Below are 82,864 nucleotides of genomic sequence, written 5' to 3'. Positions count from 1 at the left end.
TGTAACCGCCGCTTCCGCCGCGTCCCAGCGCCTCAGCAGCGCCGGTGAAGGGGGTTCTAAGTATAACAAACAAATCCCGCAAGCGGAAAATGACGTCGCAGAACATTTTTTTGAATATTCCAGTATAATCTAATAAAACCAATATGTTACAAGATTAAAAAACTCACCTCTCCTGTATCAGTCGGGGCTCTCTCCATCGGATGGCCACGACACAACCGAGAAGACGCAAGATGGCACTACTATATATAGGGAATCGAGCAACACTGAACACAAGGCTGCGCGACTCAAGTCCGTGAATCGACTCGGGACTGTGCCAGAATCTGCATTGAAAACCTCAAAGGCCAGATTTCGAACCGCGTCATGCCGGGGCAACCCACATGAGTCCAACCCCACCTTGAGCGCGCCAACATTCTGAACACCTATCTTGAACATCCCACCGGGATGGGTTCTGGTCTCGGACATTCGTTTTCGGCTTCTTCAGCGAGACAAGCATGACACGTCACCTTATGTTCCCACTGGTCAGAACCGTCGGATTTGACGGTGCGCTTGTCACATTTGCGGACACGATGTCTGAGACAGCGAACCGAGCGGCACTGGCCTTTCGATCTGAACTGGATCGGCTTCAATGGGAAGAGGTCACGGAGTCTTCTGCCACGCTGGCCTCGGCATATGTCCGGTTCGATACGCAAAGGACCACCCACCAACAGATGCTGCGCAAGCTTCAGGACCTCGTCGATCAGAAGGACTGGTACCGCACACCACTTCCAACAGGCCGCAGGCTGTGGCGAATTCCGACGGTCTATGGCACTGACCTTGCGCCCCAGCTGGACGATGCCGCTGCTGCTGCCGGTCTCGCGCCGGAAGAAGCGATACGGCGGCTTGGCCAGTCCCGCGTGCGGGTTTTGACGATAGGGTTCGCCCCCGGGCAACCCTACCTCGGGCCATTGCTCCCCGAGTTCAATATTCCGCGGCTGCAAAACCTGACCCCCATGGTGCCCGAAGGCGCTCTGGTTCTTGCAATATCGCAGTTTGTCCTGTTTTCCGGGCCGACGCCAACCGGGTGGCGGCATGTCGGGCAGACGGCTTTTCGGTGTTTCCGGCCCGAGACGACCGAGGCATTCGCCCTCAAGCCTGGGGATGAACTGATATTCGAACCCGTTTCCCGCGAAGACCTGGAACATATCAGAGCCAAAAACGAAGATGGCGCCGGCGGAGCAACCTGCGAGGAGATTGCACCATGAGCCTGATCGTCCACCAGATCGGCCCGGCTTGTACCATCCAGGATCAGGGGCGCACAGGTTATCTGGACCAGGGCCTTTCCCGGTCCGGGGCCGTCGATACACTGGCCCTTCATGAAGGCGCAGCATTGCTCGGCCAAAGCCCGGAACTTGCTGCGCTGGAAATGGCCGGAATGGGTGGCACGTTCGAGGCCACACAGAGCATGCGCATCGCATTGACCGGTGCGCGGATGCAGGCCAGCATTGATGACAGCCCCGTGGCCTGGAATGCCTCGCATCACCTGGAGCCCGGACAACGGCTGGTCATCGGTGCGCTTCTGCAAGGCAATTACGGCTATCTTCATTTGGGAGGCGGTATCGATTCAGAGGTTTTTCTTGGATCTCGATCCGCGCACCTGACGGCACGGATCGGGCGAGCGGTGAAGCCGGGCGACCGGCTGACCTGTGGCCCTGATGCAGGCGACGCTGGTTTGAAACTTCCCCCTTCCGAACGCTTCTCGGGCGGCGTTCTGCGTGTCGTCGCCAGCTTCCAGACGTCCTTGTTTGATGGCGCAACGCTTGATCGATTTGCGCGCACCTCATTCCATCGTGGCGCACGCGCCAACCGGATGGGGATGCAAGTCAACAGTGACGGCGACGGGTTTGCGGCCACTGGCCAACTGAACATTTTGTCCGAGGTTATTACCCCGGGCGACATCCAGATGACCGGAACCGGAGATCCGTTCATCCTGCTGCCTGAATGCCAGACCACAGGAGGGTATCCCCGCATCGCGACCGTTTTGCCCTGCGATATGCCCCGCGCAGCGCAGACACCGGCGGGCGGAGCAATCACGTTCGAATTTGTCAGCATGGAGCAAGCCACCGAATTGCACGCGGCATTCATGGCGGATCTTGCCCGCCTGCCCTCAAAAGTCGAAGCGTTGGTGCGTGATCCCAATGACATCCCGGACTTGCTGTCCTACCAATTGATCAGCGGAGTGATCTCTGCCACCGACTAAGGAGATGTGCCGATGCCAAGCGTCGATCTGAATGCCGATATGGGGGAAAGCTTTGGCCCATGGAAAATGGGCGACGACGAAAGCCTTCTGAAGATCATCACCTCGGCCAATATTGCCTGTGGCTTTCATGCGGGTGATCCGGATGTAATGGCATCGACAATGAAGCTGGCAGCCGAGAATGGTGTCGGTATCGGGGCTCATCCCGGGTTTCCCGACCTGCAAGGCTTTGGCCGCCGGAACATGAAGCTGTCTCAGGACACCCTCCGCAATCTGGTGCGGTATCAGTTGGGCGCAGCCATGGGCATGGCCAAAGCGGTTGGCACCAGTGTTCGCCATCTAAAGCTGCACGGCGCACTGGCCAATATGTGTTCGCTCGATGTCGATATTGCGCGGGCCTGCTATCAGGGCGCGCTGGACGTCGATCCCGACATCATCGTGATGGTTCTTGCCGTAACGAAACAGGAAGACGCCGTGCGCGAGCTGGGCTGCAAATGGGTGGGCGAGATTTTTGCCGACCGCGCCTACAATGACGACGGAACATTGGTTGACCGCAGCCTGCCAGGCGCGGTGATCCATGACGCGGATGTCGCAGGACCCCGCATCCTGAACATGGTCCGCGAAGGCGCGATCATCACCGAAAGCGGCAAGCGGCTGGAAACATCGATCGACACAATTTGCCTGCATGGTGACGGACCAACGGCGGTGCAGATCGCCGGCTCTGTTCGCGAAAGCCTGATCGGGGGCGGTGTCGAGGTGACGAAATTCACCCGCTGAACATCATGGGTTAACGTCGGCAACCCAAATTCACGACTGTTGCCCGTACAGGTCTCAGCGCCTAGCATGGCGGGCAAACGCATATTCTGAATACTACAATTTCAAACAATGCCTTGACCCATGGCGGGCAAGAGCAAGGAGGTCGTGGAATGTCATTTGATCTGATGTCTTATCAGCCCCGGGGCGACAAGAAGAACTCGGATTTCTTCAATGAATACCTTCCGAAGATTTACGAACGCCGGACAAGCTCGGGCATTGCAAATCAGGTCGGCGCGATGCGGGCCATCATCATTCAGGTCGAACCCGACGCGGCGTTCGACACGATGGTCGAGCTTTACGTGATGACACCCTATCGGCACACCGCCAGCTATCTGGGACGGACCCACAGATTCTCGGTTCTGCATTCACATCCCGACTATCCCGCGCTGATCCTGATGGCGCCGCTCAGCCCCGGGTTTGAAGATTTCATCCCCCGCATCAATCGCATGTATCCACTGGCGCGAAACACGCCGCAGACGCGCTATGTAGGCGAGGTATACGCAGCCTGCGATCTGGACACGCTGACCCATGCACTTGAGGATCAGAACATACGGTTCGAATATCCCGGAGATACCGAGAACCCGTTCTACACATCGGACGGGTTCCGATTCACCACCCCGTCCGATTTCACCTGCAACCGCGTCGGGTATTCGACCCACGACTTCAACGACACCGACAGTCTGGGCCTTGGGGATCGCGTGTTGCTGAGCGACACGGAACAGGCCCGTCTGGAACAGGCCGCCGCTTTCGGAACCGAAAGCAAAATCGCCCCGCTGATGCTGGGAATCGACCATCTTGCGACGCGGGTATTGGCGGGCGAGCGCGAGGATGCGATCCTCGAGTTTCTGACCATGGTTCCCTATTATTTCTGGGGCGCTTACAACATATTCGACATGAACTCATCGACCAACGTGAACCGCAACGGCGGCGTAGACGATGACAAAAAATCTCCGGCCAAGGTATTCACCGCAAACAACACGCCATCCTTCGTGAACTCCTTCGCCAAACTGCCGATGCCGACCGAGGATTTCGTGCGCAATTTTGGCCGTCGTCTGCATCACATGGCCGTCGAGATTCAGGATGGCGATCACGGCGCCGGGGAAAAGAACGTCGATTTCGTTGTGAACACCCTGAAGGACAAGGGTGTGCCGTTCCTGGCCCATGTGGTGGGTGAGTGCAAAGACGATCCGAACCTGAAACAGATCTTCTCGAAACACTCCAAGCATACCCTGCTGATTACCGAGTATATCGAGCGGTGCCACAAATATGATGGGTTCTTCACCAAGGACAATGTCGCCGCCCTGACAGCCGCCGCCGGACAGGATGAACAATACCAGCACGGCCACGTTTTCGATTGAAAAAAGGGCTGCGGAGTACCGCAGCCCAGACCCATTCAGGAGAGAATATGCCGAACCTTATGATGGCCCGATCATGAAACATGTGACGTTGCGGGCCTGCAAACGGCGACAGGCCAGATCCGCCTGTTCGCGGGTCATGCCCTGAAAGGTTGCGTCAAACCCACGCGCGCTTTGGTTTACCTTGCGCAGCGTGCCTTCCAGTGTGGTCATTTCCGACAAAGCGGTTTTCAGCAGAACCTTCTCGGCCTCATACCGAGTGGTATAGCGCCCCACATTGACCCCCCACAGATGCCCACCTGACGAAGAAAGCCGAGTGACGACCTCCTGCTCAGGCTCGGGCTGTTTGGTGGAATCCGTCGAAGCCAGAACCAGGTTTTCGGGGCGCAATGCCGGACGGGTGTCGGATGTTTCCACAGGCGGTGCGGTTGGCGCGATATCCGCTTCGGCAATGGCCGCCGCAATCGCGCTGGTGATGCGGTCGCGATTCTCATCAGCTGTCACAGCAACCGCGCTTGCGACTTGCGTTGCCGCGGTGGGACGCCGAACCGGGCGCAAACTGGATTTTGGTGCCCCGCTCACGCTGGCGACCTGCGTCCCGGTACCCAATCCGGTATTTCCTGCATAAGCCGGTCGCGCAGGTTTGCGAATGGGCGCACGCGACGGTGCACGGCGGAAACCCAAATCCAGAAGCTCGGCAACCTTGGCATTCCGAGAGGCGCCAGATTTTCCGCCAAAGACGGTGGCGATGATGCGTTCATTCTTGCGTTTAGCCGATGCCACAAGATTGAACCCAGCCGCTCGGGTGTAACCGGTTTTGATGCCATCGGCGCCTTTGTAGGCTGCCAGCAGGCGACGGTTGGTGTTGGGAACAGTTTTGATCCCTGCATAGGTCGATTGGCGTGAGAACAGGTTGTAGTATTGTGGATAGTCATACAGCAGATGCCGACCCAGCGTGGTCATGTCACGTGCGGTCGAAAGATGCCCCGCCTCGGTCAAACCATGGGCGTTTTTGAAGGTCGTGCGGCTCATCCCCATCGCCTTGGCGGTTCGCGTCATACGACGCGCAAAAGCTGCCTCGGATCCGCTGATGGCAATACCGATGGCCGTGGCAGCATCATTCGCCGATTTCACAGCAGCCGCGCGGATCAGATAGCGAAAAGCAATTGTCTGACCAGCGCGCAGCCCCAGCTTCGACGGTGGCTCGGCTGCCGCCTTTTTGGTGATCCGAACCGGGGTATCCAGCGTGATCTCACCATTCCGCACCGCTTCGAACGCGATATAAAGCGTCATCATCTTGGTCAGCGATGCCGGGTGAAGCCTTGTGTCAGCATTGCGCGAATGCAGAACCTCTCCGGTTCGGGCATCAATCACCATCGCTGCGTAAGGTGCCGCCATGGACCTGAGCGGCGCAAACGCCAGCACACATAGCAACATTATGAGAAAAAAGCCCATTCGGGCCGGAACTGTCCGCCGAATCTGCACGATTTTTGCCTCTGTCTGCCTCGCGCCGCCGGGTTTTCCCGGTCAGCAAAAATTATTTTATTATCGTAAACACTATCACAGAGACTTGGTGAAATAAACCGAAAGCTGAGCATTTCGCGGTTTCGTTAGGTTGCTCGAACTGGGCTATATCTAGACAAATACTGCCCTGAGCCCACCAGATGCGCGATTGAGGCAGAACTTGGTCAACACCCGGCAGGGTTTTCGTGGAACTGCGGCCAAAAGGCAACATCACTTCAGGCTGTGCACCAATTCGGCCAGACCGCCCAAATCCCTCAACTCCCGGAATCGGGGACTGTCGACCGGGGCTTCAGCATGCTCCACCTCCCAGATAAGGCCGTGCGGGACATGAACCCCCCAGCTTCCTGCCTGGATCGGAGCCACAACGTCAGATCGCATGGAATTGCCAACCATCATCGCGCGCGCCGGGCCATCACCATGCCGCTCAAATATCGACCGGTAAGTTTCGGGGGTCTTTTCAGACACGATTTCCACTGCGTCGAACAGATCACCCAGACCCGACTGAGCCAGTTTGCGTTCCTGGTCGATCAGGTCCCCTTTGGTAATCAAGACAACCCGGCACAAGCCTGTCATGCCTTCCACCGCGTCGCGGGCATGGGGCAACAGCTCGATCGGATAGGCCAGCATCTCTTGCCCGGCTTCGATCAATTGGCGAATGACCGAGGCCGGCACACGGTCATCCGTGACCTCGAGAGCGGTTTCGATCATCGACAGAACAAAGCCCTTGATGCCATAGCCATAGTGTCGAATGTTGCGCTTTTCAGCTGCCAGAAGCCGCTCCATCAGATGATCCTGGTCGGCATGATCGGCCAGCAACTGGGCAAAATGCGCCTGCGTCAGCTGAAAAAAACGCTCATTGTGCCACAGGGTGTCATCCGCATCGAAACCGATTGTCGTCAGCTTGTCAGTCATCTCGTTTACGTCCGCTTGCTCTTTTCACCGGCCATCCCCACGTTATATAAGCGCGAGGATAAACCCCAAAACTGAATCGGACAGTTGCCTACGATGCTGGAAAAGACCTGGATGATGTCTGACGAACCGGACGACGACAGCGACGCGTCCGTTCTGGTGCAGACGCGCCCAAAAACCAAGCGTCCGCCTTTGTACAAGGTGCTGTTGCTGAACGACGATTACACGCCGATGGAATTCGTGGTTCATGTTCTGGAACGTTTCTTCGGCATGACCCATGCAGAAGCATTCGAGATCATGCTGACCGTGCACAAAAAAGGTGTGGCCGTCGTCGGGGTCTTCAGCCATGAGATTGCCGAGACCAAAGTAGGCCAGGTCATGGATTTCGCCCGCAGGCACCAGCACCCGCTGCAATGCACCATGGAACGCGAAGAATAGGGCTTTTTGCCTGACAATCACCCATATTTGCCGGAATTGCCCATGTCCCCTCGCCTGGAACTTGCATTGCAGAACGGCCTGTCGCTGTCGTCGCCCCTTAGCGTGATCTGCCCTGTTCCGGCCCATGATCTGTCGGCGCTTCCCAATGAAGCACAGGTGGTGCAACCGTTCAAACCTTTTCACGACCATTTTGCTGCGCAGGGCTTTGACACGGTGCCAGAAACAGACGGCCCCTGTCAGGATGCCATTGTGTTTTTGCCGCGCGCCAAGGCGCTGGCGCGGGCAATGATCCATCTGGCCAGTTCACGAGCCCGCGGCGTTGTCGTGATCGATGGCGCAAAGACCGATGGCGTGGACAGCATTCTGAAAGATGTTCGCAAAAGGATCTCGGTCGAAGGACCTCTGTCCAAAGCACACGGGAAAATCTTCTGGTTTCAGGCTGACCCGCAGAGCTTTGCAGATTGGGCTGCGCCAAAGACACAGATCGTCGATGGGTACCACACGGCACCGGGTGTGTTTTCAGCGGACGGGATCGATCCCGCTTCGGCCATGTTGCTGAAGGCCTTGCCCGCCAAGCTGGGGCCGCGCGTGGCCGATCTGGGTGCCGGATGGGGGTATCTGACCGCAGAGTTACTGAAGCGCGACACTGTGAAATCCGTACATCTTGTCGAAGCAGATCACACGGCCCTTGCCTGTGCGCGCATCAACGCCTCTGACCCGAAGTCCCGGTTTTATTGGGCTGACGCCGTCACCTGGTCTGCGCCAGAGCCGATGGACACCATCGTAATGAACCCCCCGTTTCACACCTCACGCAGTGCCGACCCTGCGCTGGGGCAGGGTTTCATCGCAGCAGCGGCACGCAATCTGACGCGCAACGGAACGCTCTGGATGGTGGCAAATCGCCATCTCCCCTACGAAACCACTCTGAACGAACACTTCGCTCGGGTCGATGAAGCCGCCGGCGACAACCGGTTCAAGGTGTTTGAGGCCTCTCGCCCTCGGCGATAAGGCCAGCTAACGTGCCCCCAATTCAGGAGGATTCGGATGTCCTTTTCCATCGCAGGCAAGACAGCAATCGTTACAGGCGGAGCCAATGGCATCGGGCTGGCCATAGGTAGGCATTTCGCGGATGCGGGCGCAAATGTCATGTTCGCCGATATAGATGAAAAACGTCTGATCGATGAGCTTGGGGAACAGGCAGAAGACGGCAATATTCGCTACTTCGCAGGCGATCTGCGCGAAAAACTGACCATTGCCAATTTGCTGTCGGCAACACTGGATGCGTTTGATCAGGTGGATATTCTGATCAACGGCGCGCGCCAGGTGATCCAGTCTGATCCGCTGGACCCCGATGACGACTCGATGCGCACCTTGCTGAACCAGAACCTGATGCCTGCGCTGCGGCTCAGCCAGCTGGTCGCGAAACGCATGATCAAACAGGCCGGGGATGACGATGAAAACCCGGCCGGATCGATCATCAACCTGTCATCCATCGCGGCCCGCCGCACGCATCCCGACCTGATGGCCTATTCCGTGTCTACCGCCGCGCTGGATCAGTTGACACGTTCACTGGCCGTGGCGTTGGCGCCGAACCGCATCCGGGTCAATTCGATTGCGCTCGGCTCGGTCATGAGTGCATCCCTGCAATCGACCCTGAGAGAGAACCGAGAATTCCGCGACGACATCGAAAAGCACACACCGCTTGCCCGCATCGCGTCGGCCACCGAATTGACGGAAACCGCGCAGTATCTGGCATCGGATGCAGCCGGATTCATCACCGGCCAGATCCTGACAATCGACGGTGGCCGCACATTGCTTGACCCCGTTGCCGCACCTGCGCATTAAGACCCATGTTCGAAACAGAAAAAAACACCGCCTCTGCCTGGTTCCGCCAATTGCGCGACGATATTGTCGCCGCATTCGAAGCACTGGAGGACAGCCACGACACCGGCCCGTTTTCCGACGCAAAACCCGGCCGCTTTGAAGTGAAGGAAACCAAACGCCAGTCCGAGGACGGCTCTGACGCAGGGGGCGGTCTGATGTCCGTGATGCGCGGCGGGCGCGTGTTTGAAAAGGTCGGGGTCAATGTCTCGACGGTTTACGGGACCCTGGGCGAGCGTGCACAACAGGCAATGGCAGCGCGCAAAGGCATTCCCGGGATGACCGAAGACCCGCGTTTCTGGGCCTCGGGGATCAGCCTCGTGGCGCATATGCAGAACCCCCATGTCACGGCGGTGCACATGAACACCCGCATGTTCTGGACCCCGCACGCCTGGTGGTTCGGCGGCGGGTCGGATCTGAACCCCTGCATCGAGTATGATGAAGACACGGCGCATTTCCACGCGACCCAAAAGGCCCATCTGGACCCGCATGGTCCCGGGCACTATCCACGCCTGAAAGAGTGGGCGGACGAATATTTCTATATCCCCCACCGCAAACGCGCACGCGGCGTAGGCGGCATTTTCATGGATGACTATTGCACCGGAGACTGGCAGGCCGATTTCGCCCTGACGCAGGATATCGGTCGGGCTTTCCTGCCGGCCTTCCTGCCATTGGTTGAAAAGCGGCGCGTACAGGGTTTCTCGGACGCCGACAAAGACACCCAGCTGGTGCATCGCGGTCTTTATGCGGAATACAATCTGGTCTATGACCGCGGCACCAAGTTCGGCCTGGAAACCGGACATGATCCGGACGCGGTTCTGATGAGCCTGCCACCGGTGGCGAAATGGATCTGACCCTCAGAACGTGTCCATGATGAAGTTGTCATAGCAGTAGTTCTGCGCCGACGACGCCGACATGTTGGCCCCGACTTTCCTGACGGTGATGGAATATCCTGGCTTGGTATCCGCCCCCGGCGGCGGGGTCAGAGAGAATTGCACGGTCCGGACGCCGGGTTCATAGGCGCGCCAGATATAGATCCGTTGGTTGTTTGGCACACCCAGACTACGGATCGCGTAATCCCCAATTCCACACCAATAATTCACGGGCGCTGAGGATCCGATGGCCTTGACCTCGTAGACACCGTCCGGCATCGGCGTGATTTCCGTGCGAAATTGCGGCCGAACGGACAGGCCGAACCCGACAGCCTCGGCCATCGCAGGTATCGACAAAAGCACGGCAGCAGCCAAAGTCTTGAATGAACGCATAATCCAGGTATCCCGAAACAAGGGTCCGATACCAATAGCATAGTCGGGACGACCTGCGAGTAAAGCAGGACAGGCCAACGAGCCGGCAACACTGACCACATCAAAGAATTTATTCTACCCATATTGCAGGAAAGCAGTACACTCGCTGTAGACTTTTGGTTCCCGTTACACTGTTGGGCATCTCTTTGAGCAAGACGTTTCCAAAAGACTGGTTCGATTTCACGCCGGAAAAATACGCGGATCTGGGCGCTATGTTCTATCTGGCGGGTTTGACGAAAACACATCAGAAACGCAGTCTGGCACAGGTTTTGTACGCGTTCGAAACTCCGTTTCGCCTGGGCCAGTACCATATCTTCCGGCAGCACGGATTCCCCCGTGGTTTTGTCACCTTCGCCGGGCTCAGCCCCGAAGCCGAGTTCCGTTATGCGGTGAAGGAAAAACCCCTTTCCGACACGGATTTCACCAGCGGATCATCCTTCTGGATCATTGATCTTGTGGCCCCGTTTGGACAGACCAGCCAAATTGTTGATATCCTCAAGCAGGAAATCCCGCACCCGCGTGTGCGCACCAACCGGATGGACAGTGACATGACACGCAATCGCATCGTCGAATGGACGCGGGATGAAGCGGGCGAGGTTCACATGCGCCTGTATCGCAAGAAGGAATTTGAACGCGTGCTGCAGCAAGGCGAGGGTTAATTGGTTTCAGTTCCGATCACAGGCGAACTGACCGGGGATGTGACTGGTTTTCCACCCAACGTTGAGACGGGGCAACCCACTCTGGACAATGGAAACTTCAATCCGGTCACGCAAACCTGGACGATTGCGGCACAGCCTGCCAACGGCACCGCCTCGATCGACCCGAACACAGGAGAGTGGACCTATACCGTCGACCCGACATTTTTCGATGGCCTCGACAAAGGCGAAGTCGTCTTCGATTCTTTCTTCATCAGCGTCTCGGGTACAACGCAAGCCGGCCCATTCACCCTTCCATTCACCGGCACACCGGACCCGGTGGAAGTGGTCATCCGGATCGAGGGCGTCTGTTTTGCGGCCGGAACCCTGATCGAAACTGAAAGCGGCCCGCTTGCGATCGAAACGCTGGACGCGGGTCATATGGTGGCCACTGCCGATCACGGTCTGCAACCTATCCGCTGGATCGAAAGCAGCAGGATTCCTCCCGAACGATTATGCGATGAACCTGCTTTGCGCCCCGTTCGTATCTCGGCGGGCAGTCTGGGGCCGAACGAACCCTCACGGGACCTTCTGGTATCGCAGCAGCACAGGATCCTGGTCAAAGGCCCGAAAGTCGAGCTGCTTTTCGGCGCATCCGAAGCCCTGGTTGCCGCCAAACACCTGTGCGGATGGCCCGGCATCGGCATCGATACATCGGTTCAAACGGTCGAGTATCTTCACGTCCTGCTGGACCGGCATGAGATCCTGAACGCCGAGGGCGCGCAGGCCGAAAGCCTGTTTCTGGGGGAAGAGGCCCTTTATTCGCTGTCCTCTGAGGCATTGCGCGAACTGGCTTCGATATTCCCCGACAGACCGACCTCGGGTCACACCGGGTTCGGGCGCGCGGCTCGCCTGATACTGCGCGAACACGAAGCCCGCGCCCTTGCCTGCGACTAGCTGCCGGCCACAATGCGCCCGCCGACATCCTGCGGGGCCAATGCAACCGTCTTGATCACGGCATAACATGTGCTGCCCGGCTTCAGGTTCAGGGCCGCAACAGATCGACGCGTAACCCGCGCAAGCACATTGCCCGCCGGGGTCTTTACCGACACGATGGCACCCGGCCCATCGCCCGACCGGATCGAGTCCACGGTCCCGCCAAGCACGTTCAGCGCCGAAAGCCCCTCGGGTTTGTTGTTCGACAGGATCACTTCCTGGGCGGGTATCCGAATCCGCAATTTTGCCCCGACCTCATGCGCGATACGAGGCAGAAAGAGCCGCGCGCCATTGGCGTTCAACTCCGTCAGCCCGTCGGAATGATGCTTTGCAACCTGAACCTGCAACACGGCCCCAACGGCGCGAATTCCCGCAGGGGCCACTGACGGGTCGGCAAGCATTTCGGATGCGGGCCCGTGACGAACGGCCTTGCCATCCTGCAACGCAACAACGGATGTGGCCAACCGGGCCACTTCGGCGGCAGAGTGGGTCACATAGAGGATCGGAACCGAGACCTCGTCCCTGAGACGCTCGAAATAGGGCAGGATTTCCGCTTTTCGCCCATCATCCAGTGCTGCCAGCGGTTCATCTGCAAGGATCAATCGCGGGCTTGCCAACAAGGCCCGCCCGATGGCGACGCGCTGTTTCTCACCGCCTGACAACCCGGCAGGTCTGCGGTCCAGCAGATGACCGATGCCCAGCATGTCGATGACTTTGTCGGGGTCTTCGCGACGTGTGTTTTTCGGCGCAAACCAACGCCCATAGGCAAGGTTCTGGCGCACGGTCAGATGGGGGAACAACCGCCCTTCCTGAAAAACATACCCCAATCGGCGCCGATGCGGCGGCAGCCACAGGCCCTGTTCCGTGTCGAACAGAACCCAGTCATCTACCGCCACCCGGCCCGCCTGGGGCCGCAACAACCCTGCCACGGCATTGACGATGGTGGTCTTGCCCGATCCCGAGCGCCCGAACAGCACCGTCACGCCCGGCGGCGCATCAAAACTGACGTCCAGATCGATCCCCGACAGATGGTGGTGCAATCGAACAGACAGGCTCATGATCCGGCCACCCGCGCCGCGGCACGCCGCCCCACATACTCCGACAGCAACAACGCGCTCATTGCGACGACGATCGAGATCAGAACCAGCCGCGTCGCGGCCGCCTCGCCGCCCGGGACCTGCAAAAAGGCGTAGACAGCCGAAGGCAACGTCTGCGTCTGACCTGGGATGTTGGAAACGAAGGTAATCGTCGCACCAAATTCACCCATGGCCTTGGCGAAGGCCAGAATAGCCCCGGCTATGACACCCGGTAAAATCATCGGCAAGGTCACCGTACAAAACACCATCGGACGCGACGCGCCCAGAGTTGCCCCTGCCTGTTCCAGCTTCGGGTCCACCGCTTCGATCGACAAACGTATCGCCCGGACCATCAAAGGGAAGGCCATGATCCCGGCGGCAAGGGCCGCGCCTGTCCAGCGAAAGGCCACTACGATCCCGAACTCGGCCAAAAGCCGGCCCAGCGGCCCTTGAATGCCGAAGGTCAGCAACAGCAGGTATCCGGTGACAACCGGCGGCAGGATCAAAGGCAAATGCACCAGACCGTTCAAAACCTGTCGTCCAGGAAACCGCCAACGCGCCAGAGCATAAGCGACAAAAATACCAAACGGCAAAGTCGCCAGCGTCGCCCAGAAGGACACGCGCAATGAAAGCTTCAATGCTTCTACTTCGGCAGGCCCCAACCAATCCAAGGCAATCACCTGACCGGCAGGGTAAATCCCTGCTCCAGAAATACAGCCGTGGCTGCATCCGTTTTCAGGTGTTCAAGAAAGGCGTGTGCTCCTTCTTTTGCATCGAGGGTCAGTGCCGCGGGGTAAATTATCGGTGGATGCAGATCGGCAGGGAACGTCCCAACGACCCGGACCCTTTCTTCCACCCTGGCGTCTGATTGGTACACGATCCCAAGCGGCGCGGCACCGGCCGCCACCAGAGCCAGCGCAGCGCGCACATTGTCGGCCTGCGCCACCTGTGTCCGCACAGCCTCCCACTGATTCAGACTTTGCAATGCAGCTTTGCCATAGATACCGGCAGGCACCGCGTCGACCAGTGCCATGGCCAGATAGCCATCCTTCAAGTCCGCCCTAAGGTCATATCCGGGCTGGATTTCACCCACTTGCGCATGATCTTCAGCCCCGATCAGAACCAGGCCGTTGCTCAGCAGATCAACCCGAGAGTCTGCCCGGATCAATCCGTCCTGCTCCAACACATCCATCCAATCCGTATTGGCCGAGACAAACACATCCGCAGGCGCGCCTTGCTGAATCTGCCGGGCCAAGACCGACGACGCCGCATAGGAAACGGAAACGCTCTGACCGGTCTGGTTTTCGTAACCGGCAACGATTTCGTCCAATGCGGTCTTGAGGCTGGCCGCTGCAAAGACCAGAATGCCTTCTGCACCGGCCCGGATCGGGGCCAACGCCGTCATGCCAAGGACCAATGCCACCATCCAAAATCGGCGGGCGAAGGATAGGGTCATGTACACTCCCGACCGGTTTGCTTCAGTCTCTCCGGGGATATCGGACGCCACCGGTGGCGCGCAAGCGCCTTTGGCCATTTACACATGATGGGTCGCAGGTTGAGCAAGGCGTTTTCCATCGATCCGTCTTAAAATGTGCTGCCCACCTTCCAGCCCGAGAGGCGCCCCGAGCGCCCGCCTGTTCGGCCTACGGCTGACAAGATGCCCCGTTGGACGGCCGCCGAAGACGGAACGCAAGAAAATCTTCCAGACCCTCTTGCACCTGCCCGCAGGCTTGGCTAAATGCAGCATCACGGGTGATTAGCTCAGTTGGTAGAGCGCTTCGTTTACACCGAAGATGTCGGGAGTTCGAGTCTCTCATCACCCACCATTCTTCTGCACGTAACCACAATAACTTGGCGCGCAAAGCCGTGCGCATGAAGTCATTGTATCCGTCATCTGCTGCAAATTCGCTGCACTCACGCCCACAATTGAAGTGGAGCAAGTGAGAGATGGCATCGATCAACAAACGCGGCAACGGCAAGTGGCAAGCGCAAGTTCGTACCAATGGCACCAGCCGTAGCAAGTCGTTCTCCAAGCATGTAGACGCGGTGAAGTGGGCGCGTGAGACCGAGATGCAAGCCGAACGCGGGGACATCGTGGACACGCGGGCATTGCGCGAACATCTGCTAGGCGACGTGCTGCAACGCTACGCCAATGAAGTATGCGCCCAAAAGCAAGCGGGCAAGAATGAGCAATACGCGCTCAGCAAGTTGCTGAGAGACAAGCGCATTGCAGGCGCGCGACTCGATAAGCTGAGTGAACGCATGGTCGCGGGTTGGCGTGATCAGTGGCTGCAATCCCTCAAACCGGCCAGCGTGTGCCGCTACCTCGGCCTGATACAACACGCGCTCGACGTGGCCGCAAGCGAATGGAACGTGCCATTGATTAGTAATCCGGTACGTGATGTGCGCCGACCGCGCATCAACAACCGCAGAGAACGGCGCGTCAGCAATGACGAACCCAGTCGGTTACTCGACGCCGCTGCTGGCTACCGCAATCCTTTGATGCGCCCGCTGATTACCGTGGCTATCTCGTCAGGCATGCGCAGGGGCGAATGTCTGGCACTACAACGCGGTGACGTTGTGCACGATCTTCGAGTATGCCGATTGAATACCAGCAAGACAGGTGAACCGCGCACTGTTCCGCTGACGCGTGACGCACTCGACGCGCTGGATGAGGCGATGCGGCTACACAATCAGACACACGTGTTCCCGATGAAAGCTAATGCGGTGCAGTTGGCGTGGCGACGCATACGTGAACGTGCCGGTGTGCCTGATCTATGCTTTCATTCGCTGCGCCACGAAGCCATTAGCGCACACTTCGAACGCGGACTGTCATTGCCAGAGGTTGCGCTGTGTTCCGGCCACAAGGACGCACGCATGTTGATGCGGTACACGCATTTATCTGCCGTGCAGGTAGCGAGCAAGCTGTGACATGAAATGGTGCGTTTCGCATGAGTGCAAAACGTGCGCGGCGCATCACAAGCCATTGTCCCACATATATTTTTCCGGACGCAGGGTTTGACCCTCCGGCCAAGTTTGACTATATTTGACTGATCCACCTCTAATCAAAGCGAGATGCCACTGGATGGCACGGCTGCATCACTCTCAACAGGAGAATGCATCCGATGAATGACGACATCGAACTGCTGACAACGGAACAAGCAGCTAAAATACTCAACATCTCAAGCCGCACTTTGCGCCGCCTGTATGTCAAAGGCACTGGGCCAAAGTGCGTGAACATCTCAACCACTTCTTATCGCTACACACGGACCGCGCTAGTTGATTGGGTCGCGTCAGGTGGCGTTGCCTCGGGCATAAGCATCAATACACATGGCGCGATACAATGAACCGGATCGAACGCAATCCACTCACCGATGAGTTTCGAGGCTACGATGTTCACACTGATGATCGCAAAGTGCTTGACCGAATAGCAGCACGCTTCTCGCATGCTGATGCCAACACGGGCTGTATCTTCGTCACGGGCGCAACAACGCAAGAAGGCAGGCCCAAGGTTTTTGCGGGCTGGCACACTCAGGTCGCTCGCGTCATCGTTGCACTACGCGATGGCTTGCCACTCCACCAGTCAGATCGGTGGCACGCTCGTCATGTTGGATGCCACGACCCACGCTGCGTTGCGCCCAACCACCTCGCAAGTGGCACCCGCGAACAAAACATGCAGGACAAAAAGCGACAAGGAACCGCGCAGCGTGGTGAACGTGGGACGCTGGCCAAACTGACCAATGACAAGGTGCGCGACATTCTGCGTGATAATCGTTCCCAAAGAGCGATTGCTGATGACTATGGCGTATCACAGTCAACTATCAGCGCCATCAAACAAGGACTGACTTGGACCGATCTTTGGGATGAGTGGCAATCCGACTGTACTCAGGAGGTAATCACGTGAGTTTGGAGAGAACTCCCTGCTACCGAGGACAGCCCCGCTTTGGCACTCGTTTGGAGCGACAAGCGTGGCTAGATGAGCAAAGCGTTTCAGTCGAGCCTCAAAGGAAGGAGGCCGTAGAATGAAAGGCTGTAACAAACATCAAGTCGTAGCCGCTTCCCCATGTACAAAGGGTCAAACTGCCAACCGGGGCGACGGCATGGAAAGTGAGCAATGTTACAAACCCCGAACCCGGTCCACCCCTTACCCCTCAAAGCTCACAATTCGCGCTCTTATGCCTTCAATCTCTCGCAACGGTGACGGTGAACCAAAGCGCAATCCAGACGGCAGCATCGTGCTCATACCAAGGCTTGGCAAGCTAAGCAGTGATATGGTTGTACAGCACCCTTTGCTTATTCGCGCGCGTCAATACTGGCCTTCCGATGTTTCCCGCGTGCTCGACGCTCTGATTGATGCGTTGGTGTGGCAACGATGGAGTGATGTGAAGCCACATGCCGTGGCGAATGAAGATGGCGTCGTCACAGTGACAACTGAAACACAGGACGATGGTGCATGCGTGTACGATATTAGTCGATCATCCTGCATCATCGAAGATGCGACCTATGAAAACGTCTACCGTTACTTGTCTCCACATCTCGGGCGCATCGCCAACGAACTGCAAGTGTGCGCTGAGCACGCGGGCATGACGTGGTGCACTGAAACCGTGGAACGCACGATGTTGGTCGATCCGATAACGGAAGATAGGTATGTTGCCGCACTTTCAATCCTACAGGCATGGGGGATTGTTGGTGAAATCGACCCGTACAACGCGACGCTAATCAATCCGACACTGGCGTTGCAAGGATCAAGCAGTATGCGCAAACATGCCTGGACGATCTTGGACAACCCAGAAGGCACGCATCCAATTTATGGGCTTGCGGAACTATCAGAGCGGGACACCGCTGCACCAGATAACTTCTACATGTCGGGTATTCGAAAACCACTCACCCAGAAAGCACTCGTACTAGAGCGTAAAACCATACTTAGTCGACGAGCAGAAGAAGATGCTGTCAATGCCCGACAAGCACACCGAATTGCACGATTAGAAAAAGACAATGCCGCGCTGATCGAACGCGGGTTGCACGATGCTTTAACCATAGGGGCGTTGCAGGACGAAAAGTCGGCCATACTTGATAACATCGTGTCAGCGGTTCGAGAGATGCAAGCAAAAGGTATAGGTAGTGTTGCACCCAGCGTCTTGTTGGAACTTGCCCGCAAGCACGGCGACTACGACGGGCATTGGGAACCAATGCACACAACAGAGAACAAGCCTTCTGTACAACAGGAACGGGAGTGCATGAAATGACCACGCGGAATAGCATCGAAGTCACAGATGCAGTTGCGCTCGAAGCGTTGGCCAACCTGTCACCGGACGCCAAGCAACTCGTCTGGGGTATGATCATCGAACGCGCGCAGGACACGAACTGTGGTCATTGCGGATCATTTCAATCGGCATTTGCAACGGGCGGCGGCGCATTCTTGTTGCCAGAAGTCGTCACCGAGGTCGCAGAGGCAGGTATTCTTCGTATGAACGACGAAGGCACCAGCTATGTTCTGCACAGCATGTTCTCGCAGATCGGGCAAAACATGTGTGATCGGTCGCAACGTGTCTCGGAAGAAACTACTCCGTTCAATGTCCTGACCATACGCTAGCTTGACCAAGGGTCGAACAAACATATCGCTGAGATGCGTTGATGTGTCTGCCAAACGCGAACAACTCAGCACATTGGCGGCTTACATTGCTTGGGAAGCTGTCAAACACGATGGTCAGGTTACACCAAGCGAGTGCATCTATCTCAACGCGCCGCACTGTGACGATGGACGTGTCCGAATACGCATTCAAGGAATTTCGTTCATCGTCCAAAACGCGATCACGCAAGCCCCACCCGGAGCAATCGTGACGGCTACATGCGGAAACATTTGGTGCTGTAACCCTGCCCACCTGACTATCACCAGAAAGGGTAGCTCAATTGCACAACAATAGCAGCAAGACTGACACATACTGAAAGCAGCATGCCTCTGATCCAATCGGCTATTCGCAGCGCGTTACATCCAACAAGCCTTGCGATCAAAGCGCGACTAGCAGGTTTATTAATCTGAACATTGAGAAATCCGGGGATAACGCGGCAATGGTTTTGGCGATGCGATGTCAACTTAGACGAACCGACACGCGCAAACAGCATGGATAAATCGTATGCAGTACACACATCCATTGCCGTTCCCGATTGTGGTGCACCTCATACGAGCCGTCCACACTTCGGCCACACACTGTACCCGCCCAATGAACCAATGAGGTATTCATGAGTGACATCAACAACACCCCGCAAACCGATCATCTGACGACTGCGGCTATCCTCAAGAGAGCGTGTCAGGACATGCCAACAATGACTGCAAGCGACTTCTACAGGATCACCGGCATTAAGAACGACACCGTGCGCAAAGCGAGATACCGTGCCCGTAGACGTGGCAAGCCCGTGCCTGTTCCGATGTTTGACGCCGACACCTACAATGTTGATCTGCGCAAGGCGATTACATGGTTGATGGAAACGTCGCGCTACGGTGCCATCGCACGGCTGCAAGCGCATTTCGATGACGTACTGAATGAGAGCATGTCAATGATGCGAGGCGTGCGAACCGTTCACAGCCGACAAAATGTGCGCCCCATAGACTCACACCCACTCGAACTACACTCGGCAGCAGATTGACACATACTTAGGGAGTTACATCCGCACCCAATTGAAGCTCAATGCCGTGTTGCGACACTGCAGCGATTGATGCATCTTGCCACTCAATACGATTATGGGTTTGAGGTTCGCATGAAAGCGACAATTGCCGCAATGTTTCTAATGGTTTCATCTATGCAGGCCGGTGCGATGACCGTTGAACGCGCAGAGAAACTGCTAGCCGTACTCGGACAGGCTCAACAGTGTGTCGGAATTGGTGTCAATGCCGGTTGGATGGACGAATCCAAGCGACTTGATGAAGTGTTTGAACAAGCAGGTCGTGAACTTGCAACCGCGCTGATCCGTGGAGAGGTACAGATTAGCAACACGTTGACGCTACCACCTTGTTTGTGGTCCGTCACAAATCTCAAACCACAAAACGATCTGTCCGAAGTTGACCAAGCGTTTGCAGTAGGTTTCAGCGTCGGTAGCGCGCAGCGATCTTGCACTATTTCCCAAGTCGACAAACTAACCGACGCCGTTCCTCTTCCTGCTCAATTTAACAAGGAACAGTTCGATAAGTGGTCACAAGACCAAGCGAACCACGCACAATTGTTGATGCGTCAACGCACTTGTACACTAGTTCAACTCCCCTGATGATCCGTTGAGCTGCTGGACAAATTGATTTTCGACGAACATCGTGCCGTTCCTAATCCCCAAAGCGGGATAACCCGCGAGGAAGACGAACCTCAATTGACATTTAGCTACTGCGGTTTGTCAGGGATACAACGGCCACGCTTCGGTCATCCACGAATGCCCAATCGCATTAATAGTAATTCATGGCAGCCTCTGGTTCTGAATAATGTTCACACATTCAAGTCGCGCACGTGCGAAAACTGATCTCTCGCAGAAACTGTCTTCGTTAGAAGTAACTCCCTTGAAAGCAGATTCAGTGACTGGCATTGAGTGTAACGATTCAAGCTCGCAAATTTTAACTGTAGCCGCAAAGAACAATGGAAATGACGAACGTATCAACGGAACTATCAGTTATCCTGACTGAGCGTGGCGCAGCCCCTTTTCTGTTCGTGGGCTCCGGATTCTCAAGGAGATACATCGGGCTAGAGACGTGGTCAGATTTGCTTTCGAGATTTTGTTCGGGAATTCGCGACTTCGGTTTCTATTCAACAAGTGCGAATGGTGAAATGCCACGTGCAGCTTCATTGATGGCAAAGGATTTTAACAACTTTTGGTGGGCCGACGAGAGTTGCAGCCAGTCGAGAGAAAAGTACAAAGATCAGTTGCTTAATGAAGCATCTGCTTTGAAGTACGAAATATCGGATTACTTATCCGGCTTTTCGCTGCAACATGCGCAAAACAACGATCTTGAGCATGAGATTGAAGCCCTAGCAAGGATGAATGTCGACGGCATCATCACCACAAACTGGGACTTGTTGCTGGAAGAATTGTTCCCCGACTATCAGACCTTTGTAGGGCAAGAAGAACTTCTGTTTTCCAACCCTCAGTCAATTGCAGAGATATATAAAATCCACGGGTGTGCGACTGAGCCGGAAAGTCTTGTCCTCACTGAGAATGACTACTCTCACTTCAACGCAAACAATCCCTATTTGGCGGCTAAACTGATCACAATTTTTGCGGAGCACCCGATTATCTTCCTAGGATATTCACTCACTGACCCGCATATCCAAGCAATGATATCAGATATTTCTAAATGTCTCGGGGATGAAAAACTCAGCGAGTTTGAAAAGAATTTGGTTTTCGTCGTTCGAGCCAAGGGCGGGGAGAGCAAAATTGGGCGCGGAGTTATGAATATTGGCGCGAGAACACTTAACTTTACGCTGGTTGAAACCGATGATTTTTCCGAGGTGTACAACGCGGTGGAGTCCGTCAAGAGACAGGTGCCCGTCAGGGTTCTTAGGTTTTTCAAAGAACAGATGTACGATTTGGTGAAGTCATCTGATCCTGAGAAAAAACTTTCAGTCGTTGACTTTGATGCGATTGAAAACACTGACGATGTTGAGTTCGTTGTCGGTGTTGGTGTCGCATCTGAGCATCGAAAAATGCTTGCCAAAGCTGAAGCAGACAAAGAACGCACGCTGTCTAAGCATGGCTACACTGGAGTTACGGTCGACGAACTATTTAGGGACCTGCTAAAGATAGATAGCGCGTTCTCTCCGCAACAATTACTTGAAGTCGCCTTCCCTGCATTCCGCAAACTGCCGAACAAGTTCATCCCTGTTTACCGTTACTTGCGGGGGGCAGGGATCAATTCAAAAGAAGAGTTGAAGGCTTCGGATTACGCAGACGCACGTGCAGTGGTTGCTAGTGTCTCCAATAACTTTCACGGCAACCAAACTTACAAAAGCCAATACCTGCGCGAGTACGACGGCCTTTCAACTGCGGAAATTATCGCCAAGGCAACGCCTGAAAAGGCGACATACATGATTCCTTTCCAAGCAAAACACGACGTTGATTTAGACGCTCTGCGCGATTTTCTGGAGAAGAATTTTGACACAATTGCAGACAGTTACAAAAGCTCGATCCGAAAACTTGCCTCCTGCTACGACTACTGGAAGTATGGATTTTGAACGAATGAAATGCCTTTTAAGAAAATCGCTACACCCTATCAGATGCAAAAACTGGTGTATGCCCGACGTCCTAGCCTACAGCCGTCTATTAACTGACCCTGTGTTTTGCTTTGGGCGGGGGAGAGTTGTTTAGATACCCCACCCCGTATTTCAACATGAGCGTTGGATGATCGACCTTGGGCAAATGACTGGGTACGGGGTGTAGTGTGCTGTTCTGACCAACCCTCTCAGGTGTGTTTGCGCGTACAGGTTTGGCATTGTAGATTACGGCACACGGCAACGCTCACCCACACTTTGGTCAACAGACTAAGGCCGCACACTTCGCATCCCTTGCTGCGTCTTCGTCACTGCTGCTGCAAATTTGCTGCACCGGGCACTATTAGATGCCATCATGACGTTGGAACGAGTTGTACATGTCTGAACCATGCTGTAGCATTCAAGACACTGACAACATTGGGCAAAAGTGTATGCGATGTTGGCAGGTGACACACAGTACGTACAGATGTGTACATGGGTAGCGCTTCGTTTACACCGAAGATGTCGGAAGTGCGAATCTCTCATCACCCACCAGCCTTTCCCCAAAAATTCCTGCGCTGTTCCGCATCCGGGGCCAAACATCTTTGATGCGGGTCCTGAACGTCTATCGCGAATAAAACCCTTCTCGCAGTTCCTGTCTGAGACGCAGACGCTCGGGGTATTCTTTCAGAAATCGTTCGGGGGGCTTGCCCTCCCAGACTTGCGCGTAAACCCGCATCTTGTTGCCGCCATAGATCTTTTCCAGGTCTTCATCGGAATAACCTCTTGCCCAGAGATCATCGGTGATTGCCGCAAGGATTTTGGCCAGCTCACCGTTACCGGTCGCCCCTTTGTTGAACGCGTCGATCATGTAGCCGCCATCATCATACATGCTTGCGTTTGCAGTCGCGAACTGCACAACCAATTCAGTCGAGAACATGTCGTCGGTTGCGATCCCAACGTGGTCGACCCCAACAAGTTGGACATAGTAGTCGATCATGTCGGCGGCTTGCTTGGGTGAGATATCTTCAGGCCAAACGCCGTCCATCATCCATTCAGTGAATGTCGGAGACACATAGCCGCCCGATTTGGCCGCACGCAGGGCCTCGTCGTCTGGAATGGCCCGATAACACCCGCGTGGCGTCGCACCGGGTTCGTTCGCGTAAAGGCCGGCAGGAACCGAATGCGTGTAAACATAAGGCACGCCGGGATAGTTTTCGTCCATGTAGTCCATGGCGTCGTTGGCCGTTTTGGAACCCGTGTGGCTCAGGTCCAGAAGGATGCCGAAACGCACCATTTCATCGATCACCGACTTGCCCCAAGGGGTCAGACCGATATCGCGCCCGTTATAGGCCGCCAACTGCCCCGACCCAGTGCGGAAGATATCGTTGTAGGCCAGGATCATACTCTTGATCCCCATATCCTTGAGCAACGCCATTTTCTTTAGATCACCGTTCAGGATCGTCGCGGTTTGGCTGTTCCAGATAACCGCTGTTTTACCCTGTATATGAGCAGCTTCGATGTCGCGTGTTTCATTCACGATCAGAAATTTGTCCGGCTGCTCCGCCATCGCAGCGCGATAGTGATAGTGCTGTTCTAGCAGTGTTTCAAAAGACATGTCCGCCGCAGCCAAGGTCATCTCGTGCCCGGTAATGCCGTTTTCCCGAGCAAGTTCAAAATAGTCGTGCAGCTGCTCGTACTCGGTCCAGCCTGTGCCGTAGGGGCTGGCCAACATGCCAAGCACGATTGTGTCCTTCACAAATTGCTTCGCCTCATCCGACGCATCCCATGTCTTGCTTTCCTCGCTCGCGTGCAGCGCGGTACCGGATACGATTGCAATGGCGCTTGCGGCCAACAAAGTTTTCATGACTGAGCCTCCCAAATTGGCTTCGTGTGAGTTGCTGCTTTCGAGCCGCATCAAAAAACGATCCGGGTTCGCAGGCTGAACAACGTGATGCTATCCTGATTGGCGTTCAGCAGCGGATTGGAAATGAACTGTAGTGACGGCGTGATTTGCAGCCCGGGTGAGATTGAAAAGCGATAGAATGCTTCCAGCGTGAACTGATCGCCGTCGATGTTTCTTGCTTCGGCCCAGTTCAAACCCAAACCGGCCAGATCGGTGTTTCGACCGTAATAGCCCAGCCCGGCAGAAACCGAACGATCATACAGCGCTGCCGTGCCTTTCGACGCCCCTGCCCGAACGAACGGCATCCATTTGTTTTCGACAAACCAAGCCGCGGAAAACACGGCCCCATAATCTTCTGCACGGCTGCCATCGTCGGCCGCATCTGCATGCCAGAGGGTCAGGTGGACATTGTCGAAATAGATGCGATCAAAGCCCGAAGTGTAGCCAATCTCAAACGATTTGAAGAGATTGCCGTCGCTGAACACGTCAAGACTTGGATCAGACGGATCGGCGTTTGCGTCTGCAACGCTGGCAACCGCGTAGAAGTTTTCGTTCAGCTTTATCCCACCGGCAATGCCAATTCCCTGGTTGGGTGTGTTGATTGTCGGGTTGGTGTTGAACGACAGGTTTTGGAACCCGCTGTAGGGGCTGACCAATCCATAGATATCCACAAAGTCCGTCACATCAATCTGGCCGACTTGCAGCGTCCAAGCGCCGTTCTCGGCCCTTTGGGTCCAGAACAGGTTGGTCAGCAACAAACCATTGTCGTTGAAGGCAGTCCCTGTGATCGACAATGCGCCTCCGTCCAGCCCAAGGAATTGCGGGGCAACATCGGTGTATCCGTGCCGATCTTCGATTTTGAATGTCAAAGAACCCCGCTCGGTTGCCTGCCAACTGCCGTAGACGCGAGCGATTCCACCTGCGGCTTCACCAGTTCCCAAATCGGCGTTCGTGGATTGACCCAACGCCAGGTAATCCACGTTGAACCGAAATCCGCTCTCGGCCAGCCGGTCTTTCCACCGAAACCAACCCGGCGCGATGTTGCGCGGAAATTCGGAACGGTACTGCGGATCGGTCAGGCCATCGCCAGGTTTCAGCTCGGCCTCGACCGAAGAAGGCCCGGACAACCCCTGCGCAGACGCCGTACCCGCGAAGGCAATACTCAATGCGGCAACAAGGCGCCTTATCATTCCGACGCCTTTGCGCCGCCAGTTTTACGATTGCCAGCAGCTCGGACGCGATCGGCTGCACGCTGTCTCCATTCCAGACCGTCGGCCTTGGTTTCCAGCGTTTCAACGCTGTCCGTCTCCAATTTGAAGGTTGCATTCATCGGCACAAGCCCATCCACGACCATCATGTTCTGAACCGAGGGTTCAATCGTCAGCCTACCTGTGAGCCGAACGGGTTCATGGAAGTAACTGGGGGCCCAGTCGCCGTTCAACCGCACCCGGATCATCTGATTGGGCGGAGGCGGGGGCATGTGGCTGCACATCCCGCGTTCTGGCACCAAATATGCAACCGCTCGCCCGTCCGGATCTTTCGGCGCGGGAATGGCAAAGCCTGTCAGCGTAACACTCTGGCCATCGAGTTGCGGATTTCCGTTTGTTCCTGCCTTTCTTCGCCGCTCTTTCACATCCTCTCGCTGATCGAGCAGCCAGTCGACATCAACGCCCCCCTCGGCCAAGGCGCCTTCAGTCTCGGTCAGAAGCTCTTGCCATTTCTGTCTTTCCTCAACGCTGCCGACATCCTGCTGCAACCTGCCGCGCAAGCGCACGACGAATAGGACATCGTCAAACTGTTCAGGGCTCAGATCACGATAAGGGTCATCGAACACCTGCACCGACGGATCCGGAAGGTCAGACCAGTCAAGCGTCGCATGGGGCGTTGCCATTGCGGAATGACCGCTCAGGACCAAGCCAGCGAAAACTGCGGCGCGAAACCAAGGGAACATCAAATCTCTCCAACCGTTTTTTTGGTTAGTCCAGTGTGTTCTTGTATATCACACCGTCCTTCATAATCAGTCGGATCGTTTCCGGGCTTTCCGGCCTCGGGTCGGCGCCAAACCATTGATCCCCGGTTCCAACGACGGAAAAGTCTTCAAGAGGGTTTCCGTCGATCAGCAGGATATCCGCATAAGCCCCTTCCTCGATCACACCCAGTTTTCCGTCCGTATACGGGTTCATGAAATCGCCGGACAGCGCCACGATCTCGCCACCGATCGACGTCAAAGTGACCATCGACAGATAGGGCCCAAAAAATTCATTGTTCAGGTGTTTCTCGTAGGCAATCTGAATATTGCACGCTTCGACTGAGCCAACACAGTCAGTCTGGAAGCCCCGCTTCACCGGGCATTCTTTCATATTATCGATGTAGCCTGCAAATGTCGCCGAGGCCGATTTTGCTTTGGCAAGGCTCGAGGGAACGTTTGCCACTGCCGGAATATCGAGCAATCCGGGATCGAAGGCTGTCAGGTTCGTGGTAATGTAAGCACCTTTTTCGTTCATGACCTGGGCAATGTCACAGTCGAACGAGAAACCATGTTCAATCGACATCACACCCGCGTCCAGCGCACTAAGAATTGCCTCCTTACGATAGGAATGCGCCATGACATAGCTGCCATATTCATTGGCGACCTGTACCGCGGCTCGAATTTCCTCGGGCGATCCAGCAAGCAATTGCCATGGATCGAAGGCTGAAACGACACCGCCGGATTGCATGAATTTCAACTGCGTTGCGCCCATGCGGAAATTGTTACGCGCGAATTTATAAACGTCATCGACGCCGCTAACCTCTTGCGCCAAGTTTAGGCGGCTCATGTTGGTCTCTGAACCCGGCGGCGCGGTGAAATTCGCAAAGTCAGCGTGACCACCTCGCGTTCCTATAAATGCGCCAGACGGGTAATAACGGGGGCCATCGATTTGCCCCGAGTCAATTGCCCTGCGCAACCCACCATTGGCCCCCCCGGCGTCTCTGACCGTGGTAAAACCTTGCATGAGATACATCTCAGCCATTCGTGCACCGTGAATGGCGAAGTCCTCCCATGTTGTGTTGGCTTCCATCGCTGGCAGCGTAGGCCCCATCAACATCAAATGGGCATGGTTCTCGACAAAGCCCGGGCTCAACGTCCGCCCCCCGCCGTCAATCACAACGGCGTTGGGCGCGTCCACCGCTTCGGTTGAAACAGTCTTGATCAGGTTGCCCTCGACCAGAACATTTGCATTCTCGATACGTTGCTCATTCACGCCATCAAAGACGTGCACATTGGTAAACAGCGTTTGAGGATCTTCTTCATCCTGAGCCTGCACAGCCGCCGAAAAACCAAAAACTGCCGCGACCACTACCGCCGGGCAAATGGACATTCGCATGTTGGTCATAGGGTCTCCCTTCACATTCACGTTTTACCAAACGTAGCCCGAAAACTCTTGGGCGGGTTGCCACTTTTGGATTAACATGTGCGAATGTGACCGCAAAAAAGGCCACTGAACGAAACCATCGGTTTAAACAAGGGTGACGGGCGTGCCACTCAGCTCCACTTCTGAAGCGCATAGCGAAGGCTTTATCCGCCTCGCGCTGGCCGCCCCGTTTCTGCAATATCTCACCGACCGCAGGATCAATCCGCAACCGGCCTTGGATCAGGTCGGCTTGAAGGCCGACCTGCTGTCCGACCCATCTGTCTATGTCCACTCAGAACTGGTCTATGGTCTGTTGAATGCCTTCTCAGAGTTGTCGGGGGATCGATACCTTGGCCTGAATGTAGGAGAGACATTTGACCTGCAAGGATGGCCGCCATTCGCCCGGTCGCTGCAATCCTCGAACACTCTGTTCGAGTTTTTTGCCCGGTTCGTAAGGCTTGTGCCACAAGAGTCCAACGCCGTCCGGCACAGTCTTGTCGTGGAAGCAGACAAAGCGATCTATCGGATCGCGCGGCAACAAGAACCAACCGTTCCGCCCGTTCATGTTACCGGGTTTGGAGCTGCCATCTATGTGCGCCTGTTGCAAAGCGTGGTCGGAAACGCGTGGGATCCGTCCCGGGTGCGATGGGAAAGCAGATACATCCTTGGCTTGCCACGCGGTTACAAAGGTATCGAAGTCGGCCTTGGACCCAACCCCGGAATGCAGATCAGTTTTCCCGTGGAATGGTTGTTTCTACACCATGCGGCAGAGGAGTCCGAAGCGCCGACAGACACGATTCGACACAATGAAGACGTCACCGTAGTGGCCGCTTTGCGGTCTGTCTTGCGTGGAAAACTGGATGAGTCAGAGCTGGGGCCGGAGGTTGTGGCCGGATTGCTGGGTATCCAGCCCGAGCGGTTCCTGAAAGCACTTCAGAAACATCAGACAACACTTCCCCGAGAGGTAAGGCGTCTGCGGGTCGATGTCGCCAAGGAGCACCTCAGAGAAAGCAAAATGACAGTTGCCGAGATCGGCCTCATGCTTGGCTATTCCGACAAGTCCCACTTCACTCGGTTTTTTCGAAGCCAGACCGGTGTGACGCCAACAAAATTCCGCCTTGGATAGCAACCGCGCTGCGAATGGGCGGGTTGGCGTTCCACTGCCTCTCTCATGTATGTCCACCAAGGGATGGCCATGATTTGCGCCACGTTCATGGATCAATACCAAAGGTTGAAAAAGCAATTGCCCGATGGCCCTTTTGGCAACGCATGCGCCGTCACGCATGCCTGTTGCGGCTCGATCGGACGTGATCTTGAAAGCGGCAGGAAAGGATATGCCCTTGAACCGTTCCGCAGTTTGTGCAACTTCAAATCGCTGACAACACTAGGCATCTCTGGGAACCTGTGCGCTTGGCGGCAGTGCAAGACGGCGCTTGGGTACATCTGCGGATTGGAAAAGGCGCTTCGGTTACGCTGAAGATGTCAGGAGTTCGAGTGTCTCTTCACCCACCTTTCCACCTTCTGAATTTCGACGCTCAAACACGGTTGAATCGACGTGGCGGCGTTGCAACCGGTTGCAAGTTCAGGTCGATGATGCATAATGCTGGGGCAATGCCAAACTTACCTGCTTTCCTGCCTCGCTGTTATCGGAGTCCCGCAGCGTGAGTGTGACCCTGAAAGACGTGGCCGCCTTGGCTGGCGTTTCACGGTCCGCCGTGTCGCGCACCTTTACCGAAGGTGCCTCGGTTTCCGCAAAAACGCGCAGCAAGGTTGAAAAGGCGGCCCGTGAGCTGGGCTACAGCCCCAATGCTCTGGCTTCGTCTCTGACGACCGGGCGCACCAAGCTGATCGGGTTGATTTCGAACAACTTTCACAACCCGATCTTTCTGGAAGTCTTCGACCAGTTTACACGCGCCTTGCAGGAACGCGGCCTGCGCCCGCTGATCGTGAACCTGACGGACGAGACCGAGCCCGCCAATTCCGTACGCATGCTGCGGCAATATTCGGTGGATGCGGTGATCGTCGCCTCGTCGACCTTGCCGCCCAGCTTTGCCAAAGCGTTCCACGATGCGGGCGTACCGGTGGTGCACACGTTCGGCCGGTCTGCCACCTCGCCCGAGGTGCATGTGGTCGGGATCGACAATGTGGAATGCGGGCGCATGGCCGCGCGCGAGCTGGTCGCGCGGGGTTATGCCAGCGTGGGCTATCTGGGCGGGCCGCAGGATGCGACCTCGTCCCTGGACCGGCAGCGGGGCTTTTTCGAGGAAATGGCCAACCATCCGCAGATTCCCGTCAACCACTCCTTCGCCGGGGCTTATTCCTTCGAGGCCGGCCGGGCCGAGATGCTGCGCCTGCTGGCCGGTGACCCGGCGCAGGCCTATTTCTGCGGCGACGACATCCTGTCGATCGGGGCGCTGTCAGCGCTGGCTGATCACGGGCTGAAACCGGGCGCCGATATCGGGATCATCGGCCTGAACGACATGGAAATGTCGCGCTGGGAATACATCAAACTGACCACCATCCATCAGCCGATCAAGCAGATCATCACCTCGTCCGTCGATCTGGTCGAAGAGATGCTGAAAACGCCCGACCGCTACCCCGAAGCGCGGATCTTCCCCTGTCGGGTGGTCGAGCGGGGCACGTTGCGGCCCCGCCCCTGATCAGCGGAACATCGGCGGGCGGGCGTCCTGCCAGGCACCATCTGCTTTGCCCGACGCAACAGCCGCGTGCACCGCTGCGATCGATCGCACGCCATCCGCTGCGTTGGGCAGGCCATCCCGGCTTTCACCGCGGATCGCATCCGCCAGATCGCAATAGATATTGGCAACGGCCAGCGGGAAGCCTTCGGGGTGCGCGATGGCGACCCGAGACAGGCGCTGCACTTCATCATGCAGCCCCCCCTCGCCCTTTTCGATGATCTGGGTGCGCCCTCCTACCGGGGTGTAGATCAACTGGTTGGGTTGCTCTGACGCCCAGCGCAACCCGCCGGTTTCGCCAAAGACCTGTATGTCAAAGCCATGCTGGCGCCCGATCGCCACGGAAGATGTCCAAAGACGCCCGACCGTGCCGCCTTCCATACGGAAGTTGATCATTGCATCGTCTTCCAGTTCCCGGCTTGCGATCGTTGAGGCCAAATCAGCCGAAAGCGTCTTCACCTCGTCATCACAGATAAAGCTGGCCATATGCAGGGCGTGGATACCGCAATCGGCGAACTGCCCGGAAACCCCTGCCATCGCAGGGTCATAGCGCCAGCGCACGCGCGGATTGTCCGCATCGGTGGCATCCCCATGATGGCCGTGGCTGAAATTGGTCACCACAAGACGCACCCGTCCGATCTCGCCCGAGCGCACCATAGCGCGGGCCTGCCGCACCATCGGATAGGCGGAATAGCAGTAGTTCACCGCGCAGATCTTTCCCGATGCTTCGGCGACGCGGACTATTTCCTCACCCTCTTCCACAGTCATTGTCATCGGTTTTTCACACAAGACATTGAAGCCCGCTTCAAGATAGGCCTTGGCGATCTCGAAATGTGTCGAATTCGGCGTGGCGATTGTCACCAGATCGATCCGGTCTTTACGGTCCTTCTCACCCGCCAGCATCTCTTGCCAGTCGCCATAGGCACGATCGGCGGCAACGCCCAATCGCTGCGCGTATTCCCGGCCCGCTTCGGGCCGGTGATCCAGCGCACCAGCAGCAAATTCAAACAGCCCGTCAGCCTGTGCCCCCAAGCGGTGCGCGGGGCCAATCTGGCTGCCTTCACCACCACCGATCATGCCCCATCTCAACTTAGCCATGGTCATCGTCTCTCATTAGAACTTTTTTGTTTGAGCGATCAGAAATCGCGGATGTCTTTCCACTGCCGCTGCTCTGACGATGCCAAGGCGGCGGCAAGCACCCGGTTGACCTCATGCCCGTCGCGAAAGGTCGGCCAAGCGGCTTTTCCGGTGTGGATGGCCTGAAGAAAATCTTTGGCCTCGATAATGATCTGGTCCTGATAGCCTGTTCCGTGGCCCGGACCCTGGCAGAAGGGCTCGTAATCCGGATGCGCCGGGCCGGTCAGAATTTTTGTGAACCCAAGGGACGCTTCGGGCCCTTCCCGCTTATACAGCCACAGCGCGTTCTGGTCCTCCTGGTCGAACCGGATGGCGCCCTTTGTTCCCGATATTTCATAAGCATAGCCCATTTTTCGCCCCGTCGCGACGCGGCTGAAATACAGGTTGCCCATAACACCGTTTTCAAAACGGCACATCATCTGGGCATGGTCGTCATTTGTCACCTCACCGCCCGGTCGGGTTTTGTGAACCGTTTCAACATCCGCCATCACCTGCGCGATCGGACCAACCAGCGCCAATGCACCGTTGACCATATGCGGTGCCAGATCTCCGATGGTGCCATTGGCCATGCCCGTCGTACGCCAGGAGGCAGGAGCGTGCGGGTCGGCATAGAAATCCTCGGTGTGCTCCCCCCGGAACCAGGTGATATACCCGATTTCACCATTGGCAATAAGCTGGCGGGCGTATTGGGTCGCAGGTGTACGAACATAGTTGAACCCCACCATGTTGACCGCGCCAGACGCTTCGGCAGCAGCAACCATGGCCAGACTGTCGTCAAGGGATGCGCCCAGTGGTTTTTCACACAAGACCGGTTTACCCAATTCAAACGCCGCTTCGGCAATCTGGCGATGTGTCGATTGAGGAGAGGCGATGACAATTGCCTCGACCCTAGGATCCTCAACCAATACCCGCCAATCATCGGTCGCTTTGTCAAACCCATAGGCTGTCCTGTAACGTTCGGCGCTTTCAGGGCTGGACGCACAAATGACCTCGAGCCGGGGTCGCAATGCCGTGTTGAACACCGCACCGACCGCTGACATGGCCACGGAATGGGCCTTGCCCATATAGCCGCCGCCGACGATTCCAATTCCGATTTCAGGCATCTGCAACGGCTCCGAACATATCATTTGCAACCGGTTGCAAAATCAGTATCGTGTGAATCGATTCAACGCAAGGTCCAAACTTTGCCGACCCATTCTGCCGGAGGACAAAACTTGAGCGCTTTGATGGATGGTATCAAAGGAAACCGCTTCGCCGTTCTGGGTCGCGCAGGCATGGACCTGTACGCTGACCCAATTGGCGTCAAAAGCGAGGATGCCAGCACGTTTCATGCCGACCTTGGTGGTTCTTCTGCCAATATTTGTGCCGGGCTGGTCAAGTTGGGCAGCGAGGCGTCGCTGATTACGTCCGTCTCGGACGATGCGATTGGGCGGTTCTGTCTGAACCGGTTGCGGCATTACGGTGTGGACACATCCTATATCCGCGTTCTGGGCGGCGAATACCGCATGTCTCTGGCCGTTTACGAAAGCCGGACCGAGGATTTTCAGAATGTGATCTATCGCAACGGGGCCGTTGATTTCCAGGTCACCAAAGAGGACATGGACAGGGTCGATTATTCATCTTTTTCGGCAATCATCTCGGCTGGAACGGTCTTTGCGTCCGAACCGTCGCGCAGCGCCACATTCCGGGCCTTCGAGAACGCCCGGAGCGCAGGCCTGCCGATCATCTTCGACATCGATTACCGCCCATACAGCTGGCCCTCGGCCGAGGTGGCTGCCGAAGTTCTGTCGCGGGCTGGCGAAGCCAGCAACCTGATCGTCGGCAACGACGAAGAGTTCGGATTCATGGCCGGCGGCATCGAAAAGGGTTTTGCCAAAGCGCAGGAACTTGCCAAAAAGCCGGGTCGGATCGTCATCTACAAGATGGGCGAAAAAGGTGCTGTCACTTTTGTGGACGGGCAAGAGCTGCGAACCGGTATTTACCCGGTTACGGCCGTCAAACCCAACGGGGCTGGCGACAGTTTCATGGCCGGGCTGCTGGCCTCGATCGCGGCCGGGCACGACCTGAAAGACGCCGTCATGCGCGGTTCGGCCTGCGCGTCGATCGTGGTGTCGCATCCCGGTTGCGCACCCGCCATGCCAACGACACCAGAACTGGACGCGTTCCTCGCTTCGCATCCCGGCCCGACCACATAGGAGAGTACCATGCATATCGCGCCCTATGACAATCAGAACAAACCCATCGTAGACGCCGATGATCCGACGGTTCCGCTGAACTATTTCAACATCGTCAAACTGAAAAAGGGCGAGGCCTTCGAATACACGGTCCCGGGTTACGAGACCTGCATCGTGCCCGCCACCGGCAGCGTCGACGTGGACGTCGAAGGCGTGCGCTTTGCCCATCTGGGCAACCGGGGCGAGGATGTCTGGGATGGCGAGCCCGAGGGCGCCTATGTCCCGTCGGGGGCACGGGCGCAGATGGTCTGCGTGTCAGAGACGGCCGAGGTGTTCGTGGCAGGCGCAAAGTATGACAAGGTGCTGGATCCGTTCGACGTGCGCGAGCATGACCTGGTGCAATATGGCAGCGACGACACCAAGACCCATCGCAAGATCAAGCATATCCTGGGCCAGAAACAGCATGACAAGGTCGGCCGCCTGCTGGTCAGCGAGTTGTTCACCGTGGGTCAAGGCGGCTGGTCGGGCTTTCCCAGCCACAAGCACGACACCAACCGCCTACCGGACGAGACCCGGCATGACGAAACCTACAATTTCCGCTTCAAACCCAACTGGGGCTCGGGCCTGCAGATGCTGCAGCGCGAGGACAATGAGCCGGGCGATGCCTATCACATCGTCGATGGCTCCACGATCTGCATCGACAAGGGCTATCACCCCTGCTGCGTGCTGCCGGGATACGAGATGTATTACTTCACCATCCTCGGCGGGCTGACCCAGCGGTCGCTGGTGCAGTATTTCCAACCCACCCATGCCTATCAGATCGAAACGATCCCGGGCATCAAAGACATGATCGCCAAATTCAAATGACCCTCGCTACGCTCAAAGACGTCCTGCAACCGGCCTATGAACAGGGCTATGCCGTCGGCGGCCTGGTGACGCTGGGCTGGGAGGACATGCGCGCCTATGTCGCCGCCGCCGAGGCCGAGAACGCCCCGGTGATCCTGCAAGCCGGACCCAGCTGCCGCGAGCACACCCCGCTGCCGATACTGGGCAAGATGTTCCGGTATCTGGCCGAAAACGCCCCGGTGCCCGTGGTGGCGCATCTGGATCACGGCTATACCTTCGAGGATTGCAAGATCGCGCTGGACAGCGGGTTCACCTCGCTGATGTTCGACGGGTCGCGCAAGCCCTTGCAGCAGAACATCGATGAAACCGCCGCGATTGCCGAAATGGCCCATGCCGCCGGGATCTCGTGCGAGGGCGAGATCGGCTTCGTCGGGTATTCCGGCGGTGAAGGCTCAAACGGCACGGATCCCGAGGAAGCCGCGAAGTTTGCCCGCGAAAGCGGCGTCGACGCGATGGCAATCTCGGTCGGAAACGTCCACCTTCAGCAAAACAAGGAAGGCGGGCTGGACGAGGACCGCATACGCCAGATCGACTCCATGACCGAGGTCCCACTGGTGATCCATGGCGGTTCGGGTGTGCCGGTCGAACAGCGCGCGCGGCTGGCGCGTGAAACCGCGATCTGCAAATTCAACATCGGGACCGAGCTGCGCATGGCCTTCGGCACCGCGCTGCGCGAGGCCGTGAACCGCGACCCCGACCGGTTCGACCGGGTGACGATCCTGAAGGAAACCCACGATCCGGTCATGGCTGCCGCTCGCACCGTGATCCGCGCTTTTGGTGCGCCACCGCAGCGCTGACCGTCCCGGCCTGGGCCGTTCTAAAAAATGCGCTGGCGGGTCCTAGTCGTCGCGCCCCGGATCATTGGGATTGCTGGAAAACAGGGCGATCTTGTTGCCCTGTGGGTCCCGCAGATAGCCGATATAGAAACGCGGCCCGTACATGGCGCGAAAGCCCGGCTGGCCCTCGTCCGACCCGCCGGCCCGCAGCGCGGCGGCGTGCAGGTCGCGCACCTGCTGCTGATTGCGCGCCTCGAACGCGACCATCGCACCATTCCCGGCCGAGGCTGCGGCCCCGTCAAAAGGCGGTTTGACATAGAATTCCGGCAGAACCGGCCGCTGGTCCGGCGGCACCGGCAGGGCGAAACTCAGCCCTTCTGGGCCTTCCTCCAGCGCATAGCCGAGATCCGGCAGAAAGGCGCAATAGAACCGTTTTGCGCGCGCGATGTCGTCCGCGCCGACCGTGACATAGGCAATCATGCCGCATCTTCCCTTGCCGGGTGTCGATCCGTCAACCGGCACCAGCGCATCGGCGCAGGTCGATTCCGGACGGGGAAGACCCAATGGCCGTCAGATCGAGCCGCCTTCGACCATGAAGTTCCCGGCACTGCACATGGCCGCGTCGTCCGAGGCCAGAAACAGCACCATCCGCGCCACATAGACCGGGTCGATCGGGTCGGGCAGGCACTGACGATCCACTTGCTTTGCCAGAGCCTCGGGGGTGACCCACAGATCTTTCTGGCGCTGGGTCATGATCCAGCCGGGCACGACCGTGTTGACGCGGATGCGGTGATCGCCCAGCTCGCGCGCCATGGTGCGGGTCAGTCCATGCACAGCGGATTTGGCGGTGGCATAGGCAGGGAAACCCGCCCCGGCCTCCCACCACGAATTCGACCCGATATTGATGATCGAACCTGCACCCTTGGCGATCATTCCGGGTGCCACCGACTGAAGGGCAAAGAACATGTGGCGGATATTGGTCGCCATACGCTCATCCCAATAGTCAGGCGTGACGTCGCGCCAGTCGTGCCGGTCATCCCGGGCCGCGTTGTTCACCAGCACATCCGCGTCGCCCAGCTCTTCCACCAATTGCCCTATTGCGGCGTTCATCTCGTCAATGTTGCGCAGATCGCATTGGGCGAATGCATGCTCTCCGTCCAGCTCGGAAAGCAAAGCAAGCCCGGCATCGGCGTTGAGGTCCAAAAACCCAACCTTTGCCCCCTGTTCGGCAAAGGCCCGAACGGTTTCCGCGCCAATTCCGCCGGCGCCTCCGGTGATGAAAACCGTCTTCCCTGCAAGGCTTGGGTAATTGGCGAAAGTATGGCTCATCCGTCACGCTCCATGATCCATTCGACCTCGGGGGCCGGCACGAACCGCCATTTCCGCAGCGGTCCGGCCATAACGTTCAGATAGTACATCTCGAACCCATAGGGCGCACCGCAAGGGTGATGGCCACGCGGGACAGTGACAACGTCGCCATCGGATACCGCCATCGTCTCATCCAACTGGCCGTCATCGGTGTAAACCCGCTGGATCCCAAATCCGTTCGACGGGTTCAGGCGGTGGTAGTAGGTCTCTTCCAGATAGGTGATGCGGGGATAGTCATCCTCGTCGTGGCGGTGGCTGGGATAGGACGACCAGTGGCCATTCGGCGTGAACACCTCGGTCACAAGCAGGCTGTCGGCGTAATCCTCGGCCTCCATCGCGATGTTGTTGATATAGCGTGTGTTTACGCCCTTTCCACGTTCAGTCAGGGTTATGCCATCGGGTCCAATGCGCCGCGCCGTATGACCGCCCTTACCCGGCGCCGAACAGATGGCCACAACGCAGTCGGTTTCCGCCACGGCCTCCCACTCGGTTCCGTTGGGCAGATACAGGCAATGCGGCGGTGTTTTTTCGAATACACTCATCCGGTCGCCCAAAATGCCCCAATCCTGTCCGGCCCCGGTGATCCGCGCCTTGCCTTCGACCATCACCAGAATGACTTCGCGATCTGCGGTCACTTCGTTTGCGCGATCCCCGGCCTTTAAATGATAAAGCCCGAAGCCCACATAATTCCATCCAGCGCTTGACGGAGTGATGTCATGTACCTTGCCGTGGGTTCCGATCGGTTTCTTCAGCAGGTCTGCCATTCTTGTTCTCCTTCTTGGGCGGCCCCCGAGTGCCCGCCTGTGTTGAATTCAGGCAGCTTGCCTTTGGTTCCGGGCCGATAGGGACTGGGCCAGCTGCGCCTCGGTCCATCCTTCTGCAACCGCGCGACGCAGAATATCCGCCTGGCTTTCCGGTGCGTTACCTCCCACAGGCGGGTCCGTGTCCAGATTGGTCGGGAAGGGATAGCCCTCAGCCGTGGCCGCAATTGCAGCCTCCACCTGCGCTGCGTCCAGCGCCCCGCGCTGTTTCAAGGCGATCAGAGACGGGAACAGCGCCAAGGACATCGCCCGCCGATCCACCGACTCCATCGCGCGCCCGAAGGCAGATGAGATTTGCAGCAGGTTTGCCATGCGATTGATGTCGGCGCTGCTGTTCGCGCCCGCCGCATGGAACAGCGCCGGATTGAAGAACACCGCGTCCCCCTTTTCCAATGGCAACTGGATACAGCTGTCTTCGAAATGCGCCCGGTGTGCTTCATCGTGGAACGCCAGATAGCCCGGCGGGTAGAGCTGCGAAAACGGCAACAACTTGGTCGGCCCGCTTTCCACCGGCATGTCACAATGCGCAACCGCCCCTTGCAGGGTCAGCGAGGCCGTCACCAGATGAGCCTGTGCAGGATACCTGGCCGCGTTTTCGGCGCTTTGAAACCCAAGGTGATAATCCCGATGCGCCTGTTGCGCCTTGCCACCGGGGCGCACCTGATTGATCTGAGCAGTAACCTGATAGTTCGGGCCAAGCCACGCTTCACATGCCGCCGCAACCACCGTGTTCCCGAAATAGAGCGCAAAGCCCTCGGGGTCGCGCAGGCATTGCTTTTGCAGCGCGTTCCACACCCGGTCATTCGCGCCGGACGCGGCAAAATGATCGCCCTCACCGGCGCCACCCTGGCGTTCTTCTTCGATGATTTCACGAAACACATCCGTCGCCCGATCAATGATCGACGTGTCGGGATACGCCCCTTTCAGGGCGATCACACCGGCGGATTTGCCCAGTACCCGGCCCCATTCCGCCAGCAAGGCCCTGCGCGTATCAGGCCGTTCCAAACCGGGACTCAGTGCCTGCATATCATAGACGGGCACGTTCTTTTCTACCGAGGCGGCAAAAGGCACCGTCTCGGCGGAAAGAGCCTGCGAGGTCAACACCTTGAATTCGTCCAGATCACAGGATTCCCGGTCGAAATAGCCGACGAAACTGAGTTCTTGATTCACCATGATTTTTCTCCTCTTTCATGGCTTCGGTGTTGCCCCGAAAGGCGGGTTGTTACGCTTTGATCTCCAATCCTGCCTGACCGCAAACCTCGACGATGTGGTCAAAGCCCATTTTCGAGTACTCATAGGGCGGCGCCTTGGCCGGGTCCTGCTCTGCCTCGACCACGATCCAGCCGCTGTAATCCATTGCTTTCAGCGCATTGGCCACGGCCTGAAAGTCGATGCAACCGTCACCCGGCACGGTGAACGCGCCCGCGATCACCGCATCCAGAAAACTGCGATTGTTCTCACGCGTGTCCTGTACGATTTCAGGGCGGATATCCTTGAAATGCACGTGATGCACCCGATCGCCCCAACGGTTCAGCGTGGCCATCACATCGCCGCCACCAAACAGCAGATGGCCCGTATCGAAACACAGGCTCAATTCGGGGCCTGACCCCTCCATCAGCCAGTTCACCTCATCTTCACTTTCGATGATCGTGCCCATGTGATGGTGATAGGCCATGGGCATGCCCTGATCTGCCATCCACTTGGCAAGTTCGGTCAGCCTGCCCGCATAGGCCAGAACCTCGTCCCGCGACAATTTGGGGCGATCATTGACAGGCGTTCTGATCTGTCCCTGGACGGTATTGGAACATTCGGCATAGACGATGCACGGGCTGTTCAGCGCAACGAATTGTTCGACCTGTTCACGCACCACGGCGATCTCGGCGTGCAGGTCGTTGACCAGCGTGCTGCCCGAGCACCACCCCCCGCACAGCGCGATGTCATTTGCGTCCAGATAGGCCCGCAACCCTTCGGTGTCGGCGGGCATCCTCTGGCCTCGTTCGACACCTGTATAGCCGATCTCGCGCGCTTCTTTCAGCGCCTGCTCCATCGTGTAAGCTGCGGTCAGGTCCGGCAGGTCGTCATTCTGCCAGGCAATCGGAGAGATGCCGATCTTCACGCTCATTTCGTGTTTCTTTCCTTGATGGCGGCTTCATAGGCCGCGCGCTTTTCATTCACTTCGGGGCGGGTGCTGACCTCGGGCACCGCCACTTCCCACCAGGTTCCGCCATATTCGGTCGATGGGTAGGGATCGGTGTCGATCACCACGACATAGGGGCCTTTGACCTCATCGCGTTTGGCCAGCGCGTCTTCAAGTTCGGCAATCGAACTGACCTTGACCGAAGTCGCCCCCATCGCTGCCGCATGGGCGGCAAAATCGATGGCTGATTTTGTCTCATGCACAGTGTGGTCGAGAAGGTTGTTGAACTCGGCCCCGCCTGTCCCCATTTGCAGACGGTTGATGCAACCAAACCCGCGGTTGTCCGTGACGACAACGGTGAACGAAATCCCCATCATCGCCGCCGTCGCCATTTCCGAGTTGGCCATCATATAAGTGCCATCACCGGTAAAGCAGATCACGTCGCGGTCGGGCTGGGCCATCTTGATGCCCATGGCACCAGCGATCTCGTACCCCATGCAGCTGAAACCATATTCCATGTGATAGGCACCGGGGCGTGGTGCCTTCCAAAGCTTGTGCAGCTCACCCGGCATCGTGCCGGCAGCGCACATCGCAACAGTGTTTTCCTTGGCGGCCCGCTGCACGGCGCCGATCACCTGCATATCCGTTGGCAGCGCATTGCTGTCCGTCGGGGCATCCGTCAGCGCATCAACTTTGCCAAACCAATCAGATTTCAATGCCGCAGGCAGATCCGGCGCGCGATGGCCGCCCAGCGCTTCTCTGAGCTCATCCAGACCAACCCGAGCGTCGGCCTGCAACGGCATCGCTCCGTGCTTTTCGGCGTCATAGGCGGCAGTGTTCAAGCTAATCAACTCGCGCTCGGGGTTCGCGAACAAACCCCATGACCCGGTGGTGAAGTCCTGAAACCGGGTGCCGACGCCCAGCACAAGATCCGCCTTTGCGCAGATGTCGTTGGCAGGTTCGCCCCCGGTCACACCAACAGGGCCAAGGTTGAGCGGATGATCCCAGGCCAATGCGGACTTGCCGGCCTGTGTCTCGGCCACGGGGACATTGTGTGCCTCGGCAAAACGCTGCAATGTGGCGGTTGCGTCCGAATAATGCACACCTCCGCCAGCAACGATAACGGGGCGCTTGGCGGCCTTGATCGCGGCGACGGCGCGCGCCAGTTCCCCCTCATCCGGGCGAATGCGGCGCTGATACCAAACGCGTGGCTCAAAGAAGCTTTCGGGATAGTCATATGCTTCGGCCTGCACATCCTGACAAAAGGCCAGCGTCGCCGGGCCGCAATCCGCCGGGTCCGTCATCGTGCGGAAGGCGCGCGGCAGAGCCGTCAGCAGATGTTCCGGGCGGGTGATGCGGTCGAAATACCGGCTGACCGGTCTGAAACAATCATTCGCACTGATGGTTCCATCCGAGAACACTTCGGGTTGCTGCAAAACCGGATCGGGGCCACGCGTCGCAAATACATCGCCGGGCAGCAACAGAACAGGCAGACGGTTCACGTGGGCCAGAGCAGCGGCCGTAACCATGTTGGTGGCCCCCGGTCCGATTGATGACGTCACCGCCATGGCGCGCCGCCGGCACAACTGCTTGGCATAAGCAATCGCGCTGTGTGCCATGGTCTGTTCGTTGTGACCGCGATAGGTGGGAAGACGGTCTTTCACCCCATGCAGCGCCTCGCCCAGACCTGCCACGTTGCCATGGCCGAAGATCGCCCACACACCTGCGATGAACGGCTCTCCGGCCTCGTTCATCTGCGTCCCGAGATAGCGCACCAGAGCCTGCGCCGCGGTCAATCGGACTGTTTTGCTCATCATGATCCCTTTCAACTCGGAGCCGCCATCGGCGGTCCGCGGGTTTTCTCATTTTCGAAGGTGTCAGGCCTTTTGTCAGAGCCTGAAATCAGAGTGGCGTCAGGTGCCACCGCCCGATGGATGCCCCCGTGAGGGCATCCGAGCGTTTTGCTTTAGACAGTACCGCCCAGCGATCCCTCAAGCTCGGCCATTTCCTGACCGCCGGCCATCAGGTCCTGCAACTCTTCGGGTGTGATTTCACCGCGTTTGGCAGTGCCCAGAGTTTTGCCGCGGTTCAGTACGGTAAAACGATCACCCACCGCCAGCGCATGGCGCACGTTGTGGCTGATGAAAACCACGCCGACACCCTGGCTGCGCACCCGGTCGATCGTGGCAAGAACATTCGACGTCTGACGCACACCAAGCGCCGAGGTCGGTTCGTCGAGGATCAGGATCTTGGCACCGAAATACACCGCCCGCGCGATGGCCACCGTCTGACGTTCGCCGCCGGACAATGTCCCAACCGCCTGATCCGGCGCGCGCAGATTGATGCCCATCTTGCGCATCTCTTCCATGCAGACTTCGTTTGCATGATCCACATCGAACCGCTTGAACAACCCTTTGCCCTTGGTGGGTTCGCGCCCCATGAAGAAATTGCGCGTTACGCTCATCAGCGGGATCATCGCAAGATCCTGAAACACGGTCGCGATGCCCGCTTCCATCGCGTCACGCGGCGTGTCGAAATGCAGCGGCTGACCTTCGAACAAAATCTCGCCCTTGGTGGGTTTGTGCACCCCGGACATGGTCTTGATGAAGGTGGACTTGCCCGCGCCGTTGTCGCCCAGCAGGCAATGGCATTCCCCGGGCTTGACGTCAAAGCTGACGCCAGCAAGCGCGATGATATTGCCAAAGTGCTTTTCGATGTCTTTCATCTGAACGATGGGCGCCTGATCGTCGACGGCATCGCCATGGTGGAACTTGGTGTCTTCGGTCATATCAGCGCTCCCCGGTTACGCGCTTGCGGATCGCGTTGTTGAACAGAACGGCAATCAACAGCATGGCCCCCAGGAAGACCTGGAACCAATCCTGATCAAAGTCGGTATAGGTCAGTCCGATGACGACCATTCCAAAGATGATCGAGCCGAAGAAAGCCCCGATGGCCGAGCCGTACCCGCCGGTCAGCAGGCAGCCGCCGATCACCGCAGCGATGATCGCCTCGAATTCTTTCTGGAACCCCCGCCGCGCATCGGTCGAGCCCGCGTCCATGACGGTAATGATCGCCACAAGGGCGGCGCAGCAGGCCGTCAGCATGAACAGTGAAACCTTGACGCGATTCACCGGAACACCTGAATTGGATGCAGCCGTGCTGTCCCCACCCGAGGCGAAAATCCAGTTCCCCACCGGGGTGCGCAGCAGCACGTAGGTTGCCGCCAGTGTAATGACGATGAACCACAGGATTTCGACCGGAATTCCCGGGACCTTGGGCGCGCCGCTTTTGAATGTGTCGATCATGCCGTTGGCGGCCAGCCATGCGAACAGGCTGCCGAATGCTTCGCCCGAAAAGAACGGGGCCAGCCAGTCGTTTTCGACCGCGTCGCGCACACCGCGCAACTGGGTCGAACCGCCTGTCGCCATTTTCAGACCCACCAGTGACAGGCCACGAAGGATGAACAGAAACGCCAGCGTTACAATGAACGAAGGCAGGCCCGAGCGGATCACGATATTGCCGTTAATCGCACCGACACAGGCCGCAAATACGAATGTCATCGGGATGGCAAAGATCAGCGGCAATTGCCAGGTCACGACGCAGACGCCGAAAAACAGCCCCGAGAACGCGACCATCGATCCAATCGACAGGTCGAACTCTCCACCGATCATCAGCAGTGCCGCACCGATCGCCAGGATACCCAACTGTGCCGCGGGGGTCATGAAGTTCATGACACCGGCCAGAGTGAACATCGATTCATCTGCGGTAATCGCAAAGAACACGAATACCAGAACCGCGCCTGCAATGGCGCCCAGCTCGGGTCTTTTCATCAGTTTGGTCAGGAATGGTTCTTTCTTGACCCTTTCGTCCGACAGGACGGGCGCTGATTCACTCATGGTTTCCTCCCAATTCGGTGAGACCGGCGCGTTGGCGCCGATCCTGTTGTTTGTCGAGCCGCGCCGAAATCAGCGGATACCTTGCGCGGACAGTTCGATGACCTGTGCGGCCTTGTCCTGCGTGATCAGGTTCGGACCCGAAGGCACGTCGCCACCCGGCATCAGGCCGTATTTGGCGTGCAGACCCATGAAGTTCACCGACAGGTAGCCCTGAAGGTACTGCTGCTGGTCGATGGCAAAGGCCGCGTCACCATCCACGATTGACTGGAGGAAGTTGGCCGAAAGGTCGAACGAGGCAACATTCAAATCCCGCCCCGAGGCTTTGGCCGCGGCGACCGAAGGCTCGCCGGCCGAGCTTGCGCCCAGAGCCATAACGGTATCAACGCTTTCGTCAGCGGCCAACGCGGCGGCAACTTTGGACTCGATCTCGGACGGATCGTTCGAGGTCGGCAGAACGGTTACTTTACCGCCGAACCCTTCGGTGAAGCCTTCGCAGCGCAGGTCAAGTGACACGTTGCCGACCTCGTGGTTAACACAGATCGCATTCGTTCCACCCATCGAGGCCAGCTCTTCACCAGCCGCCTTGCCCGCATCATATTCGTCCTGGCCCACATGCAGCAGAGCGCCCAGTTCCTTGGCCACTTCCGCACCCGAGTTGATCGAGATCACCGGGATACCGGCGGCAACCGCACGTTCGATCGAGGGGCCAAGCGCATCGGCATCCGGGATCGAGACGATCAGCCCGTCAGGCTCCTGGTTCACGGCTGCGTCGATCAGCTGCGACATGGCAACCATGTCAAAGGTCTCAGGTGCACGATATTCCACGTTGACACCGACATCTTTTCCGGCCTGCTCAACGCCGTTCTTCACGACGTTCCAGAATGCGTCATTGGCCTGGCCATGCGACACGACCACGATTTCCTGCGCAAATGCAGGTGTGGCCAAGGCCAGTGCCCCCGCAGCAAGCGCGCCTTTAACGAATTTCTTCATTTCAGTTTCCTCCCAATGGTTCAGTCTGATCTTCTGTCGGGGTACCAGCCCCGATCATCCGGCTGTGCCGAATCTCAGTGGCTGCGGCGCTGGGCCGAGCTGCCGTTAGTTTGAAGTATTTCGATCATTTTGCAACCGGTTTCAAAATTTCTTCCATCCGAACCGGTTTTCCTGCCCGCGCCGACAGGGTTGCGGCCTCGGCCATCGCCAGCGCTGTAACACCGTCCCTCAGCGTGACCGGAACTTCGGACCCACTTTCAACAGCGTCGACAAATGCGGCCCATTCCACGCGGTATGCAGGCATGTAGCGTTCCAGGAAAAAATAGGTCGGCTTGGCACCCACGACACCGTCCGCCGTTGACTTTACGACAGTGTTTTCCAGCATGTTCTGAGCCTGTAGCAACCCCTCGGACCCCAGCAGTTCGACCCGCTGGTCATAGCCATAGGCCGCGCGCCGCGAATTCTTGATGACCGCGATGCGGCCATCCGCGTAAGTCATTGTAACTGCCGCTGTATCCACATCCCCCGCGGCGCCGATTTCAGCATCCACAAGCGAAGACCCAACCGCCGAGATTGTTTCGGGAACGTCCCCCATCAGGAAGTTCGCCATGTCAAAATCATGGATCATCATGTCCCGAAACAAGCCGCCAGACACCTTTACGTAGCTGACCGGTGGTGGCGCCGGGTCAAACGATGTGATCGACAAGAGCTCTGCCTTGCCGATCTCACCCGCATCCAACCCCGCCTTCAGGGTCGCAAAATTGGGATCAAATCGCCGATTGAACCCTATCATGACCGGCTTGCCGCGTTCCGAGACCGTATTCAGACATTCCGTGGCGCGCTTCAGGTCCAAATCAACGGGCTTTTCACACAGAACGGCTTTTCCTGCACCTGTGGCTGCTTCAATCAGGTCAGAATGCGTATCTGTTGGAGTTGCAATCAGAACCGCGCCGATTTCCGGATCCGCAATGATCTCTTCGGAGCTGCGCGCCTTGGCCCCATGATCGCTGGCAAGGCTGGCCGCGGCCTCGGGCAAGGCATCGGAAACAGCAATGAGTTTGCTGCCCGGATGCGATGCAATCGCCTGCGCATGAACACGCCCGATGCGCCCGGCACCCAACAATCCGACGTTCAACATACAGATCTCCCGAATCTTGTTGTTGCGCGCAACAATGATTCTATTTGCAACCGGTTGCAATATTTTTTTCACAACCTTGGCGCTTTTACGGCCCAGGCCCCAATTCATCCTGAAGAATTCGCGTTATGACCTCGGATCCCGATCCGCCAGCTGCAAATCACACGCTGAAATCCGCGCATTGGCCGTCCTACGGGAATCCCCCAATTTCGGAACATGGTGAATCAGGTTAATGTTTGGTTAAGGAACACACACTACCACTCTGTGACCCCTTAGAAGGGCTGGCATGACCCCCTCGTCCAGCCCTTCATACCTCACCCAACAACCGCGAAGAAACAGCCCGCATTGCGGCCTGACGTGTTCATCGAAATCGAAATTCGAGAATGGCGATCCCTGAAGGACTCGAACCCTCAACCTGCTGATTAGAAGTCAGCTGCTCTATCCAGTTGAGCTAAGGGACCGCTGCACCCTTCTTGCGGTTTTTATGAGCGGGGTTCAAGAGCCAAGCGCATGAATGCGCTGTTCGGATCGTCACTGTACCCAAAGATCGGTCCGCAATAGGAATAACCCAACGCTTTGTAAAGCTTGCGGGCGGCATCATACTCTGGAAGATGCTCTGCCCCGGTTTCCAAAACCAAAGCTTCGACGCCTTCTGCGCGCGCCAGATCGGCCAGATGAGCCATCATGACACGCGCCAGTCCGCGCCCCCGTGCCTGTGCGAGGATATGCACCGATTTCACCTCGGCCGTGCCATCGGGTAACAGTTTCAAGGCGCCGCAGCCCAACGCCTGCTGATCGTCGTAAATCGCACAGAATCGAATACCCGGTCCGGCCAGTGATTCTGCGCTCATCGTATGGTTGCTTTCAGCAGGGCCGGCCGATTCGCTGTGGGCGAAATGAGCTTCCACAATCGGGCGCAACACGTCCGAGGTGGGGTCGGCCTCGCGAATTTCGATCATTCAGTGAGTCCAGGGACCGCGGCGGTCAGTGGCGAAGTTTTCTCCGTAGCCGCGTGCGCGCAGGTTGGGTTTGCGCTTGTGCGGCTCGCTGACCTGCGCATCGATGCCATTGTCCCTGGCATAATCCATCGCCTCTTTCTTGGTGTCGAATTTCAGGCGTATCTGGGTTTGCGTGTCATTGGATGATGTCCAGCCCATCAGCGGATCAACCTCACGTGCCGAAGCGGGGGCATATTCCAGAACCCACTTGCGGGTCTTGGCCATCCCTGAAGTCATCGCATTCCTTGCAGGCTGGTAAATCCGTGCGCGCATGTCGCCTCTCCGTACTCACTTGGCTGGATCTGTTTATGCGTCAGAGCGCAACCCGGGACAAGACAACAATTGTCGCGGATTGTCGAAGCAAGCCAATGACAGAAACTGTCATCAGGGCCAACTATGATCTTCGACAAATCAGCCGAAGGATAAGCAGATGATCCATAGTGAATGCATTCTGGGCGTCGACGCGAACCCCGGGAACAACCGGGCGATGCCCTCGACCGAAGCCCATACCGTAATCGCCGGCAAACCGATGATGACGAAGGCTCTCATCGGCGAGCTTGGCGCGTTGGCCGGCAAGGTTGGTTCGGATCACAATCCGGATGCGTATCTGCCCAGTGTCGAAACTGGGAGATTTGTACCGGATCAGCCCTTGCAGTTGGACAAAATAAGAACAAATGTAAGGGCCTGATCCGGAGCCTGCCCATGCCATACGCCCATTCCGACAAGACCCAAATGACAACCGAAGATGTTCGGGCCCGCCTGAAACTGGAAGGCGGCAAACGGTTTGTCATGCATACGGAGTTCGCCCCCGCAGGAGACCAGCCAACCGCAATCAAGGAACTTGCGGGCGGCATTCTGGATGGAGAGCGCGATCAGGTTCTGTTGGGGGCGACCGGAACGGGCAAAACCTTTACGATGGCCAAGGTGATTGAAGAAACCCAGCGCCCGGCCATCATCCTCGCCCCCAACAAGACATTGGCGGCGCAGCTATATGGTGAATTCAAAGGCTTCTTCCCGGAAAACGCGGTCGAATACTTCGTCTCCTACTACGACTATTACCAGCCCGAGGCCTATGTCGCGCGATCGGACACGTATATCGAGAAGGAATCCCAGATCAACGAACAGATCGACCGGATGCGCCACTCGGCCACGCGGGCGCTGCTGGAACGGGACGACGTGATCATCGTGGCCTCGGTCTCGTGCATCTATGGCATCGGCTCGGTCGAGACCTACGGGGCGATGACGCAGGATCTGAAGGTCGGGCACGAATATGACCAGCGGCAAGTGATGGCCGATCTGGTGGCCCAGCAATACCGCCGCAACGATCAGACCTTCCAGCGCGGCAGCTTCCGGGTGCGGGGCGACAGCCTTGAAATCTGGCCTGCTCACCTTGAGGATCGCGCCTGGAAATTCTCGTTCTTCGGTGAGGAACTGGAAAGCATCACCGAATTCGACCCGCTGACCGGCGAGCGCGCCGCGACAATGGAACAGGTGCGCGTCTATGCGAACTCGCACTATGTCACGCCGAAACCGACGATGCAGCAGGCCATCATCGGCATCAAAAAGGAACTGCGCCAGCGGCTGGATCAGCTGGTGGGCGAGGGCAAGCTGCTCGAGGCGCAGCGGCTGGAACAGCGCACCAATTTCGATCTGGAGATGCTCGAGGCCACCGGCGTCTGCAACGGGATCGAGAACTACTCGCGCTATCTGACCGGCCGCGCGCCGGGCGAGCCGCCCCCGACCCTGTTCGAATTCATCCCCGACAACGCCATCGTCTTCGCCGACGAAAGCCACGTCTCGGTGCCGCAGATCGGCGGCATGTATCGGGGCGACTATCGGCGGAAATTCACGCTGGCTGAACACGGCTTCCGCCTGCCGTCCTGCATGGACAACCGCCCCCTCAAATTCGAGGAATGGGACGCCATGCGCCCGCAATCCATTTTCGTCAGCGCCACCCCGGCAAAGTGGGAGATCGAACAGACCGGCGGCGTCTTCACCGAACAGGTGATCCGCCCAACGGGCCTTTTGGACCCCGAGGTCGAAATCCGCCCCGTCGAGATGCAGGTCGACGACCTGCTGGACGAGGTGCGCAAGGTCGCGGCCAATGGCTTCCGCACGCTGGTCACCACGCTGACCAAACGCATGGCCGAGGACCTGACCGAATACCTGCACGAACAGGGCATCAAGGTCCGCTACATGCATTCCGACATCGACACGCTGGAACGGATCGAGATCCTGCGCGACCTGCGGCTGGGCGCATTCGACGTGCTGGTCGGCATCAACCTGCTGCGCGAAGGGCTCGACATCCCAGAATGCGGGCTGGTCGCCATTCTGGACGCGGATAAAGAGGGCTTCCTGCGCTCGGAAACCTCACTGGTTCAGACCATAGGCCGCGCCGCGCGGAACGCCGACGGGCGGGTGATCATGTATGCCGACAAGGTCACCGGTTCGATGGAGCGCGCGCTGGAGGAAACCAACCGCCGCCGCGCCAAGCAGATTGCCTATAACGAGGAACACGGCATCACCCCCGAGACGGTGAAGAAGAATGTCGAGGACGTTCTGGCCGGTCTCTACGAAGGCGATGTGGACATGAACCGCGTCACCGCCACCATCGACAAACCGATGCACGGCGCCAATCTTGAGGCCCATCTGGACGGGTTGCGCGAGAAGATGCGCAAGGCGGCCGAGAACCTGGAATTCGAAGAGGCCGCCAACATCCGGGATGAGATCAAACGTCTGGAAGCGGTCGACTTGGCCGTCGCCGACGACCCCATGGCGCGCCAATGGGCGGTCGAGAAAGCGTCCGAGGATGCGGTCAAGTCGCGCGGGCGGTCAACGGCCGGACGGCCGGGGCAGCGGGGTGGGAATGTTAAGCGGCGAAAGAGGTAAGGTAGTGTCGGCGTCAGATGAGTGGATAGGTTTTGAAAAGCAATCGATTGAAGTTCAATTTGCCCTGTTTACACAATGCAGATTACTTAGCATTGCGATTAACCAATACGATCAAGGAAATCACTTCACTTGTCTCTGGATGGCTAATGGTATCAATACAATTTGCCACGACAAAGGCGGATCTCACATATCCATTTTAAGGGCGCTGGGAATTAAGGATGAAATTTTCGTGATATCCAGCGTCGACAAAAGCTTAGACAAGGAAAACCTTCTTCCACAAAGCTTGCTTACAAATATTCGCATTCACTCAGAAAACCATCAAATGACGGTAAAACACGTTCCAAAAGACGTGAAAAGCGTGCAAATTGGTGCGGAAAAAAGTGAGTATCGCAAACTTTCTGTCAATGATTGGCTGAACGAGCCTGTTTTATTGAACTCCTCAAGGCAAGAGTTTTCTAGGATACAAATTGTTTCTTGGATGCGAAATACTGTTGGCGGCGCTCACTTTGACAAGTCACCAAAACACAAAAACTTTTTTCTCCATCGGGGCACTTCCAATCCCGGCTCTTTTTGCTCTCCTGATGGATCCCAGGTTGCACCAGATAACACTGCAGAGGACGCCGCAGTAAGGCAAATGGTTCACGAACTGCTTGCTTCAATGGTGATGCAATCCAAAGTTACTGGGTTGAATTATGAGAACTAGGCCTTGCGAAGGCATGCATGCGTAGGATGGGGGCTCGCACCCATCTTTCTCAAACGGTCAAAATGATGGGTGAAATAACCCATCCTACACCCTAGCAATCGAACGCACACACTCCACCCTTGCAGCCCAGCGCTCCCTCCTCCACGTTTGAAATCACAGATTGTGATTCCAAACGGTTGCTATGACGAACCCGAAAAACCTTCCCAGCACACAAGAGGTCCAAAGCGCCATTCACCGGGTGCGCGGCACCCGCGTGGTGCTGGCCGAGGATCTGGCGCGGTTCTACGGAAAATCCGTCAGCGCCTTCAATCAGGCCGTCTCGCGCAACAAAGACCTGTTCGAAGGCTACCGCTTTCAGCTGACCGACGCCGAGGTGGCCGATTTGACATCACAGAATGTGATTTCAAAACCCAAGGGCCGCGGTGGGCGGCGGGTCAATCCTTGGGTCTATACCGATTACGGCGTGGCCATCGCCTCGACTCTGTTCAAGGACCCGCGCGCGATCAAAATCACCCGCATGATCACCGAGGCATTCGTCGACGGCGCCAACGCCCTGACCGAAACCCCACGCAGCGCGCCCGAGATCCTGCCGCCCGAAGGCACCCCCGCCCCGCTGCTGCCCAATGGCGATCAGTTGCGGGCGCTGGCCGAAAACATCCTCGATTCCGGGCAGCAGAGCCTGGTCGATTACATCGCCAACCCCACCACCAAACGCCAGCAGGCGGTGGCGGTGATCATGAAGACCCTGGCCGAAACCGCAGGCAAAGAGGTGCGCACCCAGCACGAGCGTCTGCGCCTGCGGATCGCCGAACGGTTGGCCGCCGGCGATTATGCCGATGATGACGACCGCAAGGGGTTGCTGGACCTGCTGAATGCGATGAAAGGCTGACGCAACCCTTGCCCCGGACCTTTCGGCCGCTAGACTCCGCCCCATGCGCGTTGTCCTGTTATCACTGACCCTCGGCACACCCGCCGCCGCGTGGGAAGCAACGGTGGGCCAGATCTGCACCCTGTCACACATGACGGACACGGCAGAGATATTCCTGACCTATGACCCGGCAAAACCGCTCTATACCCTGTCCGTTACCCGCAAGACCGAAGGTTGGACCAACACCCCATGGTTCGCGATGCGGTTCGAGGGGCCGAACCCCATCGAAATCGCCACTCCGCATCATGTTCTGTCCGACGGTGCATCGATGCTGACAGTCACCGATACCGGATTTGGAAACGTGCTGGACGGGCTGGAATACAACCGGACCGCCTATGCGTTTACGCAGGACAGGGTGAGTGAATTTCCCTTGGACGGTGCAGCGCCCCAGGTTCGCATTTTCCGCGAATGTGCCGGGGCTCAGCTGTCCTGACCGGGTCAGAAATCGAACAGATCTTCCAGAAAACCGCCACGCTTCTTTTTCTTGCGATAGCCGTGATCCGCCCGGTCATCGTAGCCGGGTTGTGGCGGAGAATACGCTGTCGAACGCTCGATGATCTTGTCCAGTTCGCCCCGATCCAGCCAGACACCTCGGCATTGCGGACAATAGTCGATTTCAACCCCGTTTCTGTCCGTGATGACCAGTTGAGTTCCGTCAATCGGGCATTGCATCATACGATCTCCTGTTTTGCCATCTTTATGAGATGGGGTTGATCCGCTGCATTGCCATCCCTCTGTGACATGACGCCCGTTCGCTTGGGTCAAGCGGTATGACACAGGCAACTGGCCCCGGCCCAGGCAGAATTTCTGGACTTCGCGATTACAACCGTCAGGGGCGCACGAACTTGGCCGTTCCAAGAGACCGCTGTTGCGGTTCGGGACTGTTGTGAAGTGCCGGCGCAGTTGCCCGGGGCGGGTTGGCAGCGCCACAGGCGACCCCGTCGCCATCCGGGTCATTGCGCTTGTGATACCCTGCCTGCCCCTCGTAAAACGGCCCCACCCCCAGCGACTGCGTTGCATCACAACCCGCCAATGCGATCAGGTGGATCACCGCCTCTTCCCGCTCAAATTCGGACAGGCGCAGAAAAACACCCGTGGCGATCAGCACGGTGGTCAGCGGCAACAACAGAACCATGACCAGTATGCGTAGCGGAGACAGCGCGTGCCTGCGCGTCGCCTCTGCGCGCCGGTGTCGTCTGGACGGCCGCGGCTTCGGATCGGGCGTATCCTGCGAGGGTTTCTTGAACAGCATTGTCTGATCTGTAACGTCGATTTGTGGCAAAGCCGAGGCAATCCCATATCGCTGAGGTAAAACAAATGGCGCAATCCATTTCAGGCACTTAAGGTGACAGGGAACCGTCATTTGCCCGATTTTTTGCTGTCGAACCGATATCGTGACCCAATCCGATCCCTATCAGACGCCTGACGCAGCGGCGCGCTTGCAAGCACAAGACCTTCTCTTTCAGGCCAAATTTGCCGCACTGGCCTTTCTGCACCCTGACACCGGGTTGCCGTCTGTCTCGCGGATCGCGCTGGCCGCAGATGAAGCAGGTTGCCCTGTCTCTCTGATTTCAACCCTTGCGGAACACACGCGCGCGCTGAGCACTTGCCCCAACTGCGCCCTTCTGATCGGAGAGCCCGCAGACAAGGGCGACCCGCTGACCCATCCGCGCCTGACATTGCACGTGATCGCTCAGCCGGTTCACCGGGACATGGCAGGCTATGGTGACTTGCGCGACCGGTACTTGGCGCGACGGCCCAAAGCGAAACTCTATATCGATTTCGCCGATTTCGGACTGGTCCGGTTCGCCATTCAGGACGGTCTTTTGAACGCCGGATTTGGCAAGGCCTATCGCCTTACCGCACAGGATTTCTAGCCATCAGCGGACCACATGCACGGCACATCCCGCATGACGAACGACATGAGACGCGGTAGAGCCCAGAAGCAGGTCCTGCATCCCCGGCCGGTGGGACGCAATTATGATCAGATCGGGCTTGTTCGCCTCGGCCCAATCCAGAATGGTCCGGCCGGAATGTCCCTCGATCACCAAACCCTTGGCATTCGGCAGCTGCGATGCCAGTTCATCCAGTTCTGTCTGAATCGCCTTACGCGCCTCTGTCAGATATTCGGACGGCATATACGAGATTGCATAGTTTGGAATATGCTCGACCACATGCAACAATGTCACCTGCGCGTCTGGCGTGGCCAGAATCTGGGCCAGCTTCAAAGGCCCGGATGTATCTCTTTCAGCATCGAACGAGATGGGGACCAGAATGTTGTGATACATGATGTGAGCCTCCATTTTTGCAGGCTAACTTTGAAACAGATATGAATTGCAGGCTTTGATTCAGGTCAGGAACTGCCGAATGTCTCAGCGACGTCATACATGACCGGCTCAAAGCTTTTGCAGAGTTCGTTGATCTTGCGGTTGCGATCGCGCATTTCCGGCGTGCGCAGCATGGCAAGGAAATCTTCGCGGCGCTCCCATTGCGAATAGTTTGCTATTCGGGTTTGTGCGTCATTGACGTGCAGCCCGGCGGAAACGAAACCTGGCTGCTTCGAAATGAACTCGGCATAGGCATCCGTCAAAGCTTCCAGAAGGTCCTGACAGGTGCCAGGCGTCATTTCAAAGGTCGTGATAACTGTTTGAACACTGGCGTTTTTGGCGATTTTCAGCATCGGGATTCTCCACTTTCTGTCCCAAGCCTAACACATGAAAATGAAACGTCGCCTATTTCCTGCCAACCTTGCAAACCAGGTCAGTCATTTACGGTCAGATCAGAGTGAAATGGCCACCCGTTTCAGGGTGGCCAGACAGCCTTTTAACGTTCCATGCGCATCAGAACCGAGGCCGTACCTTTCACATGCTCTGGCCAACGCAACAGAAAACTGTCGCCTGTCGCCCCCTGTTCGACCTCAACATGAGGCGCGCTGAAGACGTGGTTGTTGAACACCCCCGAAAGCACACCGATCGTCGCAACCCCATCGCAGCTTCGCGCCTTGCCGTCGAAAGGCAACTGCCCGTTTGCCGAGACAGGCCAAAGATTGGACACCGAGTTCTGCGTATAACGAACCCTCAACGGGTTTGCGGATTTCCTGGTTACGCCATGATAGGTGTTGTTCTGGAAGGTCACGTTCGTGTGCCTGTCTTTGTTCAAGTCGGCAAAGCTTGTATCCACCCGTTCCGCTCGAAAGATTTCGCCGCTCGTGGCACGGAACTTGTTGCCGGTCACGACCAGGCCGTTGAGATAATGCCCGGGCCCATAGGGGCGAATGACGATGAAACTGAACCAGGACGGGGCCTGACTGGAATAAAAGATGTTGTCCGTGATGCTCATCGCACTGAACGAAAAGCCACTCGTATAGGTCGGCGACGGGTCGCGTTCATTCGTCCATTCGATGAAACAGTTGTCGACATAATTCTCGGCGATAGTGGAGCTGTTGTAGGTGCCGATCATGATCAAACCGGCCGTACGCACACCTTGCGGGATGCTATCGCCCTGAAAGACATGGTTGCCCAGAACCATGTTGTTGTCGCCCCCCAGAACGGCGAAATGTCTGAAACGCACCGCTCGGTTGTGGCGCAGCTTCACATCGTTTGAATTGGTATTCAACGCAATGGAATACCGGTCCGTTACGACAAGGGATTCTTCTGCTGACAGGAACTGGCAATTGTCGATCAGCATGCCCTTGCACCCCGTTCCGGTCGACGTGATCCCCCGGTCTTTTGGGCGGCTGATAGAACAGTCGTTCAACGAAAATGTACTTCCGGCGGCCGCCAAACGAATTCCGCTGCATCGGCTGTTGCACTGTAATTCGATCTGTTCCATGCCGAATTTCCGAAGCGTGCTGAAGCCGCTGAAATCCAGCAGGTACTTGAAGGAATAGAATGTGAAAGACTGGGTCCCCGACGCCCCCACAAGAGGCGCGCTCAGCGTGATCTCACCCGCACCGACATTCTTTGACCGTACATAGATTTCGCGCCCGACTCCGCTGCCGGCAACATAGGACCCGACGGGAATGTTGGCGACATTCGCGACATTGGTCAGACGCGTTTTGTCGGACGGGTCATAGGTCGCGGTCGAGGTGAACGTTTCCGTATCCCACGCCGAACTGCTTTTGACGTCAAACTGACCATTCCGGATCACGCGACGGGTTGAAAAACCACTCTGCTTGTTGGGAACCGCTGCTGCCATATCGATCGGCGCGGTGACGGAAATCTTGCGACCACCCAAATCCAGCGAGTCATGATCCGAATTGTTCAGAAGGGCCTGAAACGCTTTTTTGAATGCCAGTTCTTCGTCTCCGAAAGCCGAAATGTAAGCCGGCAGATGGAAATCCTTGGTCAGCAACAGCATCTTGTCATCCGGCATGGTGACTGTGCCTTCAAAGTCCATTTCGGACGTCATACTGGTGTTTTCGGCCAGATGATAAGTCCCTTGCGGAACGTAAACCCGACGGCCACCCGCCGCCTGGTCGGCCGCTTCAAACGCAGCCGAATCGTCCGTCACACCGTCGCCGATGGCCCCATAGTCGCGCACATCCACAACACTGATCATCTCACGCAGGAAGACACCGGTGACATCCGTGATCTCCAGGTCGTCGACGCGCACCAGCGCCCCATTCGCGCCCTCAATATCCAGACCAAAATGGCCATACAGGGCGGCCAGCCCCCAAGGCATGTCCACGCCGGGGCGTTTGCCGGTTCCGACGATCGCCGTTATTTCATGCACGCTTCCATAGCCCGACAGCTGTGTGGCAGGCCCCTGCTCCACGACACCTGCCACATGCGTGTCCCCTGCACCCCCGGCCCAGGCCGCTATGCGCACCGATGGCAAAGGGCCGCTGATCGCCTTGACCCGCGCTTTGATCTGCAAATAGCAACCGGGCAAAATCGGCGTCTGGCCCATATACCGAAGCTGTTGGGTAGTTTGGACTTTTAGGATCTCCAGACAACCACCAAAATCGGCATCCGCAGGCACGAAAACCCCCGTGCCGGATCCGCCATATGTGGGCGAGCCGGGCGTTCCGTCCCCCGCAGACCAAACGGTCAGGCCATTCGCGAATTGAGGCGGCATGAAGACGATGCCGTCAGTGATTGCCTTGTTCATTGAAAACCCTTTCTAAATCGCGCCGCACCAATCTGGCGACGCGTCCAAACCCCGTGTCCAGGTCCGCCCCGAACGCGTCAGTCTGAATACCGAAAGAGAGTTAACCACGGCTCATATCACCGTGACGGTGGTGTTGCCTCAGGCCGCAGGGTCAGCGTTGCCCAACAATTGGACGCCGTTGATTTTCCAACCGCCCTCCAGAGGGATCATCTGATAGTCCAGTATGTGCACACGCCCGTTTGCGTCGGTGATCATCACCTTTTGCCACAGGGCGCCTGCAATTTCACGCAACTCCAGAAAACGTATGTCGGACGGACGCCAGACCATCGGATACCCATTGCGTACCATTGCTCCGAAATTGTCGGGGTTCTGAAAAAGGCGCTGGATGCTGGGGCTGGCAAAGGTGAAGGCCGTGGCAAAATCATCCGCCTTGAAGGCTTGTATCTGCGCCGAAATGTTTGCTTCGATCTCTGCGTTTTGCGCAAATGCGCCCGACCCCAGCCCAACACTCAGGGATACAGCAAGCAAAAATCGACGCATGGGGCCACCTCCTGCAAAAAAAGAGTAGCCCCATACGGGATCAGGTCAAATCAGACCAGCTCTCCGGCCAGCGCCTTGTCGATCAGGGCAATTGTTTCAGGCACACCGTACAGCGCGATAAAGCCGCCAAAACGCGGGCCCTGCGATGCACCCAGAAGCACTTCGTACAACGCAGTGAACCAACCGCGCATGGGGTCGAACCGCTCACGCCCGATGGAATAGACCACAGATTGCAGCGCCTCGTCCTCGGTCGGGCCATCATAAGCCTCAAGCGCGGCTTTCAGCGCTTCCAGCGCCTCACGCTCCTGATCCGTGGGTGCGCGATGTTTGCGCGTTGGTTTGACGAAATCGTTGAAGTAGCGAACCGCAAAGCCCGCGGCCTGATCCAGATCGGGATGGCTTTCAGCCGTTGCTTCCGGCGAATAGCGGCGAATAAAGCCCCACAGCGTCTCCTTGTCTTCTGCGCCCGAAACCGACGCCAGGTTCAGCAACATCGCAAACGGTACGATCAGGGTCGATTCGGGAACGTCGCCACCGTGAATGTGCCAGACCGGATTGTTCAGCTGAGCTTTCAGGTCCTGCCCCGGATAGGCGCGCAACTGTTGATGATATTCGTCATAAGCCTTCGGGATCACGTCGAAGTGCATCCGCTTGGCTGTTTTGGGCTTTTGATACATGAAATACGCCAGGCTTTCGGTCGGCGCGTAGGTCAGCCATTCGTCGATCGACACGCCATTGCCGGACGATTTCGAGATCTTCTGGCCATTCTCATCCAGGAACAGCTCATAGGAAAAATGCTCGGGCGCACGACCGCCCAATGCACGGCAGATCGCGTCATAGATCTTTTCGTTGGTAGCATGTTCCTTGCCGTACATCTCGAAATCGACACCCAGCGCTGCCCAGCGCGCCCCGAAATCAGGCTTCCATTGCAATTTCACGTTGCCGCCAGTGACGGGCACGGTCCATTCCTTGCCGTCCTCGTCATCGAATGTGACGGTATAGGTCTCTGCACACACTTTCTTCATCGGCACATACAGAACCCGCCCGGTTTCCGGATGGATCGGCAGGAAAATCGAATAGGTCTGTTGGCGCTCTTCCCGAAGGCTTTTGAGCATGATGGCCATGACGTCGTCATAGCGCTCGACCGCGCGCTTCAGGATCTCGTCGAACTGGCCTGAACGATAGAAATCGCGTGCCGAATAGAACTCATAGTCGAATCCGAAAGTATCGAGGAACCGGCGCAACATCGCGTTGTTGTGCTCGCCGAAGCTGGGGTATTCGCCAAATGGATCGGGAACCGAAGTCAACGGGCGCTGCAAATGTTCTTCAAGCGCCTCCGGGTTGGGCACGTTGCTGGGCACTTTGCGCATCCCGTCCAGATCGTCCGAAAAACAGATCAGCTTGGTCGGTATGTCCGAAAGCGCCTCGAACGCGCGCTTGACCATCGTGGTCCGCGCGACCTCGCCGAATGTTCCGATATGCGGCAAGCCAGACGGGCCGTAACCGGTTTCGAACAGCACATACCCCTTTTCCGGAGCGCCCTTCTGATAGCGTTTGAGCAACCGGCGCGCCTCTTCAAAAGGCCAGGCCTTGGACGACATCGCGGTTTCACGCAGTTCAGACATTTCAATGTGCTCCATCGGGGAAAGTGTCGCGGTCACCCCATGCAACCGGACCGGCCCCTCCTATTGTGCCAGTGCAGCATGAGTCAATAAAGCAGTGGCGCAATTCGCGACACACTGCGCCAAAAAACAGTCGCCCTCGGGCAGGTAGGGAAACGTTCCTTGGCCCGCAAACACTCTGCCCGGGATATCTGCGCTGCATTTTCACCGGCCAGCCTTGCTCAGGCTACAATGGTGGGCCGATTGTTCCTCCGAAACAAAAAAGACACGGGCGCGGGCGCAAACTTGACCCGGTTGTTTCGCACGCTCACCGGGCAGTGTTAGACAAAGGCGACACGGGGGTTTCCCCGAACCAGAGGAAACGGGATGCGACGCGAAACCACCAACCGTATACGCTTTGTACTCGAAGATATCGTGCCGCCTATCCTGCGTGACAGCGCCGCGTTTCATTGGCTGGCATGCAGGGTTTGGGGCGACCATATCACGCGCCTTGCCGAATTCCGTGAACGCGCAACCTATCTGACGGATGACGAATACGAAAAGCTCTACCGCGATCATCCGCGCGTGCATCAGGGCACCGACAATTCCGAAGCCTGCATCAAGCGGATTGCCACGGATATCGTCGGGCAGAGCATCTGCGATATCGGCTGCGGCACCGGAGTTCTTTTGCAACGCATAAAGGCCGCCCGGCCCGACATCACGCAACTGACAGGGGTGGATTTCGTCGTCGATGATGCGGCTGCCATCGACAATATCGACTATGTTGCAGCTCGGATCGAAGAACTGCCGTTTGAAGACAACAGCTTTGACACCGTAATCTGCACCCACGTGATCGAGCATCTTCTGGAATACCGGCAAGCAATCTCTGAACTGCGTCGTGTCGCGCGAAAACGCGTCATTATCGTCGTCCCGCGTGAACGCGAAAGCAGGTACACCTTCAATCCGCATTTCAACTTTTTCCCCTACACCCACAGCTTTCTGCGCGCGGTGCATCCCAGCCCGGACATCCATGTCTGCGAAGATCTGGGGCGCGACATCTACTATTGCGAAGACCGCCCCGAGGAAAAACCGGAACCGGAGCACCAAGGATGACTCCACCCGCCCCAACGACACTGGTCTGGGCTGGTTTGCTGTGCACACCAGTTATGATCTCGGCCGGGCAAATCCTGTTCAAACTGGCAGGAAACCGGATTGATGGGCGCGAGGCCACCGGAATGGCGGGCCTCATCCAGACGCTGTTCGATCCTTTCCTTCTGACAGCCTTTGCCATCTATGGCTCGGCTACAGTGCTGTGGGTGTATGTCCTGCGGTATCTGACTCTGTCCCAGGCCTACCCTTTCATGGCCCTCAGTTTCGTTCTTGTGCCACTGGCCTCGCACGTCTTCTTCGGCGAAACACTTGGGCTACGCTACTGGCTGGGGGCTGCGCTTTTGGTTTCCGGAATGATGGTCATGAATACCTGATCGCGTGGGGTGGATGAAACAAGGTGTTGAACCTGACCCGCTGCGCTCATATCGTGCGTCCTCGAACGACCCCAATCAGGACCATCCCATGACCGAGCAAGTGCCCCACCCGATGTCCCCGCAAGATTGCCTTGTGGCGATCATGGTTGCAGTCTCGGCGTCTGACGAAAACATCCGAACCGCCGAGCTGGTCAAGATCGAAGTCGCCGTGAACATGCTGCCGGTCTTTGCCGGGTATGACATCGACCGGACCCGTCATGTATCCCAGATTGTTTTTGACCTGTTCGAACAGGAAGACGGTTTGGATGCGCTGTTTGGCCTGATCCGCGAAAACCTCCCCGAGCGTCTGAACGAAACGGCCTATGCGCTGGCTTGCGATGTCGCAGCCGCCGATGGTTCGCTGGCCGAAACGGAACTGCGCCTGCTGGAAGAAATCCGGTACGAACTGAATATCGACCGTCTGCATGCCGCCGCAATCGAACGCGGGGCACGCGCGCGCCACACGGTCTGATCTTGGCAATCTGCGAGTTTTAGCTTCCGTAGAGCGAACCCCAACGTTCCAGCAAGGCCCGTTGCAGTTTCCGCGACCTGCGGTTCCAGCTGCGTGCGCCTTCAGGCCGTTCGCGTTGTGCGCGAGGAATCTTGGCGCGATGGGCCACGTCCGCCGTAAAAATGGCAAAGGCCAGATCGACCCCGTCCGCCGTTGTCAGGAAACCGCCCAACCCAGATACGAAGTTCAATGTGCCTGTCTTGGCATCGACCTTGATCGGGTGGTTCTTGACCGGCCGCCCATTGCGATCCGTCAAGGCAAAAGGCTTCATCAATGGGCGCAATGCGCCCATTTTCCGGGCCGCGACAAGGGCCGCGACCAGATCCGCCGGCACCATACGCGAGGCATCGCCAAGACCGGAATGATCGACCATCGCGATCCCGTTCACGCCAAAGCTCTGAGACGCCCAACGGTTCATCTCGGCCGCCGACTCCGCCAGGTTGCGCGGGTCAACGCCCCGCGCTTTGGTTGCGGCCAGTCCGACCATCTCGGCCGTCAGGTTCGTCGAGTATTTCAGCATCCCGCGCAAAATACTGTTCAATGGATCGCTGCGATGCACCACAAGGTCGACGCCTTTTGGCGCCTCTCGTGTCACTTGCACCCGATTCAAAACGATTCCATTGGATCGGGCCAAAGTACGAAACACATCACCCGCGTACAATGCGGGTTTGCGCACAGGCAGCCAGCGCGCCCCGCCATTGCCCAACGCGCCCTTGGCCACGGTCCAGCGGTCCTGCCGCGCACTTGGCTGATAGGTATAGATAGGCAAGCTGCGGTTCTCGACCCGCATGGCTGCCACATCCACTGCCGGCACATATCGTGCGCTGCGTGCATCCATGGTCACATCGTAACCCTTACCGGCACGCTTCCACTCGAAATGGACCCGATTGAAATTCAACGATATCCCACTTACCGCCGGGCTGTACCCCACATGATCCGGCTGACCAGGATCAATGCTGAACACGAAGGGCAGCGCCCCGTCATAGACCTTGAAGGCTCCTCGAACCTCGGTGATTCCGGCCTCGCGCAGGTTGGCCGCCATCGTGGCCAGCGCATCCGTATCCAACAGCGGGTCACCCCCGCCTGCCAGTATCAGATCGCCATGCAAAATCCCGTTTTCAATTGGCCCATCTGCGATCAAACGGGTTTCGAACCGGTGGTCGGGCCCCAGAACGTCCAGCGCATAAAGCGCGGTCATCGCCTTGCCGACACTGGCCGGGGGCAAGCCCGCACCTTCACCAAAAACTTCCAGCGGCTTTCCGGTCGCCACATCCGCGACGGCGAAAACAACTTCGCCCGTCAACCCTGCGGCCGCAACCAAACGCTCGGCGCCACTCAACAGCGCCGCACGCGCGCGCGGCCTGAGCGAGACCAGCGGCGCCTGTGCCAGACCAGCTACCGGGATCAGAGACGCCCCCAATCCTCCCAGAAACACACGACGTGAAAAACGACCAGCCATAGTTGGAATAAAATCCCACAGATCAAATGCGCGCAACCACTCGCTGCGATTATGCGCCGGGCAAGGCTATTCCGGCAACACTTCCGCGCGCCATTCGCCGCGCGTCCGAATTTCCGTGGAACTGACATCAACCATCGGCACATTCACGAAACACCAGGCCGGAGCTTGCGCCCGCCCCAAAAGATGCCGCGCCTGCCCGTCGATCCTGTACTTGGCATAGACCCGCGCCGCCCTGGACATCCGGGCAGATATCCGGTCGCCGGGCCGTGCGACCACACCGACAGGGACACTGTCCATGATCCCTCGCCAATCTTTCCAGCGGTGAAATTGCGCCAGATTGTCCGCCCCCATCAGCCAGACAAATCGCACCTGTGGATAAAATCGCTGCAACGCTGTCAGAGTATCCGCAGTCGCGCGTGTACCTGTCAGCGCCTCGATGTCCGTCACCTCGACACGCGGATGCTGCATCACATTCCGCGCTGCCGCCATCCGCCTGTCCATGGGCGCGGGCCCGCGTTCCTTCAACGGATTGCCCGGCGATACCAGCCACCAAACCCGATCCAGCCCGAACGCCTTCATCGCCTCAAGCGTGACGTGCACATGGCCCTGATGCGGTGGATCAAACGACCCGCCGAACAGACCGACGACCTGTCCAGGTCGCGCATAGGGTATGCCGTACCGCTCCATACTCTGCTGATGTTCAGAACTGCGAGGCGTTGTCAATCAACAGGTTGCACCACATCACCCAGCTGAACCCTCCCGGGTCGCACGACTTCGGCGCACCATCCTCCGTGCCCGCGCACGGAGGAATAGCCCCCCTTGCCCAGCGCTTCTTCCATCCGGCTGCACGGCGCACAAATCACGGTGAGGCGCAAAACAGCCTCGCCCACCTGCACCTCGCGCCCTTTGAGCGCCGTCAGATTGATCCCCGAAACCACCAGGTTGCGCCGCAGGATTTCAGGCGCAACCGGCCCCTGCCCCAGGCACGACCCAATCGCCGCCAGATGCTCCTGCTGGATCAAAGTCACCGCTCGCTTGCCAACGCGGGCACGGTCACTGATCAGACCGGTCTCAGTAATCACGGATTCCTCGAGTGACATCATCTCGGCCCGGCGCTCTGGTCGCGCTCCGATCCAAGTCACGCAACCGGGCTGCGCCCAACCCGCAATCAATTCGGCCAGTTCCGACATAACACCCCCATTTACAACGCACCCACACTATGCCGCCCGACCCAAAGACGAAATTCACAATACCACCAGCTTGCCCCGCCCGTCCCGCTCGGATATCCAGCGTTTCAACCAAATTTTCCGACCCAGAGGACGCGACATGGCCGCCTATCAATATGTCTACCACATGCAGGGTGTCTCCAAGACCTATCCCGGTGGCAAGAAGTGCTTTGAAAACATCCACCTCAGCTTTCTGCCCGGCGTGAAAATCGGTGTCGTCGGCGTCAACGGCGCCGGTAAATCGACGCTGATGAAGATCATGGCCGGACTCGACACCGACTTCACCGGCGAGGCATGGGCCGCCGAGGGCGCCAAGGTCGGCTATCTGCCGCAGGAACCGCAACTGGATGAATCCCTGACCGTTCGCGAAAACGTCATGCTGGGCGTGGCCGGGAAAAAGGCCAAGGTCGACCGGTTCAACGAGATCGCGATGGAGATCGCCGAGAACTATTCGGACGAGCTGATGGAGGAAATGACCACCCTTCAGGACGCGATCGACGCGGAAAACCTGTGGGATCTGGACAGCCAGATCGATGTCTCGATGGAGGCGCTGCGCTGCCCGCCGGACGACGCCGACATCGCCAATCTTTCGGGCGGTGAAAAACGCCGCGTGGCGCTGTGCAAGCTGCTGCTGGAAGCGCCCGACATGCTGCTCCTGGACGAACCGACCAACCACCTGGACGCGGAAACCATCGCCTGGCTGCAACAGCACCTGATCGACTACAAAGGCACCATCCTGATCGTCACCCACGACCGTTATTTCCTGGATGACATCACCGGCTGGATTCTCGAATTGGACCGCGGTCGTGGCATTCCTTATGAAGGCAACTATTCCTCGTGGTTGGAGCAGAAAGCCAAGCGGCTTGAGCAAGAGGCCCGCGAAGACAAATCCAAGCAGAAGACGCTTCAGCGCGAACTGGAATGGATGCGTCAGGGTCAAAAGGCGCGTCAGGCCAAATCCAAAGCCCGGATCAACGCCTATAACGAGTTGGCGGAACAGTCCGAACGCGAAAAGCTGACCCGCGCCCAGATCGTCATCCCCAACGGCCCGCGCCTTGGCAGCAAGGTGATCGAGGTCAGCGGGCTGGCCAAGCACATGGGCGACAAGCAACTGATCGAAAATCTCTCGTTCAGCCTGCCGCCCGGTGGCATCGTCGGCGTGATCGGACCCAACGGCGCCGGTAAATCGACCCTGTTCAAAATGCTCACCGGCCATGAAAAGCCCGACGCCGGCACCATCGAATACGGCGACACGGTGCAGCTGTCCTATGTCGATCAGTCGCGCGACGACCTCAACGACAACGACACCGTGTGGGAGGCGATCACCGGCGGCGCCGAGATCATTCAACTGGGCGACGCGCAGGTCAATTCCCGCGCTTATTGCTCGTCCTTCAACTTCAAGGGCGGCGACCAGCAGAAAAAGGTTTCACTGCTGTCAGGGGGTGAGCGTAACCGCGTCCATATGGCCCGCCTGCTGAAAGAGGGCGGCAACGTCCTGCTGCTGGACGAACCGACCAACGACCTGGACGTCGAAACCCTGCGTGCGCTGGAAGACGCGCTAGTCGATTTCGCCGGCTGCGCCGTGGTGATCTCGCACGATCGTTTCTTCCTCGACCGGATCTGTACGCATATTCTGGCCTTTGAAGGTGATGCCCATGTGGAATGGTTCGAGGGCAACTTCGAGGACTACGAAGAGGACAAAAAGCGGCGGTTGGGGCCGGATGCGCTGGAGCCCAAGCGGTTGAAGCATAAGAAGTTTGCGCGGTAGGTGCTATACTGCATGTTCTGATATGCTTATTCTAACCTCATCTGCACGATCAATATTGAAGAACTCGATAGGAGTGATGTGTGGTAGGGAAGGTACTCTACGTATGCTGCCGTCCGAAGAAACTTCAATGTACTTTGTCTTACGAATGTCTGAGCCTTTATGATCAACAATTCTCGCCCTAACTAGAGCAGTTCGAACCTGGCCGTCCCTAGACTTAACCGTGGGAAAGACTTTAACGCAATTTTCTGGGAAGTATTCGAGCACATAACTAACAATAATGTTCTCGAGTACTTCTTCATCTTCAACACGCGACATTTTTTTCTCCGTACTAGTTAGTCAAACTCGGCTGCAACCCAATCCAAAAACCATTGAGGTAAAAACTCATCTCCGAAAGCAAACGACAAAAAGACTAAAACCACAATCAGAAAACTGGCTAACATACTAGCGAAAACTCCCTGCCAAAAATTCCCTCGTCGAGTGCCGATTGACGAATTCGTCTGAGCTACAGTTTCCTTAAGCGACTCCAAGTCTTTTTCAAGCCTCGAAAGCTCCGATGTGTTGCGTTCTATTTGTTTGGTGTTCGCTTCGATCTTTTCATTGTTGTGACGAATTTCTCCCGAGTGGGTTTGAAAGGAATTAGCAATTCGTTCTTGGATGCTTTGCAAGATTGGCCTAATCGCTTCTAACTTAGCATCCAGTAGATCCGGCCTTATGTTCTGAGCGCTGCTTTCACTAACAGCTTTCGAAAGCGCCTCAATCTGAGTTTTTAATTCCTCCAACGCTTCCGTATAGCTCATGAAATCCACCCACCAAAACGCAGCTTAAGTTGTCTTTATCAATATCTAATTCTGTTACATTGACTGCTCTGTCAATATCAACACAAAATGCTTGATTGATTACCAAGCCATCTGAATCTCGAATAACTTTGAACCTTTGTTCGATTTCATTGCACACTGCTCTACCCCTCTCTAACTGCTATTTGTGCCTGTATGGCCTCATACCACAAAATATGGAAAGTTGCACTATTAGTGGCGGGAAACAAAGAACTCACCTCAGGCAAGGGTAGGATCGGTGCTCGCATCCATCATTCCTCAATTCTCCGAAATCCAACCGTCTCAAATGAAGGGTGAAATCACCCATCCTACGGATTCATAAACTTCGCTTCAGTAAAGCCGCCGCACCAATCCGGATCAACCCGACCCGCAAGAGTAGAGTATCGTGATGGTTTGGCGATTGCGGCCACTCGGTAGAGTGCTTCCCCAGCCCGCTCATGAATGCGGCCGCCAAGCAGCAGCGGCTCAACACAAAACACATTGGACTGATTGCAGGGGCAGCGCCTTTCCAGATCGGTTTCCGCGAAACCTTCTGGCCCGGCACCAATAAGCCCGGCCTCCGGCATTCCGATCGGGGCTCACTGCACCAAAGTTCACAGGAAACGATTTCAATCTTTTCTGTCAGGTCCTGTTCCCGGTCTGTGAGTTCCAGCAACAGTTCGAACATTTCTGGGTTTAGCATCCGGGCCGTAAACCACACCGCGTTTGGCCAGGGTGTCGTTTTCACGGCCACAGAATTAGTTTTACACTATCTCTTGTCACCCGGCCCCAACACTGCTAAACGCACCCAATCTTGCGGCCTCGGATTCGTTCCGGGGCCTTAGATATTTTGAACCGGGGACCTTCGGGGCCCTATACCCTTGGCACCTACGGGGGCCTCTCACATAGCGGGGAACCCCCTCGCACTTGCTAAACGGAAGACAGAAAGCATGGCACTCAAGTCGTACAAGCCGACGACGCCGGGCCAGCGCGGGCTGGTGCTGATCGACCGTTCGGAGCTTTGGAAAGGACGTCCGGTCAAGTCTCTCACTGAGGGTTTGACCAAATCGGGCGGCCGGAACAACACCGGACGGATCACTTCACGCCGCCGCGGCGGTGGCGCAAAGCGTCTCTACCGGATCGTTGACTTCAAACGGAACAAATTTGATGTCGCGGCAACCGTCGAGCGGATCGAATACGACCCGAACCGGACCGCATTCATCGCACTGGTAAAATACGAAGACGGCGAGCAGGCCTATATCCTGGCTCCGCAGCGTCTGGCTGTTGGTGACAAGGTCATCGCGTCGGCAAAAGCTGACATCAAGCCGGGCAACGCGATGCCGTTCTCGGGCATGCCGATCGGTACCATCGTCCACAACATCGAGATGAAGCCTGGCAAAGGCGGTCAGATCGCACGTGCGGCCGGTACTTACGCTCAGTTCGTTGGTCGCGATGGCGGCTACGCTCAGATCCGTCTGAGCTCGGGCGAGCTGCGCATGGTCCGTCAGGAATGCATGGCCACCGTTGGTGCCGTGTCCAACCCCGACAACTCGAACCAGAACCTCGGTAAAGCCGGTCGTATGCGCCACAAAGGCGTTCGTCCGTCGGTTCGTGGTGTTGCAATGAACCCGATCGATCACCCGCACGGTGGTGGTGAAGGTCGTACCTCGGGTGGCCGTACACCGGTTACACCGTGGGGTAAGGACACCAAGGGTAAGCGTACCCGCAACAAGAACAAAGCGTCCCAGAAGCTGATCATCCGCTCGCGGCACGCCAAGAAGAAGGGACGTTAATCTATGTCTCGCTCTGTTTGGAAGGGTCCTTTCGTCGATGCTTATGTGCTGAAAAAAGCCGAAGCAGCGCGCGAGTCGGGCCGCAACGAAGTCATCAAGATCTGGTCGCGTCGTTCCACCATTCTGCCCCAGTTCGTGGGTCTGACCTTTGGTGTGTACAATGGCCAGAAGCATATCCCGGTAAACGTCACGGAAGACATGATCGGTCAGAAGTTCGGTGAATACTCGCCGACCCGGACCTATTATGGTCACGCCGCAGACAAAAAAGCGAAGCGGAAGTAAGTCATGGGCAAGGCAAAGAACCCCCGCCGCGTGGCTGAAAACGAAGCAATGGCGAAAACCCGCATGCTTCGCACCAGCCCGCAGAAACTGAACCTGGTTGCGCAAATGATCCGCGGCAAGAAAGTCGAGAAGGCTCTGACCGACCTGACTTTCTCGAACAAGCGTGTCGCGCAGGACGTCAAAAAGTGCCTGCAATCCGCAATCGCGAATGCCGAAAACAACCACAACCTGGACGTCGACGAACTGATCGTCGCCGAAGCCTGGGTTGGCAAGAACCTGGTCATGAAACGCGGTCGTCCGCGTGCCCGTGGCCGTTTCGGCAAGATCATGAAGCCGTTCTCGGAGATCACCATCAAGGTGCGTCAAGTTGAGGAGCAAGCCTAATGGGACATAAAGTCAATCCGATCGGCATGCGCCTGCAGGTCAACCGCACCTGGGACAGCCGCTGGTACGCTGACACCAAGGATTACGGTGATCTTCTGCTGGAAGACATCAAGATCCGTGAGTTCATCCAGAAAGAGTGCAAGCAGGCCGGTGTTGCACGTGTGATCATCGAACGTCCGCACAAGAAGTGCCGCGTCACGATCCACACCGCACGTCCGGGTGTCATCATCGGCAAGAAAGGTGCAGACATCGAAGTTCTGCGCAAGAAGCTGGCCCAGATGACCGACAGCGAACTGCACCTGAACATCGTCGAAGTGCGCAAGCCCGAGCTTGACGCGCAGCTGGTTGCCGAGTCGATCGCTCAGCAGCTGGAACGTCGTGTTTCGTTCCGTCGCGCAATGAAGCGATCGGTTCAGAACGCCATGCGCATGGGCGCCCTGGGTATCCGGGTGAACGTCGCTGGCCGTCTGGGCGGCGCCGAAATCGCACGGACCGAATGGTACCGCGAAGGCCGCGTGCCTCTGCACACCCTGCGTGCCGACATCGATTACGCACATGCCGAAGCGATGACCCCCTACGGGATCATCGGGATCAAGGTCTGGATCTTCAAAGGTGAGATCATGGAGCACGATCCGCAGGCACGTGACCGTAAAGCACAGGAACTCCAGGATGGTCCGGCACCTCGCGGTGCAGGCGGCCGTCGCTAAGGAGGATTTGAGATGCTTCAACCAAAGCGTACGAAATTCCGCAAGATGCACAAAGGCCGGATCAAGGGCGAAGCCAAGGGCGGCTCTGATCTGAACTTTGGCACCTACGGTCTGAAAGCCTTGCAGCCCGAGCGCGTCACCGCACGTCAGATCGAAGCTGCACGTCGTGCCATGACCCGTCACATGAAACGTCAGGGTCGTGTCTGGATCCGTATCTTCCCCGACACTCCGGTCACGGCAAAGCCGATCGAAGTTCGTATGGGTAAAGGTAAGGGTTCGGTGGACCGCTGGGTTTGCAAGGTCAAGCCCGGTCGCGTGATGTTCGAGATCGACGGCGTCAATGACGACATCGCCCGCGAGGCCCTGCGCCTGGCCGCGATGAAGCTGCCGATCAAGACCCGCGTCGTGGTTCGCGAAGACTGGTAAGCGATTGGGGCCTAGGCCCCGTTCGTGACAAAATTTACCCCCGTCGGGAAACCGACGGGGGTTATCATTTGGGGGCGCTGCCCCCGCCGCGGCAAGCCGCGACTCCCCCGGGATATTTAGCGCCAGATGAAGCAGGGGATCCGGATTTCATCTGGCAAAAAATATCCTGGAGCGCGAGGCAGAGCCTCGCAAATGAGCCATCGCAATCGCGATGAAGCTGGGTTAAGAGGGCGCTATGGCACAGATTGAATCACTCTTCGTAACCCGTCTTTATCGCGCAGCCCTGTCCGAGTTCGGTCCCGCGATCGATGCGGAAGAGTTGGAAAACTCCTGCCTTGTCATCGCCGAGGATGACGAGGCCGGGCAGGAGTGGTGTGAGGAAAACGGCTATCCCGGCTACACCAGCTATGCCTCGCTGACCGATCTGCCCTGGCGGTTCCCGATCTTCGCCGATCTGGTCACTGCACTGGACCAGCATGTCGCAGCCTTTGCCAAGGATCTGGAGTTTGATCTGGGAGAGGGCGAGCTGAAACTGGAAGACCTGTGGATCAACATTCTGCCCGAGGGTGGCATGCACTCCAGCCACCTGCACCCGCACAGTGTGATCTCAGGCACGACGTATGTAGCGATGCCCGAAGGGGCGAGCGCGCTGAAACTGGAGGACCCCCGTTCAGGCCGCATGATGGCCGCGCCAACGCGCCTGAAAGGCGGGCGGCGGGATTTGCAGCCGTTCATCTATATGAAACCGCAGGTGGGCGACGTGCTGCTCTGGGAAAGCTGGCTGCGCCATGAGGTGCCCATGAACATGGCCGAGGACGAACGGATCTCGGTTAGCTTCAACTATAAGTGGGAGTGAGCCCCGGTCCGCACAGCGGCAATCGCCCGAGTGGAGCGATTGGGGGGGCGAACAGCCAAAGCACATCCGAATGAAAGCGCATCATATACACTGTTTATTGGATAATCGTCGCGGTATTGACTGGCTTTTTTGATGAAATTGAACCACTCGTTCTGGAAGAGAACGAACAACCCGTCTACGTGGTTCGGGCGCGATTATTGCCTTCTTTGGCAGATGCAATACTGATTGCGTTTTTCGCGCCGACACTCATGATGTTCCCGTGGGTAGTGATACATTTTCTGTTCCGAAGTACCGTGTACGTAATTACTACCCAACGCGTGGTTGTGTTGGATTCCGAAGGCGTAGTCAGTGACTTGAAGCTGGCAGGTATCCAAGGTTTCCGCGGGTCAAGAACGGCTCTTTTCCTCAGCGGCGAGCACGGAACGTTGTGGCTGCCCCGCGTGCCGGATGCTTGGTACTTCGAGGAAATCATTCACCGAACCATGGCGAGACTTGGCTATTGAGCCGAGCGTGCGCTGAAGAAAGGAAATCGGGACAAAATGCAGTACCGGTTTCGCTTCATCTGGGTCTGAGTCACAGACCTGTTACTTTGCGCTGACCCGCGCACGGAACTTAGGGAATCCAATGCAATTTCCATTCACAGACCCGGATTTATAGGCGCCATTTTTGAATTTGAGATCAAATTTCATCACACTTCCCGATGAGCAACTGCCTTGTTTGGAAATTATGGCGTCGAATTGAAGCCGATCGTCCGTGACCTTTCTGACTTTAATGCCTTCCGGTGTGATCCCATGAGCGGCAAGCACCTGCGGTGTGTCGTTGGTGATCGCAATATCCATCTGCCAAGGGCGGCTGGAATTGATGGTCAGGGTCCACTTCCCGTCGGGGGCGGCTATTGTAGTGGACGCACACATCAGGGCCGCGAATGTGAATGTAGCCAATTTAGAATTTTGCATGAAACACCTCACTTTTCAATGGTCGCAATAATCACAGACCGATGTTAAGTCGGCAAACCTGCTGAGGGAAACACTAAATTTTCACCTTAGGTCGCGGCAATGTTCTGCGGTTCATTCCAGCGACCGGTATGGCCCGATGCTGATTCAATTCACGCATTGAAATCGGCAGAGAAACTTTCCCTTGCCCCCCACTCCCTAAACCCTTATACGGCGGCATCCTGCGTTTCGCCCGGCGTTGTCGGGCGATTCGCATGTCTATCATTCATCCACCAGGTCCAAGGTGACCCGTGTACGGGGCCTTCTGGTGTTTTGAGCAAAGGAAAAAGGCGATGAACGCCCAAGAACTGCGTGAAAAGACCCCGGACCAGCTCCGCGAGGAACTGGCCAACCTGAAGAAAGAAAGCTTTAATCTGCGCTTTCAACAGGCAACCGGTCAGCTGGAAAACACTGCCGGCATCAAAGCGGCCCGCCGCAATGCTGCCCGCGTCAAAACCATTCTGAACGAAAAGGCCGCTGCTGCGGCATCGGAGGAGTAATCCCATGCCCAAGCGTATCCTGTCCGGAGTAGTAACCAGCGACGCCAACGAGCAGACCGTGACTGTTTCGGTTGAACGCCGTTTCAAGCACCCGCTGCTGCACAAAACCGTTCGTAAGTCCAAGAAATACCGGGCTCATGACGAAAAGAACGCCTTCAAGGTCGGCGACACTGTACGCATCATCGAATGCGCGCCGAAATCGAAGACGAAACGTTGGGAGGTTCTGGAGGCGTAAGCCCCCAGACCTTTCCATTTGTCGAAACCCTGGGGGAATTAACAAGACCAGCCCCCACAGGTCGGGAGAAACCACATGATCCAGATGCAGACCAATCTGGATGTCGCTGACAACTCCGGCGCTCGCCGAGTTCAGTGCATCAAGGTCCTGGGTGGTTCCAAGCGTAAATACGCCTCCGTCGGCGACATCATTGTCGTCTCGGTGAAGGAAGCCATCCCGCGCGGTCGCGTGAAGAAAGGTGACGTCCGCAAGGCCGTCGTCGTACGCACCGCCAAGGAAGTCCGTCGCGAAGACGGCACCGCGATCCGTTTCGATCGCAACGCCGCCGTCATCCTGAACAATAACAACGAGCCGATCGGTACCCGTATCTTTGGCCCCGTTGTTCGCGAACTGCGCGGCAAGAACTTCATGAAAATCATCTCGCTGGCTCCGGAGGTGCTGTAATCATGGCTGCTAAACTCCGCAAAGGCGACAAGGTCGTCGTGCTGGCCGGCAAGGACAAGGGCAAAGAGGGCACCATTTCCTCGGTTGACCCCAAAGCCGGAAAAGCTGTTGTTGATGGCATCAACATCGCCATCCGTCACACCCGCCAGTCGCAGAACTCGCAAGGTGGTCGTCTGCCTCAGGCAAACCCGATCGACCTGTCGAACCTGGCACTGCTGGACAAGAACGGCAAAGCGACCCGCGTTGGCTTCCGCATGGAAGGTGACAAGAAGGTCCGCTTCGCCAAGACCACAGGGGACGTGATCGATGCTTGATAACGCAACCTACACCCCGCGTCTGAAAACTCAGTACGTTGAAACCATCCGTGCCGCTCTGAAAGAAGAGTTCGGTTACAAGAACGACATGCAGCTGCCCAAGCTGGAGAAGATCGTTCTGAACATCGGTTGTGGTGCCGAGGCCGTCAAAGACTCGAAGAAAGCGAAAGCTGCGGTCGAGGATCTGACTGCGATTGCCGGTCAAAAGGCCGTTGCAACCAAGGCAAAGAAGTCGATCGCGGGCTTCCGCGTCCGTGAAGACATGCCGCTGGGCGCGAAAGTGACCCTACGTGGTGACCGGATGTACGAATTCCTGGATCGTCTGATCACCATCGCGCTGCCGCGCGTGCGTGACTTCCGCGGTGTAAAGCCTTCTTTCGATGGTCAGGGCAACTTTGCCATGGGCATGAAAGAGCACATCGTTTTCCCGGAAATCGATTTCGACAAGGTCGACGAGGTCTGGGGCATGGATATCGTAATTGCCACCACAGCGAAAACCGACGCTGAAGCAAAGGCACTGTTGAAAGCGTTCAACATGCCGTTTAACGCATAAGCGCCGGGAGGATTGAGACATGGCTAAAAAAGCAATGATCGAACGCGAAAAGAAGCGCGAACGCCTGGTGGCCAAATATGCCGCAAAGCGTGCCGAGCTGAAAGAAATCGCGAATGACGAGAGCAAGCCGATGGAAGAGCGCTTCAAGGCGCGTCTGAAACTGGCGAAGCTGCCGCGCAACAGCTCGGCCACTCGTCTGCACAACCGCTGTCAGCTGACAGGTCGTCCCCACGCTTACTACCGTAAGCTGAAGGTCAGCCGTATTGCGCTGCGCGAGCTGGGTTCTGCTGGTCAGATCCCCGGCATGGTGAAATCGAGCTGGTAAGGGAGACATAGATATGAATGATCCTATCGGCGATATGCTCACCCGTATCCGCAACGCGCAAATGCGCGGCAAGTCCACCGTTTCCACCCCGGCTTCCAAGCTGCGCGGTTGGGTTCTGGACGTGCTGGCGGACGAAGGCTACATCCGTGGCTATGAAAAGACGACCGGTGAAAACGGTCATCCGGCCATCGAAATCAGCCTGAAATACTACGAAGGCACCCCTGTCATTCGCGAACTGAAGCGGGTCTCGAAGCCCGGCCGTCGCGTATACATGGGCGTCAATGATATCCCGCAGGTCCGTCAGGGTCTGGGTGTGTCGATTGTCAGCACTCCGAAAGGTGTGATGTCGGACGCAAACGCTCGCTCCAACAATGTTGGCGGCGAAGTGCTCTGCACCGTCTTCTAAGGAGGTCTGCAATGTCTCGTATTGGTAAAAAACCGGTCGAGCTGCCCAGCGGCGTTACCGCCACTGTGTCGGGTCAGACCATCGAAGTGAAAGGTCCGAAAGGCACCCGCAGCTTTACCGCCACCGACGACGTAACGCTGTCGGTTGAAGACAACGTGGTCAAGATCGACCCCCGCGGCATGTCCAAACGTGCTCGTCAGCAGTGGGGCATGAGCCGCACCATGGTTGCCAACCTGGTAACCGGTGTGACGACCGGCTTCAAAAAAGAGCTGGAGATCCAGGGTGTTGGTTACCGGGCTCAGATGCAGGGCAACACCCTGAGGCTGAACCTGGGCTACAGCCACGATGTTGATTTCACTGCTCCGGAAGGTGTCACCATCACCGCCCCGAAGCAGACCGAGATCGTTGTGGAAGGTATCGACCAGCAGCTGGTGGGCGAAACCGCGGCGAAAATCCGCGAGTGGCGCCGCCCCGAGCCTTACAAAGGCAAAGGCATCCGCTACAAGGGCGAGTTCATCTTCCGCAAGGAAGGCAAGAAGAAGTAAGGACGAACACAATGGCAAACAGCAAAAGAACCCTGTTTCTGAAGCGCCGCCTGCGCGTTCGGAACAAACTTCGCAAGGTCAACGCGGGTCGTCCGCGTCTGTCCGTACACCGTTCGAACAAGAACATCTCTGTTCAGTTGATCGACGACGTACGTGGCGTGACCTTGGCCTCGGCCTCGACCCTGGAAAAGGATCTGGGCGTTGTTGGCAAAAACAACATCGATGCGGCGACCAAAGTCGGCGCGGCCATTGCAGAGCGTGCCAAGAAGGCAGGCGTCGAAGAGGCCTATTTCGATCGTGGTGGCTTCCTGTTCCACGGCAAGGTGAAGGCTCTGGCCGACGCTGCGCGTGAAGGTGGTCTGAAGATCTAAGACCTGCGGGCGGGTTTCGATCCGCCCCGATGATCCGGGGGCCTCGGCAACAGTCGGGGCTCACTTGGATTGAAGAAACGGCGCCGTATGCGCCACATGAGAAAAGGGATGCCAAATGGCAGAACGTGAAAACCGTCGGGGCCGTGGCCGCGACCGTGAGGAAGCACCGGAATTTGCAGATCGTCTGGTTGCGATCAACCGCGTGTCGAAAACCGTAAAAGGTGGTAAGCGCTTTGGCTTCGCCGCTCTGGTGGTTGTTGGCGATCAGAAAGGCCGCGTGGGCTTTGGCAAGGGTAAAGCGAAAGAAGTACCCGAGGCCATCCGCAAGGCGACCGAACAAGCCAAGCGTCAGATGATCCGCGTGCAACTGCGCGAAGGTCGGACCCTGCACCACGACATCGAGGGCCGTCACGGCGCCGGTAAAGTGGTTATGCGCACCGCACCTGAAGGTACCGGTATCATCGCCGGTGGTCCGATGCGTGCCGTGTTCGAAATGCTGGGCGTCAAGGACGTTGTGTCCAAGTCGCTGGGCTCGCAGAACCCGTACAACATGATCCGCGCCACCATCAACGGCCTGCAAAAGGAGCAGAGCCCGCGTTCGGTTGCCGCACGTCGTGGCAAAAAGGTTGCCGACATCCTGCCCAAGCGGGACGAAGCACCGGCTGCTGCTGAAGCAGAAGCATAAGGAGAGCGACCCATGGCAAAAACCATCGTCGTCAAGCAGATCGGTTCCCCGATCCGCCGCCCCGCCGAACAGCGCGCAACCCTGATCGGCCTGGGCCTGAACAAGATGCACAAAACCCGTGAGCTGGAAGATACTCCTTCGGTCCGCGGCATGATCCGCAAGATCCCGCATCTGGTAGAGATCGTCGAAGAGCGCGGCTAAGCGCTAAATCTTCGCAGAGTGTGAAACGCCCCTGATTTTTTCAGGGGCGTTTTTTCTTGCGTTTAACTGCGCCTGACGTATCGTTTTGATCCATTTTGATTAAAGAGTGAGAAAAGATGAAACTGTTCCTATCCGCGCTTTGCGCGACGGCCATTGGTGTCTCAGCGCACGCAGCCTGCCCTAACAAGGCTCCAAAACTTTCGAAAAGCTATTTCTCAGACGGCGACCAGAAAGTGAATGCAGCCTGGCTCCAAAACAACCTTGCGGGACGCAAAGTCGTTTACACTGGCAAAGACACAGAAACATATTTTTCCGACGGAACCTATTCCTACAAAAGGGATGGCCAAACATGGAAAGCAAGCTCATACAAATTCTATGACAACGGGATGCGTTGCATTGGATATCAAAATCCCCGGTTTGATCTTTACGTCGTGAACAACGGCAAACTGATTCTGGTTAATGAACAAAAAGAGCGATACGAGGGGAAGATTAGGAAATAGTCGGTTTTTAGGCCATTTCGTACAGCTTTATCGCAAGGCGTTAGCACTGCCACACGGCTTGCGTTCAATAGGAGAAGCGCCCTTACGGCAGTTTCTGAGTGCTTCTGACGCAAGTACATAATATTCCGAATGTCTTGCGCGATCCGTATTGCGTTGGGATCAACCTTTGTCATACCGAAAACGCATAGCGGCTAGACCGAAACCTGCATTGTTAGCGATAACTATTAATCCTATCTCAGCCTTGTCCAAACAAGGAACACACAAGGAAACGTCAGGGAATTCGCCCTGATTTGAGAAAGGAACACAGAAATGACAACCGCAACACTGACAAATACCGGCTTCAACTTCGGCACCCGGATCATGGACATGATCGAACGGATCAAAACCGCACGCAAACGGGCCGCTGAATATCAGCGCACATACCGCGAACTGCAAAGCCTGACCAACCGCGAACTGGATGACATCGGCATCCGCCGCTGCGACATCGCAGATATTGCGCACAAACATGTTTACTGCTCTTGATCGCGGAAATTCCGCAGTAATGCACAAAGGCGCCAAACGGCGCCTTTTTTGTTTCACGCACTGGCTCACAGAACGACCAGTAGACGCGTAACAGCAGGACACTCTGAAGATCACAATGCCGCTGTACGGCGCTAAAATCCGGCTCTATGGCGCTTTCCAACCGCGGGCTTTCGCAATATGCGCTTCTGCGACCCTGGCCTTCTGACACCCTACCCCAAAGACCGCCTGCGGCAGAGTGGTTCAGACTCCACTGCAATCCGCTGTTTGAGCTTGATATGACCGAGAACCTCTCGAAACGCACGGTGCTTGGGTTTGCCTTCCAGATAATCCGCCAGCTTTAGCAGATTGATTGGGTGCTTCTCAACAAGCGCTTCGATCCGCTGCACGGCGTCGTCCAACACATAATGATCGATGAACTGGCAAGCCACCTGTGTCGGGGTCAGCAGGCAATAATCCTGGGCGCGCTTGTCTGTGTAGCGCGTAATGTCAAAGGGCGATGCGCCCAGGGCGTGGAACTTTGGCATATGTACACGCATGTCGGCTTTCACGTGCTCCAGCACCGTACCGGAAATCTGCCGAAACCCCAGCGGACCAAGCTTGGTGACAACATGCTTACGCATCGCCGGAGAGATCATGTCCACATCCGCCCGATCGTATTTCAGATCATCGAATACCGACAAGAGCCCCAGCTTTTCATCTGCTATCTGGAAATACGGCTCACCGTCAAAGGCGCGCATCTTCTCTAGCACCTGCTCACGTTCAGCCCTTGGATCAGAGACGAAAGCGACCTCGTCAGTTTGAACCGCCGAGGTCGCGAAACTACCCAGCAAGCGTCGCAGCAGTGTGTGCTGCTTTTTTCCATGCTGCGGTGTGTTCTTCGAGTCAGCCATACCATTCAATGTAGCGCCAGCGGGCTGACTTACCATTCTTACCCGTCAGCCTTCATCTCGGTGTCGATGAGGATGGTGATCGGCCCGGTCGAGAATGGTCCGACGCCAAACTCCGTGTGGTCAATCTCGGTTTCTGCCGAGAACGCCAGCCAGTCGCCTTGATAGTATTCAATGGCACCGCCCAGCGGATGGGGGCCTTGGTGAGTCAACGTGGCCTTCAGGGTCACGGGTTTGGTTACTCCATGAATGGTCAGGTTGCCGGTCACATCCGCCGTGGTGTCGCCCGTCCGTTCAATTCCCGTACTGACGAAAGTGAATTCCGGATAGGTTTTGACCTCGAGAAAATCCGCCGACTTAAGGTGATCGTCCAAAGGCCCAAACCCCGAGGACAGGCTGTTTGCGTCGATCGTCACGTTCTGTGTCGATGCCTCGACATCATCCGCGTTCAGATCCAGCACACCTTCGACTTTGGTGAATTCGCCATGCTGGGTGGACACCCCTGCATGGCTCCAGCTGAACCGGACGACACGGCTCATCCAGTTTGAAATCAGTGCCGCCTTGAAAGACGCTGGCCTGCCACCTTTGAAATGGTACGATATCCTTTGGTCCCTCGAGCGGCACGGCGGCCAACTGCGCCCCTACGAGCTGGCTCAGGACACCATATTCGAGCAATCGAACCTGTCCCATTTGAGCAGGCGCCTGGTTGCAGAAGGACTGATCACATTTGTGTCCTTTGACGGTGACCGGCGGGGTAAAGTCCTGAAGATCACCGACAAGGGGAAAAAGCTGCGAAAACGTATGTGGGAAATCTACGGCCCCTTGCTGCACGAAAAGATGCGCGCCTTTGGCAAGTCGGATGGCTGGCAGGCCTTCATCGAAACCGCGCGCAAGCAAGCTGAATAGGAAGCCGCTAAGGGCGCAGAGTACACAGTCTGTGCCAAAAAAAAAACCCCCGCTCGCGCGGGGGTTCTGATTTTCTAAACGACGGGTCCGATCAGAGACCGGTGGTCACGTCGATGGTGTTACCCTCTTCCAGGGTCACATAGGCCTTCTTGACGTCTTTCCGCTTGCCCAACTGGCCGCGGAACCGCTTGACCTTGCCTTTGGTCACGGTGGTGTTCACCGCTTTGACCTTCACACCAAACAGAGCCTCAACGGCCTCTTTGATCTGCGGCTTGTTGCTGTCGATCGCCACTTCGAAGACAACCGCGCCGTTTTCGGACGCCATGGTCGACTTTTCGGTGATGATCGGCTTGCGGATCACGTCGTAGTGTTCTGCCTTCGCGCTCATTTCAGTCGAGCCTCCAGTGCTTCGACAGCCGCTTTGGTGAGCACCAGGGTGTCACGCTTGAGGATGTCATAAACGTTTGCACCCATCGACGGCAGGATATCCAGACCTTCGATGTTGCGCGACGCCTTCAGGAAACCTTCGTTCACGGTCGCACCGTCGATGACCAGAGCGCGTTTCCAGCCCAGGTTTGCAACCTGTTTGGCCAGAGCGGCGGTCTTGCCTTCGGCTTCGGCGTTCTCGATCACAACCAGTTCACCTGCTTTGGCTTTGGCCGACAGAGCGTGGCGCAGGCCAAGCTTGCGGAACTTCTTCGGCAGGTCGTGGCCGTGCGAACGAGGGGTCGGGCCCTTGTAGATGCCACCCTTGCGGAAGATCGGCGCGTTGCGGTCACCATGGCGTGCGCCACCGGTGCCCTTCTGGCGATAGATCTTCTTGGTCGAGTAGCTGGTTTCCGAGCGGGTCTTGACCTTGTGGGTGCCGGCCTGCGCGTTGTTGCGCTGCCAACGGACCACACGGTGCAGGATGTCCGCACGCGGCTCGAGACCGAACAGATCGGCGTTCAGCTCGATGTCGCCGGCTTTGCCGCCGTCCAGTTTGATTACATCAAGTTTCATGCTTCACCACCTTCCGCGGGAGCTTCTTCCGCAGGTGCATCAGATGCAGCCGATTTCACAGCAGCCGGGAAAGGCAGGCCTTCCGGTGCTTTCTTCTTCACGGCGTCCTTGACGGTGACCCAGCCCGATTTCGGTCCGGGAACGGCGCCTTTGATGAAGACCAGACCACGCTCGGCGTCGGTTTTGACGACTTCCAGGTTCTGGGTCGTTACACGGGCAGCACCCATGTGACCGGCCATCTTCTTGCCTTTGAACACCTTGCCCGGGTCCTGACACTGACCGGTCGAACCGTGCGAACGGTGGCTGATCGAAACACCGTGCGAGGCGCGCAGACCACCGAAGTTGTGGCGCTTCATCGCACCGGCAAAGCCTTTACCGATCGAGGTGCCCGAAACGTCAACCTTCTGACCTTCCAGGAAGTGTTCTGCCGAAATCTCGGCACCCACTTCGATCAGGCCATCTTCGGAGACGCGGAACTCGGCCAGCTTACGCTTGGGCTCGACCTTGGCAGCGGCATAGTGACCGCGCATGGCTTTCGAGGTGCGTTTTGCCTTGGCAGCACCGGCGCCCAGCTGAACGGCAGTGTAGCCATCTTTGTCAGCGGTCCGCTGTGCAACGACCTGCAGGTTGTCCAGGTGAAGAACGGTCACAGGGATCTGCTTGCCGTCTTCCATGAACAGGCGGGTCATGCCAACTTTTTTTGCGATAATACCAGAGCGCATTCTCATACCCTCCGATTACGACTGCAACTTGATCTCGACGTCCACACCAGCAGCGAGGTCGAGCTTCATCAGCGCGTCAACGGTCTGGGGGGTCGGATCAACGATGTCGAGAAGACGCTTGTGCGTGCGGATCTCGAACTGGTCGCGGGATTTCTTGTCAACGTGAGGGCCACGGAGAACCGTGAACTTCTCGATCTTGTTCGGCAGCGGGATCGGTCCGCGCACGTTCGCGCCGGTCCGCTTGGCAGTGTTGACGATCTCTTGCGTGCTGGCATCCAGAACGCGATAGTCAAATGCCTTCAGCCGAATACGGATGTTTTGGCTTTGCATATTAACAGCCTTTTATTCAGGCGTTGGAGTTGAGAGGAGGACAGACGCGCATCGCCAACCCTCATCGAACCCAAAAGGCGGGAATCACCCCGCCTTGATGTTCTTATTGAGAACCCGCGCGTACTATAGCGACCTGAGCGTTTTTGCAAGAGGCAAATGCCAGAATGAAAACCTTCTATTCACCTCCAGAAACGCCATTGGTTAACCATGGACTTTCGACCTTCATTCCTTGGTAAACCGCGTGCATAAAAAGATGCGCAATAACTGGGTCACTGGAAAATGGAGAAAAACGCATCTTTCCCTCTCTGACACCTTCTTCAGCTTCGTAAACAACCTCATCACCTTTGACGGTTACAAGCACTTTGAGCTCGGCTAGGGTCTCTGGATCGACCGTCGTAGGATCGTCAGACAAGATCACAAAGTCTGCAACTTTTCCGACTTCAATCGACCCCTTCTCGTTTTCCTCAAAATGCTGCCACGCAGGCCAAATAGTCATGGCCTTAAGTGCAGTCATGACGTCCACCCTTTGATGCGGCCCCAATATGTCGCCCGAACGGGTGCGGCGAGTGACCGTCGCGGCAAGAACCCGCATACTGTCGGGAAACGCGACCGGGGCATCGTGATGTGTGCCGAACATCATGTCCCTTTCTCGCAGCCATCCCGTGGGTGAGATGTTGTCGGCATTGACCGGTCCCACAGTATGATCCCGGTGCCAATCGCCCCAATAGAACGTGTGCATCGGGAAAAGCGACGGGAACACGCCAAGCCGTTTGAAACTGGCAACCTGATCCTCCCTCAGAAACTGGCCGTGTATCAGAACGGGGCGGTTGCCTGGGTCGCCATACTTGATCTGCGCTTCTTCAAGGGCCGCAATCAGCATATCGGATGCTCCTTCGCCGTTGGAATGCACAAGGATCTGGAAGCCGTTCTCATAACACCAGTTCACCGCGTCCTGAAGCTGCTCCATCGTTATGGCGGCATATCCGGCATACCCGGCGGCATAATTTCCAACCGGATTGTAATAGGGTCGATCCCGCAAGGCTGTGAAACCCTGCGGTGAACCGTCGATTGTCAGCTTGCAACCCCCAACCCGGACCCGGTTCTCGTAGTCTGCTGATGTGTTTTCTCCGATGAACTCCCGAGCTTCCAAAACGTCTGGAAACGCGACCACATCGATGGGCAGCCCTTCTTCGGCTGCAACTTTCCTGAGAACCTCGACAATCTCACCGGACGATCGGCCTTCTTGTCCGGTTGTATATCCAAACTTAGCCCAAAGCTCTGTTCCGGCCTTCGCGAATGCCGCCAAGCCTTTCTCACCCAGATTTCCAAGCATGGGAACAAGAACCGAAAAGAACGCGTATTCTTCCAGAACGCCGTTAGGCTCACCAGCTTCATCGCGCTGAATCACACCGCCCGGAGGTGCTTCTGAGGTGGCGGTGATACCTGCCAACTCCAGAGCTTTTGAATTTGCGACCCCCAAATGCCCGGATTGATGAATGATGATGACCGGCAAGTCTTGGGACACCATATCCAGTTCTTGCCGTGTCGGGTGACGCAGCTCTTTCAGCTGCGCGTTGTCGTAACCAAAGCCAACGATCATTTTCACCTGCTCAACGGCTTCCGCATTCTCAGCGGCCCAGTTGGACAGTGTTGATTGCAGGCTTGCGATATCAACGACATCTCCATCCGGCGGCGCGAGAAGGTTGGCTGACAGTGCCTGCAAACCTCCCATGACAACATGCCCGTGGCTGTCCACAAAGCCCGGCAGCATCGCGCGTCCGTTCAGATCGAAGGTTTCCGTTCCATCACCTTGATACGCAGATAGGTCAGACAGCGATCCGACGGCCAGAATACGCCCGTCTTTGACTGCAACCGCTTCGGCAGATGGGCCTTCGTCATTCATTGTGACAATTGGACCGCCAAGATAAATGCGATCCGCGATTTGTTGGGACGATGCCGAGGTTGCTGAAAACGCGATTGCTGCGACAAGACAGAGTGAACGTGCCGATACGTGCATCTTATGACCTCTTTCGAATTGCAATGTTTCAATACGGAAAAGGGTAGCATCTCGGTGTGCGTTTCCGAAATTGAAAAAGGGCGCCCCGCGGGGCGCCCTTTCCGTCTGATCAGTCGCTTGCGCGAATTACTCGATGATCTTCGACACAACGCCGGCGCCGACGG

Annotated in this window: 97 protein-coding genes and 2 tRNA genes; 55 read left to right on the top strand and 44 right to left on the bottom strand. The window is 57.1% G+C overall.

Features of this window, described 5'->3' with window-relative positions:
* Nucleotides 1–491 precede the first annotated feature (491 nt).
* The 4 genes from ACR0A2_RS21035 to ACR0A2_RS21020 all read left to right on the top strand — a co-directional run bounded on the left by ACR0A2_RS21035 (nucleotide 492) and on the right by ACR0A2_RS21020 (nucleotide 4,407).
* Complete coding sequence (locus tag ACR0A2_RS21035; protein WP_480837116.1) at nucleotides 492–1,241, top strand: 5-oxoprolinase subunit B family protein; 750 nt, start codon at nucleotides 492–494, stop codon at nucleotides 1,239–1,241.
* Nucleotides 1,238–2,236, top strand: coding sequence for a 5-oxoprolinase subunit C family protein (locus ACR0A2_RS21030; RefSeq protein ID WP_480837114.1), 999 nt, complete (start codon nucleotides 1,238–1,240; stop codon nucleotides 2,234–2,236). Before ACR0A2_RS21035 ends, ACR0A2_RS21030 begins: the two co-directional genes overlap by 4 nt.
* Before the next feature lie 12 nt (nucleotides 2,237–2,248).
* Nucleotides 2,249–3,010, top strand: a complete 762-nt coding sequence (locus ACR0A2_RS21025; RefSeq protein WP_480837112.1) for a LamB/YcsF family protein — start codon at nucleotides 2,249–2,251, stop codon at nucleotides 3,008–3,010.
* Between the two features lie 149 nt (nucleotides 3,011–3,159).
* A complete protein-coding gene (locus tag ACR0A2_RS21020; RefSeq protein WP_480837110.1) occupies nucleotides 3,160–4,407 on the top strand; it encodes a hypothetical protein in 1,248 nt (415 codons plus the stop codon).
* 57 nt (nucleotides 4,408–4,464) lie between these two features.
* Here ACR0A2_RS21020 and ACR0A2_RS21015 read toward each other — a convergent pair whose 3' ends face one another.
* Complete coding sequence (locus ACR0A2_RS21015; protein ID WP_480837109.1) at nucleotides 4,465–5,859, bottom strand: D-alanyl-D-alanine carboxypeptidase family protein; 1,395 nt, start codon at nucleotides 5,857–5,859, stop codon at nucleotides 4,465–4,467.
* Nucleotides 5,860–6,138: 279 nt separating this feature from the next.
* Entirely contained in the window at nucleotides 6,139–6,840 is a 702-nt protein-coding gene (locus tag ACR0A2_RS21010) for an HAD family hydrolase (protein WP_480447740.1), read from the bottom strand.
* Nucleotides 6,841–6,933: 93 nt separating this feature from the next.
* On the opposite strand from ACR0A2_RS21010, the gene clpS reads away from it, so the two are divergent.
* The 4 genes from clpS to hemF are packed head-to-tail and all read left to right on the top strand — an operon-like array spanning nucleotide 6,934 to nucleotide 10,010.
* The gene (gene clpS, locus ACR0A2_RS21005; protein WP_152456986.1) at nucleotides 6,934–7,275 is read left to right on the top strand and encodes an ATP-dependent Clp protease adapter ClpS; all 342 of its coding nucleotides are present in this window, start codon (nucleotides 6,934–6,936) and stop codon (nucleotides 7,273–7,275) included.
* Nucleotides 7,276–7,317: 42 nt separating this feature from the next.
* A complete protein-coding gene (locus ACR0A2_RS21000) occupies nucleotides 7,318–8,283 on the top strand; it encodes a class I SAM-dependent methyltransferase (protein WP_170347356.1) in 966 nt (321 codons plus the stop codon).
* 36 nt (nucleotides 8,284–8,319) lie between these two features.
* A complete protein-coding gene (locus tag ACR0A2_RS20995) occupies nucleotides 8,320–9,120 on the top strand; it encodes an SDR family NAD(P)-dependent oxidoreductase (RefSeq protein WP_170347355.1) in 801 nt (266 codons plus the stop codon).
* Between the two features lie 5 nt (nucleotides 9,121–9,125).
* On the top strand, nucleotides 9,126–10,010 hold the full coding sequence (gene hemF / locus ACR0A2_RS20990; RefSeq protein ID WP_480837106.1) for an oxygen-dependent coproporphyrinogen oxidase: 885 nt from the start codon (nucleotides 9,126–9,128) through the stop codon (nucleotides 10,008–10,010).
* A gap of 3 nt (nucleotides 10,011–10,013) precedes the next feature.
* Here hemF and ACR0A2_RS20985 read toward each other — a convergent pair whose 3' ends face one another.
* Nucleotides 10,014–10,421 (bottom strand): hypothetical protein, encoded by a 408-nt coding sequence (locus ACR0A2_RS20985; RefSeq protein WP_152456982.1) that lies wholly within the window; start codon nucleotides 10,419–10,421, stop codon nucleotides 10,014–10,016.
* Between the two features lie 155 nt (nucleotides 10,422–10,576).
* On the opposite strand from ACR0A2_RS20985, the gene ACR0A2_RS20980 reads away from it, so the two are divergent.
* A complete protein-coding gene (locus tag ACR0A2_RS20980; RefSeq protein WP_253282661.1) occupies nucleotides 10,577–11,119 on the top strand; it encodes a toxin-activating lysine-acyltransferase in 543 nt (180 codons plus the stop codon).
* The gene (locus ACR0A2_RS20975) at nucleotides 11,120–12,052 is read left to right on the top strand and encodes a Hint domain-containing protein (protein WP_171207135.1); all 933 of its coding nucleotides are present in this window, start codon (nucleotides 11,120–11,122) and stop codon (nucleotides 12,050–12,052) included.
* On the opposite strand, the gene modC is transcribed toward ACR0A2_RS20975, so the two are convergent.
* Genes modC through modA form a run of 3 tightly spaced genes read right to left on the bottom strand, consistent with a single transcriptional unit; the run spans nucleotide 12,049 to nucleotide 14,623 of the window.
* Complete coding sequence (modC, locus tag ACR0A2_RS20970) at nucleotides 12,049–13,149, bottom strand: molybdenum ABC transporter ATP-binding protein (protein ID WP_480837103.1); 1,101 nt, start codon at nucleotides 13,147–13,149, stop codon at nucleotides 12,049–12,051. The genes ACR0A2_RS20975 and modC overlap by 4 nt on opposite strands.
* On the bottom strand, nucleotides 13,146–13,838 hold the full coding sequence (gene modB, locus ACR0A2_RS20965; protein WP_171233971.1) for a molybdate ABC transporter permease subunit: 693 nt from the start codon (nucleotides 13,836–13,838) through the stop codon (nucleotides 13,146–13,148). Before modB ends, modC begins: the two co-directional genes overlap by 4 nt.
* A gap of 5 nt (nucleotides 13,839–13,843) precedes the next feature.
* A complete protein-coding gene (modA, locus tag ACR0A2_RS20960) occupies nucleotides 13,844–14,623 on the bottom strand; it encodes a molybdate ABC transporter substrate-binding protein (protein WP_480837101.1) in 780 nt (259 codons plus the stop codon).
* Nucleotides 14,624–14,917: 294 nt separating this feature from the next.
* Here modA and ACR0A2_RS20955 point away from each other — a divergent pair.
* From ACR0A2_RS20955 to ACR0A2_RS20915, 9 genes are all read left to right on the top strand, one after another.
* A tRNA-Val gene (locus ACR0A2_RS20955) sits at nucleotides 14,918–14,993 on the top strand.
* A 121-nt stretch (nucleotides 14,994–15,114) separates the two neighbouring features.
* Nucleotides 15,115–16,098, top strand: a complete 984-nt coding sequence (locus ACR0A2_RS20950) for a tyrosine-type recombinase/integrase (RefSeq protein WP_480837099.1) — start codon at nucleotides 15,115–15,117, stop codon at nucleotides 16,096–16,098.
* A gap of 194 nt (nucleotides 16,099–16,292) precedes the next feature.
* Nucleotides 16,293–16,514: a helix-turn-helix transcriptional regulator gene (locus ACR0A2_RS20945; RefSeq protein WP_480837097.1), complete on the top strand. Its 222-nt coding sequence runs from the start codon at nucleotides 16,293–16,295 to the stop codon at nucleotides 16,512–16,514.
* Complete coding sequence (locus tag ACR0A2_RS20940; protein ID WP_480837096.1) at nucleotides 16,511–17,071, top strand: hypothetical protein; 561 nt, start codon at nucleotides 16,511–16,513, stop codon at nucleotides 17,069–17,071. The genes ACR0A2_RS20945 and ACR0A2_RS20940 overlap by 4 nt, the downstream gene beginning before the upstream one ends.
* 118 nt (nucleotides 17,072–17,189) lie before the next feature.
* The gene (locus ACR0A2_RS20935) at nucleotides 17,190–18,413 is read left to right on the top strand and encodes a hypothetical protein (RefSeq protein ID WP_480837094.1); all 1,224 of its coding nucleotides are present in this window, start codon (nucleotides 17,190–17,192) and stop codon (nucleotides 18,411–18,413) included.
* On the top strand, nucleotides 18,410–18,760 hold the full coding sequence (locus ACR0A2_RS20930) for a hypothetical protein (protein ID WP_480837092.1): 351 nt from the start codon (nucleotides 18,410–18,412) through the stop codon (nucleotides 18,758–18,760). Before ACR0A2_RS20935 ends, ACR0A2_RS20930 begins: the two co-directional genes overlap by 4 nt.
* A 647-nt stretch (nucleotides 18,761–19,407) precedes the next feature.
* Nucleotides 19,408–19,812: a hypothetical protein gene (locus tag ACR0A2_RS20925; protein ID WP_480837090.1), complete on the top strand. Its 405-nt coding sequence runs from the start codon at nucleotides 19,408–19,410 to the stop codon at nucleotides 19,810–19,812.
* Nucleotides 19,813–19,923: 111 nt separating this feature from the next.
* Nucleotides 19,924–20,427 (top strand): hypothetical protein, encoded by a 504-nt coding sequence (locus ACR0A2_RS20920; protein WP_480837088.1) that lies wholly within the window; start codon nucleotides 19,924–19,926, stop codon nucleotides 20,425–20,427.
* 356 nt (nucleotides 20,428–20,783) lie between these two features.
* The gene (locus tag ACR0A2_RS20915; protein WP_480837086.1) at nucleotides 20,784–22,376 is read left to right on the top strand and encodes an SIR2 family protein; all 1,593 of its coding nucleotides are present in this window, start codon (nucleotides 20,784–20,786) and stop codon (nucleotides 22,374–22,376) included.
* 640 nt (nucleotides 22,377–23,016) lie between these two features.
* On the opposite strand, the gene ACR0A2_RS20910 is transcribed toward ACR0A2_RS20915, so the two are convergent.
* From ACR0A2_RS20910 to ACR0A2_RS20895, 4 genes are read right to left on the bottom strand one after another with little or no spacing between them, the layout of a single operon-like run.
* The gene (locus tag ACR0A2_RS20910) at nucleotides 23,017–24,258 is read right to left on the bottom strand and encodes a dipeptidase (RefSeq protein ID WP_480837084.1); all 1,242 of its coding nucleotides are present in this window, start codon (nucleotides 24,256–24,258) and stop codon (nucleotides 23,017–23,019) included.
* A 50-nt stretch (nucleotides 24,259–24,308) separates the two neighbouring features.
* Entirely contained in the window at nucleotides 24,309–25,487 is a 1,179-nt protein-coding gene (locus ACR0A2_RS20905; protein WP_480837082.1) for a carbohydrate porin, read from the bottom strand.
* Nucleotides 25,484–26,248, bottom strand: a complete 765-nt coding sequence (locus ACR0A2_RS20900; RefSeq protein ID WP_480837080.1) for a DUF3299 domain-containing protein — start codon at nucleotides 26,246–26,248, stop codon at nucleotides 25,484–25,486. The genes ACR0A2_RS20905 and ACR0A2_RS20900 overlap by 4 nt, the downstream gene beginning before the upstream one ends.
* A 25-nt stretch (nucleotides 26,249–26,273) precedes the next feature.
* Nucleotides 26,274–27,671 carry an amidohydrolase family protein gene (locus ACR0A2_RS20895; RefSeq protein WP_480837079.1) on the bottom strand — a complete coding sequence of 466 codons (1,398 nt, stop codon included), beginning with the start codon at nucleotides 27,669–27,671 and terminating at the stop codon, nucleotides 26,274–26,276.
* Nucleotides 27,672–27,813: 142 nt separating this feature from the next.
* On the opposite strand from ACR0A2_RS20895, the gene ACR0A2_RS20890 reads away from it, so the two are divergent.
* Together ACR0A2_RS20890 and ACR0A2_RS20885 are read left to right on the top strand one after the other, a co-directional pair.
* Nucleotides 27,814–28,815 carry a helix-turn-helix transcriptional regulator gene (locus ACR0A2_RS20890; RefSeq protein ID WP_480837077.1) on the top strand — a complete coding sequence of 334 codons (1,002 nt, stop codon included), beginning with the start codon at nucleotides 27,814–27,816 and terminating at the stop codon, nucleotides 28,813–28,815.
* Nucleotides 28,816–29,350: 535 nt separating this feature from the next.
* Entirely contained in the window at nucleotides 29,351–30,349 is a 999-nt protein-coding gene (locus tag ACR0A2_RS20885) for a LacI family DNA-binding transcriptional regulator (RefSeq protein ID WP_480837075.1), read from the top strand.
* Here ACR0A2_RS20885 and ACR0A2_RS20880 read toward each other — a convergent pair whose 3' ends face one another.
* Together ACR0A2_RS20880 and ACR0A2_RS20875 are read right to left on the bottom strand one after the other, a co-directional pair.
* Entirely contained in the window at nucleotides 30,350–31,483 is a 1,134-nt protein-coding gene (locus ACR0A2_RS20880) for a Gfo/Idh/MocA family protein (protein ID WP_480837073.1), read from the bottom strand.
* 38 nt (nucleotides 31,484–31,521) lie between these two features.
* Nucleotides 31,522–32,625, bottom strand: a complete 1,104-nt coding sequence (locus ACR0A2_RS20875; protein WP_480837071.1) for a Gfo/Idh/MocA family protein — start codon at nucleotides 32,623–32,625, stop codon at nucleotides 31,522–31,524.
* A 123-nt stretch (nucleotides 32,626–32,748) separates the two neighbouring features.
* Between ACR0A2_RS20875 and iolC the strand changes: the two genes are divergently transcribed.
* The 3 genes from iolC to ACR0A2_RS20860 are packed head-to-tail and all read left to right on the top strand — an operon-like array spanning nucleotide 32,749 to nucleotide 35,399.
* Entirely contained in the window at nucleotides 32,749–33,717 is a 969-nt protein-coding gene (gene iolC / locus ACR0A2_RS20870; RefSeq protein WP_480837070.1) for a 5-dehydro-2-deoxygluconokinase, read from the top strand.
* A gap of 9 nt (nucleotides 33,718–33,726) precedes the next feature.
* Nucleotides 33,727–34,563, top strand: coding sequence for a 5-deoxy-glucuronate isomerase (locus ACR0A2_RS20865; RefSeq protein WP_152459123.1), 837 nt, complete (start codon nucleotides 33,727–33,729; stop codon nucleotides 34,561–34,563).
* Nucleotides 34,560–35,399, top strand: coding sequence for a class II fructose-bisphosphate aldolase (locus ACR0A2_RS20860; protein ID WP_480837068.1), 840 nt, complete (start codon nucleotides 34,560–34,562; stop codon nucleotides 35,397–35,399). The genes ACR0A2_RS20865 and ACR0A2_RS20860 overlap by 4 nt, the downstream gene beginning before the upstream one ends.
* 42 nt (nucleotides 35,400–35,441) lie before the next feature.
* Here the strand turns inward: ACR0A2_RS20860 and ACR0A2_RS20855 are convergent, their stop codons facing one another.
* The 13 genes from ACR0A2_RS20855 to ACR0A2_RS20795 form a co-directional block, all read right to left on the bottom strand.
* Complete coding sequence (locus ACR0A2_RS20855; RefSeq protein ID WP_171169313.1) at nucleotides 35,442–35,858, bottom strand: VOC family protein; 417 nt, start codon at nucleotides 35,856–35,858, stop codon at nucleotides 35,442–35,444.
* A 90-nt stretch (nucleotides 35,859–35,948) separates the two neighbouring features.
* Nucleotides 35,949–36,707: an SDR family NAD(P)-dependent oxidoreductase gene (locus ACR0A2_RS20850; protein ID WP_171329148.1), complete on the bottom strand. Its 759-nt coding sequence runs from the start codon at nucleotides 36,705–36,707 to the stop codon at nucleotides 35,949–35,951.
* Entirely contained in the window at nucleotides 36,704–37,510 is an 807-nt protein-coding gene (gene iolB, locus ACR0A2_RS20845; protein ID WP_480619980.1) for a 5-deoxy-glucuronate isomerase, read from the bottom strand. Before iolB ends, ACR0A2_RS20850 begins: the two co-directional genes overlap by 4 nt.
* A 48-nt stretch (nucleotides 37,511–37,558) precedes the next feature.
* Nucleotides 37,559–38,740 (bottom strand): phytanoyl-CoA dioxygenase family protein, encoded by a 1,182-nt coding sequence (locus ACR0A2_RS20840; protein WP_480837065.1) that lies wholly within the window; start codon nucleotides 38,738–38,740, stop codon nucleotides 37,559–37,561.
* 49 nt (nucleotides 38,741–38,789) lie between these two features.
* On the bottom strand, nucleotides 38,790–39,689 hold the full coding sequence (gene iolE, locus ACR0A2_RS20835; protein WP_480837063.1) for a myo-inosose-2 dehydratase: 900 nt from the start codon (nucleotides 39,687–39,689) through the stop codon (nucleotides 38,790–38,792).
* Nucleotides 39,686–41,518: a 3D-(3,5/4)-trihydroxycyclohexane-1,2-dione acylhydrolase (decyclizing) gene (gene iolD / locus ACR0A2_RS20830; RefSeq protein ID WP_480837061.1), complete on the bottom strand. Its 1,833-nt coding sequence runs from the start codon at nucleotides 41,516–41,518 to the stop codon at nucleotides 39,686–39,688. Before iolD ends, iolE begins: the two co-directional genes overlap by 4 nt.
* 152 nt (nucleotides 41,519–41,670) lie before the next feature.
* Nucleotides 41,671–42,492 (bottom strand): ATP-binding cassette domain-containing protein, encoded by an 822-nt coding sequence (locus ACR0A2_RS20825; protein WP_480446136.1) that lies wholly within the window; start codon nucleotides 42,490–42,492, stop codon nucleotides 41,671–41,673.
* A gap of 1 nt (nucleotide 42,493) precedes the next feature.
* A complete protein-coding gene (locus ACR0A2_RS20820) occupies nucleotides 42,494–43,600 on the bottom strand; it encodes an ABC transporter permease (protein ID WP_152459132.1) in 1,107 nt (368 codons plus the stop codon).
* Nucleotides 43,601–43,669: 69 nt separating this feature from the next.
* A complete protein-coding gene (locus ACR0A2_RS20815) occupies nucleotides 43,670–44,590 on the bottom strand; it encodes a sugar ABC transporter substrate-binding protein (protein ID WP_152459133.1) in 921 nt (306 codons plus the stop codon).
* A gap of 124 nt (nucleotides 44,591–44,714) precedes the next feature.
* Nucleotides 44,715–45,728, bottom strand: coding sequence for an inositol 2-dehydrogenase (gene iolG, locus ACR0A2_RS20810; RefSeq protein ID WP_480837059.1), 1,014 nt, complete (start codon nucleotides 45,726–45,728; stop codon nucleotides 44,715–44,717).
* 381 nt (nucleotides 45,729–46,109) lie between these two features.
* Nucleotides 46,110–46,186, bottom strand: a tRNA-Arg gene (locus tag ACR0A2_RS20805).
* 21 nt (nucleotides 46,187–46,207) lie between these two features.
* The gene (locus ACR0A2_RS20800) at nucleotides 46,208–46,684 is read right to left on the bottom strand and encodes a GNAT family N-acetyltransferase (RefSeq protein ID WP_171642419.1); all 477 of its coding nucleotides are present in this window, start codon (nucleotides 46,682–46,684) and stop codon (nucleotides 46,208–46,210) included.
* Nucleotides 46,685–46,996: an ETC complex I subunit gene (locus ACR0A2_RS20795; protein WP_152459136.1), complete on the bottom strand. Its 312-nt coding sequence runs from the start codon at nucleotides 46,994–46,996 to the stop codon at nucleotides 46,685–46,687.
* A 157-nt stretch (nucleotides 46,997–47,153) separates the two neighbouring features.
* On the opposite strand from ACR0A2_RS20795, the gene ACR0A2_RS20790 reads away from it, so the two are divergent.
* The 5 genes from ACR0A2_RS20790 to ACR0A2_RS20770 all read left to right on the top strand — a co-directional run bounded on the left by ACR0A2_RS20790 (nucleotide 47,154) and on the right by ACR0A2_RS20770 (nucleotide 51,676).
* The gene (locus ACR0A2_RS20790) at nucleotides 47,154–47,411 is read left to right on the top strand and encodes a hypothetical protein (RefSeq protein WP_171725886.1); all 258 of its coding nucleotides are present in this window, start codon (nucleotides 47,154–47,156) and stop codon (nucleotides 47,409–47,411) included.
* Nucleotides 47,412–47,425: 14 nt separating this feature from the next.
* Nucleotides 47,426–49,612, top strand: coding sequence for an excinuclease ABC subunit UvrB (gene uvrB, locus ACR0A2_RS20785; RefSeq protein ID WP_480837056.1), 2,187 nt, complete (start codon nucleotides 47,426–47,428; stop codon nucleotides 49,610–49,612).
* A 4-nt stretch (nucleotides 49,613–49,616) separates the two neighbouring features.
* Entirely contained in the window at nucleotides 49,617–50,315 is a 699-nt protein-coding gene (locus ACR0A2_RS20780; protein ID WP_171642395.1) for a hypothetical protein, read from the top strand.
* Between the two features lie 181 nt (nucleotides 50,316–50,496).
* Entirely contained in the window at nucleotides 50,497–51,204 is a 708-nt protein-coding gene (locus ACR0A2_RS20775; protein WP_480837054.1) for an ORF6N domain-containing protein, read from the top strand.
* 43 nt (nucleotides 51,205–51,247) lie between these two features.
* On the top strand, nucleotides 51,248–51,676 hold the full coding sequence (locus ACR0A2_RS20770) for a hypothetical protein (RefSeq protein WP_480837052.1): 429 nt from the start codon (nucleotides 51,248–51,250) through the stop codon (nucleotides 51,674–51,676).
* A 5-nt stretch (nucleotides 51,677–51,681) separates the two neighbouring features.
* Here the strand turns inward: ACR0A2_RS20770 and ACR0A2_RS20765 are convergent, their stop codons facing one another.
* Together ACR0A2_RS20765 and ACR0A2_RS20760 are read right to left on the bottom strand one after the other, a co-directional pair.
* The gene (locus ACR0A2_RS20765; RefSeq protein WP_171169092.1) at nucleotides 51,682–51,915 is read right to left on the bottom strand and encodes a TFIIB-type zinc ribbon-containing protein; all 234 of its coding nucleotides are present in this window, start codon (nucleotides 51,913–51,915) and stop codon (nucleotides 51,682–51,684) included.
* A gap of 157 nt (nucleotides 51,916–52,072) precedes the next feature.
* On the bottom strand, nucleotides 52,073–52,495 hold the full coding sequence (locus ACR0A2_RS20760) for an excalibur calcium-binding domain-containing protein (RefSeq protein ID WP_171642391.1): 423 nt from the start codon (nucleotides 52,493–52,495) through the stop codon (nucleotides 52,073–52,075).
* A 142-nt stretch (nucleotides 52,496–52,637) separates the two neighbouring features.
* On the opposite strand from ACR0A2_RS20760, the gene ACR0A2_RS20755 reads away from it, so the two are divergent.
* Nucleotides 52,638–53,120: a HugZ family pyridoxamine 5'-phosphate oxidase gene (locus ACR0A2_RS20755; protein ID WP_171232998.1), complete on the top strand. Its 483-nt coding sequence runs from the start codon at nucleotides 52,638–52,640 to the stop codon at nucleotides 53,118–53,120.
* A gap of 3 nt (nucleotides 53,121–53,123) precedes the next feature.
* Here ACR0A2_RS20755 and ACR0A2_RS20750 read toward each other — a convergent pair whose 3' ends face one another.
* The 5 genes from ACR0A2_RS20750 to ACR0A2_RS20730 all read right to left on the bottom strand — a co-directional run bounded on the left by ACR0A2_RS20750 (nucleotide 53,124) and on the right by ACR0A2_RS20730 (nucleotide 58,520).
* Nucleotides 53,124–53,531 (bottom strand): universal stress protein, encoded by a 408-nt coding sequence (locus ACR0A2_RS20750; RefSeq protein ID WP_152459144.1) that lies wholly within the window; start codon nucleotides 53,529–53,531, stop codon nucleotides 53,124–53,126.
* A 65-nt stretch (nucleotides 53,532–53,596) separates the two neighbouring features.
* The gene (locus ACR0A2_RS20745; protein WP_152459145.1) at nucleotides 53,597–53,923 is read right to left on the bottom strand and encodes an antibiotic biosynthesis monooxygenase family protein; all 327 of its coding nucleotides are present in this window, start codon (nucleotides 53,921–53,923) and stop codon (nucleotides 53,597–53,599) included.
* Nucleotides 53,924–54,066: 143 nt separating this feature from the next.
* Entirely contained in the window at nucleotides 54,067–56,355 is a 2,289-nt protein-coding gene (locus tag ACR0A2_RS20740; RefSeq protein WP_480837049.1) for a glycosyl hydrolase family 28-related protein, read from the bottom strand.
* A 138-nt stretch (nucleotides 56,356–56,493) separates the two neighbouring features.
* The gene (locus ACR0A2_RS20735) at nucleotides 56,494–56,895 is read right to left on the bottom strand and encodes a DUF4864 domain-containing protein (protein ID WP_171642386.1); all 402 of its coding nucleotides are present in this window, start codon (nucleotides 56,893–56,895) and stop codon (nucleotides 56,494–56,496) included.
* Between the two features lie 50 nt (nucleotides 56,896–56,945).
* A complete protein-coding gene (locus ACR0A2_RS20730; RefSeq protein WP_480837047.1) occupies nucleotides 56,946–58,520 on the bottom strand; it encodes a lysine--tRNA ligase in 1,575 nt (524 codons plus the stop codon).
* A 363-nt stretch (nucleotides 58,521–58,883) separates the two neighbouring features.
* Between ACR0A2_RS20730 and ACR0A2_RS20725 the strand changes: the two genes are divergently transcribed.
* From ACR0A2_RS20725 to ACR0A2_RS20715, 3 genes are all read left to right on the top strand, one after another.
* Nucleotides 58,884–59,609, top strand: coding sequence for a class I SAM-dependent methyltransferase (locus ACR0A2_RS20725; RefSeq protein WP_480837045.1), 726 nt, complete (start codon nucleotides 58,884–58,886; stop codon nucleotides 59,607–59,609).
* A complete protein-coding gene (locus tag ACR0A2_RS20720; RefSeq protein WP_480837043.1) occupies nucleotides 59,606–59,980 on the top strand; it encodes an EamA family transporter in 375 nt (124 codons plus the stop codon). Before ACR0A2_RS20725 ends, ACR0A2_RS20720 begins: the two co-directional genes overlap by 4 nt.
* An 88-nt stretch (nucleotides 59,981–60,068) precedes the next feature.
* On the top strand, nucleotides 60,069–60,491 hold the full coding sequence (locus ACR0A2_RS20715; RefSeq protein WP_171169321.1) for a tellurite resistance TerB family protein: 423 nt from the start codon (nucleotides 60,069–60,071) through the stop codon (nucleotides 60,489–60,491).
* 19 nt (nucleotides 60,492–60,510) lie between these two features.
* On the opposite strand, the gene dacB is transcribed toward ACR0A2_RS20715, so the two are convergent.
* The 3 genes from dacB to ACR0A2_RS20700 all read right to left on the bottom strand — a co-directional run bounded on the left by dacB (nucleotide 60,511) and on the right by ACR0A2_RS20700 (nucleotide 63,179).
* Nucleotides 60,511–61,989: a D-alanyl-D-alanine carboxypeptidase/D-alanyl-D-alanine endopeptidase gene (gene dacB / locus ACR0A2_RS20710; protein ID WP_480837040.1), complete on the bottom strand. Its 1,479-nt coding sequence runs from the start codon at nucleotides 61,987–61,989 to the stop codon at nucleotides 60,511–60,513.
* A 66-nt stretch (nucleotides 61,990–62,055) separates the two neighbouring features.
* A complete protein-coding gene (locus ACR0A2_RS20705) occupies nucleotides 62,056–62,676 on the bottom strand; it encodes a nicotinate-nucleotide adenylyltransferase (RefSeq protein ID WP_480837038.1) in 621 nt (206 codons plus the stop codon).
* Between the two features lie 32 nt (nucleotides 62,677–62,708).
* Nucleotides 62,709–63,179, bottom strand: a complete 471-nt coding sequence (locus ACR0A2_RS20700) for an MOSC domain-containing protein (protein WP_480837036.1) — start codon at nucleotides 63,177–63,179, stop codon at nucleotides 62,709–62,711.
* Nucleotides 63,180–63,315: 136 nt separating this feature from the next.
* On the opposite strand from ACR0A2_RS20700, the gene ettA reads away from it, so the two are divergent.
* Nucleotides 63,316–64,983 (top strand): energy-dependent translational throttle protein EttA, encoded by a 1,668-nt coding sequence (gene ettA / locus ACR0A2_RS20695; protein WP_171666018.1) that lies wholly within the window; start codon nucleotides 63,316–63,318, stop codon nucleotides 64,981–64,983.
* A 332-nt stretch (nucleotides 64,984–65,315) separates the two neighbouring features.
* Here the strand turns inward: ettA and ACR0A2_RS20690 are convergent, their stop codons facing one another.
* Nucleotides 65,316–65,780: a hypothetical protein gene (locus tag ACR0A2_RS20690; protein ID WP_480837034.1), complete on the bottom strand. Its 465-nt coding sequence runs from the start codon at nucleotides 65,778–65,780 to the stop codon at nucleotides 65,316–65,318.
* 965 nt (nucleotides 65,781–66,745) lie between these two features.
* On the opposite strand from ACR0A2_RS20690, the gene rplB reads away from it, so the two are divergent.
* From rplB to ACR0A2_RS20655, 7 genes are all read left to right on the top strand, one after another.
* The gene (gene rplB / locus ACR0A2_RS20685) at nucleotides 66,746–67,588 is read left to right on the top strand and encodes a 50S ribosomal protein L2 (RefSeq protein WP_170356688.1); all 843 of its coding nucleotides are present in this window, start codon (nucleotides 66,746–66,748) and stop codon (nucleotides 67,586–67,588) included.
* Between the two features lie 3 nt (nucleotides 67,589–67,591).
* A complete protein-coding gene (rpsS, locus tag ACR0A2_RS20680; protein WP_068348022.1) occupies nucleotides 67,592–67,870 on the top strand; it encodes a 30S ribosomal protein S19 in 279 nt (92 codons plus the stop codon).
* A 3-nt stretch (nucleotides 67,871–67,873) separates the two neighbouring features.
* Nucleotides 67,874–68,254 (top strand): 50S ribosomal protein L22, encoded by a 381-nt coding sequence (rplV, locus tag ACR0A2_RS20675; protein WP_224859238.1) that lies wholly within the window; start codon nucleotides 67,874–67,876, stop codon nucleotides 68,252–68,254.
* Nucleotides 68,254–68,961: a 30S ribosomal protein S3 gene (gene rpsC, locus ACR0A2_RS20670; RefSeq protein ID WP_171229110.1), complete on the top strand. Its 708-nt coding sequence runs from the start codon at nucleotides 68,254–68,256 to the stop codon at nucleotides 68,959–68,961. The genes rplV and rpsC overlap by 1 nt, the downstream gene beginning before the upstream one ends.
* 12 nt (nucleotides 68,962–68,973) lie before the next feature.
* Complete coding sequence (gene rplP, locus ACR0A2_RS20665) at nucleotides 68,974–69,387, top strand: 50S ribosomal protein L16 (RefSeq protein ID WP_117872242.1); 414 nt, start codon at nucleotides 68,974–68,976, stop codon at nucleotides 69,385–69,387.
* A 235-nt stretch (nucleotides 69,388–69,622) separates the two neighbouring features.
* The gene (locus ACR0A2_RS20660; protein ID WP_480837031.1) at nucleotides 69,623–70,243 is read left to right on the top strand and encodes a 2OG-Fe(II) oxygenase family protein; all 621 of its coding nucleotides are present in this window, start codon (nucleotides 69,623–69,625) and stop codon (nucleotides 70,241–70,243) included.
* A gap of 116 nt (nucleotides 70,244–70,359) precedes the next feature.
* Nucleotides 70,360–70,746, top strand: a complete 387-nt coding sequence (locus ACR0A2_RS20655; protein ID WP_480837029.1) for a hypothetical protein — start codon at nucleotides 70,360–70,362, stop codon at nucleotides 70,744–70,746.
* 81 nt (nucleotides 70,747–70,827) lie between these two features.
* Here the strand turns inward: ACR0A2_RS20655 and ACR0A2_RS20650 are convergent, their stop codons facing one another.
* Entirely contained in the window at nucleotides 70,828–71,199 is a 372-nt protein-coding gene (locus tag ACR0A2_RS20650) for a hypothetical protein (RefSeq protein ID WP_480837027.1), read from the bottom strand.
* A gap of 329 nt (nucleotides 71,200–71,528) precedes the next feature.
* Here ACR0A2_RS20650 and rpmC point away from each other — a divergent pair, with 329 nt between their 5' ends.
* The 13 genes from rpmC (at nucleotide 71,529) to ACR0A2_RS20585 (ending at nucleotide 76,836) form a co-directional block, all read left to right on the top strand.
* The gene (gene rpmC / locus ACR0A2_RS20645) at nucleotides 71,529–71,735 is read left to right on the top strand and encodes a 50S ribosomal protein L29 (RefSeq protein ID WP_093965352.1); all 207 of its coding nucleotides are present in this window, start codon (nucleotides 71,529–71,531) and stop codon (nucleotides 71,733–71,735) included.
* Between the two features lie 4 nt (nucleotides 71,736–71,739).
* Nucleotides 71,740–71,970: a 30S ribosomal protein S17 gene (gene rpsQ / locus ACR0A2_RS20640; RefSeq protein ID WP_152459158.1), complete on the top strand. Its 231-nt coding sequence runs from the start codon at nucleotides 71,740–71,742 to the stop codon at nucleotides 71,968–71,970.
* A 75-nt stretch (nucleotides 71,971–72,045) separates the two neighbouring features.
* A complete protein-coding gene (rplN, locus tag ACR0A2_RS20635) occupies nucleotides 72,046–72,414 on the top strand; it encodes a 50S ribosomal protein L14 (RefSeq protein ID WP_039523372.1) in 369 nt (122 codons plus the stop codon).
* A 2-nt stretch (nucleotides 72,415–72,416) separates the two neighbouring features.
* A complete protein-coding gene (gene rplX, locus ACR0A2_RS20630) occupies nucleotides 72,417–72,728 on the top strand; it encodes a 50S ribosomal protein L24 (protein ID WP_152459159.1) in 312 nt (103 codons plus the stop codon).
* Entirely contained in the window at nucleotides 72,721–73,281 is a 561-nt protein-coding gene (gene rplE, locus ACR0A2_RS20625; RefSeq protein WP_152459160.1) for a 50S ribosomal protein L5, read from the top strand. Before rplX ends, rplE begins: the two co-directional genes overlap by 8 nt.
* A 19-nt stretch (nucleotides 73,282–73,300) precedes the next feature.
* Nucleotides 73,301–73,606, top strand: a complete 306-nt coding sequence (gene rpsN, locus ACR0A2_RS20620; protein ID WP_010437098.1) for a 30S ribosomal protein S14 — start codon at nucleotides 73,301–73,303, stop codon at nucleotides 73,604–73,606.
* A 13-nt stretch (nucleotides 73,607–73,619) separates the two neighbouring features.
* Nucleotides 73,620–74,012 (top strand): 30S ribosomal protein S8, encoded by a 393-nt coding sequence (rpsH, locus tag ACR0A2_RS20615; protein WP_068340741.1) that lies wholly within the window; start codon nucleotides 73,620–73,622, stop codon nucleotides 74,010–74,012.
* 11 nt (nucleotides 74,013–74,023) lie between these two features.
* Entirely contained in the window at nucleotides 74,024–74,557 is a 534-nt protein-coding gene (rplF, locus tag ACR0A2_RS20610) for a 50S ribosomal protein L6 (protein WP_480620851.1), read from the top strand.
* An 11-nt stretch (nucleotides 74,558–74,568) separates the two neighbouring features.
* On the top strand, nucleotides 74,569–74,928 hold the full coding sequence (gene rplR, locus ACR0A2_RS20605) for a 50S ribosomal protein L18 (RefSeq protein WP_152459162.1): 360 nt from the start codon (nucleotides 74,569–74,571) through the stop codon (nucleotides 74,926–74,928).
* 115 nt (nucleotides 74,929–75,043) lie between these two features.
* Entirely contained in the window at nucleotides 75,044–75,613 is a 570-nt protein-coding gene (gene rpsE / locus ACR0A2_RS20600) for a 30S ribosomal protein S5 (protein ID WP_155148691.1), read from the top strand.
* Between the two features lie 12 nt (nucleotides 75,614–75,625).
* Nucleotides 75,626–75,814 carry a 50S ribosomal protein L30 gene (gene rpmD / locus ACR0A2_RS20595; protein WP_050605831.1) on the top strand — a complete coding sequence of 63 codons (189 nt, stop codon included), beginning with the start codon at nucleotides 75,626–75,628 and terminating at the stop codon, nucleotides 75,812–75,814.
* A 116-nt stretch (nucleotides 75,815–75,930) separates the two neighbouring features.
* Entirely contained in the window at nucleotides 75,931–76,314 is a 384-nt protein-coding gene (locus tag ACR0A2_RS20590) for a hypothetical protein (RefSeq protein WP_480837023.1), read from the top strand.
* Nucleotides 76,315–76,674: 360 nt separating this feature from the next.
* On the top strand, nucleotides 76,675–76,836 hold the full coding sequence (locus tag ACR0A2_RS20585) for a DUF1127 domain-containing protein (protein ID WP_224859333.1): 162 nt from the start codon (nucleotides 76,675–76,677) through the stop codon (nucleotides 76,834–76,836).
* A gap of 209 nt (nucleotides 76,837–77,045) precedes the next feature.
* Here the strand turns inward: ACR0A2_RS20585 and ACR0A2_RS20580 are convergent, their stop codons facing one another.
* Nucleotides 77,046–77,726, bottom strand: coding sequence for a hypothetical protein (locus ACR0A2_RS20580; RefSeq protein ID WP_480837021.1), 681 nt, complete (start codon nucleotides 77,724–77,726; stop codon nucleotides 77,046–77,048).
* 38 nt (nucleotides 77,727–77,764) lie between these two features.
* Nucleotides 77,765–78,262 carry a YceI family protein gene (locus ACR0A2_RS20575; RefSeq protein WP_480837019.1) on the bottom strand — a complete coding sequence of 166 codons (498 nt, stop codon included), beginning with the start codon at nucleotides 78,260–78,262 and terminating at the stop codon, nucleotides 77,765–77,767.
* Nucleotides 78,263–78,284: 22 nt separating this feature from the next.
* Here ACR0A2_RS20575 and ACR0A2_RS20570 point away from each other — a divergent pair, with 22 nt between their 5' ends.
* Nucleotides 78,285–78,629, top strand: coding sequence for a MarR family winged helix-turn-helix transcriptional regulator (locus tag ACR0A2_RS20570; protein ID WP_480837017.1), 345 nt, complete (start codon nucleotides 78,285–78,287; stop codon nucleotides 78,627–78,629).
* A gap of 91 nt (nucleotides 78,630–78,720) precedes the next feature.
* Here the strand turns inward: ACR0A2_RS20570 and ACR0A2_RS20565 are convergent, their stop codons facing one another.
* The 5 genes from ACR0A2_RS20565 to ACR0A2_RS20545 all read right to left on the bottom strand — a co-directional run bounded on the left by ACR0A2_RS20565 (nucleotide 78,721) and on the right by ACR0A2_RS20545 (nucleotide 82,700).
* On the bottom strand, nucleotides 78,721–79,017 hold the full coding sequence (locus tag ACR0A2_RS20565) for a 50S ribosomal protein L23 (RefSeq protein WP_068348029.1): 297 nt from the start codon (nucleotides 79,015–79,017) through the stop codon (nucleotides 78,721–78,723).
* Entirely contained in the window at nucleotides 79,014–79,631 is a 618-nt protein-coding gene (gene rplD, locus ACR0A2_RS20560; protein WP_155148664.1) for a 50S ribosomal protein L4, read from the bottom strand. The genes ACR0A2_RS20565 and rplD overlap by 4 nt, the downstream gene beginning before the upstream one ends.
* A complete protein-coding gene (gene rplC / locus ACR0A2_RS20555; protein WP_152459170.1) occupies nucleotides 79,628–80,353 on the bottom strand; it encodes a 50S ribosomal protein L3 in 726 nt (241 codons plus the stop codon). The genes rplD and rplC overlap by 4 nt, the downstream gene beginning before the upstream one ends.
* Before the next feature lie 15 nt (nucleotides 80,354–80,368).
* Complete coding sequence (rpsJ, locus tag ACR0A2_RS20550; RefSeq protein WP_008756422.1) at nucleotides 80,369–80,683, bottom strand: 30S ribosomal protein S10; 315 nt, start codon at nucleotides 80,681–80,683, stop codon at nucleotides 80,369–80,371.
* A 175-nt stretch (nucleotides 80,684–80,858) separates the two neighbouring features.
* Nucleotides 80,859–82,700 (bottom strand): amidohydrolase, encoded by a 1,842-nt coding sequence (locus ACR0A2_RS20545; protein WP_171642360.1) that lies wholly within the window; start codon nucleotides 82,698–82,700, stop codon nucleotides 80,859–80,861.
* Nucleotides 82,701–82,864: the final 164 nt, after the last annotated feature.

Source organism: Ruegeria sp. H8 (genome assembly GCF_056532905.1).
The sequence above is the reverse complement of the archived record's forward strand: the minus strand, read 5'-3'. Positions and strand labels throughout refer to the sequence as shown.

Coding starts and splice junctions, on each gene's coding strand:
- rplC (WP_152459170.1), bottom strand. CDS start 80,353: ATGCGCTCTGGTATTATCGCAAAAAAAGTTGGCATGACCCGCCTGTTC.
- rpsH (WP_068340741.1), top strand. CDS start 73,620: ATGAATGATCCTATCGGCGATATGCTCACCCGTATCCGCAACGCGCAA.
- iolG (WP_480837059.1), bottom strand. CDS start 45,728: ATGTTGAACGTCGGATTGTTGGGTGCCGGGCGCATCGGGCGTGTTCAT.
- ACR0A2_RS20920 (WP_480837088.1), top strand. CDS start 19,924: ATGAAAGCGACAATTGCCGCAATGTTTCTAATGGTTTCATCTATGCAG.
- iolE (WP_480837063.1), bottom strand. CDS start 39,689: ATGAGCGTGAAGATCGGCATCTCTCCGATTGCCTGGCAGAATGACGAC.
- ACR0A2_RS20565 (WP_068348029.1), bottom strand. CDS start 79,017: ATGAGCGCGAAGGCAGAACACTACGACGTGATCCGCAAGCCGATCATC.
- rpsJ (WP_008756422.1), bottom strand. CDS start 80,683: ATGCAAAGCCAAAACATCCGTATTCGGCTGAAGGCATTTGACTATCGC.
- ACR0A2_RS20700 (WP_480837036.1), bottom strand. CDS start 63,179: ATGTCGGAACTGGCCGAATTGATTGCGGGTTGGGCGCAGCCCGGTTGC.
- ACR0A2_RS20715 (WP_171169321.1), top strand. CDS start 60,069: ATGACCGAGCAAGTGCCCCACCCGATGTCCCCGCAAGATTGCCTTGTG.
- ACR0A2_RS20905 (WP_480837082.1), bottom strand. CDS start 25,487: ATGATAAGGCGCCTTGTTGCCGCATTGAGTATTGCCTTCGCGGGTACG.
- clpS (WP_152456986.1), top strand. CDS start 6,934: ATGCTGGAAAAGACCTGGATGATGTCTGACGAACCGGACGACGACAGC.
- modC (WP_480837103.1), bottom strand. CDS start 13,149: ATGAGCCTGTCTGTTCGATTGCACCACCATCTGTCGGGGATCGATCTG.
- rpsN (WP_010437098.1), top strand. CDS start 73,301: ATGGCTAAAAAAGCAATGATCGAACGCGAAAAGAAGCGCGAACGCCTG.
- ACR0A2_RS20770 (WP_480837052.1), top strand. CDS start 51,248: ATGCGCGTTGTCCTGTTATCACTGACCCTCGGCACACCCGCCGCCGCG.
- rplF (WP_480620851.1), top strand. CDS start 74,024: ATGTCTCGTATTGGTAAAAAACCGGTCGAGCTGCCCAGCGGCGTTACC.
- ACR0A2_RS20750 (WP_152459144.1), bottom strand. CDS start 53,531: ATGTATCACAACATTCTGGTCCCCATCTCGTTCGATGCTGAAAGAGAT.
- rplE (WP_152459160.1), top strand. CDS start 72,721: ATGCTTGATAACGCAACCTACACCCCGCGTCTGAAAACTCAGTACGTT.
- rpsE (WP_155148691.1), top strand. CDS start 75,044: ATGGCAGAACGTGAAAACCGTCGGGGCCGTGGCCGCGACCGTGAGGAA.
- ettA (WP_171666018.1), top strand. CDS start 63,316: ATGGCCGCCTATCAATATGTCTACCACATGCAGGGTGTCTCCAAGACC.
- iolC (WP_480837070.1), top strand. CDS start 32,749: ATGGATGGTATCAAAGGAAACCGCTTCGCCGTTCTGGGTCGCGCAGGC.
- rplV (WP_224859238.1), top strand. CDS start 67,874: ATGGGCAAGGCAAAGAACCCCCGCCGCGTGGCTGAAAACGAAGCAATG.
- ACR0A2_RS20800 (WP_171642419.1), bottom strand. CDS start 46,684: ATGATCGAAATTCGCGAGGCCGACCCCACCTCGGACGTGTTGCGCCCG.
- ACR0A2_RS20815 (WP_152459133.1), bottom strand. CDS start 44,590: ATGAAGAAATTCGTTAAAGGCGCGCTTGCTGCGGGGGCACTGGCCTTG.
- ACR0A2_RS20585 (WP_224859333.1), top strand. CDS start 76,675: ATGGACATGATCGAACGGATCAAAACCGCACGCAAACGGGCCGCTGAA.
- ACR0A2_RS20930 (WP_480837092.1), top strand. CDS start 18,410: ATGACCACGCGGAATAGCATCGAAGTCACAGATGCAGTTGCGCTCGAA.
- rpsQ (WP_152459158.1), top strand. CDS start 71,740: ATGCCCAAGCGTATCCTGTCCGGAGTAGTAACCAGCGACGCCAACGAG.
- ACR0A2_RS20995 (WP_170347355.1), top strand. CDS start 8,320: ATGTCCTTTTCCATCGCAGGCAAGACAGCAATCGTTACAGGCGGAGCC.
- ACR0A2_RS20945 (WP_480837097.1), top strand. CDS start 16,293: ATGAATGACGACATCGAACTGCTGACAACGGAACAAGCAGCTAAAATA.
- rplN (WP_039523372.1), top strand. CDS start 72,046: ATGATCCAGATGCAGACCAATCTGGATGTCGCTGACAACTCCGGCGCT.
- ACR0A2_RS20925 (WP_480837090.1), top strand. CDS start 19,408: ATGAGTGACATCAACAACACCCCGCAAACCGATCATCTGACGACTGCG.
- ACR0A2_RS20720 (WP_480837043.1), top strand. CDS start 59,606: ATGACTCCACCCGCCCCAACGACACTGGTCTGGGCTGGTTTGCTGTGC.
- ACR0A2_RS20790 (WP_171725886.1), top strand. CDS start 47,154: ATGATCCATAGTGAATGCATTCTGGGCGTCGACGCGAACCCCGGGAAC.
- ACR0A2_RS20660 (WP_480837031.1), top strand. CDS start 69,623: ATGGCACAGATTGAATCACTCTTCGTAACCCGTCTTTATCGCGCAGCC.
- rpsC (WP_171229110.1), top strand. CDS start 68,254: ATGGGACATAAAGTCAATCCGATCGGCATGCGCCTGCAGGTCAACCGC.
- ACR0A2_RS20740 (WP_480837049.1), bottom strand. CDS start 56,355: ATGAACAAGGCAATCACTGACGGCATCGTCTTCATGCCGCCTCAATTC.
- ACR0A2_RS20725 (WP_480837045.1), top strand. CDS start 58,884: ATGCGACGCGAAACCACCAACCGTATACGCTTTGTACTCGAAGATATC.
- ACR0A2_RS20910 (WP_480837084.1), bottom strand. CDS start 24,258: ATGAAAACTTTGTTGGCCGCAAGCGCCATTGCAATCGTATCCGGTACC.
- rplB (WP_170356688.1), top strand. CDS start 66,746: ATGGCACTCAAGTCGTACAAGCCGACGACGCCGGGCCAGCGCGGGCTG.
- modA (WP_480837101.1), bottom strand. CDS start 14,623: ATGACCCTATCCTTCGCCCGCCGATTTTGGATGGTGGCATTGGTCCTT.
- ACR0A2_RS20705 (WP_480837038.1), bottom strand. CDS start 62,676: ATGGAGCGGTACGGCATACCCTATGCGCGACCTGGACAGGTCGTCGGT.
- ACR0A2_RS20860 (WP_480837068.1), top strand. CDS start 34,560: ATGACCCTCGCTACGCTCAAAGACGTCCTGCAACCGGCCTATGAACAG.
- ACR0A2_RS20865 (WP_152459123.1), top strand. CDS start 33,727: ATGCATATCGCGCCCTATGACAATCAGAACAAACCCATCGTAGACGCC.
- ACR0A2_RS20765 (WP_171169092.1), bottom strand. CDS start 51,915: ATGCAATGCCCGATTGACGGAACTCAACTGGTCATCACGGACAGAAAC.
- ACR0A2_RS20650 (WP_480837027.1), bottom strand. CDS start 71,199: ATGCAAAATTCTAAATTGGCTACATTCACATTCGCGGCCCTGATGTGT.
- uvrB (WP_480837056.1), top strand. CDS start 47,426: ATGCCATACGCCCATTCCGACAAGACCCAAATGACAACCGAAGATGTT.
- ACR0A2_RS21035 (WP_480837116.1), top strand. CDS start 492: ATGACACGTCACCTTATGTTCCCACTGGTCAGAACCGTCGGATTTGAC.
- ACR0A2_RS21030 (WP_480837114.1), top strand. CDS start 1,238: ATGAGCCTGATCGTCCACCAGATCGGCCCGGCTTGTACCATCCAGGAT.
- ACR0A2_RS20545 (WP_171642360.1), bottom strand. CDS start 82,700: ATGCACGTATCGGCACGTTCACTCTGTCTTGTCGCAGCAATCGCGTTT.
- rpmC (WP_093965352.1), top strand. CDS start 71,529: ATGAACGCCCAAGAACTGCGTGAAAAGACCCCGGACCAGCTCCGCGAG.
- ACR0A2_RS20745 (WP_152459145.1), bottom strand. CDS start 53,923: ATGCTGAAAATCGCCAAAAACGCCAGTGTTCAAACAGTTATCACGACC.
- hemF (WP_480837106.1), top strand. CDS start 9,126: ATGTTCGAAACAGAAAAAAACACCGCCTCTGCCTGGTTCCGCCAATTG.
- rplX (WP_152459159.1), top strand. CDS start 72,417: ATGGCTGCTAAACTCCGCAAAGGCGACAAGGTCGTCGTGCTGGCCGGC.
- ACR0A2_RS20900 (WP_480837080.1), bottom strand. CDS start 26,248: ATGTTCCCTTGGTTTCGCGCCGCAGTTTTCGCTGGCTTGGTCCTGAGC.
- ACR0A2_RS20730 (WP_480837047.1), bottom strand. CDS start 58,520: ATGTCTGAACTGCGTGAAACCGCGATGTCGTCCAAGGCCTGGCCTTTT.
- ACR0A2_RS21025 (WP_480837112.1), top strand. CDS start 2,249: ATGCCAAGCGTCGATCTGAATGCCGATATGGGGGAAAGCTTTGGCCCA.
- dacB (WP_480837040.1), bottom strand. CDS start 61,989: ATGGCTGGTCGTTTTTCACGTCGTGTGTTTCTGGGAGGATTGGGGGCG.
- rplP (WP_117872242.1), top strand. CDS start 68,974: ATGCTTCAACCAAAGCGTACGAAATTCCGCAAGATGCACAAAGGCCGG.
- ACR0A2_RS20575 (WP_480837019.1), bottom strand. CDS start 78,262: ATGAGCCGTGTCGTCCGGTTCAGCTGGAGCCATGCAGGGGTGTCCACC.
- rplR (WP_152459162.1), top strand. CDS start 74,569: ATGGCAAACAGCAAAAGAACCCTGTTTCTGAAGCGCCGCCTGCGCGTT.
- ACR0A2_RS20820 (WP_152459132.1), bottom strand. CDS start 43,600: ATGAGTGAATCAGCGCCCGTCCTGTCGGACGAAAGGGTCAAGAAAGAA.
- ACR0A2_RS20590 (WP_480837023.1), top strand. CDS start 75,931: ATGAAACTGTTCCTATCCGCGCTTTGCGCGACGGCCATTGGTGTCTCA.
- ACR0A2_RS20795 (WP_152459136.1), bottom strand. CDS start 46,996: ATGCGCGCACGGATTTACCAGCCTGCAAGGAATGCGATGACTTCAGGG.
- ACR0A2_RS20915 (WP_480837086.1), top strand. CDS start 20,784: ATGGAAATGACGAACGTATCAACGGAACTATCAGTTATCCTGACTGAG.
- ACR0A2_RS20895 (WP_480837079.1), bottom strand. CDS start 27,671: ATGACCAACATGCGAATGTCCATTTGCCCGGCGGTAGTGGTCGCGGCA.
- ACR0A2_RS20985 (WP_152456982.1), bottom strand. CDS start 10,421: ATGCGTTCATTCAAGACTTTGGCTGCTGCCGTGCTTTTGTCGATACCT.
- ACR0A2_RS20875 (WP_480837071.1), bottom strand. CDS start 32,625: ATGCCTGAAATCGGAATTGGAATCGTCGGCGGCGGCTATATGGGCAAG.
- ACR0A2_RS20840 (WP_480837065.1), bottom strand. CDS start 38,740: ATGGTGAATCAAGAACTCAGTTTCGTCGGCTATTTCGACCGGGAATCC.
- rpmD (WP_050605831.1), top strand. CDS start 75,626: ATGGCAAAAACCATCGTCGTCAAGCAGATCGGTTCCCCGATCCGCCGC.
- iolB (WP_480619980.1), bottom strand. CDS start 37,510: ATGGCAGACCTGCTGAAGAAACCGATCGGAACCCACGGCAAGGTACAT.
- ACR0A2_RS20850 (WP_171329148.1), bottom strand. CDS start 36,707: ATGAGCCATACTTTCGCCAATTACCCAAGCCTTGCAGGGAAGACGGTT.
- rplD (WP_155148664.1), bottom strand. CDS start 79,631: ATGAAACTTGATGTAATCAAACTGGACGGCGGCAAAGCCGGCGACATC.
- ACR0A2_RS20940 (WP_480837096.1), top strand. CDS start 16,511: ATGAACCGGATCGAACGCAATCCACTCACCGATGAGTTTCGAGGCTAC.
- ACR0A2_RS20580 (WP_480837021.1), bottom strand. CDS start 77,726: ATGGCTGACTCGAAGAACACACCGCAGCATGGAAAAAAGCAGCACACA.
- ACR0A2_RS20735 (WP_171642386.1), bottom strand. CDS start 56,895: ATGCGTCGATTTTTGCTTGCTGTATCCCTGAGTGTTGGGCTGGGGTCG.
- ACR0A2_RS20775 (WP_480837054.1), top strand. CDS start 50,497: ATGACGAACCCGAAAAACCTTCCCAGCACACAAGAGGTCCAAAGCGCC.
- ACR0A2_RS21000 (WP_170347356.1), top strand. CDS start 7,318: ATGTCCCCTCGCCTGGAACTTGCATTGCAGAACGGCCTGTCGCTGTCG.
- ACR0A2_RS20950 (WP_480837099.1), top strand. CDS start 15,115: ATGGCATCGATCAACAAACGCGGCAACGGCAAGTGGCAAGCGCAAGTT.
- iolD (WP_480837061.1), bottom strand. CDS start 41,518: ATGAGCAAAACAGTCCGATTGACCGCGGCGCAGGCTCTGGTGCGCTAT.
- ACR0A2_RS20855 (WP_171169313.1), bottom strand. CDS start 35,858: ATGATTGCCTATGTCACGGTCGGCGCGGACGACATCGCGCGCGCAAAA.
- ACR0A2_RS20825 (WP_480446136.1), bottom strand. CDS start 42,492: ATGACCGAAGACACCAAGTTCCACCATGGCGATGCCGTCGACGATCAG.
- ACR0A2_RS20690 (WP_480837034.1), bottom strand. CDS start 65,780: ATGAGCTATACGGAAGCGTTGGAGGAATTAAAAACTCAGATTGAGGCG.
- rpsS (WP_068348022.1), top strand. CDS start 67,592: ATGTCTCGCTCTGTTTGGAAGGGTCCTTTCGTCGATGCTTATGTGCTG.
- ACR0A2_RS21010 (WP_480447740.1), bottom strand. CDS start 6,840: ATGACTGACAAGCTGACGACAATCGGTTTCGATGCGGATGACACCCTG.
- ACR0A2_RS20760 (WP_171642391.1), bottom strand. CDS start 52,495: ATGCTGTTCAAGAAACCCTCGCAGGATACGCCCGATCCGAAGCCGCGG.
- ACR0A2_RS21015 (WP_480837109.1), bottom strand. CDS start 5,859: ATGGGCTTTTTTCTCATAATGTTGCTATGTGTGCTGGCGTTTGCGCCG.
- ACR0A2_RS21020 (WP_480837110.1), top strand. CDS start 3,160: ATGTCATTTGATCTGATGTCTTATCAGCCCCGGGGCGACAAGAAGAAC.
- ACR0A2_RS20935 (WP_480837094.1), top strand. CDS start 17,190: ATGAAAGGCTGTAACAAACATCAAGTCGTAGCCGCTTCCCCATGTACA.
- ACR0A2_RS20880 (WP_480837073.1), bottom strand. CDS start 31,483: ATGGCTAAGTTGAGATGGGGCATGATCGGTGGTGGTGAAGGCAGCCAG.